Origin of the sequence: Lysinibacillus sp. NPDC093692 (assembly GCF_050280125.1) — a bacterium.
Lineage (GTDB): Bacteria > Bacillota > Bacilli > Bacillales_A > Planococcaceae > Lysinibacillus.
This window is the reverse complement of the sequence record NZ_JBNNUW010000021.1, coordinates 1-95,422: the sequence shown is the minus strand read 5'-3', so window position 1 is coordinate 95,422 and position 95,422 is coordinate 1. Positions and strand designations below refer to the sequence as shown.

General features: G+C 38.2%; 77 protein-coding genes, 1 rRNA gene and 1 riboswitch. Of the genes, 55 read left to right on the top strand and 23 right to left on the bottom strand.

Annotated elements, in window-relative coordinates:
• Nucleotides 1-94, top strand: a 5S ribosomal RNA gene (gene rrf, locus ACQKN4_RS19580); the annotation flags it as partial.
• 159 nt (nt 95-253) lie between these two features.
• Here the strand turns inward: rrf and ACQKN4_RS19575 are convergent.
• On the bottom strand, nt 254-925 hold the full coding sequence (locus tag ACQKN4_RS19575; protein WP_079562734.1) for a LytTR family DNA-binding domain-containing protein: 672 nt from the start codon (nt 923-925) through the stop codon (nt 254-256).
• Nucleotides 926-1,139: 214 nt separating this feature from the next.
• Here ACQKN4_RS19575 and aceA point away from each other — a divergent pair, with 214 nt between their 5' ends.
• From aceA to ACQKN4_RS19540, 7 genes are all read left to right on the top strand, one after another.
• A complete protein-coding gene (aceA, locus tag ACQKN4_RS19570; protein WP_079562735.1) occupies nt 1,140-2,423 on the top strand; it encodes an isocitrate lyase in 1,284 nt (427 codons plus the stop codon).
• A 110-nt stretch (nt 2,424-2,533) separates the two neighbouring features.
• Nucleotides 2,534-4,132 (top strand): malate synthase A, encoded by a 1,599-nt coding sequence (aceB, locus tag ACQKN4_RS19565; protein WP_079562736.1) that lies wholly within the window; start codon nt 2,534-2,536, stop codon nt 4,130-4,132.
• Nucleotides 4,133-4,609: 477 nt separating this feature from the next.
• Nucleotides 4,610-5,005 (top strand): GntR family transcriptional regulator, encoded by a 396-nt coding sequence (locus ACQKN4_RS19560; protein WP_427484578.1) that lies wholly within the window; start codon nt 4,610-4,612, stop codon nt 5,003-5,005.
• A 3-nt stretch (nt 5,006-5,008) separates the two neighbouring features.
• Nucleotides 5,009-6,106 carry a DUF1648 domain-containing protein gene (locus tag ACQKN4_RS19555; protein ID WP_427484577.1) on the top strand — a complete coding sequence of 366 codons (1,098 nt, stop codon included), beginning with the start codon at nt 5,009-5,011 and terminating at the stop codon, nt 6,104-6,106.
• Nucleotides 6,107-6,246: 140 nt separating this feature from the next.
• Nucleotides 6,247-6,918: a response regulator transcription factor gene (locus ACQKN4_RS19550; RefSeq protein WP_079562738.1), complete on the top strand. Its 672-nt coding sequence runs from the start codon at nt 6,247-6,249 to the stop codon at nt 6,916-6,918.
• Nucleotides 6,918-8,288: a sensor histidine kinase gene (locus tag ACQKN4_RS19545; RefSeq protein ID WP_079562809.1), complete on the top strand. Its 1,371-nt coding sequence runs from the start codon at nt 6,918-6,920 to the stop codon at nt 8,286-8,288. Before ACQKN4_RS19550 ends, ACQKN4_RS19545 begins: the two co-directional genes overlap by 1 nt.
• Nucleotides 8,289-8,364: 76 nt before the next feature.
• Nucleotides 8,365-8,769, top strand: coding sequence for a hypothetical protein (locus ACQKN4_RS19540; protein ID WP_079562739.1), 405 nt, complete (start codon nt 8,365-8,367; stop codon nt 8,767-8,769).
• A 475-nt stretch (nt 8,770-9,244) separates the two neighbouring features.
• Here the strand turns inward: ACQKN4_RS19540 and ACQKN4_RS19535 are convergent, their stop codons facing one another.
• A complete protein-coding gene (locus ACQKN4_RS19535; protein ID WP_427484576.1) occupies nt 9,245-11,182 on the bottom strand; it encodes an SEL1-like repeat protein in 1,938 nt (645 codons plus the stop codon).
• A gap of 369 nt (nt 11,183-11,551) precedes the next feature.
• Here ACQKN4_RS19535 and ACQKN4_RS19530 point away from each other — a divergent pair, with 369 nt between their 5' ends.
• From ACQKN4_RS19530 to ACQKN4_RS19515, 4 genes are all read left to right on the top strand, one after another.
• Nucleotides 11,552-12,262, top strand: coding sequence for a glycosyltransferase family 2 protein (locus ACQKN4_RS19530; protein WP_240518328.1), 711 nt, complete (start codon nt 11,552-11,554; stop codon nt 12,260-12,262).
• A gap of 74 nt (nt 12,263-12,336) precedes the next feature.
• The gene (locus tag ACQKN4_RS19525) at nt 12,337-12,597 is read left to right on the top strand and encodes a metal-sensitive transcriptional regulator (protein ID WP_010857552.1); all 261 of its coding nucleotides are present in this window, start codon (nt 12,337-12,339) and stop codon (nt 12,595-12,597) included.
• Nucleotides 12,598-12,844: 247 nt separating this feature from the next.
• Nucleotides 12,845-13,999: a transglutaminase domain-containing protein gene (locus ACQKN4_RS19520; RefSeq protein ID WP_079562741.1), complete on the top strand. Its 1,155-nt coding sequence runs from the start codon at nt 12,845-12,847 to the stop codon at nt 13,997-13,999.
• Nucleotides 14,000-14,108: 109 nt separating this feature from the next.
• A complete protein-coding gene (locus ACQKN4_RS19515) occupies nt 14,109-15,407 on the top strand; it encodes a transglutaminase domain-containing protein (protein ID WP_427484575.1) in 1,299 nt (432 codons plus the stop codon).
• 213 nt (nt 15,408-15,620) lie between these two features.
• On the opposite strand, the gene ACQKN4_RS19510 is transcribed toward ACQKN4_RS19515, so the two are convergent.
• The 5 genes from ACQKN4_RS19510 to ACQKN4_RS19490 form a co-directional block, all read right to left on the bottom strand.
• Nucleotides 15,621-16,568, bottom strand: coding sequence for an N-acetylglucosamine kinase (locus tag ACQKN4_RS19510; RefSeq protein WP_427484574.1), 948 nt, complete (start codon nt 16,566-16,568; stop codon nt 15,621-15,623).
• Nucleotides 16,565-18,079 (bottom strand): argininosuccinate lyase, encoded by a 1,515-nt coding sequence (argH, locus tag ACQKN4_RS19505; RefSeq protein WP_427484573.1) that lies wholly within the window; start codon nt 18,077-18,079, stop codon nt 16,565-16,567. Before argH ends, ACQKN4_RS19510 begins: the two co-directional genes overlap by 4 nt.
• A gap of 27 nt (nt 18,080-18,106) precedes the next feature.
• Nucleotides 18,107-19,828 carry an ABC transporter permease gene (locus ACQKN4_RS19500; protein WP_079562745.1) on the bottom strand — a complete coding sequence of 574 codons (1,722 nt, stop codon included), beginning with the start codon at nt 19,826-19,828 and terminating at the stop codon, nt 18,107-18,109.
• A 12-nt stretch (nt 19,829-19,840) separates the two neighbouring features.
• A complete protein-coding gene (locus tag ACQKN4_RS19495) occupies nt 19,841-20,911 on the bottom strand; it encodes an ABC transporter ATP-binding protein (RefSeq protein WP_079562746.1) in 1,071 nt (356 codons plus the stop codon).
• Between the two features lie 292 nt (nt 20,912-21,203).
• Nucleotides 21,204-22,304: an extracellular solute-binding protein gene (locus ACQKN4_RS19490; protein WP_079562747.1), complete on the bottom strand. Its 1,101-nt coding sequence runs from the start codon at nt 22,302-22,304 to the stop codon at nt 21,204-21,206.
• Nucleotides 22,305-22,996: 692 nt separating this feature from the next.
• On the opposite strand from ACQKN4_RS19490, the gene ACQKN4_RS19485 reads away from it, so the two are divergent.
• The gene (locus ACQKN4_RS19485) at nt 22,997-23,344 is read left to right on the top strand and encodes an isochorismatase family protein (RefSeq protein WP_427484572.1); all 348 of its coding nucleotides are present in this window, start codon (nt 22,997-22,999) and stop codon (nt 23,342-23,344) included.
• A gap of 281 nt (nt 23,345-23,625) precedes the next feature.
• Here ACQKN4_RS19485 and ACQKN4_RS19480 read toward each other — a convergent pair whose 3' ends face one another.
• Nucleotides 23,626-24,543 (bottom strand): EamA family transporter, encoded by a 918-nt coding sequence (locus tag ACQKN4_RS19480; RefSeq protein ID WP_079562749.1) that lies wholly within the window; start codon nt 24,541-24,543, stop codon nt 23,626-23,628.
• Between the two features lie 17 nt (nt 24,544-24,560).
• Complete coding sequence (locus tag ACQKN4_RS19475; RefSeq protein WP_079562750.1) at nt 24,561-25,124, bottom strand: GNAT family N-acetyltransferase; 564 nt, start codon at nt 25,122-25,124, stop codon at nt 24,561-24,563.
• Between the two features lie 237 nt (nt 25,125-25,361).
• On the opposite strand from ACQKN4_RS19475, the gene ACQKN4_RS19470 reads away from it, so the two are divergent.
• The 5 genes from ACQKN4_RS19470 (at nt 25,362) to ACQKN4_RS19450 (ending at nt 28,847) form a co-directional block, all read left to right on the top strand.
• Nucleotides 25,362-26,309: a carbohydrate kinase family protein gene (locus ACQKN4_RS19470; protein WP_427484571.1), complete on the top strand. Its 948-nt coding sequence runs from the start codon at nt 25,362-25,364 to the stop codon at nt 26,307-26,309.
• A 20-nt stretch (nt 26,310-26,329) separates the two neighbouring features.
• Nucleotides 26,330-26,761 (top strand): protein-tyrosine phosphatase family protein, encoded by a 432-nt coding sequence (locus ACQKN4_RS19465; protein ID WP_427484570.1) that lies wholly within the window; start codon nt 26,330-26,332, stop codon nt 26,759-26,761.
• Between the two features lie 213 nt (nt 26,762-26,974).
• A complete protein-coding gene (locus ACQKN4_RS19460; protein ID WP_079562753.1) occupies nt 26,975-27,178 on the top strand; it encodes a PLDc N-terminal domain-containing protein in 204 nt (67 codons plus the stop codon).
• Nucleotides 27,175-28,068 (top strand): ATP-binding cassette domain-containing protein, encoded by an 894-nt coding sequence (locus ACQKN4_RS19455; RefSeq protein WP_427484569.1) that lies wholly within the window; start codon nt 27,175-27,177, stop codon nt 28,066-28,068. The genes ACQKN4_RS19460 and ACQKN4_RS19455 overlap by 4 nt, the downstream gene beginning before the upstream one ends.
• A complete protein-coding gene (locus tag ACQKN4_RS19450; protein WP_079562755.1) occupies nt 28,065-28,847 on the top strand; it encodes an ABC transporter permease in 783 nt (260 codons plus the stop codon). Before ACQKN4_RS19455 ends, ACQKN4_RS19450 begins: the two co-directional genes overlap by 4 nt.
• A gap of 237 nt (nt 28,848-29,084) precedes the next feature.
• On the opposite strand, the gene ACQKN4_RS19445 is transcribed toward ACQKN4_RS19450, so the two are convergent.
• Nucleotides 29,085-29,804, bottom strand: coding sequence for a YetF domain-containing protein (locus tag ACQKN4_RS19445; RefSeq protein ID WP_079562756.1), 720 nt, complete (start codon nt 29,802-29,804; stop codon nt 29,085-29,087).
• A gap of 115 nt (nt 29,805-29,919) precedes the next feature.
• Here ACQKN4_RS19445 and ACQKN4_RS19440 point away from each other — a divergent pair, with 115 nt between their 5' ends.
• Entirely contained in the window at nt 29,920-31,122 is a 1,203-nt protein-coding gene (locus tag ACQKN4_RS19440) for an MFS transporter (RefSeq protein ID WP_079562757.1), read from the top strand.
• 111 nt (nt 31,123-31,233) lie between these two features.
• Here ACQKN4_RS19440 and ACQKN4_RS19435 read toward each other — a convergent pair whose 3' ends face one another.
• Complete coding sequence (locus ACQKN4_RS19435; protein ID WP_079562758.1) at nt 31,234-31,923, bottom strand: histidine kinase; 690 nt, start codon at nt 31,921-31,923, stop codon at nt 31,234-31,236.
• Between the two features lie 839 nt (nt 31,924-32,762).
• Here ACQKN4_RS19435 and ACQKN4_RS19430 point away from each other — a divergent pair.
• The 12 genes from ACQKN4_RS19430 (at nt 32,763) to ACQKN4_RS19375 (ending at nt 42,255) form a co-directional block, all read left to right on the top strand.
• Complete coding sequence (locus tag ACQKN4_RS19430; RefSeq protein ID WP_427484568.1) at nt 32,763-35,177, top strand: Na+/H+ antiporter subunit A; 2,415 nt, start codon at nt 32,763-32,765, stop codon at nt 35,175-35,177.
• Complete coding sequence (locus ACQKN4_RS19425) at nt 35,164-35,586, top strand: Na(+)/H(+) antiporter subunit B (protein ID WP_079562760.1); 423 nt, start codon at nt 35,164-35,166, stop codon at nt 35,584-35,586. The genes ACQKN4_RS19430 and ACQKN4_RS19425 overlap by 14 nt, the downstream gene beginning before the upstream one ends.
• A 3-nt stretch (nt 35,587-35,589) precedes the next feature.
• Nucleotides 35,590-35,928 carry a Na(+)/H(+) antiporter subunit C gene (locus tag ACQKN4_RS19420; RefSeq protein WP_079562761.1) on the top strand — a complete coding sequence of 113 codons (339 nt, stop codon included), beginning with the start codon at nt 35,590-35,592 and terminating at the stop codon, nt 35,926-35,928.
• Complete coding sequence (locus ACQKN4_RS19415; RefSeq protein ID WP_079562762.1) at nt 35,921-37,426, top strand: Na+/H+ antiporter subunit D; 1,506 nt, start codon at nt 35,921-35,923, stop codon at nt 37,424-37,426. Before ACQKN4_RS19420 ends, ACQKN4_RS19415 begins: the two co-directional genes overlap by 8 nt.
• A complete protein-coding gene (locus tag ACQKN4_RS19410; protein WP_079562763.1) occupies nt 37,426-37,908 on the top strand; it encodes a Na+/H+ antiporter subunit E in 483 nt (160 codons plus the stop codon). Before ACQKN4_RS19415 ends, ACQKN4_RS19410 begins: the two co-directional genes overlap by 1 nt.
• Nucleotides 37,908-38,192 (top strand): Na(+)/H(+) antiporter subunit F1, encoded by a 285-nt coding sequence (locus ACQKN4_RS19405; protein WP_079562764.1) that lies wholly within the window; start codon nt 37,908-37,910, stop codon nt 38,190-38,192. The genes ACQKN4_RS19410 and ACQKN4_RS19405 overlap by 1 nt, the downstream gene beginning before the upstream one ends.
• A complete protein-coding gene (locus ACQKN4_RS19400) occupies nt 38,170-38,529 on the top strand; it encodes a Na+/H+ antiporter subunit G (protein WP_079562765.1) in 360 nt (119 codons plus the stop codon). Before ACQKN4_RS19405 ends, ACQKN4_RS19400 begins: the two co-directional genes overlap by 23 nt.
• A gap of 141 nt (nt 38,530-38,670) precedes the next feature.
• Complete coding sequence (locus ACQKN4_RS19395) at nt 38,671-38,895, top strand: hypothetical protein (protein WP_427484567.1); 225 nt, start codon at nt 38,671-38,673, stop codon at nt 38,893-38,895.
• 30 nt (nt 38,896-38,925) lie between these two features.
• Complete coding sequence (locus ACQKN4_RS19390) at nt 38,926-39,723, top strand: transporter substrate-binding domain-containing protein (protein WP_079562767.1); 798 nt, start codon at nt 38,926-38,928, stop codon at nt 39,721-39,723.
• An 84-nt stretch (nt 39,724-39,807) separates the two neighbouring features.
• On the top strand, nt 39,808-40,467 hold the full coding sequence (locus ACQKN4_RS19385) for an amino acid ABC transporter permease (protein WP_079562768.1): 660 nt from the start codon (nt 39,808-39,810) through the stop codon (nt 40,465-40,467).
• The gene (locus tag ACQKN4_RS19380) at nt 40,460-41,182 is read left to right on the top strand and encodes an amino acid ABC transporter ATP-binding protein (RefSeq protein ID WP_079562769.1); all 723 of its coding nucleotides are present in this window, start codon (nt 40,460-40,462) and stop codon (nt 41,180-41,182) included. The genes ACQKN4_RS19385 and ACQKN4_RS19380 overlap by 8 nt, the downstream gene beginning before the upstream one ends.
• Before the next feature lie 257 nt (nt 41,183-41,439).
• On the top strand, nt 41,440-42,255 hold the full coding sequence (locus ACQKN4_RS19375; RefSeq protein ID WP_079562770.1) for a metallophosphoesterase: 816 nt from the start codon (nt 41,440-41,442) through the stop codon (nt 42,253-42,255).
• 426 nt (nt 42,256-42,681) lie between these two features.
• Here the strand turns inward: ACQKN4_RS19375 and ACQKN4_RS19370 are convergent, their stop codons facing one another.
• Nucleotides 42,682-43,866 (bottom strand): alanyl-tRNA editing protein, encoded by a 1,185-nt coding sequence (locus tag ACQKN4_RS19370; RefSeq protein WP_427484566.1) that lies wholly within the window; start codon nt 43,864-43,866, stop codon nt 42,682-42,684.
• A gap of 154 nt (nt 43,867-44,020) precedes the next feature.
• On the opposite strand from ACQKN4_RS19370, the gene ACQKN4_RS19365 reads away from it, so the two are divergent.
• The 7 genes from ACQKN4_RS19365 (at nt 44,021) to ACQKN4_RS19335 (ending at nt 50,884) form a co-directional block, all read left to right on the top strand.
• Nucleotides 44,021-44,308, top strand: a complete 288-nt coding sequence (locus ACQKN4_RS19365; RefSeq protein ID WP_079562772.1) for a DUF6509 family protein — start codon at nt 44,021-44,023, stop codon at nt 44,306-44,308.
• 331 nt (nt 44,309-44,639) lie between these two features.
• A complete protein-coding gene (locus ACQKN4_RS19360; RefSeq protein WP_427484565.1) occupies nt 44,640-45,785 on the top strand; it encodes a VanZ family protein in 1,146 nt (381 codons plus the stop codon).
• Nucleotides 45,786-45,798: 13 nt separating this feature from the next.
• A complete protein-coding gene (locus tag ACQKN4_RS19355; RefSeq protein ID WP_427484564.1) occupies nt 45,799-47,133 on the top strand; it encodes an FAD-dependent oxidoreductase in 1,335 nt (444 codons plus the stop codon).
• Between the two features lie 18 nt (nt 47,134-47,151).
• Nucleotides 47,152-47,625 (top strand): glutathione peroxidase, encoded by a 474-nt coding sequence (locus ACQKN4_RS19350; protein WP_427484563.1) that lies wholly within the window; start codon nt 47,152-47,154, stop codon nt 47,623-47,625.
• 272 nt (nt 47,626-47,897) lie between these two features.
• A complete protein-coding gene (locus ACQKN4_RS19345; RefSeq protein WP_427484562.1) occupies nt 47,898-48,665 on the top strand; it encodes an ABC transporter ATP-binding protein in 768 nt (255 codons plus the stop codon).
• Entirely contained in the window at nt 48,652-50,520 is a 1,869-nt protein-coding gene (locus tag ACQKN4_RS19340; RefSeq protein WP_079562777.1) for an FtsX-like permease family protein, read from the top strand. The genes ACQKN4_RS19345 and ACQKN4_RS19340 overlap by 14 nt, the downstream gene beginning before the upstream one ends.
• A gap of 1 nt (nt 50,521) precedes the next feature.
• A complete protein-coding gene (locus tag ACQKN4_RS19335; protein ID WP_079562778.1) occupies nt 50,522-50,884 on the top strand; it encodes a YxeA family protein in 363 nt (120 codons plus the stop codon).
• Between the two features lie 27 nt (nt 50,885-50,911).
• Here ACQKN4_RS19335 and ACQKN4_RS19330 read toward each other — a convergent pair whose 3' ends face one another.
• Both ACQKN4_RS19330 and ACQKN4_RS19325 read right to left on the bottom strand, forming a co-directional pair.
• Nucleotides 50,912-52,303 (bottom strand): sensor histidine kinase, encoded by a 1,392-nt coding sequence (locus ACQKN4_RS19330; RefSeq protein WP_427484561.1) that lies wholly within the window; start codon nt 52,301-52,303, stop codon nt 50,912-50,914.
• Nucleotides 52,300-53,022 carry a response regulator transcription factor gene (locus ACQKN4_RS19325; RefSeq protein WP_079562780.1) on the bottom strand — a complete coding sequence of 241 codons (723 nt, stop codon included), beginning with the start codon at nt 53,020-53,022 and terminating at the stop codon, nt 52,300-52,302. Before ACQKN4_RS19325 ends, ACQKN4_RS19330 begins: the two co-directional genes overlap by 4 nt.
• Nucleotides 53,023-53,285: 263 nt before the next feature.
• Here ACQKN4_RS19325 and ACQKN4_RS19320 point away from each other — a divergent pair, with 263 nt between their 5' ends.
• From ACQKN4_RS19320 to ACQKN4_RS19305, 4 genes are all read left to right on the top strand, one after another.
• Nucleotides 53,286-53,852 carry a sigma-70 family RNA polymerase sigma factor gene (locus tag ACQKN4_RS19320; protein ID WP_427484560.1) on the top strand — a complete coding sequence of 189 codons (567 nt, stop codon included), beginning with the start codon at nt 53,286-53,288 and terminating at the stop codon, nt 53,850-53,852.
• Nucleotides 53,849-54,883 carry a DUF4179 domain-containing protein gene (locus tag ACQKN4_RS19315; RefSeq protein WP_427484559.1) on the top strand — a complete coding sequence of 345 codons (1,035 nt, stop codon included), beginning with the start codon at nt 53,849-53,851 and terminating at the stop codon, nt 54,881-54,883. Before ACQKN4_RS19320 ends, ACQKN4_RS19315 begins: the two co-directional genes overlap by 4 nt.
• 397 nt (nt 54,884-55,280) lie before the next feature.
• A complete protein-coding gene (locus ACQKN4_RS19310; RefSeq protein ID WP_427484558.1) occupies nt 55,281-56,639 on the top strand; it encodes an acetamidase/formamidase family protein in 1,359 nt (452 codons plus the stop codon).
• Nucleotides 56,640-57,141: 502 nt separating this feature from the next.
• Complete coding sequence (locus tag ACQKN4_RS19305) at nt 57,142-58,617, top strand: hypothetical protein (RefSeq protein WP_427484557.1); 1,476 nt, start codon at nt 57,142-57,144, stop codon at nt 58,615-58,617.
• Nucleotides 58,618-58,721: 104 nt separating this feature from the next.
• On the opposite strand, the gene ACQKN4_RS19300 is transcribed toward ACQKN4_RS19305, so the two are convergent.
• Both ACQKN4_RS19300 and ACQKN4_RS19295 read right to left on the bottom strand, forming a co-directional pair.
• Nucleotides 58,722-59,906, bottom strand: coding sequence for a CaiB/BaiF CoA transferase family protein (locus ACQKN4_RS19300; RefSeq protein ID WP_427484556.1), 1,185 nt, complete (start codon nt 59,904-59,906; stop codon nt 58,722-58,724).
• A gap of 599 nt (nt 59,907-60,505) precedes the next feature.
• Nucleotides 60,506-61,417 carry a CAP-associated domain-containing protein gene (locus ACQKN4_RS19295; RefSeq protein WP_079562786.1) on the bottom strand — a complete coding sequence of 304 codons (912 nt, stop codon included), beginning with the start codon at nt 61,415-61,417 and terminating at the stop codon, nt 60,506-60,508.
• 464 nt (nt 61,418-61,881) lie between these two features.
• Between ACQKN4_RS19295 and ACQKN4_RS19290 the strand changes: the two genes are divergently transcribed.
• Together ACQKN4_RS19290 and ACQKN4_RS19285 are read left to right on the top strand one after the other, a co-directional pair.
• A complete protein-coding gene (locus tag ACQKN4_RS19290) occupies nt 61,882-63,450 on the top strand; it encodes a sensor domain-containing diguanylate cyclase (RefSeq protein WP_079562787.1) in 1,569 nt (522 codons plus the stop codon).
• Between the two features lie 878 nt (nt 63,451-64,328).
• Nucleotides 64,329-68,729, top strand: a complete 4,401-nt coding sequence (locus ACQKN4_RS19285) for an S-layer homology domain-containing protein (RefSeq protein ID WP_427484555.1) — start codon at nt 64,329-64,331, stop codon at nt 68,727-68,729.
• A gap of 116 nt (nt 68,730-68,845) precedes the next feature.
• Here the strand turns inward: ACQKN4_RS19285 and ACQKN4_RS19280 are convergent, their stop codons facing one another.
• The 5 genes from ACQKN4_RS19280 to ACQKN4_RS19260 form a co-directional block, all read right to left on the bottom strand.
• On the bottom strand, nt 68,846-70,240 hold the full coding sequence (locus ACQKN4_RS19280; protein ID WP_079562791.1) for a nucleoside recognition domain-containing protein: 1,395 nt from the start codon (nt 70,238-70,240) through the stop codon (nt 68,846-68,848).
• Nucleotides 70,212-70,937, bottom strand: coding sequence for a FeoB small GTPase domain-containing protein (locus ACQKN4_RS19275; protein WP_079562792.1), 726 nt, complete (start codon nt 70,935-70,937; stop codon nt 70,212-70,214). The genes ACQKN4_RS19280 and ACQKN4_RS19275 overlap by 29 nt, the downstream gene beginning before the upstream one ends.
• Nucleotides 70,934-71,191 carry a FeoA family protein gene (locus ACQKN4_RS19270; protein WP_427484554.1) on the bottom strand — a complete coding sequence of 86 codons (258 nt, stop codon included), beginning with the start codon at nt 71,189-71,191 and terminating at the stop codon, nt 70,934-70,936. The genes ACQKN4_RS19275 and ACQKN4_RS19270 overlap by 4 nt, the downstream gene beginning before the upstream one ends.
• A 380-nt stretch (nt 71,192-71,571) precedes the next feature.
• Complete coding sequence (locus ACQKN4_RS19265) at nt 71,572-72,870, bottom strand: hypothetical protein (protein ID WP_079562793.1); 1,299 nt, start codon at nt 72,868-72,870, stop codon at nt 71,572-71,574.
• Between the two features lie 481 nt (nt 72,871-73,351).
• Nucleotides 73,352-75,262, bottom strand: a complete 1,911-nt coding sequence (locus ACQKN4_RS19260) for an S-layer protein (RefSeq protein ID WP_427484553.1) — start codon at nt 75,260-75,262, stop codon at nt 73,352-73,354.
• Between the two features lie 278 nt (nt 75,263-75,540).
• Between ACQKN4_RS19260 and ACQKN4_RS19255 the strand changes: the two genes are divergently transcribed.
• Entirely contained in the window at nt 75,541-76,470 is a 930-nt protein-coding gene (locus ACQKN4_RS19255; RefSeq protein ID WP_427484552.1) for an AEC family transporter, read from the top strand.
• Nucleotides 76,471-76,786: 316 nt separating this feature from the next.
• Nucleotides 76,787-76,901, top strand: a riboswitch (TPP riboswitch).
• 133 nt (nt 76,902-77,034) lie between these two features.
• Complete coding sequence (gene thiC / locus ACQKN4_RS19250) at nt 77,035-78,813, top strand: phosphomethylpyrimidine synthase ThiC (protein WP_427484551.1); 1,779 nt, start codon at nt 77,035-77,037, stop codon at nt 78,811-78,813.
• A 202-nt stretch (nt 78,814-79,015) separates the two neighbouring features.
• Here thiC and ACQKN4_RS19245 read toward each other — a convergent pair whose 3' ends face one another.
• Nucleotides 79,016-80,521: a catalase gene (locus ACQKN4_RS19245; RefSeq protein ID WP_427484550.1), complete on the bottom strand. Its 1,506-nt coding sequence runs from the start codon at nt 80,519-80,521 to the stop codon at nt 79,016-79,018.
• Between the two features lie 501 nt (nt 80,522-81,022).
• Nucleotides 81,023-82,468 carry a helix-turn-helix domain-containing protein gene (locus tag ACQKN4_RS19240; RefSeq protein WP_079562797.1) on the bottom strand — a complete coding sequence of 482 codons (1,446 nt, stop codon included), beginning with the start codon at nt 82,466-82,468 and terminating at the stop codon, nt 81,023-81,025.
• 231 nt (nt 82,469-82,699) lie between these two features.
• Here ACQKN4_RS19240 and hutH point away from each other — a divergent pair, with 231 nt between their 5' ends.
• From hutH to ACQKN4_RS19195, 9 genes are all read left to right on the top strand, one after another.
• Entirely contained in the window at nt 82,700-84,214 is a 1,515-nt protein-coding gene (gene hutH, locus ACQKN4_RS19235) for a histidine ammonia-lyase (protein ID WP_079562798.1), read from the top strand.
• Between the two features lie 105 nt (nt 84,215-84,319).
• A complete protein-coding gene (locus ACQKN4_RS19230) occupies nt 84,320-85,648 on the top strand; it encodes a YjiH family protein (RefSeq protein WP_079562799.1) in 1,329 nt (442 codons plus the stop codon).
• 15 nt (nt 85,649-85,663) lie between these two features.
• Complete coding sequence (hutU, locus tag ACQKN4_RS19225) at nt 85,664-87,334, top strand: urocanate hydratase (protein WP_427484549.1); 1,671 nt, start codon at nt 85,664-85,666, stop codon at nt 87,332-87,334.
• Nucleotides 87,331-88,617, top strand: coding sequence for an imidazolonepropionase (hutI, locus tag ACQKN4_RS19220; protein WP_427484548.1), 1,287 nt, complete (start codon nt 87,331-87,333; stop codon nt 88,615-88,617). Before hutU ends, hutI begins: the two co-directional genes overlap by 4 nt.
• A 192-nt stretch (nt 88,618-88,809) precedes the next feature.
• Nucleotides 88,810-89,610: an NUDIX domain-containing protein gene (locus ACQKN4_RS19215; RefSeq protein WP_427484547.1), complete on the top strand. Its 801-nt coding sequence runs from the start codon at nt 88,810-88,812 to the stop codon at nt 89,608-89,610.
• Nucleotides 89,611-89,700: 90 nt separating this feature from the next.
• Nucleotides 89,701-90,252: a cysteine hydrolase family protein gene (locus tag ACQKN4_RS19210; protein ID WP_427484546.1), complete on the top strand. Its 552-nt coding sequence runs from the start codon at nt 89,701-89,703 to the stop codon at nt 90,250-90,252.
• Between the two features lie 15 nt (nt 90,253-90,267).
• Entirely contained in the window at nt 90,268-91,740 is a 1,473-nt protein-coding gene (locus tag ACQKN4_RS19205) for a nicotinate phosphoribosyltransferase (RefSeq protein ID WP_427484545.1), read from the top strand.
• 23 nt (nt 91,741-91,763) lie between these two features.
• The gene (gene nadD, locus ACQKN4_RS19200) at nt 91,764-92,378 is read left to right on the top strand and encodes a nicotinate-nucleotide adenylyltransferase (RefSeq protein ID WP_079562805.1); all 615 of its coding nucleotides are present in this window, start codon (nt 91,764-91,766) and stop codon (nt 92,376-92,378) included.
• A gap of 747 nt (nt 92,379-93,125) precedes the next feature.
• Nucleotides 93,126-94,973: an SLC13 family permease gene (locus ACQKN4_RS19195; RefSeq protein ID WP_427484544.1), complete on the top strand. Its 1,848-nt coding sequence runs from the start codon at nt 93,126-93,128 to the stop codon at nt 94,971-94,973.
• Nucleotides 94,974-95,422: the final 449 nt, after the last annotated feature.

The following is a 95,422-nucleotide window of genomic DNA, read 5'->3' as shown; positions in this document are numbered from 1 at the left end:
TCACACCCGTTCCCATACCGAACACGGAAGTTAAGCTCTTTAGCGCCGATGGTAGTTGGGGGCTTCCCCCTGTGAGAGTAGGACGTCGCTAGGCAATCTAAAGCCTGAGAATTATTTCTCAGGCTTTTTTATTTTTTTTAGGCTGTCTTATACAAACAATGTATAGGACAGCCTTTTATCTTTTTTCAGCGAATGTTTTTCTGTGCGAAAGCAAAGCGACAGCACAATAATAGTAATTACGCTAAGACAAAATCTAAAATTCAAGAGCATTTCGAAGATTATTTAAATAAGATTGGCTAACGGGTAGTTCACTTCCATCCTTTAAAGTGACAATAAAATTGGAAGTAAGATCACGAGCCATTTTTTTTATGAAATGAATATTAACAATATAAGATCTATGAATGCGAATAAAAGATGACGGTAGACGCATTTGGAGTTCTTTCAGTGTAATACTTGTTTTAAATTGTTCTCCCTCCACATAAAACCACGTTTTTTTCTGCAGACTTTCAATATGAGAGATTTTTTCAATTGCAATAGGATTCCATTCTTCTTCTTGCTTTCCTGTTAAAAATTGATAGGGCTCTAATTTCTTTTCGGTAAAGGTTGAAGGTAATACTACAATAAGTGCTGCAGGTACATCTAAAATGTTAATAGGATAACCTATCCCATAATACGGTGTTTCGAATAAGGAATTATCTAGAACGGCGTCTGTTCGTTTCCTTGTGCGTAGTACTTGTTCTGCAATGCTACCGGATTGTACTTGCTGGCCTACTTCTAAGTTAATGTTTTGATGTCCAGAATGAAAATAAATATAAGAGTTTTCAGCGGCAATTGCGATGGATGAATTGACTGGAACCCAGTCCTTTAGCATTGAAATAAACTGTTGTGAAATATCTTTTGGCAAAGAATTAAACTCATTATTCATTGTGAATATCCCCCTTGTTTGTAAACAGTTTACCAAATTTCATCGCCAAAAAAAGCGGTTTCATCATTAAAATTTGGTGTTTTATCTAAAAATAATGAAAATTCAGAAGTTCTGTTATATATTAATTTACAACAAATAAACCTGTTATGGAACAGTGGATTAAAAGTTTTTTAACAGAGTATATTGTCTACAAAGGGGAAGGTGGAATTTCAATATGTCAACACGTCAAGAAAAAATTCAAGCATTAGAAAAGCAATGGGCAGAGAACACTCGTTGGGCAGGTATTGAACGTGCATATTCAGCTGAAGAGGTTGTTAAGTTACAGGGCTCTGTTGTACTTGAACAAACTTTAGCAACTAAAGGTGCGGCTCGACTATGGAACTCTTTACAAGAAGAACCGTTCATTAATGCGTTAGGTGCATTAACTGGTAATCAAGCTGTACAACAAGTGAAAGCTGGATTAAAAGCAATCTACTTATCAGGCTGGCAAGTAGCTGCTGATGCTAACCTTTCTGGTCAAATGTACCCTGACCAATCCTTATATCCAGCAAACTCTGTACCAGCAGTAGTAAAGCGTATTAACCAAGCTTTACAACGTGCAGATCAGATCGATCATGCTGAAGGACGTGTTGATCAATTTGATTGGTTCGCTCCAATCGTGGCAGATGCTGAGGCTGGCTTCGGTGGTCCACTAAACGTATTTGAGCTTGTAAAAGGTATGATTGAAGCTGGAGCTGCTGGTGTTCACTTAGAAGACCAATTAGCTTCTGAGAAAAAATGTGGACACTTAGGCGGTAAAGTTTTACTTCCAACACAAAATGCTGTTCGTAACTTAATTGCTGCTCGTCTTGCAACAGACGTAATGGGTGTTGATACAATTTTAATCGCTCGTACAGATGCTGATGCTGCAGATATGGTAACATCTGATATCGATCCACGTGATGCTGAGTTTATTACTGGTGAACGTACTCCAGAAGGCTTCTTCCGTACAAAACCAGGTATCAAACAAGCAATTGCTCGTGGGTTAGCTTACGCGCCGTATGCAGATTTAATTTGGTGTGAAACTTCTAAACCATCTCTTGAGGAAGCTCGTGAATTTGCGGCAGCTATTCATGCAGAATTCCCTGGTAAATTGCTAGCATACAACTGCTCACCTTCATTTAACTGGAAAGCAAATCTATCAGAAGAAGAAATCGCAGAATATCAACGCGAGTTAGGTAAATTGGGATACAAATTCCAATTCGTAACATTAGCTGGTTTCCACGCATTAAACCACTCTATGTTCGAGCTTGCGCATGATTATAAAGATAATGGTATGGCTGCATACTCTAAGCTACAACAAGCTGAGTTTGCATCAGAATCAAAAGGCTACACAGCTACTCGCCACCAACGTGAAGTAGGTACTGGTTACTTTGATGACGTATCTCAAGTTATCTCTGGTGGTACTTCTTCTACAACAGCGATGGCTGGCTCTACTGAAACAGAACAATTCGTATAAGTTTCATAAAGTACGTGTATTCCTAAATTCATAATCATAGATTAGTCTCTCCCGCTCCTCCTAAAGCGGGGGAAGACTACTTAAAATCGCAAAGGTGGGGGAAATAACTGATGGAACAAGCAACAACAGGTAAGCTTAAAATTGTTGGGGAACAAAATGAGCAAACAAAAGAAATTTTAACACCAGAAGCCCTTGAGTTTGTTCTTGCCCTGCACGAAAAATTTGATGCTCGTCGAAAAGAGCTGTTAGAGGCTCGTCAAGAACGCCAAAAGCGTCTTGATGCAGGTGAGAAACTCGACTTCTTACCAGAGACAAAGCATATCCGTGAGGGAAATTGGACAATTGCACCACTTCCAGCAGATTTGCAAGACCGTCGTGTAGAAATTACAGGACCTGTTGACCGTAAAATGGTTATTAATGCTTTAAACTCTGGTGCAAAAATGTTTATGGCTTGCTTTGAGGATGCATCTGCTCCGACATGGGAAAACATGATTGGCGGCCAAATAAATATGCGTGATGCTATTAATAAAGCAATTGAGTTTACACAAGCATCTAATGGTAAAACGTATAAGTTAAACGAAAACACAGCTGTGTTATTAGTGCGTCCACGTGGTCTTCATTTACTTGAAAAGCATGTACTAGTAGATGGCGAACCGATCTCTGGTAGTTTCTTTGATTTCGGTCTGTATTTATTCCATAATGCTAAAAATGCATTGGCACAAGATACAGGACCATATTTCTACTTGCCGAAGCTTGAAAGCCATTTGGAGGCTCGCTTATGGAATGATGTCTTTGTGTTTGCACAAGATTATATCGGAATCCCACAAGGGACAATTAAGGCTACTGTATTAATCGAAACAATTTTAGCTGCATTTGAAATGGATGAAATTTTATATGAACTGCGTGAACATTCAGCTGGTCTGAATTGTGGACGCTGGGATTACATTTTCAGCTACATCAAGCGTCTACGTAATCAACCTGATGTAATTTTACCGGACCGTGGACAAGTAACAATGACTGTACCATTCATGAAGGCATATACGTCTTTATGTATTCAAACATGTCATAAACGTAATGCTCCTGCAATGGGCGGTATGGCAGCACAAATTCCTGTTAAAGGGGATGACGATGCGAATGCTGTAGCGTTTGCAAAGGTTGCCGAAGATAAGCGTCGTGAGGCAACAGATGGCCATGATGGAACTTGGGTAGCACATCCGGGTATGGTTGCAACGGCGATGGAACAGTTTGATGCGATTATGACGACACCAAACCAAATCGATAAAAAACGTGAGGATGTAAATGTTACAGCGGAAGATTTAGTAGCTGTTCCAGAAGGTACAATTACACTTGAAGGGCTTCGAATTAACTGTAGCGTAGGGGTTCAGTACATTGCTTCTTGGCTACGAGGCAACGGAGCTGCACCGATTAACAACTTAATGGAGGATGCTGCAACTGCAGAAATCTCTCGTACACAAGTATGGCAATGGATTCGCCATCCAAAAGGTATCTTGGGTGATGGCCGTGGTATTACATTGGCCTTTGTATTAGAAATCTTGGAGGAAGAGCTTGTGAAAATTAAAGAGGCTGTTGGGGAACAAGTCTATAACAGTGGCCGCTATGAAGAAGCTGCTGAGCTGTTTAAATCTTTAATTGAACAAGACGAATTTGCGGAATTCTTGACGCTTCCAGGTTACGAAAAATTAGCTTAACTTGCTTTCAGCATAGATTGATTTGAGATACGAATCTATTAAACGAACATATCCAAGCTTTCCTAAATTGTTGTGGACTAAACTCGAATGGAGTCCACCTTATTCTACTAATGTAACGAGCGGGGTCTGTTCCCCCGTTCCTTACTGAAAATTGAACACGGTTACAAAAAAGGGGTCATGAATAAAGGGATTTAAAAGGGTAAAGGATGTCTTACGAGCTTAGATGGGGAGCTTGTAAGGCATTTTTTTATCTTCTAAAACATTGCAAGGAGGGAGTATAAAATGGAAATATTGCTGGCTCCCGGGGCGATGCCGGTAGTTGACGAAATTTATGATGCATTAGCAATAGTTGAAAGGGAATGTCTCGAATTAATCATGAGACATCTCTTTTTTGATTGTTCAATTGGTCTCGTTTTTTATGCACAAAGAATGATTATTTGTTATATTAGCTATATAACAATTTTGGAGATGATAGTAATGTTTATTCAAATAGAGCCACAATCTGATGTACCAATCTATGAACAGGTAACACGGCAAATTATTGAAGGTATTGCAAGAGGAGAAATGAAACCAGGAGATACCCTACCATCTGTACGTAGTTTAGCGGCTGATCTGGGCGTAAATATGCATACGGTTAATAAAAGCTATCATGAGCTAGAGCAAAAGGGGATTATTACTATTAGAGCCAAATCAGGTGCTATTATTCGTTCAACAGAGGAGCGAGCGTTAACTCCTGAACAATTTAAACAAATTGAAAAAAACCTAAAGCCTGTTGTGGTAGAAGGAATGGTGCTCGGCGCAACAGCCGAACAAATCGAGCACATGATAAAAAAGGTATTTTCCGATTTGCAAATACCTGCAGAAGGGGTGTAGCATATGCTACTTTTCGTTTTCTTAACCGTCTACCTCTTAACATTATCTCTACAAGTATTTGTTCCATATATAGTACGTGAGACAACCATCTTTGGCGTTACTGTACCTGAACAAAATGTAAAACATCCTGCATTACGTAATATGAAAAAGCATTATGCACAAATCGTTGGAATATCTGGTGTCCTATTTTTAATGATTATGATTGCCAGCTATTATTACCTTGCACCATCTGAGTTTATGCAAGGTATTTTACTGCTTGGGTGCTTATTTGCAATGCTTGCAGTCAGTATGACACTATATTGGATAAACCATCAAAAAGTTTTAAAACTCAAAAGGCAAGAGCAATGGGGCTTGAATATTAAACAAGTTCGTGCAGTTGACTTAACGGCACGTAGTCGTGATGAAATGCTTCCTTGGCCATTTTATGTAGTTCCTTTTGGTGTTACAGCGTTTTTAATTATCTTTACAATCCTCCATTATGATCAAATACCGGATCATATTGCTGTACACTGGGGACCTAGCGGAGAAGCGGATTCTTGGAGAAGTAAAACATATTTTACAGCGGTTTCAATGCCGCTTGTTATGCTGATGATGCAATGTATGATGTGGGGAGTTGTAGATTCCATAAAGCGTTCTGCAATCAAGTTGGCCGTTAATCGTAAGGAAGAATCATTAGAAGATCAGTTGAAAAGCCGAAAGTATATGAGCTGGAACATTATGTTGTTAAGCTATGCCCTTACTATATTATTTACAGTATTACAGTTAAGCAATATCTATCCTTCAATGACTTCAGGAAATAGGCTATTACCGATATTTATTTTATTTTTATGCCTTGTTTTTGGCTCTGTCCTTATTTACGCATGGAAAAAACGCAAGCTGAGAGTGGAATATGGAAATAATGTTGTTTCAGAAGTAATGGATGTTGATGAGGATCGCTATTGGAAAGGTGGATTAATTTATGTGAATCGTCAAGATCCTTCCGTTTTTGTAGAGAAGCGTTTTGGGGTCGGTTGGACGATGAACTTTGCAAATCCACGAGGCTATATCGTAATTGGTTTGCCGTTACTTATATTGCTGTTGATTTCTTTCTTTTCGTTATAATATAAATGCGAAAGAAGTAAAAAATTCGCTACACTCCCGCGAGACAGCGATCATTGCATTTGCAGATCGCCCACACGGAATGGAGCGGATTTTTTGTTAAAGTAGTGTACCGGAAACAAGTTGGATGGGGGTAAGTTTGAATGAAAATTCTCGTTGTAGATGATGATGTACATATTTTACAGCTAGTAAATATTTATCTGACAAAAGAGGGCTATCAGGTGATACAAGCGGAAAGCGGACAACAGGCTCTTCAACTACTTGAGGGAAACTTGCCTGATTTAGCTGTTGTAGATGTTATGATGCCGGGTATGGATGGTTTTACATTAACTAAGACATTGAGCCAGGACTACGATATTCCTGTACTGTTATTAACAGCAAAAGGTGAGCTTGAGGACAAGGAACGAGGTTTTTTGGCAGGCTCAGATGACTATGTTGTAAAGCCTTTTGAACCTAAAGAATTGCTGTTTCGCATAGCAGCGATATTGCGTAGATTAGATAAAAAAAATCAGGTAACCATCCAGGTGAGCAGGCTAGTTATTGATCGTCGTAGCTTTGAGGTGGTCATTGGGGAAGATACACTGGTTCTGCCTTTAAAGGAGTTTGAACTATTGGCTTTACTTGCTTCCCGCCCGAATCAGGTGTTTACACGTAGTTTTATTATGGAGCAAGTGTGGGGCTATGACTACGATGGAGATGAGCAGACTTTAAATACGCATGTGAAGCGGATTCGTGAGCGGCTGCATCGTTATGAAACAGGTGTTGAGATTACAACGGTGCGAGGCGTTGGCTATAAGCTAGAGGTTATTGGATGATGAAAACGTTATATAGTAAATTTGTTGTCACGACAATGCTCGTTATGATCGGCAGCTTGTGTATCGGCTTTTTAGCGACGAATATTTATTATCATCAAGTTGTAAAGGAAAAAAACGATGCGAAAAACGTGAAGATTGCGCAAGATATTGCAAAATACATTGAGTCGTCAAAGCCTAGCGATTTAGAAAATTATTTAACAACTCTTGGGGAAATAGGTTATCAGATTTATGTAACAACCGGTGACGCAGGACATTTTTTCGGCGGTAAGTATCGTGATAAAGCACTACCGCCCAAAACTGTCGAGCGTGTTTTAAACGGGGAAATTTATCATGGTATGCGTGATTTTCCTAAAGAGACTTTTGTGACAGGCTTTTTTGCGAATGAGCTAATAAATACGATAGGTGTGCCATTTACTTATGAAAATAAGCAGTATGCACTGTTCATTAGACCCGATATTCGCTTGTTGTTTTCTGAGGTTCATACGATACTTGGTGGACTTATTTTAGCGATGGCAGTACTTAGTCTGTTGGCAATGCTACTTTTTGCTAAGGCACTAATTCGCCCTATTACACAACTAACAGAGGCAACACATCAGCTTGCACATGAAAAATTCGATACGCTACTAGATATAGAGCGAGCTGATGAGATTGGACAATTAGCAGATAGTTTTAATGTCATGACAGAAAAATTACAGGAAAATGATCGAATACGTAAAGAGTTTATTAGTAATGTGTCCCATGATTTTCAGTCGCCGTTGTTGAATATTCAAGGCTATGTAGATTTACTAAAGAATCCCTTGCTTACCGACAAGGAAAGGCGGGAATATACAACGATTATTGAACTAGAAACGAAGCGTTTGTCGACATTAACTAAGCAATTACTTTTACTAACGTCACTCGATCAATCTACAAGGTTGTTAAAGCGTGAGCCTTATCGTTTAGATGAGCAATTAAAGGAAACAGTAAGAAAATACCGCTGGCAGCTTGAAGATGCCAATGTACAATTATCGTATCAGCTAGAACCAATAATATGTAATGGTGATGCTGGGCTATTACAAAATGTTTGGGATAATTTATTGACGAACGCTATTAAATATAATGTCGAAGGTGGAGAAATTCATATTCACTTGCAAGAATTCTCAACCTCAATTGAAGTACTTATTGAGGACAGTGGCATAGGATTGACTGCTGAACAACTACAAAAGGTATTTGATCGCTTTTATCGAGTAGATGAGTCCAGAACAAAGCAAGGTACTGGGCTTGGACTAGCCATTGTGAAGCAAATTGCCGAGCTACATGGGGGAACGGTTCATATAGAAAGTGTTATGAATTCCGGCACAAAGGTCCGCGTTCACTTACCAAAATTGTAATGAGGAGTTCATGTAAAGTTCATGTTCACGAGATAAACTGCTGACTAAGTTGAAAAAACTTAGGGGGAGTTATTGTATGGAACTAAAATGGAGTATACGCCTTATTCGTCTTGCTGCGATTTTTGCTTTATTGGGAACGTATCTAGGCTCACATATTTCCGCCTCAGGTAGTTATGAATATAGACCGATACATGCACATATTTTGCTCGTAGGTTGGTTAAGTATGTTTGCATGGGGCATTTTCTATCGAGCTTTTAAAGTGAAATCGCAAAAATTAGTAACAGCACATGGTTGGACGGCTATTCTCGGGGTTTTTGGTTTAACACTAGGCATGTGGTTCTACAATATAAATCCATTTCATTTTAGCAGTACATTTACATTAATTTTCTTTATTATAGGTGGGACAACGCTATTAATTAGCTTTGCTTTATTTATCGCTGTAACATTTATGGTGAATCTAAAAGAAGAAATGAAAAACTAGAAAATACCGTGTCACTGTCTTTATGAGGTGGCACGGTATTTTATGCTATTGAAGCCTTTAAATAATGTATGGTTCTTCTGCAAAACGAGGGGTTGATTCCCGTTCCGACTGGGCGCTTTGTTGCTGTCGCTACGTTAGCACTACGCTTTCGCACAGAGCAAAGCTTCCTGGGGGCGTCCGATGAGCCGCTTCGCTGCGCTGCAGGGTCTCGGGCCAACACGATGTTTATCACAGGGCGTGATGCTTTTAGCCTTCGTTCCTCTATATCGCTGATCCCCAAGGAGTCGCCCAGTCGTAACGAAGATCAACCACTTCACATAGCAATGTATCTTCTGCATATCGCTCTAATTTAATGATAAAATGAAACTTCGGTAGCGATGTATCTGTGTGGAAGCGCGGGATGCGGCTCCACGCTCATCTATAGGAATGCGAGTAGCCTAAAAGAAATCACCCCCACGTTATGAGGGTGAGTACTTTATTTCATATTTTCAAGAGACTTTTTAAGCCATTTTGTTGCCTCGGTATAGTCTTGTGCGACACCATGTCCTTTTTTGTAAAGCATACCGAGCTGGAATTGCGCTTTTTGATGCCCTTGATTGGCAGCGAGTCGATACAGCTGGGCTGCTTTCACAAAATCCTTCGGTACCCCTTGTCCATGACTGTGCATTTGAGCTAATTGATATTGTGCTTTGGCATGTCCTGTAGCGGCAGCTTGTTCAAGCCATTTTGCTGCCTCGGTATAATCTTGTGCGACACCTTTTCCCTTATCAAATAAATTACCGAGCTGATATTGAGCACCTGAATGTCCTTGGATGGCTGCTAGTCGATAGCAGCGCCGTGCCTCTTCTAAGTCCTGCTCGACCCCCAATCCATGCTCATATAATAACCCTAATTGATATTCAGCCTGAATATGGGACTGATCAGTAGCGGCTCTCCACCATTTCACTGCTTCATCATAATTCAAGTTAGCTTCATATAATAATCCGAGCTCGTACTGAGCATCAGCATACCCCTTTTCAGCAGCAGCTTTGAAGTAAGGGAGCGCTTTTTCTGGTTGCTGAAGTTGGTATACATAAATACGTCCAAGCTCAAATCCTGCACTTATATGTCCAGTGCTAGTGGCTAACTGTAACCATTTTTCAGCTGAAGATATATCGTTTTCTTTGACATAGAGTACACCGAGACAGTATTGAGCATTTAAGTGTCCTTTATGTGCTGCGAGTTTAAACCATTTTATAGCCTCTATACGATCCTGAGGAATACCTTGACCAGTGTTATATAGCATTGCCAATTGAAATTCTGCATTAGTATGGTCTTGAAGTGCAGCTAAATGGAACCATTGCGCAGCTTCTTCAAAATTTTGTGAGATCCCACGACCTTTAAGGTACATATAGCCAAGATTATACTGAGAACTTGCATCACCAGCTAATGCGGCCATTTCAAAATAGGCTATAGCTTCCTCATAGCATTGCTCGACGCCGGTTCCATTGTGATAAAGGAATCCAAGGTTATTTTGAGCACTTGTATTCCCTTGATTGGCTGCTAGCATGTACCATTTTGCTGCCTCTGCAAAGTTTTGTGGCATACCAAGACCTTGATTGTATAGAACCCCCAGATTGTACTGTGCATCTGCGTTTTCTAAATCTGCAGCAGCTTTATAATAGCGAGTAGCTTCTTCATAGTCTTGTACAACACCATGTCCTAAATGATAGAGCACGCCTAAGCTATAAAGTGCATTTGCATCATTTTGAGCTGCGGCACGTTCATACCACATTTTTGCAACTGCATAATCCTTCTTAACACCACGACCTTGATTATAAAGAGCACCTAAATTATATTGAGCACTTGCATTCCCTTGTTTTGCCGCAAGCTCAAACCAGTTTGCGGCACTTTTATAGGCCTCAGCTGATTGGTTATCTTGAAGAAGCATATTTATATCAAAAACTGAGGTACTATTTTCAAAACTAGGGGCTATGCGAATCATCTTTGCCTTTACGCTACGGTCATAGCGTTTAATAAACCATTCTACAATATCACTTATATAATCAAGAACAATTTTTGCGACCTTTGACTCCACAATTTCACTACTATTACTAGAAGTCATTTTGTTTACAAGATTCATTAGTAAATAAATGCGACGTGGATGAATTTTTGCAACAAAGCTACGATTATTGAGTAATGACCGAATGTTTTTTAGCTTTGGTTCTGAATCCATTTCTAGTTTATAAAGCTCATATAAAATTTCCTCCAGTACAAGGAGTGATTTTTGTAAAGATAGAGCTGGCTTTGACGTGGCGAGAGAGCTAGCATCCTGTAAATTTTTAGCCAATTTAATGAAGGACAAAGCTTTTAATTTCTTACAATGATCTTGGAAAATATCATATTGAATGACGATAGCACTCACCTCTTTCATAAAGTTTTTCTTATGCTCATTACCGAAATCTAGATATTTAATATGTAAAAACGTACACTATCTATATTAGTTGATCTTCGTGACCGACCTCGTGCTGCTGCCGCTACGTTAGCACTACGCTTTCGCGCAAAAAACATCATGTTGGCCCGAGACCCTGCAGCGAAGCGGCAGCTATAAAGCGCCCAGTCGGAACGGAAATCAACCATACGTTACGATGAAGTCCTCTTTTTTCATATATCGGGAAAATACCGTTATTGTTGAATTGTCCTCGTTAAATGATACTATGTGATATAAGGAGACTCGTCGAGGTTTGAAGTAGCGATTAAAAAAGTACATCTGTCAAAGTTTCATGTTATCCGGGGGATAGAGATGATGAAAAATATTGCAGCAATTATACCAGCCTATAATCCACAACAGTCACTTATAACCTATGTCCATCAATTATTAGCCACCACTATTAGCCAAATTATTATTGTCAATGATGGTAGCGATCAAAAATATGCATATGTATTTGAAGAGTTAAAAAAGATTGATTGCTGTCGAGTACTAGAGCATGACCACAATATTGGTAAGGGCGGCGCACTAAAAACAGCTTTTGCCTATGTAAGGTCGCAAAGAAGCATGTTTCAAGGTGTTATTACAGTAGGTGCTCATGGGCAACATACTTTACAAGATGTAAAGCTCGTTTTAACGATGACAAAGGTATTTTCTGAAGGGATTGTATTAGGAGTACGTAACTTCCATTCGGCGGATAGTAATCTTTTATCCTATTGGGGTAATCGTGCAACAAGTTTGTTTTTTGAAATCCTTTATCATAGAAGATTAGTGGATACCCAAACAGGTTTGCGGTTTATTTCTATAAAGGAACTACCGTGGCTGATGAAAGTGAAAGGTGAACGATATGACTACGACACCAATATGCTAGTCGCTGCGCTTAAAAGAAAGTGTCCAATTTTTGAGGTAGAGATAGGTCAGTTACGAATAAAGAAAAATACAGTGATACAGTATGATGAAATAACAAATGCAGGGTCAATTATTGCTACCATGCTTATGAATTATTTAAAACCAAGGGAAAAATAGCTACATGTTACATTTTGTAATAGGATAATAATTACTCAAGGGCGTAGCGAGTATAGAAAGAAGGAGCAATGATGATGGAATATTCAGATCAAGTGAAAAATCGTGTAAAGCGCATGGAAGGCCAGCTACGTGGGATTTTAAAAATGATGGAAGAAGAAAAGGACTGTAAGGCAGTCATTACTCAATTATCGGCAGTACGTTCAGCAGTAGATCGCACAGTTGGTGTCATTGTTAGCACGAATCTTTTAGAATGTGTACAAAATGCTGAAGGTGATGGCGAGAAAATGAATGAAGTTATTCAAGAGGCAGTTAATTTAGTAGTAAAAAGTCGTTAACATAAAGAGAAGCCTGCGCGCTAGAAAAGGGCTTAGAAAACTCACTAAAAACAGGTGAGTTTTTATTTTTGTACAAAAATATAGTTTAATTCGATACTTATTTTTTATTAAAGGGAGTTTGTGCCTATGTGATGAATGGTGGTTATATAGATAAAAGTCACAGTTAGTGAACTTGTCCGATAGATTCGTAGTCACTTTCTCTGTTATTCTAATTACAAGAATATAACAAATGGGAAGGTGATTTATTGTGAAAAAATGGTTGATAGGTGGAGCAGCATTGCTGATGTTAAGTCCAACAGCAGCTTATGCTCAACAGGCAGACGCTCGTTCAGTAAATACTTCCCCGGTGAGTGCTTATCATGTAGTAGCTAGTACTAACGTAACAACTTGGGATCAATTCACAACAGAAATCGTAAAGCAATTAAATAATTTCGCTCCCGAAATTAACATTACATATAGTGGACCAATGACAGATTTCAAAAAGAATTTTATGGAGTCCTTTAAAAAAGCACAGGAGCAAGCAGTCTATGCGGGTGGTCATATGGAAAGTACCAATATTTCTGCAGACTCAACAGGCAATGTAACGTTTAAAGTGAAGTATTTGACAAACCAAACGCAAGAAGCGGCGGTGCAAAAAAAGGTTGATCAATTATTAAAAGCGATTATTAAGCCTTCGATGACAGAATTCGAAAAAGTAAAAGCGATTAATGATTATATCGTGTCAAATGCTTCATATGGTACTAAAACAAAGGCTAGTCCCCATAGTGCTTATGCATTGTTAATGGAAGGACAAGCTGTGTGTCAGGGTTATGCGTTAACGGCTTATAAAATGTTGGATCAAGCTGGATTCGATGCAAAGTATGTTGTTGGTACTGTTAATGGTAACGAGGCACATGCATGGAATTTAGTAAAGGTTGATGGTCAGTGGTATCATTTAGATACAACATGGAATGATCCATTACCAAATCGTTTAGGGGCTTCTTCGTACGATTATTTTTTAGTAACGGATGCACAACTAAAGAAAGATCATAAATGGATAGCATCAAATTATCCAGCTGCAACAAGTGCAAAATATAACTATATGCTAAATGTTCATTTTGCATATCAGGATAAAAATACACTATACTTTAGTAATACAGCTGATAAAGATAAATTGTATAAGCTTGATCTAGCAGGTGGTAAGAAAACAAAGGTCATTGATAAACGTGCCTTGTATATTACTGGAGCAGATGACTTTTTATATTTCAGTGATTACAGTAACAGCGGTTATTTAACAAAATTAAATCTAAAAACATTAAAAACTGAGGTGCTCGTGAAACAAGCAGTTACAGATTTAAGAATTAATGATAATTTTTTAGTTTATAATGTTAAGGGCATCGAACAGAAACTTAAAATTAAATAAGAATATCCTTATCTATTGATAAAATGAAAGCACAAAAGGACCTCCAACTGAGTTCTTTGTGCTTTTTTTGTATATAATGAATACAGGAAACCGGTTGGAGGTGAGGATTTTGTGGAAAAAGTTAGCCATTATCGTAATAATCATTATTTTTATTGACCCAATTTATACGGCTGGTAAGGCAGTTGTACAGCAAGTGATAACTTGGACCAATAATGATGAGATAGAAACGATGCTTCTTTCAACAAAGGAAAAAATCATAGACGTTACTGCTAAACTTTCAGAGAATACCTCCATTGAAACGGCCACACCACCTATAGAAGACAAACAAGAAGAAGGAGTAGCCGTTACAGCTCCTGCAGTCAAAAAACCTGAAGCAAAGTTAGTTGTAACAAATGCAAAGGAAATGGCTGATGCGATGTATGCGTACTACAGTAGTTTTTCGCCTACGTTTGAGATTCAATATAAAGGCAATACACAACGAATTGAACAGTTAGTGGAAGAAGCTTATGAAATTGCTATTAAACGAGATGATTATGTATACGGTCATATTAGTAAACACTCAATTCGTTTTGAATATGGAGGAAGAGCGGCCAAAGTCTTTGGGGAGCAAAGTTATTTAATGACACCAGAGCAGTCCGGATATGTTGAAATGAATGTTCAAGAGGTTGTAGCTTCTATCGATAAACAATCATTAAGTAATGTAGAAAAGGTTAGGGCTGTCAATGATTATATCGTTGCCAATACCGCCTATACGGATCAAACGAATTCAAGTCCACATAGCGCTTACACAGTGCTTGCGGAACATGGTGGTGTTTGTCAGGGATATGCATTGTTGGCTCATTCGATGTTACAAAAGTTAGGTATAGAAACAAAATATATAGTAGGCTATGTCGGACAGGAAGGACATGCATGGAATTTAGTAAAGCTGGATGGTCAATGGTACCACCTCGATACTACATGGAATGATCCGGTGCCTGATCGTAAAGGGGCAGTGCGTTATCAATATTTTTTAGTGGATGATCGAACGATGGCAAAAGATCATACGTGGATTGCTGAAGACTACCCGAAAGCAACGAGTACAAAGTATAACTACTTTCACAATGTAGATTTCGCTGCAAAGGTAGGGCAACAAATATTTTATAGTAATGTTTCTGAAAATAATAAATTATATGTGCTTGATTTAGAAACAGGTAAATCGAAACGAGTTTCTAATTCGCGTGCCCAGTACCTCGTTTATGCTGATGGCTGGCTATATTTTAGTAATTATTCACACGGAGCGTATTTAACGAAGATTCGTCCGGATGGAAGCGGAGAACAAATATTAAATAGGGAAGAAACGAAGGATTTATTTGTGAAGGACAACTATTTATATTTCACGACAAATGAACTGAAAAAAATAGCGCTTTAACTTGATTGATCAATAAAATGATATGAGTGACATGCCAGAAGATACACGTTATGTGAAGTGGTTGATTGGAGTGGAGACTGGACGCCCCCAGGAAAGCGCCCAGCCGGAACGGAAATCGACCCCTCGTTTTGCGGAAGAGTAATACTTTGTTTAAATACACACCTTGATTTCATTGAACATAATAGTTTTCAACAACATGAAGAGCCTATGACATTACAGATTGTCATAGGCCTTTTTTGTCCGCTCTATAAGATAATGGATTGGCGGATGCTGACACAGAGAAACTTCAATTTGCGGATACATCGATTTCATTTCCTGTGAAAAAGTTTTAAAAATTAATGGATTATGCTTAATGGCTCCACCATTACAATAAAGGCTAAAGGCGTCGCCTTGATAGTCAATTTTTTTCAACACAGCACATGCAAGGAACGCTAGCTCATGGGCAGCACACATTGATATTTGGATGGCGCATGGATCCTTTTTGTCCACGGCATCTGCTAAGAATGCCCCCATTTTTGCAAGCTGCGCGTTCGTGTAAGATGGGTGGAAAAGCCATGTAGCTAGCTCTGTGACGTCTCGGATCCGTAAGTGATTATAGACAGCATTTTTTAATAGGGTCGGCTCACCGCGCCCGTCCTCCATGCGGAAAATGGAGCGTATTACTTCTTGCCCTAGCCAATAGCCACTGCCTTCATCTCCAGCACGATGCCCCCAGCCACCTGCACGTACTATTTGTGTACCGGTAAATGCGTAAGCAATGGCTCCTGTTCCAGCGATGAGTAACGCGCCTGCCTGTCCAGCAGTAACTCCAAGTAAAGTGGCTTGCGCATCATTTTCTATAATAAGCGTATCTATTTTTAGCTGTAATGCTGATACGGCGCTATGAACGATTGTTGATACGATTTCATGATCTTTGGGAGAATCAATCCCAGCCATTGCAAAGGTAGCTACAGCAATAGTAGAGTCATCTTGCTTTTGCAAAAAGTCCTGCACATTTGCTAATAACGCTTGCACTATTTCTGTAGCAGTTTCAGCACCGATTGCTTGATAATTCGAGCCACTTGTTGATGTCGTATAGATTATTTCACCAGACTCGGCATGTACGAGCGCACATGCCGTTTTTGTAGCACCACCGTCAATAATAAGTAGCCATCCCATCATTGATTCCATTCCTCTAAAAATACTGTTAATTGTTTTTCTGCTTCAATAATTTTAAATTCCTTCAAACGAATCCACTCATAAAGATTATGAGAATTTGCCTTGCAGTGTTCAAGAGATGCTTTCATCGTTGCGGGTGCTGGACCACCAGGTAATGTACGTACACCAACGAAGGTCTCCGGTTTTAATGTGTTATAAAAATCTTCCTCAGAAATTTTTAATGGTTTACCCGTAATTAATTTGGCTTGTGTATTGGTAAGCCCCCATGTAAGACTTGCTAAAGATTCCTCCCCATGAGAGAGCAATACTTTAATACATTTACTAACAATACTATGTGCCTGCCGGAATGAAATCCCTTCAGAACGCACTAACGTATCGGCAAGCTCTGTGACATTGGCAAAGCTATTGTTTGCTCGATTTCTTAGTTTTTTCTTGTTTACATCCATCGTGACAACTAGCGAACCAAATAGTTCGTAAATACCTATTAAACGGTCGATGGCGCGCCATAAATATGGTTGCATATCATCTTCTGTGTCTACAATATCTCCAAAAGGTGTATTATGTACCATCTGTAATACTGTACTAGCGTCACCAACAACTGCTGATAGCAATGAACGTGTATGCTCTATTGAAACAGGATTGCGTTTTTGTGGCATGATTGAGCTAACTTGTACGTACGGGCTCGCCAACGTAAATGCATTGAATTCCTGTGTAGCCCATAGTAGAAAATCCTGGGATGTACGGCCAAGATTAAGTGCCGCAAGCTGAACGATACTCGCTGCCTCTGCGATATAATCTGCACCAGCAACAGCATCCCACGCATTCTCGATAATATCATCGAAGGCCAATAACTCACGCATGCGCTCTCGATTAATATTGAAGCCTGTTGTCGTTAATGCTGCTGCTCCCATACTACTGCGATTCACCGTTTTGTAGACATGCTGTAAACGTTCAAAATCGCGTTCAAGTTGATCGATGACAGCCTTCAAATAATGAGCAAAAGTTGTTGGCTGTGCCTGCTGCGTATGTGTATAGCCAATCATAATCGTATCAACGTGCTCCTCAGCAGCTGCGATTAAATCATCCCGTAATGTCAGTAATTCTCGCATTAGCAATAACAATTTTTTTCTTAAAGTCATGCGATAGATGGCAATGCCCATATCATTACGACTTCTCCCAATGTGAAGATTTCCTGCAACATCGCCAGCAAGCTCTATCAATTTATTTTCGATGCGGAAAAACAAATCCTCATATAGTGGGCTGTAATCCTCTATACGATAATAGTTCAAATCTAGTTTTTTTAGAGCGATTCCAATTTCTTTAGCTTCTTCTTTTTTTACTAGTCCCTGTTCTTCTAACATTTTTAAGTGTGCAATATTGATTTGTAGAATAATTGTTAAAAAGTTTTTCTTGGCTTCATCGTAAGCCGGCTGTAAGACAATTTTACGATAAATATTAGAAGGGAAGATCATCCCATCTTCTTGCTGTGTTTTGCTGCGAAAATCTTCAAACATATGAATTGCCTCCTATTAGATTAGCAGTTATATGGCCGAACCAGCACTGCCTTTAGATAACTTCTCAGAAATAATAAGCACAATTAAAATTAAACAAATTTGTAAGACGCCATATGCACAAGCAGTTCCAAATTTAAACGAATATAGTTTTTGGAAGATCGCCACTGATAATGGGATGGTCGACGTACTGTAAATAAGAATAGACGCTACGAATTCGCCAAAGCTTTGAACAAGTGCTAGTAACGTACCTGCCAAAATGCCCGTAAATGTAAGGGGAAGTACAATACGTCTAAATGAATACCACCATGTTGCACCTAAACTCCGTGACGCTTCTTCGATAGATTGATCTAATTGAACAAGTGATGCCGATGTCGAGCGGAAAACAAGAGGTAAATGTCTAATAAAATAAGCTAATGGCAAAATCCAGAACGTCCCGACAAGAACTTGATTAAAGGCGAATATATTTTCTGTACTAAAGGCTGCAATCAAATTGACAGCTACAACCGTTCCTGGCAATGCCCAAGGAACCATAATTAAAATATCGAGTAATGTTTTACCTTTAAAGTTTAAGCGAACCATTGCATAGGCTGCTGCAACACCGAAAAGAATGTTGCCGAAAGTTGCAACAATCCCCATTTGAATGGAGTTCCAAATCGGTCGCCACGTCCGTTCATCTGTAAAAAGTGCTTGATAATGATCCAATGTATAGTCTGTTGGGAGAATTTGTGTTTTCCATGCACCATCAACGGAAAATGAAATTAAAATAAGTACTAAAATCGGTAAAATTAAAATTAATGTGCCTATGAAAGACGCAATAGTTGCCATAATTTTCATGCTTCTTGAAGACACTTCAGAACGGTGAACACTAATACCTTTACTGAGGTTTTGATAATTTCGACGGTTTTGATACCAGCGCATCACAATTAAAAAGGTAATGGACACAAAGGATAAAATCATAGATTGCGTCGCTGCCATATCTAAATTCCCATTCGTACGAGATAAATAGATTTGCATGGTCATTGTACGTTCGACACCGAACATTAGAGGTGCAGTGTAGGATGCCATAGATATCATAAAGACGAGTAAGGAGGAGGCAACAATCGAAGGTGTTAACATGGGCAAAATAACCTTTGTCCATACCCGAATACGCCCGGCACCTAAACTAGTAGCGGCTTCTTCTAAAGCTGGATCAAGACCTTTTATAGCTGCTGAGGCGGTTAAGTAGAAGTAAGTGTACATAGTGAATGTATGTACTACGATAACCCCCCATATGCCTTTTAATGAAAAGGGTACTTGCTCTAAACCGAATAGGTGCTGAAATGCACGGGGGAAAATACCACTGTCTCCATACAAAAAAGTAAAGGACAGTACACCTACTAACGGCGGAAGAGCCATAGGTACCAATACTAAAACAGAGAGTATCCGTCTACCTGGGAAATTATAGCGTTCCAGAAGAAATGCCATAGTTACACCGACGATCGCACAACAAATAACACTGATAGCGGATATATATATACTAGTCCACAATGCCTCTATATTTGCTGGGCTAGCTATATTAAAGAAATTTTTATAATTAGAGAGTGCATCATCACCTGAAAAGCTCTCTTTAAACGTTTGATAGAACGGGTATACCACATAGGCAAACAACACTAAAAATAAAGGTGCAACTAAAATATAGACAAACCAGTTCGCGCTAGTTAAACGTGTCCATGCATTTCCTTCAGAAGAACTGTGGTGTGTTTTTTCCATGTTAGTACCCTCCTATTCTCCTAAAAAATACAGTGAATCTTGGGCTATAGTTAGAGTGATTTCTTCACCAATTTTTTTGAATTGACCATTCATATTAATAATCATTACTTTTAGTGAAAAATCTAGACATTCTACAATGTAGTTCACACTAATTCCTGTAAATTCAACAAAAGTGATTTTACCCGTTAATGTGTTTTCACCAGTACCTTCATGAATAGATTCAGGACGAATAGAAATAAACACTTTGTCTCCAATCATATGCGTTAAAGTGGGGGAGCTTTGTTGCTTTCGCCCAGTGAGAATAAGTCCACTCGCTGTTTTTACTTGTATATCGTTACCGTTAATAGCATCGATTGTCGCTTCAATTAAGTTCGTCTCGCCAATAAAATCTGCTACGAAGCGGTTTGAAGGTCGGTTATAAATTTCTTGTGGTGTACCGATTTGTCTGACGTTTCCATTCTCCATGACCATTATCCGATCTGACATAGACATAGCTTCCATTTGATCATGCGTAACATAGATGGTTGTAACACCGAGCTCGGATTGAATACGTTTTATTTCGACGCGGGTTTCTTCACGTAGTTTAGCATCTAAATTTGACAAGGGCTCGTCTAATAATAAAATATCAGGCTCTATGACAAGCGCCCTTGCTAATGCAACTCGTTGCTGCTGCCCACCAGATAATTCATTAATTTTCCGATTACCATATTGCGATAAATGGACAAGCCCTCTAATACGGTCAACTTTTTGCTTAATCTCTGCCTTTGAAAATTTTCGTACTTGTAATCCAAAGGCGATGTTTTCGTCTACCGTCATGTGTGGAAAGAGGGCATAATTTTGAAACACCATACCAATGTTCCGTTTATTAGGTTGAAGCCTTGTCACATCAAAATCATCGAAAAGAATTTTCCCGTCAGTCGGGTAATAAAAGCCTGCAATCATCCTAAGAGTTGTCGTTTTCCCACAACCACTTGGACCGAGGAATGTAAAAAATTCACCAGATTTAATATGAAGATCTAAATCTTTTACGCCGTGAATGTGACCGAATTTCTTAGAGACATTTTCTATTTTCACACTTTTCAACTGAAATGCTCCTTTCTCGTTAGAAAATTAGTTGCATGAAGCCTCGAGCGAAATATACTCGAGGCTTAAAGATATGAACAATATTCATAGATGTCTTATGATATAAAAAGGCTCATCACCATAACGTGGGGTTGATTTCCGTTCCTCTATTGCTGATCCCCATGGAGTCGCCCAGTCGTAACGAAGATCAACTTATATACAAAGCAGACAATTTCACTAATGTCATTCCTAATTATTTTTGTGAAGAGCCTGTCAGCAACATAGGGCAAGTTCATAACTTTTTAGTCATCGGTCACTTTTTTCCTCGGCCTTTAATATTGTTATCCCAATGCTCCATCCATTCAGCTTCTTTCTCAGTCATGAGCTTCCAATCTATATCAAAAGTTTTTAAATCTAATTCTTTATACCACTCAGGCATTGCCTCTTTATCGATATCTGAGCGAGTAGGAATTTGATAGTAATCGTTGGCTAGTTGAGTCACCATACCTTTTTCAAATATGAATTCTGTAAAGAGCTTTGCATTTTCTAAGTTTTTAGCATTGTTTACAACACCAACACCGTCAACTAAAATCGGTGCACCACTTTTCGGATAAATGTAATCGAACGGATAATCAGTCGTATATTTCTTTAATAAAATATCTTGTAAATTCCATAAAGAAACGCTGCCTTCTTGTCGTGTCATCTTTAAATAAAGTGCATTTGGATCTTGTGTATATTCCTTAGTGTTGGCATCTAATTTTAATAGCCAATCGTAGCCCTTATCAGGTGAATCTGCGCCTTGACGTAAGATCATAGAGGAGTAAATAGTACGCATCGTCCCAGAAGCTAATACACCTCGAATTAAAATTTTATCCTTCCACTTTGGATCTAATAAATCATCCCAATCCTGTGGGCCCGTTTCTTTCTTTAATACATCACTGTTAATCATAATAACTTCGGGGAGTAACATTTCACCAAACCAACGACCATCTGCATCTTTATAAGCCGCATCAATAGAGTCGTTAAAGCTAGGCTTCCAAGCCTGAAGTAAATCTTCATCGGCGCCGACAGTTAGTGCAGATTGCGTACCGCCCCACCAAAAATCAGCCTGAGGATTAGCCTTTTCACCACGTAGGCGTTCTAAAATTTGCTGCGCACCCATCGTTAAAAATTCCACTTCAATGTCCGGGTACTTTTCATTAAACTGATCGATTACCTTTTGCACCATTTCTTCATCGCGCCCCGTATAGATCACAAGCTTTCCAGATGGCGTAGCTGCCACATCGGTCTTTTCAGAATCGGACGCTTTGCTATTTGTTGTATCTTTTGTAGAAGTCTTATTATCACTACTACAAGCAGCTAAGATAACAACCATCAGCACAAGTAAAAAGCCGAAGATACGTGTTTTCTGCATAATCTTCCCCCTCCCTAATAATGAAAAACTTACATATAGCAGTATAATCCGGAGACCTTACATTAATGTTAGAATAATTAAAAAATTATAATTGGATTCATCATAGCTGAATAAATACTAGATAGCAATGGTGTTTAACTTCTTTCAGCGGGTGCCCAAACACCCGCTGAAATAGAGGAACTCAGTCTAAGAATGCCACGTCCTGTGGCAACGACTGAGTGACCAACATCACGTTGGCCCAAAGCCTCCAGCGGATGTCGCGGAATCGAAAAGGAGTTCTTTGTGCAGGCACAAAGCCGATTCCGGACGCACTTATACCGAGGTATAAGAGATCTAGAGTCGAAAACTCTTTAAAGTAGCGAGAAGACCCAATTTTGGGGACTTTAAGAATAGATTATTAAAATATGTTCAAAAGTGAACAAAGATTGATTTTAGTAATTTTGAAATGAATGCTACGATTTAAAGCAAGAATATCTCTAAACTTTAAGGAACGAATTATACGACTGGGGGAGAAACTCATGAAAGAAGCTTTACTAATAATTGATTATCAAAGTTATATATTAGATTTTATAGATCAAAAATAAGTACTGGATAATATACAAAAATTGGTGGATTCATTTGAGTGAGAAGAAAAAGAGATTATATTTGTAAAAAACATTGTAGAAAATGATGATGTTAATGAGGATATACAAATGGATATAAAAGAATATCCCGTGTTCGAAAAGAAAAATCCAAATGCATTTAGTAATAAAAACTTTTATAAATATCTTCAACAAAAAGGAGTAGAACTTTTATTAATCACAGGATTTAACATTGAATATTGGTGCCTTTTTACCTCAATTGTTGCAAGCCACTTAGGGTTTCAGACGACCATGATAGAAGATGCTTGCGGTACAACTGGTGATGAAAATTCGTATGAAATGCCAGGAATAGATATTGTAGATTTTGTAGGCACTATACTCAATTGGTCTGATTATGTAGAAGTTCTATATTATGATGAATATATTGAACAGTGTAAAGAAATTGTTATTGATAATTGAAATATCAGGAATGAAAGCTTTAGCGATAGGAAGATAGAAATGGATAAGCCTACTTTTACTTTTGTTTTAGCAACTTCGATAAATCCAGGGCTTTCTAATTTGTTTAGGTAATAATGAATTTTTGAATAAATCATAAACCATTTTTTCGGTTTAGTGTGTGCTAGGAACATATAGAAAAGCGCGAGAAATCAACGATTCTAAAATTGATTTCTCGCGCTTTTTAAATTTTGAGTAGTTTTTTTTAGCCTCAATATGTTTAGTGTTTTTTGATGCAACAATAGTTATTTATGGACGGACTCAATTACTTTATCCTTTTGTCGTCGATGCGAAAGTATTGCCGGTAGCATCATACCTAGAATAACCAAAATAATACCCGCTATTTGTAAAAGAGTTAAAGGTTCATGTAAAACAATAACTGAAACAGTTACAGCCACGGGTAACTCGATAGCACTTAAAATAGAAGCAAGGGCTCCTCCCACTTTCGGAACAGCTATAGAGAATAAATAAATCGGCAAAATAATACCGAAGAGTCCCAATGCTAGTCCGAATTTCCATAAACCACCGGCGAATAATTTACCGTTCCAAAGAACTTCAGGGTTTAAGAAAATACTAATTATGATAAGGGCGACAAAGGAAACAATCAACACGCGTGATGTAGTTGTAATACCTTCTACATGACGAGAGTTAAATTGGATAAAGCAAGCAAAAGTAAAGGCAGCAGCAAAACCTAGCAGCCAGCCTTGAATAGCAATACCGCTTAAATCTACATTCAGTACACCAGCCGCTAAAATAGTTCCAGCAAATAATACAATGATAGAAATCACTTCAGTCCGACTTGGTAAGCGTTTATGAAGTGCGCAATCTATTAATAAGCCTATCCACGTGAATTGGAAGAGCATTACTACTGCAAGAGATGCGGGAAGATACTTTAACGATTCTCCGTATACAATACCTGTAGTACCGGTAAGTATCCCGGCGCACACTAAAATTAGCAGTCCCTTTTTAGAAATCTTCGGTAACTGTCTTTGTGTCACTATAAAAATAGTTGCAACAAGCATAAAGCCAATAATATATTGACTTGATACTGCCTCTCCTGTTGTAAAGCCATGCTGCATAGCTACTTTGACAATTGTCGATAGTATTCCGTAGCTACTAGAAGCAATGACAATCAATAGAGGATAAATTAAGTTCTTTTTCATGTTTTTTATTTCACTTCCTAAAATTGCTTGACCATATGATGAAATGGTTCATCGATTATGGACCACGGCTCTGTAATAACAAAGCCCATACGTTCATAAAGGCGACGAGCGTCCTCTTTTTCCGATTCAACATTTAATGATAATTTTGAATAGCCTCGTTTTTGCGTTTCCTCTAAGGCGAATTGTAATAATAATGTTCCTATTCCTTTACCGCGAGCTTCTGGTGATACACAAATAGTATCAATATAATATTCATCTTCATGAGCTTCTTTATCGATGATGACGGATGGTGCATTTTTTTCTTCAAGCCATTTTACGAGATTCGCATCCATATGAATGGCTTGGACACCATTATAGTAAACAAGAATTCCTAGTACTTGCTCATTCTCAACAGCTACAAAAGTATTTAAATAGGAATGTCGATTATCCTCACGCTTGAATAGTACAGTAAGTTCTTGTTCTACTGCTTCAGCTGTCTGTTCTCCTGTTAAACGGTTGGCAATTTCACCAATCGCATCAATAATTAGTGGTATAACGGCATGGGCATCCTGCGGTTGCGCTTGTCGAATTGTAATACTCATTGTCAAAATCCCTACCTTTCTATACGCAAGTATAACAAAGATAAAGGATGACTCAAGTTTTTGAATAAATGGTGATATTCTGACGGCATCTTTACCGTATTGTTTATCTGCTCGAAAGCGAAGCGACAGCAACAATTAAGCTAAGGCATAATTGATTATTTTTCCGAAAGTTTAAAACTTTATACGATATCTGATTTCGTGTTAATCTATAAAGACTAGAGTTTCGGGAGGACAACAATGACAAAGGAAGATAAGGATTATATTTTAGTTTATGGAGATGCTTTTATTGACTATATCGCTGATGATGTAACAAATACATCTTTTACTAAATATATGGGCGGTGCGACGGTAAATGTTGCTGCGGGAATTAGCCGTATCGGTGCCCCATCTGCATTAATTACGATTACTGGAGACGACGAAGGCTCTCAATTCGTTCGAGATGGCCTTGCGCAAGAAGGAGTAAACCTGGATTATGCGGTATTTGACCCTGCGAAGCGTGTTAGCGGTGTCTATGTTCATTTAACGGAGGCATGCGAACGAATTTTTAAAGATTATGTCGATGAGACGCCAGATTTACAAGTAGAAGCAAGGCAATTAAATGAAGCAGCTTTTAAACATGCATCTGCTTTAACAGTGTGCTCGGGAACTATGTTCCATCCTACAGCCCTTGAGACAACACGTGCTGCTGTAGAGATGGCAAAAGAAAAAGGCGCAATTATTGCAATGGATGCGAATATTCGCCCTCTACGTTGGAGTAGTGAGCAGATTTGCCGTGAAACGATCACGTCATTTTTCGAGAACGTAGATATTTTAAAGGTCACTGATGAGGAATTATTTTTCCTGACAGAAACAACAAGCTTGGAAGAGGGAATTGAGCAATTAAACAGCTATTTAGTGCCTATTATTTTAGTAACAGTAGGGGAAAATGGCACATATGCGGTATTAAATGGTGAGGTTATCCATGTACCGACAGAAAAGGTTGTGCCAGTAGATACTACAGGTGCTGGAGATGCATTTATGGCTGGTGTATTACGCGATGTTCATTATAATGGTTTACCTACAACAGAGGAAGAACTTGCTCGTTGTGCAAGTTTTGGCAATAAGCTAGGTGCTTTGGCAGCTACTAAAGCAGGGGCATTAACAGCTCTTCCATACTTTGATGATATTAAGCATTTACTTAAATAGTCGTTTGGAGTGTGCATACAATGGAGAAAAGTTACGATGTATTAGTGAAGGATCGATTATTCTTTGGCGGTGCGAAAGATGCAGATGTAGCTTTTGAACAAGAAACGGTGGATATTGTGATTGATGTTCGCGTAAATGGCCTATCTAATGAGGAGCAAGATGCGGCTTCATATGTGTACAAGCATATGCCAATTGCTGATGAGGACATAGAAGTAGCACCATCTATTCAAAAAGTTGCGAAAGAAATTGTTACTGCCTATGAGAGTGGGCAGAGAGTGTACTTCCATTGTGGAAATGGGGGAGGTCGCGCAGGAGTGGCAGCCACTGCTGTACTAATGGAGCTTGGCATGACGGATTCTCTAGAGGAAGCGGAAGCAGCTGTAAAGAACGCGCGTCCACAAGTAACCATTCGACCAAAAATGGCAGATGCTTTGCAGAAGTTATATAAATAAATGAGAAGGTGTACCAGATTTTGGTGCACCTTCTTTTTTAGTTAGTCGATAAAATCTGAAAGTATTCCGATAAAATTAAAAAGTTGGATGACATTTTGTTAAAACGTATGTCATGTGCATAGATTGACCATTCTCAACATACATAAAATTGTGCTATGCACATTAGAACAGTTTTTGTTATAGTAATGATATAACAAAGGTGAGGTGATCTCTATGATGGAGGAGTTAGCGGAAGTTCCATGGGCAGTCATAGCACCACTAATTGTTGTCCAATTTATTTTAATGATTATAGCTCTAGTTGATTTACGAAAAATCCATGCAACAAATGGGCCTAAAATTTTATGGGTGTTTCTTATCATTTTTACTAGTTACATTGGTTCGATTGCGTACTTTATAGTGGGGAGAAAACAATCATGACAATATTACTTCAGGTAACAGGACTTACAAAGCAATTTGCAGAAAGAGTAGTTGTGGACGGAGTGGAATTCACATTAGAAAAAAATACATCGACAGCTTTAATTGGACCTAATGGCGCTGGTAAAACAACGACATTATCGATGTTAACAGGTTTATTAAAACCAACCTCTGGAAGTGTGAAAATGCTAGATGGTAATTTAAGAGCTAGTATTGGTTTCTTGCCGCAATATCCACAATTCCATCCTTGGTTAAGTGCGTTAGAGTTTACTGAAATGGCTGCAAAGTTAAATGGTGTGCCTCCAAAAAAAGCAATAGTAGAGGCACAAAAAACACTTGAGTTTGTAGGTCTAGGTAATGATTTAAATAAAAAAATTGCTACATTTTCTGGTGGCATGAAGCAACGGCTTGGAATTTCCCAGGCAATTGTGCATAAGCCTAAATTACTGTTATTGGATGAACCTGTATCTGCATTGGATCCGGTAGGTCGTAGAGAAGTTCTTGATTTGTTAAAGGGCTTACAACTAGAAACAACTATTTTATATTCGACGCATATTTTAAATGATGCCGAAGAGATGACCGATCAATTATTGTTTTTACGTGATGGGAAGTTAGTGGAACAGGGGACATTACGTGAAGTTCGACAACGTTTCGATGAACCAAATTATGTTGTAGAATTTAGCACTGAAAAAGAGGCAAAACTTTTTGCCAGTCAATCTGAACTTGTTGGAGAAGCAAAGGGTCGTAATGTATATATAGAAATTATTAATGAAAAGCCGAGTATGCAAGAGCTCCTTCAATATTTAAGTAGTAATCCTTATAAAATACGAAAAGTGGAGCGGCAAACAGCATCACTTGAAGAGATTTTCATGAAGGTGGCGAGAAAAATATGAGAGGATTTACTGTACTTCTGCAAAAGGAATTCAGAGAAGCTTGGCGAAGTTGGAAGTTTTTATGGATACCTCTTGTATTTGCGTTGCTTGGTATGAGTGATCCGCTAACAAACTATTACATGATGGATATTTTAAATGCTATTGGTAACTTACCAGAAGGCTTTGAAATGTTGATGCCGGAATTAATGCCAGTTGACCTATTACAAGCTTCCATTGGCCAATTTCAAACGATAGGTTTACTCGTAATAATAGCTTCTTTTGTAGGAGCAATTAGTAAAGAAAGAGCAAGTGGGATGGCTACTTTATTGTATGTCCGTCCTATATCGTTCGGCGCTTATTTTATGAGCAAATTTATCGTCATGAGTACTGTAAGCTTAATTAGCATTTTAGCTGGTTTTGCTGCGAGCGTATACTATACGGTCGTGCTTTATGGGACATTTGAGATAGGGACACTTATGGCAAGTTTTTTCACGTATTTTTCTTGGCTACTCTTCGTGATAGCAGTGACATTAATGATGAGTGCGGCTTTTACAACAGTGGTAGCAACAGCATGTGCATTCGCTGTCATATTTATCGGGCAAATAGTGGATGCTATAGTAGGGGCATTTTGGACAATATCACCGTGGAAACTGCCGGTATATGGCGTTCAATTAATGAGGGGCACGATGGAGATGTCGGATTATTGGTGGAGTCTATCTATTACATTAGCGATCACGATAATTTGTATGAGTATCGGAGCTTTGACGATGAAGAAAAACGCATCGATGACGAAAATCTAACTTCTTCTCAGTCTAAAAACGCCACGTCCTGTGGCATTACCGAAATGATCGACATCGAATCGGCCCTAGGGGACTCCATGTCTAACTTTGTTTTTAAATAACTTAATTATATTCATGAGCATCAACTTGGTAGATTTTTATCGGGTTGGTGTTTTTTTTAAGTAACGCCGCCTCGAAAACGAATCGGCATTGTGACACCGTTAGATATTAATAAATAAAACAAGACGAGACAAGCTGTTAAGGGCTTGATCGTCTTGCTTTATCCTTCAAGCTTATATATAAGGAGCCGTTTGCTTGAACTTGGGCAAAAAAGACATCTGTAACGGATTGGACATTTTGTTTTTTTAACTTTTTCATAAGCCACTCTTCCGTCAACTCAAGTTCAACTAAGTTTTCATAAATAATTTGCCCATCTGAAGCCACCTCTGTTGGAATATAAGTTGGTGGTGTTACATCGGCCTTTACATCTTGTTTTGTAGCCGGTTGTTCAGTAGGTTTTGGTAGCACACTAAGTTTACCGGTAGTTTCAAGTAGTGCATATTGCACATCTTGAACAGAGAATACAGCTTGTTCTCGTAGCATCATTGTTAACTCATCCATATGCAAACGATTTTTCCTTAAAGCAGATTCTAAAATAAGTCCATTTTGAATAAGGATTGTTGGCTTATCATCAACAATTACACGAGCTCTTTTAGATTTAATAGTAAGGATAGTCATCAAATATGTTAAAACGCCCCACCAAATTAATGCAATAAGTCCATCTAAAAAGGGTGTTTCTGCCTGTGCTGCTATTTCAGAAGCAATCGACCCAAATGTGATACCTGTTGTATAGTGGAAAAATGTAAGCTGACCAAGCTGTTTTTTTCCAAGAATTCGGGCTACCATTAGTAGTGCGAAAAAAGAAAGTGTTGCTCTAAGTATCATTTCCCAAAAATGAGCGTGAATAAAATCGTCCATACATAAATCAACTCCTTAAAACCGCTATTGAAAATAGCTTGTGCAAAAAGGTCAATAGTATGCGACAATCATTTGTAACCAAATTTTGAGATAATTTTAAAAGTGAGGTGGCAGCATGAAACAAGTCGGAAATTTAAATAACCCAGTGTATCCAATTATGATAGCAATAGGTATTGCCCATCTTATCAATGATACGATGCAAGCTGTTATACCAGCGATGTTCCCAATATTAAAGAGTGATTTAGGGTTAACTTTCACTCAAATAGGTCTTATTTCGTTCGCATTAAATATGTTTGCCTCTGCCTTGCAACCGGTTGTAGGTTTTGTTAGCGATAAAAAGCCGATGCCCTATGCATTACCAATTGGTATGATTAGTTCATTTATTGGCATAGCCATTATAGCGTTCACATCACAATATTCGATAATAATTATTGCAGTATTATTTTTAGGGTTTGGCTCAGCTATTTTCCATCCTGAGGGTTCACGTGTTTCATTTATGGCAGCAGGTTCAAAAAGAGGACTTGCTCAATCGATTTATCAAGTCGGAGGTAACTCTGGGCAAGCACTCGCACCATTAATTAGCGCTTATGTTTTCGCTATCTTTGGACAGCGTGGTGCAGCAATGGTCTTAGTAGTGGCAGCAATAGGTATTCTACTATTAAGTAAAATTGCAAAGTGGTATAAGAAGCAGTTGGAGCAAGAACGTATGGCAAAGAAAAAGCGAGTATTAGTTTCTAACTTGCCTCCATTAACGAAGAAACAAGTAGGCATTGCGTTGACGTTACTATTTACTATTATTTTTGCGAGATCATTTTATACAACTAATATTACAAGTTTTTATGTGTTTTATTTAATGAATCATTATGGCGTTAGCCTTCAACTAGGCCAAGTTTTAATATTCACCTTTATGGCATTTGGCGTTATTGGTACATTTTTTGGGGGTTCATTATCAGATCGAATTGGTAGAAAAAATGTTATTTTACTGTCCGTTGTTGTACCGATGCCATTTTGTTTAGCGTTGCCATATGTACCATTATGGGCAGCTATTATATTTTTAGTAATTATCGGTACACTCATTATGATTAGTTTCTCGGTAACGGTGGTTTACGCACAGGAGCTTGTTCCAACAAAAATTGGTACAATGGCTGGTTTAACAACTGGCTTTGCTTTCGGAATGGGGGCAATAGGTGCGATGGTCATTGGTGTATTGATGGATCATAGGGGAATTGATTTTACGATGATGGTTGTATCTTTGCTACCATTATTATTACTAGTAGCCTTTTTCTTACCTAAGGATAAGCCAGCTTCGGCGGTGTAATCATAAAGATCGCGAGGAGCATCGAGTTTGTTTCCTCCAAAGTGAAAGGTATTCATTATTTTATCGATAAGCAAAAACGCGTTCTCTAATTATTAGAGAAACGCGTTTTTATTATTGACGTAATGGTGATAAAAATTCAGAAGGAAGTTTTCCCTTATCTAGTATATAGCCCTCTGATATGTGAACTTCATGCATTTTATCATTGTAAGTGAATTTAAAAATACCATTATCAAAGTCAGTACCAACCTCTTTGAAGAATATCCCTTCAATGGATACATATTTAGGACATGTAAATGCTACTTTAAAGTCTCCATGTTCTTGAATTAAATAAGCACGTACACCTTTCTCATATGTATCGTTTGCATCATCATCGTCAGTTGGACGTTGGACAGCCACGATGTGAAAATCAACGAAAGGAACCTCTTTTAATAAAACATTTAGGAAAGAACCTTTTGTAATCTCTTCCCAGCGGCTTTGTGCGCTTTGGCCTACGATAATTTGAGAAATTCCGTAATTTTTTGCCACTTCTGCTATAACCTTTTGTATTGGACGCTTTTCATTATCTTGTAATATGAACTCTTCAATTTCAAGCTCATCAGATAACTTTTTCCATTGCTCAATGTAGCTCGACTTCTCTGCGTCAAAGGCATCAAGGGGTTGCGAATCGACTGAAAGGATATAGAGTGGACAATCTAGCATTGTAGCCATTTTATGACCGCGTCGTATTAATCGCTCGCCGTTAAGCCCATAGTAAACACAAACTAATATACTTTCGTCTAAACGCCCTTTTACATGCTTCATAAAAATTAACACCTCTTATCATGTTGTTATTTTATTAATTCTACTGTCGATTTTGAAAAAAATATCCTAAAACAGCTAAAATCGATGCTGATACAGTGCATTATGCTCATTTATATTGTATACTAAAAAACGTATAAAAGTTAATGACAATATATCGGGAAAACCTTGAGAAAACTGGGTTATCTTTATACTTTACAGTTATTTGATTTATGCATTTCGTGCATTTAAACCAATTGCTTCTATATGCCACACTATTATGCAGTTAGTTAAATAGATAGTCAAGTGACTTGGTACGCCATTGTGTGTGTACATATTATCTCGTTTAAAAATCATGCCATTCTCTATAGGATTAAGGCGATATTGGTTATTTTTGCTTCTCAGGATATGAAGCTAAATAGCTAAAAAAGTTCCCCAGGTTTTATGCAGTGCTACCATCAAAAGCTTCTCTCTGCATAAAGTATGTGTTGAATGTTGAATGTTGAATAATCTAGATTTGTCTATATTTATAATGTCTATTATTACAACGCATACCGCTTACTTTCCAATTCAAGTTTATTACGTGAAAAAATCAAATTTCAAGAAAATTTCTGATATGTTAATTAGCTTTATTGATCTAATATCTTCCTGGTGGGAGGCAAAAAGGCTTAACTTTTTTCAGTGTAAACGTTTGCTGAATAAAGTTAGAGTCTCCAGCGATTACTATAGAATTTTTGTGTTCGAAATAAAGTATAAACAGTAGTAACTTCAGTAGATTTGGGAATACTTTATTATCGGTTGTCACAGTTTTTCGCACTATAGTAAACAGTTGCTGAACGAAATTGATAGTAGGAGGTTTTCACTTGGTTACAGTTCTCATTGCGATACTTTTACCATTTGTTTGTGCTGCGCTTATTCCACTACTTTATAGGCGGTTAAGGCGTGTTGCACATCTTGGCTGGTTTGTTTTATCCGTTCCATTCATCCTATTTCTTTTACTCGCGCGCTATATTCCTCAAATTGCCGAGGGTAAAACGTTTATTCATACATATGAGTGGATTCCCTCTTTTAATATAAATTTCACAACTTACCTCGACGGACTCAGTATGATTTTTGGCTTGCTGATTACGGGTGTAGGTAGTTTAGTCATTTTATATTCTATATTTTATTTATCAACGAAAGAATCTCTTCACCATTTTTACTGCTATTTATTACTATTCATGGGTGCAATGCTTGGCGTCGTCTTTTCAGATAATCTAATGGTATTATACACATTTTGGGAGCTAACAAGTGTGTCATCATTCCTGTTAATTGCATTTTGGCATCATCGAAAAGCATCTCGTGCTGGTGCAAGAAAAGCGATGACTATTACAGTTTTTGGTGGCCTTTCAATGCTTGCAGGCTTTTTGATGCTATATGTAGCATCGGGTACATTTAGTATTCGTGAAATCGTAGCCGACGTAGAGGTTATACGAGATCACACACTGTTTATTCCAGCGTTAATCCTTATTCTAATCGGTGCATTTACAAAATCTGCACAGTTTCCTTTCCATATTTGGCTTCCTGATGCGATGGAGGCGCCAACTCCTGTCAGTGCTTACTTACACTCGGCAACAATGGTAAAGGCCGGGATTTATTTAGTTGCACGTTTTTCTCCAGTGTTTGGAGGAGAGGCTGTTTGGTTCTGGCTAGTCAGTGTGATTGGTCTTGTAACGTTGTTCTGGGGCTCATTTAATGCTGTGAGGCAAACAGATTTAAAGGCGTTACTGGCCTTTTCAACGGTTAGTCAACTCGGTTTGATTATGAGTTTATTTGGACTAGGATCAGTAGCACATTATTACGGCTATGCTGCAGATACTGTTCTTTACACGCAGGCAAGCTTTGCGGCGTTGTTTCATCTTATTAATCACTCCACGTTTAAAGGTGCACTTTTCATGATGGTCGGTATTGTCGATCATGAGGTGGGCACACGTGATATTCGTCGTCTTGGAGGGTTAATGGCTTTAATGCCTATAACTTTCACCATTGCAGTTATTGGTGGATTTTCTATGGCCGGCTTACCTCCATTTAACGGTTTCTTAAGTAAAGAAATGTTTTTCGCTGCAGCATTAACTATTCGCAATGTAGAGGCATTTTCAATTTCTGATTTGGGATTATTATTTCCAATAGTGGCATGGGTAGCAAGTATCTTTACATTTGTGTACTGTATGATTTTAATTAGTCGAACGTTTTTCGGAAAACTACAGCTTGATAAGTTGGATAAAAAACCGCATGAGGCTCCGTTAGGTATGCTACTTTCGCCAATCATTTTGTGCGTCTTTGTAGTTGGGATTTTCTTCTTCCCGAATGTGCTAGGGCATTATATTTTAGAGCCTGCTATGGCAAGTATTTATCCAGCATTCCCATCGGCTAGTGAATTAACACCACATATTCATGCTTGGCATGGCATTAATGCTGAATTGTTAATGACTGTTGGTGTCATTATTATAGGGATTATCTTGTTTAAAACGTTAAAAAGCTGGAAGCCTTTGTATCGGATATTCCCACAAAGATATACGTTTAATATGTATTACAATCGTTTGATTGAGTTTGGTGAAAATAGTTCGGCAAAGCTTACGAATCGGTATATGACAGGTAATTTAACACATTATTTTGTCTATATATATGTATTCTTTGTTGCCATTATCGCAGGATATTTTATTTGGTCGGATGCTATTGCATTTAATTTTGCGAAGGATTCCGCAGTTGAGTCCTATGAGCTCATTTTAGTGTTTGTCATGATGTTCGCTGCCGTATGGATAATTTTTGCTAAGGGACGCGTAACAGCAATGTTATTGAATGGCGTACTTGGCTATTCAATCGCATTTTTCTTTGTGATTTTCCGTGCGCCTGATTTAGCATTAACGCAATTAGTCGTTGAATCTGTGACAACTGCTTTATTCCTTCTATGCTTTAAATATTTACCTGATTTAATGCCTGAAGCCTCCCGCAAAAAAATGAAATGGTCTAAGGTCATTATATCCATTTTCGTTGGCGCCACAGTTACATTAGTAGGCTTAGCGGTTGTCCATTTCGATCGCTTTGAGCCAGTAGCTACTTACTTCAATGATTCTTACAAGCTGGCGGGTGGTTCAAATATCGTCAACACCATATTAGGCGATTTCCGTGCGTTTGATACGATGCTAGAAGTTGTCGTTCTTCTGATTGCTGGCTTAGGAGTGTATACATTAACGAAGCTAAAGCCACGAAAGGAGGAAACGGATCATGAAAATCAATGACGTCATTTTACGTACTGTCACAAAGACAGTCGTATTCATAATTTTAACCCTTGGTATTTATTTATTCTTTGCAGGGCATCATGCTCCGGGTGGAGGTTTTATAGGTGGTCTCGTACTAGCCTCCGGCATTGTTCTACTATATTTAGCGTATGACATTGAAACAGTGCATAAAGGGATGCCTTTTGATTTTAAAAAAGTTGCTGCACTTGGCGTATTACTTGCGACGGGCACAGCAATTGGCTCACTATTTTTTGATGCTCCGTTTTTAACGCAGACACATAGCTATATAAATGTACCGATATTCGGGAAGATGGGCTTTTCGACGGTAACCATTTTCGAGGCTGGTGTAGCTTTAACAGTAGTTGGTGTTGTAGTCACAATTATTTTAAGTATAAGTGAGGATGAGTAGCCAATGGAGTCTTTAATACTAGTGTTAGTTGGTGTATTAGTAGCTGTTGCGACGTACTTAATCCTCTCGAAACAGTTATTACGTGTGATTTTAGGAACGGCGGTATTATCGCATGCGGCACATTTACTGATTTTAACGATGGGTGGACTGAAGAAGGGGAATGTACCACTTTTAGAGGAATCAGAAGGTCCTTACACAGATGCTCTGCCGCAAGCTTTGATTTTAACTGCAATCGTGATTAGCTTCGCGGTGACGGCATTTGTGCTTGTTCTCGGTTACCGAGCTTATAAAACGAACGGTTCGGCGAATTTTGATGAATTGAGAGGTACGCCGGATGAGTAATATGATTGTTTTACCATTAATCGTGCCGGTTATTACGGCCATTTTACTTGTGTTTTTACGTGACAATGTATTTTTGCAGCGCATCATTAGTTTATTGACATTAAGCTTTGTTGCCTTTATTAGTGTTATTTTATTGCTAGAGATTCAAAAACAGGGTGTAATGCGTATTGATTTTAGTGGCTGGGCACCGCCATTCGGCATTTTATTTGTTGCTGATTCGTTCGCAATGCTTCTCGTATTAGTAGCGAATATTGTCGCAGCCATTTGTCTGTTATATGCCTTTTTTACAATCGGTAAGAGCTTTGAAAAGATGTATTTTTACCCGTTTGTCCTACTTATGGTGGCGGGTGTGAATGGCTCATTTCTAACAGGGGATGTTTTTAACTTGTTTGTGTGCTTTGAGGTGATGTTACTTGCTTCATATGCACTCATTAGTTTAGGCGGCGAGAAAGTTCAGCTGCGAGAGGCATTAAAATATGTCCTTATTAATATTGTTGCATCTTGGATTTTCCTAGTGGCATTAGCTTTTTTATATGGAACCGTTGGAACGTTGAATATGGCACATATTTCAGTCCGCGTGATGGAGCTAGGAGCTGACCCACTGATCACGACTGTGGCTCTTATTTTCTTAATTGTCTTTAGCTTGAAGGCTGGCCTATTATTATTCTTCTGGCTCCCAGGCTCATACAGTGCACCACCAACAGCTATAGCCGCACTTTTTGCTGCATTATTAACAAAAGTTGGAATTTATGCGCTCGTCCGCACTTTTACATTACTTTTCCCGAATAATACTGAAGTGACTCATATGATACTAGGAATTATGGCGGGACTGACGATTATTGCTGGATGTATGGGAGCACTAGCAGGACGAGATGTAAGAACAATTGCCTCGTATAATGTCCTTATTGGTGTGGGCTTTATAGTAGCTGGTCTAGCGATCGGTACCGAGTCTGCCTTACAGGGCGTAACATACTATTTGATGCACGATATGGTAGCTAAGGCCATGCTGTTTTTAGCAGTTGGCATGATGATGTATGTTACTGGCGAAACGGTTATTGATAAAATGAGTGGGCTTATTCGAAATTACCCTCTTTTTGGCTGGTTATTCTTTATTGTCATGTGTTCCCTTGCTGGGATACCACCATTGAGTGGCTTTTTAGGGAAGGTTTTAATAGGACAAGGAGCTATTGAGGGCGGTAATTTTGTTCTACTAGGGCTAGGATTTTTATCTAGTTTAATTGTTTTGTATTCCCTATTACGAATATTTCTTTCCTCATTCTTTGGGGAAACGATTATTAGCCTAGAGGATGAAAAGCCGTTACCAAAGCGTATGGTTTTACCATTAACATTGTTGGCCGCTTGTACGATTGCTTTAGGAATTGGAGCTGAATGGATGGCTCCGTATGTAACAGACGCGGCAGAGACACTCTATACGCCATCAATCTATATTGATGCAGTGCTAGATGGCACAACATGGCAAGGTGAGGTGAATGAATAATGGCGATGCAATTTATTCTGAATTTATTTATCGCAACACTTTGGCTCTTGTTACAGGATGAAGTGGTACCACAGTTTTCGACATTTCTAATGGGCTTTATCGTCGGAATAGGGATTTTATATGCGATGCACCGCTTTTACGGCACACAATTTTATTTACGACGTGTGTTTTCAATCATTAAATTATTATGGCTCTTTAATTGGGAGCTACTATTATCGAGTTACAGCGTATTAAAACAAATTACGACGCCGAAGCTCACTATAACTCCTGGAATATTTACGTATAAAACAGCGCTAAAAGGAGATTGGGAAATAACAGCTCTTGCATTGTTGCTCACACTGACTCCAGGTTCAGTCGTGATGGAAGTTTCTGAAGAGGGAGATATGTTTTATATTCATGCAATGGATATTGAACAATCGAAAGAAGCAGTCATTCGTTCAATAGGGAAATTTGAACAAGCGATCATGGAGGTGACACGTTAATGATTGATAAAATTTTACTTTTAGCTCTTGCATTATTCAGTGTATCGATTGCGTTGTCACTTTTTCGTGTGATACGAGGCCCTTCGTTACCTGACCGTGCTATTGCACTTGATACAATAGGTGTTAATCTACTTTCAGCAATCGCTATCGTCTCTATTATTTTGAAAACAAAGGCGTATTTAGAGGCGATATTAATATTAGGGATTTTAGCTTTTATCGGCACGATTGCATTTACGAAATATATTGAAAGAGGTGTGATTGTTGAACGTAAATCAAATGATTGAATGGGCGGCAGTTATACTTATATTGATTGGCTCCATTGTAAGTGTTATTAGTGCATTTGGGATGATTCGTTTACCGGACGTATACACGCGTTCACATGCCGCAACGAAAAGTTCGACATTGTCGGTCTTAACATGTCTATTAGGCGCATTTATTTACTTTTGGGTTCATGATGGATATGTTAGTGTACGTTTAATATTAGGAATTGGCTTCGTTTTTGTAACAGCTCCTGTAGCAGGGCATTTAATATGTCGTGCTGCGTATCGATCTCGCGTACCTTTAGCAGAAGGGTCCGGAGAGGATGAGCTAAAGGAAAAGCTATTTGCAGATGAAAAATAAAATAAGTGGCAACCTCCAAAGGTATCTCGGGCTTGGCTCTAGCTTATCCCGTAGGATTAGCGTTAGTTAATAATCTGAGACCCCATTTTCGGGGTCTTTTTTGTTAAAACGTACGCCATGTATAAGTTGTTGGGAGTACAAATGAAGCGGCCGGTGGAGTATGATCGAGGAGCTTATTTTGTCGGTCGTAAATCTAAATGGATTGATTTTTCCGAAAATTATGTATATAATATTTTATCGGGAAATTTTCAGATTAGCTTGATTATTACTTCGAAAGAGTATATCTTATTAGCAGATAGATATTTATTCTCCTCGTTGTATAAATATCCATGCGTTTATTTTCAAGAACAAGAGTATTATAGATAATAAAACATAAATAAAAGGAGATTGTTGAATATGAAAAACAAATTTTTCATGGTTATGCTCGTGCTAGTAATTGCTGTCCTAGCGGCATGTGGCGCAAAAGATGATAAGGCAAGCGATAAAGGTTCAAATGCTAACGAAGGCACAGAACAAAAGCAAGTATTAAAAGTAGGTACTTCATCTGATTATGCACCATTTGAGTATGTTGATGCTGCAAAAGGTGATGATATTATTGGTTTTGATATTGATTTAATTAAATTAGTTGGTGAAAAGATTGGTGCAGAAATAGAAGTTCAAGATATCGACTTCAATAGTTTAGTGCCAGCTCTACAAGCCGGAAAAATTGATATTGTTATCTCTGGTATGTCACCTAATGAAGAACGTGAAAAAGTTGTAGATTTCTCTGATAAATATAATCAAACAGAGCAAGTATTTATCGTGAAAAAGGATAGCGGTATTAAAAAAGAGGCTGATTTAGCCGGTAAAAAAATTGGTGTTCAAAACGCTTCTATTCAAGAAACTTTAGGAAATAAAATTGCTAAAGAAGTAGATGCCACTGTTGAAGGTCGTACTCGAATTCCTGAAATTGTTCAAGACATGATGTCTAAGCGTTTAGATGCTGGGATTGTAGAAAGTGGCGTAGCGAAAGGCTATCTTGATACGAACGATAAACTAGAAGCGTTCCCTGTTAAAGAGCAACCTGAAGACTTTAAAGCGATCGCTGTTCCAAAAGGTAGCGATCTTAAAGATAAAATTAACAAAGCATTAAAAGAATTAGCTGCTGAAGGTAAAATTCAAGAGCTAGAAGAAAAATGGTTAAAAGTTAAATAAGTAAGTTTACTGCGATAGCTCTATCTTGAGCTATCGCTTATATCTTTCATTTCCTGAAAAAAGAACAAGAAAGGAGGGGGCACTGTGAATTTAGATTTTACAGCCATCATTCCCTCTATTCCTTATATATTAAAAGGGATAGGTGTTACACTTCAAATTGCATTCGGTGCATCAATCATCGGTTTTATAGTTGGTATATTACTAGCGTTATGCAAAATTGGTAAAGTGAGTGTTTTACGTTGGTTTGCAGATTTTTATACATCAATTTTCCGTGGTACACCGCTCGTACTACAATTAATGATTATCTATTATGCAGTGCCACAATTATTAGATATTCAAATTGACCCAGTTCCAACGGCTATTATTGCATTCGGGTTAAACTCAGGTGCTTATATTTCAGAAATCATTCGCGCTGGTATTAATGCGGTTGATAAAGGACAGATGGAAGCGGCACAAGCGCTAGGTATTCCATATGCGAAAATGATGAAAGATATTATTATCCCACAAGCCGTAAAAAATATTTTACCATCATTAGTGAATGAGTTTATTACATTAAATAAAGAAACGGCTGTCGTGACGGTTATTAGTGCACTTGATATTATGCGCCGTGCTTACATTGTAGGTGGTTCAACATATCGCTATCTTGAGCCTTTACTATTTGCGGGTGTAATCTACTACATTATGACGCTTGTATTAACGTTCCTTGGTAGACGAATTGAGAAAGGAATGAGAAGAAGTGATTAAAATTGAAGATTTACACAAATCATATGGACAAAACGAAGTACTAAAGGGTATTTCAACAGAAGTTAAAGAAAAAGAAGTAATTGCTATTATTGGTCCATCAGGGTCTGGTAAATCAACATTCCTGCGCTGCTTAAATTTATTAGAAGAGCCAACGAGTGGAAAGATTACAATTGCGGGTGACGTTCTAACGGACAAAGGGACAAACATTATGAAAATCCGTGAAGAGGTCGGTATGGTATTTCAGCATTTTCATCTTTTTCCTCATAAAACGGTACTTGAAAATTTAACATACGCACCGATTAATGTAAAAGGAATAGATAAGACAGCGGCTATCAAAAAGGCTGAAGATTTATTAACGAAAGTAGGCTTATTTGATAAGCGTAATGAATATCCAAGCCGTCTATCGGGAGGACAGAAGCAACGTGTTGCTATTGCTCGAGCACTAGCAATGGATCCAAAAGTAATTTTATTTGACGAGCCTACTTCAGCTCTTGACCCTGAAATGGTAAAAGAGGTATTAGCCGTTATGAAAAATCTTGCTGATACGGGTATGACGATGTTAATCGTAACGCATGAAATGGGCTTTGCACGTGAAGTGGCTGACCGTATACTATTCCTTGATGGCGGAAAGTTAATTGAGGACGCACCACCAGAACAGTTTTTCTCATCACCATCTACACAACGTGCGAAAGATTTTTTAGAAAAAGTATTATAAGTAATAAAACGCATTTAGACTCTTTTAAAGGAGTGTCTAAATGCGTTTTTTATTTTCATTTGTTGAGGTATCCATACATGGGATCCCCTATAGAAAAACTGGCTAGTTAGATCCTCGGTCATCGGTACATTTCGAGCTACTCTTTTTGTGCAATCTAATGATTTTATGTGCATATGCTTACAATTACCTTGTTTTATGCTTATAATAGGAGAGTCAGATTTTTTCTGAAAAAGTAGCCACAAAGTGAGCGATTGCGATTGAAAAAATTATTATATGTAGCTTTTTTTGTTGTTTTTATAGTCATTTTTTTGTACGTAAACAATCATTGGCTGGTTGTAAGCAAGTATGAATTCGAGTCAGAAAAAGCGCCCGCCGGCTTTGATGGACTACGCATTACGCAAATAACAGATTTACAGGATGCTCTCTTTGGTGAACATCAAGAGAAACTCATAGCAAAGGTGAAAGCAACAAATCCTGACCTGATTTTTATTACAGGTGATTTAGTTGATAGTAATCGTTATAATTTGGAGCGAAGCTTGCAGGCTGTTAGGGGATTAGTTAAATTAGCGGATGTTTATTATGTACTAGGAAACCATGAAGTAGCGACGAATAAAGTGAATGTAATTTATGACGAGCTATCATCGTTAGGTGTACATGTATTGTCCAATGAATCGGCCATTATTGAGCGCGACGGGGAGCGCTTGGCAATTGTTGGCATCGAAGATCCGTTATCGGGTAGAACAACGAAAGAAATGCTAGAAATAGCAACAAAAGATGTTCCACCAAATATATTAACGATTTTACTAGCGCATCGACCAGAAGTGTTTAATACGTATGTGGAATATGGAATTGATTTAGTATTTGCAGGACATGCACATGGTGGACAAGTTCGAATTCCTGGTATTGGTGGTCTTTTCGCACGAGGACAGGGAATACTTCCGAAGTATACGGCAGGTGTTTTTGAAGAAGGAACAACAACTATGGCCGTTAGTCGAGGATTAGGTAATAGTACAGTACCTATTCGAATTTTTAATCCACCAGAAATTCTTGTAATGGAATTAAAGAAAAAGTAAGCACTGCGTCTTTGCTACGCAGTGCTTTTTTGTTATACGTTTAACAAGATAAATGAGTATTTCATAATCAAAGTAGAACCCATGCCCATCCCGATATAAAATCAGCCTTGTTTGGTAATTCAAAGAGTAGTTCGGGTGGTACTAGGAACTATTCTGTTTTTATAAATCATTATGGAAAGTTTTTTTATCTGGTGAATCAATTAGATATAATCGAGAGGACTTGTGGGTAATTTGTGTATTGTTTGTGGATAACTTGTGGATAAAATAATTTGTTGGTGGATTGATTACTTTAGCTGAGCAATTGTCTGTGGATAATTATCGATGGGGAGATGTCGGCGATAGAATGTGCAGCAAGTGGTGGAATGCATAAATGAATAAAGGAGCCATCCTAGTAATGGAACAGCTCCTTTGTTGTAATCGAAAAGGTTAGTTTAGTACTTCTTGCATTGCTTCAAATAGTTGCTCGGTAGAGATAATACGCTCGCCACCGCCTTGTACCATCTGATCACTGCCGCCGCCTTTTCCATTAATGAGTGGCAGTGCCTTCCCGGCAATGTCCTTCATACTCTTTTCAACTTTTGCACCACGTGCTGCAACAAACTGAAGCTTGTCTTCATTTTCTGAAACAAGTAATACGATAGCTTCTACCTGCTCAGTGACAACAGTTCGAGCTAATTTTTGAAGCTCTTGCATAGTCCGTTGAGTAAAAGCGGCAGTAATAAGGCGTTCTTTACTAGAAACTAACGCTTTTGCTTCGTAATTTAGCAGCTCTTCTTTTGCCGCCACAAGTGCCTTTTCTGTATTTTTCTGTGTTGTTAAGATTTTTGTAAGTGCTGTAGCTGCTTCAATTTCAGGTACACTTAATTGTCTTGCAACGTCAGCTAGAACTTTCTTTCGCATGGCTAGCTCCGCTAAAACTCGATGGCCACATACAAAGGAGACACGAATATTGCCCTTCATTTTTTCTGTGCCTAGGATTTTTATTGCGCTGACTTGTCCTGTTGATGTTGGATGTGTACCACCACAACCGTTGTAATCAAAGTCTGGAATAATAACAAGTCTAATATCTCCTGTAACGGCTACATCTTTACGTAGGCTGTAGTTCTCTAGTTCTTTTTCTGTAATCCATGTCGTGTCAATTGGGCGGTTCTCTAAAATAATTTCATTGGCACGGGCTTCCGCGGCAACAAGCTGTTCTTCCGTTAGGACATCCACGGCAATATCAATTGTGACTTGCTCACTACCTAAATGGAAGCTAACAGTTTGTGCATCGAAAAGCTCGACAAAGGCCGCAGTTAAAATATGTTGACCTGCATGCTGCTGCATATGATCAAACCGTCGTTGCCAATTCAATTGTCCATGCACTTCTCCAACTAAGCTAGTAGGGTCGCCTTGAATATAATGGCGAATTTCATCATTGATTTTCTCGACCTCGATAACCTCGATATCGTTTAAAGTACCAGTGTCATGAGGTTGTCCGCCTCCCGTTGGATAAAATGCAGTATTTGATAGCACCACGTAGTTACGGCCATCTGCATCTCTTCCTTTATTGATAATTTTTGCATTAAATTCACGTAACATAACATCTTGATAATATAGTAGCTCTTTCAAGAAAAAGCCTCCTTTATGTAAGAGAATCACGTCTCTCAATTAATTTATTTTCATTGTGGCATAATTACTTTCGAGTGTATACGAGTTTTCTATTTGACCCATGCTGAATTTGATTTAATATATAAGAATAGGTTAACTTAAAGGAGATCGTACAATGGAAATTACACAATTCTCAATGGAAGAAATTTTAGATCCAACAAACATTATTGAAGGCAAGCGTTACGAATTTATTTTAGATGTAGATATTGATGAAGAAGATGAGCTTTATCACGAAGCAGGAATTGAAATTCGTGTACTAATCGCTGAAAAAGGTGAAGAGTCATTTATTTTAAATTACTTCATCATAGAAAAAGCAGAAAGTGAGTATTTAGATTTTGCATTAGAGGATGAAGAGCTAGAAGAGATTTTAACATTCTGCAAAGAGGAAATCGCAAAAGCGTAGAGGTCTGCGTAAAAGCATTTCCAACAAAAATAAATATTTTCTTATTCGATAAAATTCCGCTTTGCTTTCTGTGGACAGGCACGAGTTACATTGGTGTACACTTGTTTGTCTCATGGGAGTTTAAGTGGAATTTTAACTTTACATCACTAATTAAGGATTATTTAAGATTAATGAAATAGTAGTGTTGTGTTAAAAGGGTAAACTAAGTTTAAGAAATTCTTAGGCTTAATCACCAAAGCGGCTAATTGGATGCACCGTCCCAGAAAGTGCTCAGCCAGAACGGAAAACAAACCTATGGTGAATAGCCGATTTTTAAACGAAGAGGTGTTCTATGTCAGTTTATACACATTCTATAATGGTAGCTTTATTAATAACAATTTTCTCATCCTTTATGCTATTTGTACCTTGGCTTATTTATACGTATCGGAAATATGGCTATTTATCTGTATCCAAAACGATTATTACGTTCTCATTTATTTTTTACTTTTTATCGGCATTATGCTTAGTTTTATTGCCTTTCCCAGAAACACGTGATACTTGCTCTTTGCAAGCCCCAGATACAGTCCATTATAATTTACATCCTTTTCAATTTGTTACGGATATTTTAAAGGATAGTGGGATTGTTTTGACGAATCCTTCAACATGGATTTATATACCGAAGCAGCCTGCTTTTTTTCAGGCATTTTTTAATTTCTTGCTGCTCATGCCTTTTGGCGTGTACTTGCGTTATTTCCTTAAAAAAAGAAAGTACTGGAAACGTGCATTTCTATTTAGCTTTTTGCTAACATTGTTTTATGAGGTAACCCAATATACAGGAATTTATGGCATCTTTAATTGTGCGTATCGAATTTTTGATGTGGATGATTTAATACTTAACAGTGTTGGTGCACTATTAGGGTTCTTCTTAGCCCCTGTTGTGTGGGCGCTGTTTCCTTCTCATGAAAAGGTGACGGCTAAAGCAGCAGAAATGGTCGAGAAAGATATTGTCAAACCATTATCGATATTGTTGGCACTAGCAATAGATTTATTTATAGCGCAAGTCATTTTGTTCTTCGTTAGTGTCGTAATAGGCTATAGTGGCATTTTTGAGTTTTTAATAAAAATTGCTTTGTATTTGTTGCTCTTTGGTGTTGTTCCGAGTTTTACAAAAGGTGCAACATTAGGGATGAAGTTTATGCGATTTACAATGGTCAGTGAAAACGGCAAAAGTATTGTCAGTCAATCGTTGCGTCGTTGTGTTGCTATTCTCGTGATAGTCTGCACGTCGGAGATTATAACAATTATAGGGAACATAGAATTAGATATGGATTCACCATTTTATGTACTACAAATTGTCATTACATTGTCAGCCTTTATAGCGAACTTTGTTCTAATGATAGTTATTGCTATTCATGTTATTCGTGTCATTGTAAGTGGAGGTAGACGCCGTTTTTATATGGACTATTATGCAGGCTTATTAGCAACGAGAAAAAAATAGGGGGGATTGTTGGATGAAATACGTAATCATCGGAGGAGATGCTGCCGGAATGTCAGCAGCAATGGAAATATATCGAAATGTACCTGGGGCAGAGATTATATCTGTAGAACGTGGATTTATTTATTCATATGGGCAGTGTGGCTTGCCCTATGTTGTAGATGGGCGTATTTCATCGACAAAGCGTCTTATAGCAAGAGATGTAGAAACTTTTCGTGATAAGTACGGTATTGATGCTCGTGTTGGTCATGAGGTTAACGGAATTGATGTAGACAAGAAGCTTGTTTTTGGAACACAGTCATCTGGTGAATCATTTGAAATTCCTTATGATAAGCTCCTTATTGCAACAGGCGCGGATCCTATTATGCCGGTGAAGAAAGGTTCGGATTTAGCGGGTATACACACGGTGAAAACAATACCTCAGCTAGATGAGTTACTAGCCGATTTAACGCCGGATATAGAAAATGTAACAATTATAGGCGCAGGCTATATTGGGCTAGAAATGGCCGAGACGATCCATGCTTGCGGCAAAAAAGTAAGATTGATTCAACGAGGTAGCTATGTTGCAAGAATCCTAGATGAAGAGCTTGCACAACATGTTCATGAAGAAGCGAAAAAGAATGATGTCGAGCTTGTGCTAAATACAAAAGTAGAGGCATTTGAGGGGAATCACCGTGTTGAGCGTGTTATAACAGACAATGGCGCATTTGATACGGATTTAGTCATTATGGCTGCGGGGATTAAACCAAATACTCAATTTTTAGAAGGTACAGGTATAGCACTAGAGAAAAATGGTGCGGTTATTGTCAATCGACATTTAGAGACATCTGTTGAAAATATTTATGCTGCGGGAGATTGTGCAACGCATTTTAATATTGTGAAAGAACGCCTAGATTATATACCTCTTGGAACGACAGCTAATAAGCAAGGTCGTTTAGCAGGACTCAATATGTCGGGCAAGTTTGCGCCGTTTCGCGGGATTGTAGGTACGTCGATCTTAAAGTTTTTCAATTTAACGATTACCACGACAGGTATTAATGAGCGTAATGCTAAAGAGCTAGGTTTTGAATATGAAGCCTTTAAATTGTCTGCGCGCCATATTGCGGGATATTATCCAGGTGCCCAACGGATGTTCATTAAAATTGTTGTTCGTAAACGAGATCAACAGCTTTTAGGCGCACAAATTGTCGGTCCGGCAGGTATTGATAAACGGATCGATGTGTTTGCGACAGCCTTATACAATAAAATGACGTTACCTGATTTACTAGATTTAGATTTAGCCTACGCGCCTCCATTTAATGGTGTTTGGGATCCACTACAGCAGGTGGCCAGAATAAATGCGCGTTTATAACGAAAGGGGTTATTAGAAATGAGCATTTACGACATTCAGGTTGCTTTGGGAGATGGTACTGAATATAGCTTAGATCGTTATCAGGGCAAGGCAATGCTAATTGTTAATACGGCTTCCAAATGTGGTTTTACACCGCAGTTTGAAGAATTAGAAGATCTATATAAAAAATATCAGGATGAAGGTCTTGTTGTTCTTGGCTTCCCATCCAATCAGTTTAAACAAGAAGTGGCGACTGCTGAGGAAGCGGCGTCACAATGCCGTTTAACATATGGCGTGACGTTCCCTATGCATGAAATTGTGAAGGTCAATGGTAAGGGTGCACACTCTATTTTTGAGCATTTGACATCGCATTCAAAAGGCTTTCTCGGCAACAGTATAAAATGGAATTTCACAAAATTCCTTGTGAATCGCAATGGTGAAGTTGTCGGACGCTATGGATCAGCTGATAAGCCAAGTAGCTTTGAGGACGATATTAAAGAAGTTTTATCATAATAAAGTTGAGGATTCACGCACAGTTTTGTGTGTGAATCCTTTTTTATGCTCATTTGAGGGTGGATGTCGATAAAAATTATAAGTTGGGTGATAAAATGCAAAAGTTTATCGATAAAACTAAAAAATTGGGCGATAAACTTCAAAAGTTAGGCGATATTTTGTTAAAACGTATGTCATGTGGATAGGTTGATTTAAGGTTGTTGTAAGCTTGGGACAAATTTGTTGTAAGTTTGAGGGCGTATACTAAAGTCAGAAAGAAGAGGTGAGCGTTTATGACGCCATTATTAAAGGTTCAAAATGTAGAAAAGACTTACGGCAAAGGCGCAAATACATTTACAGCGCTATCGAATATATCATTTGAAGTAGAAAAAGGAGAGTTTGTTGGTGTAATGGGGCCTTCAGGGGCTGGGAAATCGACGTTATTAAATGTGTTAGCTACAATTGATACGCCAACGACTGGTGAAATTATTATTGGTGATACAAACTTAGCGTGCATGAAGGATGCAGAGTTAGCAGATTTTCGTCGCGACAATCTAGGCTTTATCTTCCAAGACTATAACTTACTCGATTCTTTAACAGTTCGTGAAAATATCGTACTGCCTCTTGCGATTGCAAAAGTGCCAACAAAGGCAATTAACGCAAGGGTAGAACGCATAGCTACACTGTTTGGGATAAAAGACTTACTTGATAAATACCCATATCAAATTTCAGGTGGGCAGAAGCAACGTACAGCATCATCACGTGCATTAGTTACAGAACCGAAATTAATTTTTGCGGATGAGCCTACAGGTGCTCTTGATTCAAAATCAGCAACAGATTTGCTTGAAAGCTTAAGTGATTTAAATAATTCTCAAGCGTCCACTATTATGATGGTTACGCATGATGCATTTGCAGCAAGCTTCTGTCAGCGCATTCTATTTATTCAGGACGGACAGCTTTCTAAGGAAATTCATCGTGGTACTCAAACAAGAAAGCAGTTCTTCCAAGAGATTTTACAGGTGCTTGCTGGCATCGGAGGTGGAGTAAATGACGTTATTTAGTTTAGCGCGAAAAAATGTTCAACGTAATTTGTCGAACTACTTTTTATATATCGCCTCGATGGTTTTTAGTATCGTCATCTACTTTACGTTTGTGACATTGAAATATAATGATGATCTTTCAGCATTAAAACAATCATCGCAGCAAATTAAAGGATTGATGAGTGCATCATCCGTTGTGCTATTATTCTTCATCATCATCTTTATGGCGTATTCCAATTCGTTCTTTATGAAGAGACGAAAAAAGGAAGTAGCACTTTACTCTTTACTAGGTGTGCGTAAGCAGAAAATTGGCTTAATGCTCTTTTTCGAGAATTTAGTGATTGGGCTTGTCTCTCTAGTACTAGGAATTGTTCTTGGATTCTTTATGTCACAAGGGCTATTAATGATTTTAGTTCGTTTAATGGGCTATGAGGTTGTAGGAAGTTTAACTTTTTCCTCTGAGGCTCTAGTAAATACAACAGGCATTTTTGCGCTACTATTTTTATTCACATCTTTACAGGGCTATCGTGTCATTTATCAATTTAAACTGATTGACTTGTTCCATGCTGAGAAGCAAGGAGAGAAGATTCCACGTGCATCATTAGTAGCAGCTATTCTTGGGGCAGCGCTAATTGCATTTGGTTATTACACAGCATCTGAAGATATATTTACAAGTGATATCTGGAGATTCTTCACAATACTAGGTACGCCATTAATGGTTATAGGTGTGACCATTGCAGGGACATATCTGTTATTCCATAGTGTTAGCGTATTTGTGTTAACGGCGTTGAAAAATGCAACTTCTTGGTCATGGAAAGGCTTGAACTTAATCGGGGTATCACAATTATTGTACCGTATTCGAGCAAACGCTAAATCGCTTTCGATCATCGCTATTTTAAGTGCGACGACGATTACAGCAGGTGGCGGCGTTTTCGGGATGTATTACAATGCGGAAGCAACTGTACGTCAAATGTTACCTAACACATTTATGTGGAAGGGTGAGACAGTAAAATTTTCGCAAGAAGACGTCTTGTACAACGAAGCGCTTTCTGTAAAAAATTTACGTGTCGATAATGAATATTCGTATTTTGAATATACATTATTAAAGGAATCTGACTATAATCGTTTAGCAAAATTGCAGGGGAAAGATGAAGAACTGCACATTGCAGATGGTTCAACAGTGTTACTTGATACAACTTTCGATGAACGTTTTTCACATGATTTTACGGGTGAAGAGTTTAAATTGGAGAACGGGGAATCATTCCATGTTGATAAAATGTATACGGAGAGTGTGTTAAACTTTTTACCAGCTGGTACAGTACTCGTTGTTAATGATAAAGTGTTCACAGCAACAAATGCAGAAAGTGTTAAAATGCAGGTAGTTGGTATGGATAATGACTTGAAGCAACAGGATATTTCAAAGGAGATTTCCAATCAACTAGCTACTGAACAGCAGGATGGGTTTTCAAGTGTTCCACAAAGTTATGAGGCTAGTTTAGCTACTGTAGGATCACTATTGTTTGTAGGAAGCTTTTTAGGATTAGTATTTTTAGCGGCGACAGGAAGTATTATTTACTTTAAAATTTTAACAGAGGCTGAGGAAGATCAGTCTAAATATGCGATTTTAAATAAAATCGGTGTTAATAAAAAACAGATATTAAAAACAGTTGCAGGACAGGTTGCCGTTATCTTTAGTGCACCACTCGTTGTTGGTATCGCACATAGTGCATTTGCGCTGCTAGCCTTTTCACAGCTATTTGGTATGGATATAACGAAACCAGTAATACTGTGGATGATTGCTTATTCTGCAATTTACGGCATATATTATATCTTTACAGTTCGTTCATTCTATAAAATTGTTAGACAGGGGAATTAAAATGAAAAAAGTATTCTTAGGTATAGGAGCATTGTTTTTATTGTTCGTAGCGGGTCTTGTTGTTCTAATGACCGTAGATTTTAACCGTTTAAATAAAGAAGCATACTATGTTCATATCACTTCTGATGGTGATCTAAAGGAATATAAGCTAGATACTGGAGAAATTATGAAGTCCTATTTGTACGAGCTACCTGCTTATGACGAGAACGGTGAAGAGCAAACATTGGAGTTTTCAGCTCAGAAAAATTTACGTCACGATGCATACTTGAAGCTTTATGTAAAAAAAGAAACGGAAGTATCATCATATGATGAAGTAAAATTCCATGAGCTACCAAAAAAAGTGCAAGAGCTAATGAAAAAATAAGAAGAAGGAGTAGTCCCTAGTTTAGGGCTACTCCTTTTTTTCTATTTGAAATTGAATGCTAACAGTTGTACCTTGTTGTCCTTCGGAGGTAATTGTTACAGTTCCTCCGTGCGCTTCAATAATGTCTCTAGCAATTGCAGTACCTAAGCCAGTACCGTGTGTTTGCTCAGTATTTGTCCCTCGATAATAGCGCTCGAAAATATGTTCAAGATCTTCAGCAGAAATGCCTTTACCGTTATCAGAAATCGTAATGGAATGATCTTCAACAAGAATAGTAACTGATACATCAGAAGGATTATGAAGCAATGCATTGTGTAAAAAATTCATAATCGCTCGTCGCATAAAGTGCTCGTCAATGTGATGCTTGATGACATCGTTAGTTGCATTAAACTCAATATTGGCTTCCTCATATTGAGGGGTATTGAGTGTATCTATAACGATTTCACGAATAAATTGCACCATATTTACTTCGGTTAAGCTGAGCGGAAGCTGCTGATGTCTTAAGCGCATAGTTAAATTTAAATCATCGAGTAAATCTTGCATATGCAATGATTGTTTTTCGATAATGTGAGCGTAGTCTCTTTGTTCATCAGCAGTCAATTTTCCATCATTCAGTAGCTCCGCATAACCACGAATCGAAGCAAGAGGTGTTTTCATATCGTGTGACACATTGCTGATCCATTCCTCACGCATCATTTCTAATCTTTTACGTTCCTGCTCGTGTGCGGCAAGCTCTTTTGATACTTCATTTAAATTCTCGAAAACAGGTTTGTAAACACCACCTGGCATTTTACTAGAAACATGCTCATGATTTTTTAAATGACGAATACGTTCAATCATTGCGTGTAGGGGCTTGGTCAACGTTCGACCGAAAAGCCAGCCAACGAGTGTAGCTACTAATAAATCAGCAATGACAATAAGCAAACCAAACTTGCCAATAAACTGTAAGACGGATGAGCCAGAAAAATGAGTGACATATCTAGTAACGCCACTGCCCTCAATACCGATAAGATAACTAATACTTTCTTTACTTCCTACATATACGGTTGTATCTACGTCGAACTCTTTATATTTATAAACTTGAATTAAATCAATCGGCGCATAGTGTGCAGGAGCCTTCTCTGGAGAAAAATGGGCTTCAATGACCTGTCCATTATTATCAAGTAATTGAATCCAAGCATTTCGCTGATGCAATTGTTGAAGTCCATCCTTGCTTACCGATACCGTTCCATTACTTATATCAATATACTGTTGGAACTCGCGCACGAAGTTTTCCTCTGAATACGAAGTTGTTTTATCGTATTTATTTACCTGTTGGAAAATGAAAAAACCAATTAAAATGGCTGTATTCAGGAAAATAACAATAATAACAATAGACAGCACAGACAGAAGAAATCTAGCTGTTAATTTCCATTTCATACTTGCTCCTCTTTTGGAACGACAAATTTATAGCCAAGCCCTTTTACAGTTGTAATATACACAGGTTTTGATGCATCGTTTTCAACCTTTTCACGCAGCCGTCGAATATGCACCATTACGGTATTGTCTGAGCCGAAAAAGTCCTCTCCCCATACACGCTCAAATAGAGTTTCTTTACTTAAAATTCGATTAGGATTATTCATAAAGCAAGCCATCAAGCCGATCTCTTTCGCTGTTAGCTCCAATAAAACTTCGTCCTTATGTACCTCCGTTTCATCACCATTAAGTAAGAATGGGCCAACTTGAATTGACTTCGCGGAAGGATCTGGTGCTACTTCCTGCGTTTGATAGCCAGCTCTGCGAAGCTGTGCCTTCACACGATAGGCGACCTCTTTAGGACTAAAAGGTTTCGTAATATAGTCGTCTCCTCCGATGGCAAGCCCTAAAATTTTATCAATTTCATCATTTTTCGCTGACATGAAAAGCACTGGCACATGCGATACTTCCCGAATACGACGACATAAATCGTAGCCCTCGCCATCAGGAAGCATCACATCAAGAAGTACAATATCGGGTTGTGTTTGTTGAAAGCTCATCCAGGCTTCTTGAATGGAGCCAGCTGTATGAATTTGTTTATAGCCTTCTTTTTGTAGGCTGACTTTTAGAAGGTTTGCTAAATCTGCCTCATCGTCCACCACTAGAATAGTTGGTTCTTTCATGGTTCACACGTCCTTTCTTCTTTTTTATTAAAAACTGTTATTAGTATTTCAAGAATAGTGTATAGCTAATATGTTTAGCAGTAGAGAAATCACTTTATGTGACTCATTATAAATGAAATTTGTTTGAAAGAGGAGATTGAAGCACGAATGATGATTTTTTAATGAAAATCATCATTTCTCACAAAAATAGTTGAGAGTTTTGGTGAGTGAGCTTCGATATAGTTAGTGAAGAAGCTTTTTCAAATAAACATAAGGGGGGAGAAATGGTGAGATGTACAGCTAAAAACTTTATTAGCCGTCTGCAAAACCAAAAAGAAGATGCGCTTGAGTTTGTAATTGAGCATTATTCTGGCTTCGTGCATGCCATAGCTTATAAGATTCTTTCCAGTATTAATAAAGATTCTATTGATGACTGTGTTAATTATGTATTCCTAGCTATTTGGCAAAATGCAAAGCAATTTAAGGGCGAATCTGAGGATTTTAAAAAATGGATAGGGATGCTGACAAAATATAAAGCCATAGATTTATTCCGTAAACTTGAAAAACAACAACAAAGAGAAAAGGGAGATGAGGAGCTCTTGCAAAAGGCTGATATAAAAGATACACAGCAGGAGCTTTTGAAAAAGGAGCAACGAAACGATTTGTTATTAGCTATTAGTCACTTAGAAAATATTGATCGAGATATTTTCATGATGAGGTATTATTTGCAATTAACGAATTCCGAGATAGCAGAAGCACTGCATTTATCAAAAGCAGCCGTAGAAAATCGGCTTTATAGAGGGAAGAAGAAACTAGCATCAACAATACAGTTGAAGGAGGCATTTATATGACAAAGACTTATAAAGAGTGGCTGGACCTGGATGTGGATAAAATTGAACCAATTGAATTATCTGCACAGCGAAAGAGGAACCTTAAACAAACGATTTTAAAGAAGCAAGCAACAAGAAAGCGTATGCCAAAATGGGTGCGTCATACAGCAGCGGCAGCAATAATTGGCATCAGTATGGTAACTACCGTAAGCATTGCTTTTCCTACACTTGCTTCACAAATTCCGTTTATGAAAAACATTGCTAGCAATTTTGATAATAAAAACACAATGTTTGAGAACTTTGATAGTCACGCAACGGAAATTGGACAGGTTCATTCTAGTAATGGCTTATCTATGATGATTGAAAATGCTGTGTATGACGGTACATCTCTGACAATTTCTTTTGCACTTGAAACAGATAAAGATTTAGGAGATTCTCCGTTTATAGAAGGAGACTTCATGGATATCAAAGGAGCTATAGGTGGTGGAGGAAGTAGCCGACTGGAAAAGATAGGTGATAATAAATATATCGGATTAGCAAATACAACACCTTATTTTGATAAAGAAGCACCAGATGAATTAGAAGTAACATGGAAACCAGAAGCTTTTCTCAACATGAATAACGATATAAAAGTGGAAGGGGATTGGGCATTTAATTTTAAAGTCTCTAAGTTAGCAGGTGAGCTACAGCTAGTCAACGAAACTGTTACAAACTATGATGTCATTGCTCGATTTACCGCCCTTGGAAAAAATGATATGTCCACTGTTATTCATTATGAATATGAAGTTATCCCAGAAGTGTTAAAAAAGTGGCCAGATGTTACAGTTCAATTTGATGAACTACGAGATAATCTAGGGAACACCTATGTAGTAAATGGAAATGGTTCATCAAGTCGAGACGGTGGAATTTCTTATAAATCAAGTGCTACTGTACAGGCGATCAATCCAACTGCTACATCCATTACATTTGTTCCTGTTATTTATTTCTCCTTAGGCTCAGGAAAAGGCACGGAATTAAGAGAGATGGATCCTGTGACAATCTCATTAAATTAACGCACGCTTACAAAGAAATGAAGTTTATTACAAAATAAAGTACAGACTTTTACAATACATTTGTAAGAGTCTGTGCTTTTTATGTGTATATGGTTGAAAACACACAAAATAAACGTCATAATTTTCCATGTACTTTGTAGCCCATATCTACTTCTATTGGACAAAAATCATGCATTTACATACAGGAAAAGCACTAGGAGAGAAGAACAACGCTACTTTGATTATTCAATACATACGATTCATGACATCTTCCTCGAAATGGAAGGAATTATCGAGCTTAATGTCGAAATTAAATTTTACAATCGACAATTTACTACAAAGAGAGATATCAAGCGTTGAAATCAAATTTAACAAAGATCAATATACATAAAATAAAAACTAGGGGCGTGACGAAAAAATGATAAACGAATTGCATGTGCTAGAAAAAGAAGAAATACAAAATGAAGATCTTGTACAGCAGCCGCAAGCCGTCGAAACATTATTCGTAAATGAGTTCATAGATGGTATTTTAGATCCACAACAGAAAATGCTTGGACCTGTCAAAGACGGTGGGACAATCATAGCTAATACGACACCAGGATGCTGGGGGCCGATGCTAACACCAACGATTCGTGGTGGGCATGAAGTAACAAAGCCTGTATTTGTAGAAGGTGCAGAGGTAGGAGATGCCATTGTTATCAAGATTAAATCACTACAGGTAACATCTGTAGCAACAGCGTCTGGGCATGATGAGGCAATTATAGATCGTTTCATTGGGGATCCATTCGTATCAGTAAAATGCCCGGGCTGTGGTAAGCTTCATCCGAATACAGTTGTCAAAGGGATAGGTCGGCAGGCTATTCGCTGTTCGACATGTGATACTGAAACATCACCATTTAACATGACGAATGGCTATACTATGGCGTTAGATCATAAGGGGAATATTGGTGTCACGGTTGGACGAGAAGGGGCTCGCCGTATTGCACTGGATGCGAAAAATTATATGCGTACACCTGAAAACTCTGTGCAAAATCCTGTAGTTGCGTTAGCACCAAGTGATTTGATAGGTGTTATGGCAAGAATGCGACCGTTTTTAGGGCAGCTTGGAACGACGCCTTCAAAGGCAATGCCAGACTCCCACAATGCTGGTGATTTTGGTTCGTTTTTAATCGGTGCACCACATGAATATGCATTTACGCAGACTGAATTAGATACACACCGTACAGATGGACATATGGATATAAGCCGTGTTCGTGAGGGCGCAACCATTATTTGTCCAGTAAAGGTTCCAGGTGGCGGTGTGTATATTGGTGATATGCACGCAATGCAAGGAGATGGAGAAATTGCAGGACATACAACGGATGTTGCTGGTATAGTTCAGCTTCAGGTAAGCGTACTGAAAAAAGTAGCTTTGGACGGCCCTATTTTATTGCCAAATACAGAGGATTTACCTTATACGGCTAAACCTTTTACAAAGGAAGAAAAACGTCGTGCACGTGAGCTTGCAGAGGAATTTGGCGTTAAACAAGTGGAGGAAGCATTCCCAGTATCAATTGTTGGCTCAGGAACATCGTTAAATGAAGCAACAACTAATGCTATAAGCCGTGCTGCAAGGCTGTTTGAGATGAGCGAACCAGAAATTATGAATCGAGCGACGATTACAGGATCGATTGAAATTGGCCGTCATCCAGGCGTCGTAACAGCAACCTTCCAAGTACCTAAAACTGTCCTGAAAAAAGCACGAATTTATAAACCTGTGAAAAAACAATATGATTAAATGCGTACGGTGAAGTCCAAATTGTCGCTTCGCTTTCGATGCAGAAAAAAACACGTCAAAAAATTTGACGTGTTTTCTTGTGACTATTTTGTTAGTTGTTAGTCTATTGTTGTGAAAATTGATTTTTCCCGATTGTATTGGTGAATGATGCATAGCTTTCGTGCGTACTATGGCGCTAGCTTTTATTGAGCTAGGGCTACTAACTTATGAGTGATTGTCCAATGAGTTCATTTAACGTTCTTTTTTTAGCCTTAACTTAATTTTTTAACCCATCCACGAGGGATTTGCCCCTTATAGATGGCTTTTTTTATGCTGCTGCAGCTGAAGTTGTCGATTTTGCACGAATACTTTTGTTGTCTTCTTTTATGTATATTTCTATTTCTTTAGCATATGATTGATAAGATTTGTTATATTGAAGAAAGAGAGTTAAAAGGTTTGGCAAGTATTTTACAGAATAGGGGAAGATCGTTGTTGGTTGAATTTGATGGGGGGCTCCAGTTGCATGCTGTTGGATTGTGATGAGCAGTTATTCATGACATATAAACATAATGGTGAAAAGGGTGCTGAAAAATTACTGTCAAAATGGTTAGAGGCAGAGAGTGATTCACCGGCAGACCCGAAAATTCTAGGTACTGCACTTTCACCGAATTTATTTTTAGTGAATGAGGAAACTGCGATGAATATTGCGTTTTCAACTGCGCGAAAATATTGGGGTCGTGTAACGATAGATATGCAAACTTTTTTTAACAAGTATGGCTTGGATACTAAATTTGTGAATGAACGTCTCAATGCTTTTTTTTATACGCAAAAAGGCAAGGAGACCTTTTTTGAGCAACTTTTTGCACAACACACAATGGACTTAGAGCGATTAATCTGGCTAATTTTCGGAAAGCGAATGCAAATTACAATGCCAGTCAACGAGCTACAAACTATATTTTTATATAAATTTGAAAATGAATATTTAGTGCATATGATTTATAAAGAAGATACTCACTTTTGGCATTGGCTATTTATGAAAAAAGTTTATTCACTGTTTATCCACAAACCATTAGAACAATTCACATTTATCCATGAAATGATGGGTCATGTTGAACAATCTACAAGAAAAACCTGTGGACATGTGAATAACTTTGTGGATAATTATAAAAAAACTCTGGATAAGTGTATAACCTACGTGGATAACTATAATTCTACTTGTTTAGCAAAAAAGCAGTTACATCTTTATCAAATTGTAACGCATTATCGTCTGTCTGAAGGAGATTATTCATGCGTTAAAGCTTTAATTACTTCCTTTGAAGCGGATTGGCGTTATTCGATGTATGCATTGACAGAGAAAGAAAAAGCTCTGATTGCCTATCTTCAGTTTCATATAGCACACCAGGAGAAGAATCCGGAAACTGTTATTCACTACGGTGAGTACTTATTAGAAGATGAACGACTTAATAATTACGCGATAGAGATTTTGTTGGAATATAAGGAGTTATTGCCGAATCGTAAGCCAACACCTCCTGCCATTATTAAAAATTATGAACTAAACTTTTTAGAAAACTTGTATGCAGTATTGTTGGATCATTACGTAAAAATGGAGCGTTATCAAGAGGGGCTTCAGCTTTTAAAGGAACATGTATTAGCATCTAATAAAAAAATACATGCCGCTTTAGTACAGAACAATTATAGTAATGAGCAATTTATTGCGATTGAAGCGTCAGTTCAGCAGGATATCGCTCTCCATGTAAATAATTCATTACAGCATATTGGCTTGTCTGTTGAAGAGTGGCGCCAACATTATCGTCAGCCAGAAACGCCTTACTCTTTGGTGGCACAGAGCGCATCCTTACATATGCTCAATATTTTAAAGGTGTTATTTGTAACGGAGCAGTACGAGCTTTTTGAAAAATTAATGGAAATATATAAAAAATATTTACTTATAGACGATCATTTCGAAAAGTTACGGGTCTTTATAAGTGCTTACGTTTAACTTTTTTCAGCCGGTTCTGAACGCAATTATAATTGATTAAATAAAAAAAGTGTCTAATGTGTTATAAACGCAGCATTAGACACTCTTTTTATTTTATATGGATCTTATTCTAAAACTCCTTTGTCCTGTAAGTCTGCAATTTGCTCGACGCTATAGCCAAGTGAAGATAACACTTCCTCATTATGCTCTCCAAGCTTAGCACCGACATGCTTGTACTGCGGCTTAACACCGTCAAACTTAAACGCTGATGCAATTTGCTTTTGTGTAGTACCGTCGCTTTTAGGAATATCAACAATCATGTCACGAGCTTTGAGCTGAGGATGCTCGCATGCTTCTGGAAACGTTAATACTGGTTCGACACATCCCTCGAAATCCTCGTTAAATACTTCAAGCAATTCTTCGTAAGTCTTCGATAAGAATGCATCATGGACGGCTTCTTTAAAACGAATTTGTGTATAGTATGAATCATTAAACGTATTATCAATGAGCTCGGGAATATCAAGCGCTTCACAAAGTAATTTGCGGAATTGAGGTTCAAGACTTCCTACTGAGAAAAATCGGCCATCTTTTGTTTTGTAAAAGTCATAGTAGCTGCCACCGTTTAAAATTTCTTGCTCGGGCTGAGGTATGCGACCACCGCCAATATAGGCAGACCCATACATAGCATTGAGCGAAAATACAGCATCGGTCATACTTATATCAATATATTGCCCTTCACCTGTTTTTTCACGATGTAAAGCAGCTGCGAGTACTCCAATTGCCGCATGCATCGTGCCCCCAGCGATATCAGCTAGCTGAATACCCATGGAGACAGGTTTTTTATCTTTATGGCGTGAATAATCGAGTAAGCCAGCTAATGATAAATAGTTATTGTCATGTCCTGGTCGATTGCTAAATGGTCCAGTTTGTCCATAGCCTGTAATAGCACAATAAATAACCTTAGGATTTACCTCTTTTAGAGCTTCGTAGCCAATGCCAAGCCGTTGCATGACACCAGGCCGAAATCCTTCGATAATTATGTCGTACTCTTTAACGAGTGACTTCACAATTTCTATAGCTTCAGGCGATTTTAAATTTAGTGTTAATGACTTTTTAGAGCGATTCAAATGTTGATGAATATAGGCCTCATGATCATCGTCGTAAGGAGGCATAATACGTGTTAAATCTACGCGTTTTGAGGATTCAACGTGAATAACCTCTGCGCCTAAATCAGCAAATATCATTGTCGCCATTGGTCCCGGTAGTAATGCAGAAAAATCGAGAATTTTTAACCCCTTTAAAATACCCAAATCTCCCAACCCCTTTTTGTGTATAGGCTACATTGCATCTATTCAAGAATGCATTGCAGCGCTTTTCTCATAATCCCCATTTTGTGAAAAGCATTTATTTGCACTGTGTTAATACAGTGTTAAGTGTAAATTATCAGTATTATAACAGAAGTATTGATGGCTTGACTATGTTAAATTTTATTATAAAATAATTAGTCGGAAAATTATATGTCAGAATAGAGAAAAAAGTAAAATAATTCAGAGTGTAGAGTTTTTCCATAACGTAGGGTTGATTTCCGTCTCGGCTGGGCGCTTTGTAGCTGCCGCTTTGCTTTCGCTACAGAAAACATTCGATGTCGGTCACGAAGGCGTATCACAGGACATGATGCATTTAGCCTTCGTTCCTCTATATCGCTGATCCCCAAGGAGTCGCCCAGCCTCCACTCCAATCAACTTACGTTTTAACAAATGTGATTAGTGACTATCAAAAATGAAGGTTATAAGTAAATTCTAATAATGGATTTATGAGAAAATTTTTGTCGTAACATGAACAAAAAAATCTCTATGCAATAATTTCTGCATAGAGATTTTTTTTTGTATATATCGTTGATCAACCTCAACTATTTAGAATAAAAGTTAACCGTATAATAGGGTGCACCGTTATCTTTAAAGCAAACACCAACAAAAATATGGGTAAACTCTTTCCTTAAAATATTTATACGATGTCCTTTTGAATTCATCAGTGCTTCATGAGCAAATATACTATTATGCTGACCTTGTGCTATATTTTCGCCGTACCAATAGTGATTAACCCCCCCAGCAGTGAGGCGGTCATTGGAATGATTACCTTGATGATCTTCATGACTAAAAAATTGATGTGTGATCATATTACTACTATGTTGTCGAGCAATAGGATTAGACCCTTTATCATAAGTGAGTGGTTGCAAACCTTCTATAACTCGCTCATGGTTAATAAGGTCAACCATTAAATCTTCAAGCCCTGTTCGTAGTTCGTTGGATGGCTTACCATAATAACCACGTTTACCTAATTCGGTTTTAGCATGTATCCAAATAATAGAACGAACAATATTGTTTTTGTGTAAATCATAGAAAAAAGTAACGTAGTGATTATCAATGAAATAGGTCCCGTGTGTAGTATTACCATCACAATCGTTGTAATCGAGCAAATAGCTTGTATTTTCATAGTGAATGGATCTAAGCGGAAGACCGTATTTTCTATTTACATCTATTCGATTAGCACCGATACGAATACCAAATACGCTATGCCCAATACGTGTTTCATATCCTCCGACCTCATTAGAATTATGTCTTCCTACGAGAGAAAATGTGGAGTAGTCTGTTTCTAATCGATGCCATTTCATTTTATAGTCACTTTGAAAGCTGGATAGTGACAAAGCTTTTTGTGTCTTTGTTACATTCAAACGAGCCGACTTATTTCGATTGAAAGAAGTATTTGTCCATAGAGCCATACTATAACCAATCATTATTGGAGCTACTTTACGTAACAACATATTAAAACCCTCTTCTTAAAGTGAATTTATAATAAAAATCTATTGAATTACTAAAAGTTTTATAGATATAAATTACTATACTTTTGTTCAGTTAACGATGCTGAAATTATGGAACTTTTCCTACTATCTGGATTATTAAGGGGTGGTATTTGTTAAAGTGCATATTATTTAAGTTGATCTTCGTTACGACTGGGCGACACCTTGGGGATTAGCGTCACAGATGGGACCCTGCAGCGAGTGAAGCGGCTCATCGGACGCCCACAACAAAACGCCCAGTCGGAACGGAAATCAACCCCACGTTTTGGGGTGTAGCCTACTATATTACTTTTGTTATAAGAGACTCTTGAAAGTACTTTTTTGCCAAATATTTTACTTTTGAGGTAAGAAATTTTCTTAATAAGGAATTTTTTTGTGTTTTAATAGAATAATAGAAGAAATTATAAATTAGGGGTAAAAGATAGAAAATGAAATCAAAACAGATAAAGTTAAAGTATTTAATCATGGGCGTTGCGATAGCTGCTTTTATCTTAACTGGTATTGGTAGCATTTGGAGTGGTTACCGAATGAACGTTGACTCGATTAAAGAGAATACGCTTGAAACGAATCGAGTCTATGCACAAAAATTAGCAACAACCGCTAGTTCTTATCTTGAAGAATCTTTTCAGATTTTAGGATATAGCGCCAGCTCGATAAAAACAAAAATGCATGATAACGATGCATTGATTCAGGAAACTGAACGTTTGAAAATGCAAAATGACATGTTTAACTCTGTGCTGATCACAAATGCAGAAGGTCTTGTACTATCTATATCACCACCATCTGAAGAAGTACTAGGTGAAGTTTTAACATCTGTTGGAGCCAGTGAGGCTTTATCTAAAAAGAAACCTCTTGTCTCAAAGCCTTATAAGGGGATGACGGGGCGTCTCCTTATTTTTATATCGTATCCTATATTTTCAGAGACAAATGAATATTTAGGAATGGTATCTGGGACAATTTATTTAAAAGAACGAAATGTTTTTAATGCTTTACTTGGAGAGCATTATTATCATGATGGGTCATATGTGTATGTAGTTGATTCGGATGGGCGCGTTATTTATCATCAGGACCCAAGCCGCGTTAATGATATCGTTATTGATAATAAAGTTGTTCAATCAGTGATTTCTGGGAAAAACGGGGCTATTCAAGTAGTAAATACTAAAGGAGTAGAAATGCTTGCTGGTTTTAGTACCGTACCTTTAACGGGTTGGGGAGTAGTTGCTCAAAGGCCGATTGATGTAGCATTAGCTCCTTCATTTGATAGAGTACAGGAAGTTGCTATAAAATCCATTCCGCTTATGCTCATTTCAATTTTAATTGTCCTTTGGGCGGCAGCACGTATTGCAAATCCCTTACAGCAATTAGCTACTTTAACAGAGGAGAGCATGGATTCGAAAAATGTAGAAGGCTTGAAATCTGTACGTAGTTGGTATTTTGAAGCGCATTATCTTAAAAGCGCTCTCATTCGGAGTTTAACATTTTTACAGGGACAGGTATCCTTTTTTAAAGATCAATCTACAACAGATCCGCTAACAGGTGTAACCAATCGTCGCACAATGGATGCGATGCTAGCGGAGTGGCTTGACAACAAGTTGCCACATGCCCTCATTCTACTTGATTTAGATCATTTTAAAAGTGTGAATGATACGTATGGTCATGCAGTAGGTGATAAGGTTTTACAATTTTTAGCTCAAAATATGAAAGCTGTTGCTCGTGATGGAGATGTTTGCTGTCGCTACGGTGGTGAGGAATTTGTTATGTTATTGCCAACTACTACAGCTGTGGAAGCGGCACAGGTGGCAGAACAACTACGGGATATGTTGGCGCATACTATAAGTCCTTGTGGTCGTCCAGTTACATTATCTGCAGGTGTTGCCGTGTATCCACAAATGGCAGATACGACAGAAAAGTTAATAGAAGCAGCGGATGGTGCGCTGTATCTTGCAAAACAAGCAGGACGAAATCAAGTCATAGTAGCAGAGCAAAAAAATAAATAAAAATTTTTTTTGGAATAAGCATACATTTCTAATTTTGGGGTACATGATTAATGCAACGATCATTTGGGCAAGCTATTTTTAAGTCATTCCCCATATGACTTATCAAACATGTTCAAAATGATACGTAAACTCGGGACACATCTCTCGATCGACTTGACAAGATGCAAGGTTATCCCCCTTTCCCTTATGACATCACAAGTACATCTAGATGTATGCCTATATATCGTTAAAAGCCAAGCGAGCACCGATGCTCCTTGGCTTTTTTATGTTGGGTGAGGGGGAAAAGGAAATATATAAAAGATAAAGGATTGATTAGTAGTGCAATTTGGATGGCTGTAAGTGTACAGTGTCTAAGATAGTTCTTTTGATTCATCTCAAAGGTTGGAACAAAACGTATGCCATTGTATAAGTTGATCTTCGTTACGACTGGGCGACTCCTTGGGGATCAGCAATAGAGGAACGAAGGCTAAAACCATCACATCCTGTGATAACGCCTTCGTGACCAATATCGGTGCTGTTGCTGCGCTTTCGCACAAACAAAACCAAAACCCTCTGCTGCCGCTTCGTTAGCACTACGCTTTCGCGCAAAAAACATCTGTTGGCCCGAGACCCTGGAGCGCAGCGAAGCGGCTCATCGGACGCCCCAGGAAGCTCTGCTCTGCGCGAAAGCGAAGCGTCAGCGGCAAAGCGCCCAGTCGGAACGGAAATCAACCTCACGTTATGATGGTGAACATTTTATCTTTCTATTTATTGTTAACAATTTTATTCCATTAATTTAGATTTATCTATGAAGGTTCACTATCTACCTGTCGATATAAAGGGTATGATGAAAATGATAGTTTGAACGTATCAAATACATAGATGAAAGGAAGAGTGGGATGGATAAAACAAAAATCCAAAAAGTGAACAAAGCACTTATAGCAACGGTTTTTGCTACTAGTGGGATTGCTGTTGTAGTGCCACCACCACAAAAGGCGGCTGCGGCTTCTTCACCATTTACAGATGTTGACCCATATTCAAGTCATTATGACGACATTTTAAAATTATATAATCAAGGTGCGATTAATGGGTATGCAGACAATACTTTTCGACCAAATCAAAGTGTAACACGTGGTCAGGCGGCAAAGATGCTGGCGACTGTTTTAAAATTAGATTTGAGAAATGTACAAGATCCATATTTAAAAGACGTTCCGAAAAGTAGTGAATATTACAAGTATATAGCTGCTCTACAAAATGCAGGAATCATGTCGGGCTATTCAAATGGAACATTTATGCCTAATGAAGTGATGACGCGCGGGCAATTAGCGAAAATTTTAGTGCTTGGCTTTAAATTAGAGGTAGCCTCTAATTACAACAATAGTTTCAAAGATGTAACTAGCGAAACAAGCAACGCTATCTATATCCAAAGTTTAGTAGATTCAAAGATTACGGAAGGGACAACGTCTGTCACTTTCTCACCACATAATGCGGTTACACGTGGACAATTCGCATCTTTTATTGTGCGTTCACAAGAGAAAAAAGGGAATGCCACAACTTTCAAAATTACAAATGTTGAAGACGATACTGTCTACATAAATGGCGATCCATACTCAGTATCACAAAGTCTCTCGCATATTTTTAACGAAGATAATGCACCTGTATTAAAAGACGCGCTAATTGAAGGGGACTTTTCAGGCAAAACTATTCGCTCGGTATCAAAGCTAACATTGAATGCAAGTGGGACAAGCTCAAGGTCACTAGAGTTCGATGGCGATCGTAAGTCCTTCGGTGCGACAATCGTTGTTAATGGAAACTATATTGAATTCTCAAATATTACATTAACTGGTACAATGCTTGTCAACGAAACGGTACGTCCACCTTTACAGTTAGACTTTTCCTACTATAAGCCATTATCTCTTGGCCGTATAGCAAGCACCAATACTGCATTTATCAACTGGTCTAATCCAGATAATCCAAATGATGAAGGCTCATCTAATAACGGTTCGACAACAGATATTCAAGATTGGGCAGATCAGAATTCCAACAAAAATCCTGATAAAAACAAGCCGTTTGAGAACTGGTCTAAAGATAAAGTGACGATGAAAAATGTTGAAAAACATATTGAATTTTATAACAGCACTGTATCGCGCCTAGTTGTCGCTCAAAGCGGTACAAAAATCGAAACAAATATGAAGCTACCACGTGTAGACATCATCGGGACTGTTCGTGAATTTGAGATTCAAGGAAATATCGGTACACTAAACCTTGATACAGAAACGAAGCTGACAATTTACGGAGATAGCAACATCGACTGGATTAACTACAATAGCTATACAGATTTAGAGCTGTATATAGATGGTCGTATAGGTGTTCTGTATGTTGATAATGTATACGGTTGGGTTGATATTGGAGATTACACGTATATTGACAAAGTGATTATACCGAAGGGCGAGGGACCGAATAATATTTTCGACGACTTCTTAGAGGATAAAGATAATATCGGCAATATTGTAGATGAAGACGGTAAACCAGTTGATAAAGACGATATTGATAAACAAGATCCAGCTGATAAAACAAAACCGTTAATCGACATTACGAATGTAACAGTTTTAAGTGGTAGTGAGACACAGGTAGATTTCACTTCAGATAAAGTTGGAACTTACTACTATATTGTTCGTGAAAAAGGCGCCGATGCACCAACGAAAAAAGAAATGGTAAATCGCATTTCTACTGACAATGCAGCACATGGAACAAGCGCAGCAGTGAATGGCAAAAACACTATTAAAATCACTAATTTAGGTGAGAAAAAAGAATATGTTGTTTATGTGATGGTCGTTGATGGAGCGAAAAATGCTTCGGATATTAAATCACAAGAATTCAAAATGAAGGATACTATAGCACCTATAGTGACATTTAAAACTATAAAACCACTTCCTGGAGGAAAAAGAGCAGAAATAACATTTAATTCAACAAAGTCTGGGGAATATTTCTATTTAGTACGTAAAAAATCGACTAATACTCCTGCACCGACAGCAGAGGAAATTGCAAAATCAACAAATAAGGGTAAGATTACTGGCAATACTGCCGCCGAGTTAACAAAGACGATAATGTTAGAAAATCTAGAGGCAAAAACAGATTATGAATTCTTCATGGTAGTGAAAGATGACTCAGGTAATCTATCAAAGGTAGCTTCAACAGGGTTCACAACACTTGAGTTAGATGAAATAAATCCATTTGTAGAGAAGACAAAACTTGAACCTGCTGATGGGAAAGAAAATCAATTCTACATTTATTTAAATGAAGCATTAGACCCTGAAAGCGCACGAAATTTAAATAACTACGATTTATCAGGAACAGTTATCGTCAATACGACAGGACAGAAAAAAATTAAACCTTCTGCTGTAGAGTATAAGGAAGGCGATAAAAAAGTATTATTAACCATTCCTTCGGAAACTGGTTTTGTTTTTGGAGATACATTACGTGTAACAGTATTACCTGGTGTTAAGGATTTAGCAGGTAATGAATTTGAAAATGTCAATACTGTTGAAACTGGTAAGAATGCTAGAAACTTTGCGGAATATGTGCATGAAAAATATGTTCAACCAAAGATTCTAGAATTAAATGTTATTGGGAAACCAGACCAAGATGAAAAGTATAAACGAGCTGAGGTAGAATTTAAACCAAATAAAGCAGGAACGTACTATTACATGGTGTTACCTGATACAGTCGAAGACAATGGAGAAACAAAAACATTTGAGCAATATTTAAAAGATAAAGGTATTACGGAGAGAGATTTCTATAATGAATTTGCGACTGAATCATCATTAAAATCAGGCTACTTCCAAATAGGCGGAAAAGATATTTATATTGAAATAGGCTCTGGTCCTGCCGACTTAGAAGCTGATACAAAGAAATTCCCGATTGTTATGGATAAAGATAAACTAAATCCATTCATGAGCTATTCAGTTCATATGATATTAAAAGATCGTGGCGGCGAGCTTTCCAAAATAGCTTCTAAAGAAATATTTGGGGACTCAAAAGCACCGTTAGTTACCGAATTTGAAGTGAAGTCTGGTACTATTAAAGGTTATGATGATACGAAAGCCACTGTAAGTTTTAATACAGATGAGACAACAAAGCTTCATTATTGGTTCGTACCAAAGAAAAATGCTGATGGAACAGATAATCCGGATGCAAAGCTAACTATTAACACGGCAGCAGAAAGAAAAACATTAGAAGAAAAACTTAAATCAAGTCCTTCAGTCACAAAAAGTGGAAAAGGTGCGTCTGGAACTTTAGATATGCCAGGAGTTACTTTAACACCACATACCGAATATGTTGTTTATTTAGGTGCACAGGATACGTATGGTAACTTTACTGTTTATAAAGCCAAAGATGGAATTCATGATGAATCAAATGATGGTTGGATGAAACAAAACTTCTATTCCGATGGCACACCACCACGTATTGAGATGACAGTTGATAAAGAAAAGAAACGTAATATTGTATACCGTAATCCAGATAGTACATTTACGATTACTTTCAGTGAAGCCATCATGCGTGATGAAAATGGTAAATCTTCAATTAAAGATCTAAGTTTATTAACAATTACTGACGAGTCCGATCAAGATATAACTTCGCAATATCAGTTCGTTAAGTATACACAAGGTACAAAAACAACTGATGAAAGCCAATTAATTATTAAGCCAACTGGCTCAGGTACGGCGGATAAAACATTTACCATTAAAATGAAAGATGAAGCACGTGATTACGTTATTTCAGACCTTGAAGGTAATAAGTTTGATATTGCTGACTTTGGTAAGTATGTTTACCCAGGAAAAGATGCATATAACACGATGAGTTACGCTAGCTTAACAGGCAATGTTGATGGTGTACCAGCAGAATATAATTCAACAACAATGGATGTTTCTGTAAACATTCTGACACTGCTTGAATTAAACCAAGAATACTTCTATGCGGTTACTGCTGCGAATAAAACAACATTAGATCCACAATTAATAATAGATAGTGTTAAAAATAATAAACCAGCTGATAATGGCATATTATCATTTGGTAAAGGATCTGTTAAAAAAGCAGCAGACGGCAGTGTAATTTTACCACTTGTAGCAAATCCATCTACTGATCCTGGAATTAAGAACGTGTTTAAAACGGGTCAAAGAGTATTCTTATTCACAAAAGATCAATATGGAAATATTGTTTGGGCTTATCAAAAAGAGGCAAATGGTACAGGTCATACCCCACAACAATATGTGGAAATTCAATATTCACCTAAACCATAAAAAAGAAGCAAAGCTAGAGAATTCTTATGTTGAATTCTCTAGTTTTTTTTACATCAAATATCACGCAAATTTAAGAGTATAAAAAAAGAGGGGCTTTTAATCAGCCCCTCCCATCATTAAACCCAACCAAACGCTCGAGCAACTGTCGCCGTTAGCCATGTCACGCCAATAGCAATAACCGTTGGAATTAAAAATGACATAAATGTCCACTTCGGACTTTTAGTTTCTTTATAAATATTGACTAAAGTTGTTCCGCAAGGGAAGTGTAGCAGTGAGAACAACATCATGTTTAAAGCTGTGAGCCACGTCCAGCCTTGGTCGATAAACACTTGTTTTAGCTTCGATAAATCCTCAATTTCTAGCATAGCTCCTTGCGATAAATACGCCATAATTAAGATAGGGATCACAATTTCATTCGCTGGTAGTCCAAGAATAAATGCAGCCATAATAAAGCCATCCATACCAAGAGCCTGACCAAATGGATCTAAAAAGTTAATGAAATGCATTAGAATACTCGTATCACCAACGTAAATATTAGCAAGTACCCAAGTCAAAATAGAGGCAGGAGCTGCAACGACAACCGCTCTTTTTAATACATACCATGCTTTATCAAGACTTGCTCTTAAAATTGTGTTCCAGAACTTTGGTCTTCGAAATGGTGGAAGTTCCAAAGTGTAATGGGTAGGTACACCCTTTAAAGCGGTTTTAGAAAGAACCCAGGACACAGATAATGTCACAACGACGCCCAACATAACAAATCCTATTAAAATAGCCGCTGTTACAAATGTACCTGCTGCACCTGAAAAACCAGTTACCATAAATAATGATGCTAATAAAATAAGTGTTGGCCATCTCCCGTTGCAAGGGACAAAATTGTTCGTTAAAATGGCTAACATTCGCTCACGAGGAGATTCTATAATTCTCGTTGACATGATAGCAGCGGCATTACAGCCAAAGCCCATTGCCATTGTTAATGACTGCTTCCCGTGTCCACCCGCTCGTTTGAATAAACGGTCCATATTAAATGCTACTCGCGGTAAATAACCGTAGTTTTCTAATAGAGCGAACATAGGGAAGAATATAGCCATTGGCGGTAGCATAACACTAATAACCCATCCTGTACCTCTAAATAGCCCAAGCACTAAAACACCATGTAACCATTCGGGTGCATGCATCGCCTCAAAAAGAAAGGTTAGCTTACCCTCTAAATAGCCGAATAAGTTTGCTAACATGTCAGATGGTACGTTTGCGCCAGCAATAGTAATGTAAAAGACAGTCCCTAGCAAGATAAGCATAATAGGGAATCCCCAAATACGGGATGTGAAAATTTCATCTAATTTATCAGATCTGTACATTGCAGGTTGCTGCGATACTACTTTTTTACATAAAGATTTGCTTTTAGTATAAATATCACTAACGATTTCATCTCGAATATCCTCATTCGAAACCTCGTTCACTTCAGCTAGAATAGCCTTAAGTGAATTATGATTTAACACTGACTGGGACTCCATTCGTTCTCACCTCGTGCTGTTTATTATTCTTATGATTTTGCAGTTTTAAGATCAATTCTTCATCACCATCAAGTAAGCGAAGGGCAATCCATCTCGATGGATATTTTTCATCAAAATAACCTTCTAATTTCGATTCTATCTTTGTAATGGCTTCCTCTATTTCTTTCGAATATTTCATGCGATACGGCGTTGTAACAATTTGCCCATGCACCAGTTGACTTAATGTATCCAACAATCGATTAATACCTTTTTTATTTCTTGCCGATATTTTGACGACCGGGACTCCTAGTTCACGAGCTAATCTCCTTTCATCAATTCGGATCCCTTTTTTCTCCGCTTCATCGATTAAATTGATACAAATGATAACGTTATTCGTCATTTCTAAAACTTGGAGTGCAAGATTTAAGTTTCTTTCTAATGATGTTGCATCGAGCACAACAATTGTTGCATCCGGTTGGTCAAAAACGATATGGTCTCTTGCGACTTCCTCATCTGCTGAATTAGAAAATAAAGAATAGGTCCCGGGTAAATCCACGAGAACATATTGCTCTCCTTTGTGTTCAAAAGAACCTTCCGCATGAACAACCGTTTTCCCTGGCCAGTTTCCGGTATGTTGCTTCAATCCCGTTAATGTATTAAATAATGTGCTTTTTCCGGTATTTGGGTTACCTGCTAAAGCTATTCTATTTACTCTCACTTTGTATTCCCCCTAACAATTTCGCCCAAAATCATTGAGCTTTCATCATTCCGTAAAGCAATCGTCGTATTGCTTACACGGTAAGCGACAGGGTCTCCTAAAGGGCTTTTACGAAGAATAGAGATTTCTGCGCCTTTTACAAAGCCTAAATCTAATAATCTCCTTCTTAAAGGACCCTTAATGTTTATTTCTTTTATTAAAAAGCAATCTCCAAATGAGCATTCTGAAAGTGGTTTCAATGATGTTTTTTCCATATGCATTTTTTGTTCCTTTCCATAATAATATTTCCCGAACTTCACATTGTTTCTCTAAGGAAACTTTATTAATGATTATCCCTGTTTTATGACAATTGTCAATAGTTTTCTGAAATCTTTTTGAAAGAACGTGATAAAAGAGCGTCCTAATGAAGGGAATAACTGCGCATTTTTTTTGACTAAGAAATGTTGAAAAAGGGGGAGTTGTTTAGCATACAATGCGGGCAAAGTTTTGATGTAATGATATGAGAAGATTCTCGTTATGATGTGTTCGTTATAAGTGCTTATAGATAAGAGGCGAAAGCAGAGCAAAAAAACATGTTAAACCCTCTGCTACTAATAAAGTATCGGCAGAGGGTCATGATTTTTTTATTTGGAAATTACTCTTGGATTAGGAATGAGGCAGAGGAAGTTGTTTGAATGAAATGACGATTTCCTTCTACTGTATAATCAGCTGGTACTGGTTTGCCAAAGGTATTGGTACGAACGATGGAGGCATTCGGTGATAAATTATTGATAATAATTTCCATGTTCGCCTCAAATTCAACTGGTTTTTCATTTAATGTTGCCTGGAATGTGATACGATTCGATTTTTTTGTAATGCTAATTTCCATAACACCAGTATCCTCATTAAGAAGGGTTCCTAGTGGTGGAATAATAACAGTCATATTCGATTTTGTCGTTAAAACGAAGCGATCTGCACTATTTTCCGTGTCTGCAACGTTGATTTTTGCTGTATAGGTATTTTTGTTTTTCGTCATAGCAGTAGTTTTACCTGGTACGGCTGCTATATCCGATGAAATTGGCTTTTTCGACCCGTTCCCTTTAGGTAAATCATATTTTCCATTTACATAGTCTACTAAAGTCCAGGCGTTTGGTACAAGCTGCTGTTGCACAGGTGTTAAAGCCTCGAAGGCTGTTTTCGCTGCTTGTACATCTTGAGCGGTAGACGTTTTAGGCGATAAAGCTGCAATAGCGTTTTCTACTTCCTTAGCTGCCGCCTTATCCTTCGCAACAAGCTGTTCAGCATCTAATAACATCTTTTCGATACCAGCAGGTAAATAGACGTATGAATATCTTCGAAGTGCATTAAGCTCAGCTCTAGCATCAGCTACATCCTGATGGAAGGTAATGCGAGAAGAGTTTAATAATTGGATTTTATTGACCACTTTATCGATAGATGTATTGGGCGTGATATAGGATGTCAGTATTTTTTGTGATTCCGGGCTCACAAAGGACTTTTGGGCTGCATTTAACGTATTGTACCAATCTTTCGTTTCCATAACATTTTGGTAGTAATAAACGGAAGTTGACTCCACTGAAGCTAATTTCTCTTCAATTTGATCAGCAAGCTTACGGTACGCAACTTTTGTCTGACGATGATTTGACAGCGTAGAATAATTCGTAACATATTGTTTTTCCGTTTCAGTTAACGCATCGTAGGCTTTATTGGCTGCTTCCAAATTTGTTTGGAACGAAGCTGTTGTATCGTTAATGTTTGAAATAAGTCGAACAACATTCGAAACGTTAGCGTTGTAGTAATAAGTATAATCGTATATGTAAGCAGTTTTTGAATGTCCAGTAATATTAGCAGCTGATGCTGACGTAGTAGGTGCAGTATAGATTAGTGAAGGGACCGCAACTAGGGCTAGTAAGGCTAATTTTCTTTTGTTTTTCATAATATGGGAAACCTCCTATTTGGTTTTGGATAATTGTGATGGGTAAGATGTGGGTCTTTTACCCTATTTAAAATCTTTGATCGTCTTGTGAAATGGTTTATTATTTACCTGTCGAAAAGAGTCGTGTCTAGACAGGGATTTCCTAATATATGTTGGTAAACCAATTTTATCATATCTCAGGATTTTTTCATGTATATTTTAAGTGAATAGGTAGATTGATTATGTAATTTTTAAATACTTTGTGTCTTATGTACTTATGAAGCTATGAACGGGGAGCGGATCGCTTTTTTGGAAGGGATAGAAATCAAAGCGACGGAAAGAAGTGTCGAAGTGACGGAACGAACCCTCAAAGCGACGGAACGAACTCTCAAAGCGACGGATAGACTCATTGTTACCGAAGCCGACGCCACGATTCCCGAGGCATAATTGATTTTTTTTTAGTTTGAAAAGGACTTGGCTTTGTGCCAAGTCCTTTCAATTTTTATTGTGTACCTGAACGTTGAGCATCTTTATAGATGTCGATAGCCTTGTCTAATTTGTTAATAGCATCTGTCACATCGTACGCAGAAGCATAGGCGTTACTGGCAACGGATTGTGCGTGTTGAACTACTTTTTCTAGACTACGTTTTTCTCTTTCCGTTGTCCATAGTTCATAGTAGGGGATATCAGAGCCATCTCCATTTTCTGAAACTTTTACATACTGAACAGAATTAATGAGTGATGTTAACCAAGATTTATCAACGTAATGCCAATGATTATAATTCACACCAGATTTATAATTACTCCTATAGGTTGAAATGGCATTATATAAATAACTGTATGCATACGAAATATCCGACTGAGACGAGGAGCTATTGTTTGCAATACCTTGTGCGTATGAAACAGCAGAAACTAGGGCATCTTTTTCACTTTGAGTCGTCCAAACTACATTGTAGGATAATTCAGATCCATTCACAGAAACGGTTACATACTGAACAGAGTTAATAAGTGAAAAAAGGGAAGATCGATCGGCATTATATTGATAAGTGCCATATTTTTGTGCATTCTTATACATTGTAATAGCGTAGTTTAAATTGCTAATTGCATTTGTAATATCAGATTGTGTTGCATAGTAATTATTTACAACATATTGAGCAGATGAAACGGCAGAGGTTAGAGCATCCTTCTCACTTTGAGTCGTCCAAGGTTCATAAGAAGCTACATCATTACCGTTGTTCGAAGAAACCTTTACATACTGAACAGAATTGATCATCGATTGTAGTGAAGACTTATCACCATAAACATATTTTGTTCCATTTTTTTGCACAGTTCGATAAACGTTTAATGCATTTTTGTACTGTGTAATCGCATTGTTTACTTGTTCCTGTGAAGCGTAAGAATTATTAACTACTGCTCTTGCGCTGCTCACGGCTGATTCGAATGTTGTACGTTCAGCCTGCGTTGTCCATTTTTCAGTTACTGAAATGTCATATCCATAAACAGATACTGCAACGTATGGAGGTGAAGCTACTAAATTACTAAGCTCCGTTTTATTTAAAACAGGTAATGTCACAGAGGCTTTTTTATCATCCACCTGTACTTTGTTAATGAGATGCCCTGAATTTAATGCCACCTTTGCCCCCTGTTTGACAACCACTTGCTCAATTGTACCTTTTCCGTAAAGGGTGAAATCTTTCTCAACATCGATAGTTAGTTTATCAACATTGGCCGTTACTTCAAATGCAGTAACTTTACCAACTATGTCGACTTTCGAAATAGTTTTGTCAGAAGTCACACTCACTTTAGTGCGTTTTAGGTTAATGTTTGGAGATTTAATATCTTTTAGAGAAACATTTAACCAATTATTATTTTTAGTCAATAAAGGTCTAAAAATAATTGTATCCCCAATAGCAACGTCATCAATTGTAATGGCCTTCTTCACACGATTAGTTACAATAAGCTCATCTTCAATAGTGACATTTTGAACTTTTACATAATCCGCATTTACAGTTAGGCTTCCAGCAATTTGCGCGTCGCCGCCATCAAGATCTAACGCTTTATTTTTTGTTCCACCTTTAGTTAGTGTTAGTGAAGTAATACTTGTAATTTCACCGTTCTTTACGACAATAGTTGCTTCAGCATTCGCCAATGCAGCATTATTGGATGTGTTTAAGAGGGGCTTCAATGACTTACTGATTTTAAATTGGCCATTGGATGTACGTACTTTATCATTAGCGATGCTGGTAATAGTAACATTTTGTCCCTTTGTTTTGGCTGCAGCTACTTGCCCGTCGATTTGAACTGAGTGGTTTAAAGATACATCATTAGAAGTGGCATTCGCAGTTGATACAGGCACAATTAAGGTTGCTGTAATAGCGGTAGCCATAAAAGTAGAAAATACTTTATTCTTCATCTTTGTCGCTCCAATCATTGTATTTAATGGATAATATATCATACATTTCTTAAGTTTAGTGCGCGAATGGGTTATTTTACTATATTAATTTAATGAAATAATAGGCCTTTTTTCTTCTATTATTTTAATAACTCGTAGTTTGAAAGGGTAAATCATCCTTCCAAGAGCTCTTTGCTATTGTTTGAACATGATGAAAAAGACAGGATGAGTGAACGCTGAAGTACATTGACCGAGTTTACAAACAGCACTACTATAGGAGAGGAAAGGGGGACAACACTATGGTGTATCTCGGTATGATTTTCTTTCAAATTGTCGCTCCGATTTTAGTGCTTCTAGTACTTGGCGCAGTTTTACAAAGGAAATTTCGATTTAATTTAAAGGCGCTATCTCAACTTATTACATATTGCTTTATGCCAGCAGCTGTTTTTGTGAATTTATATGAAACGAGTATAGAATTGTCTGTGCTTGGGGAAGTTGCGCTTTTTATTCTACTCTTTATCGGAAGCCAAATGGTCCTTAGTCACTTTCTAGCAAAGGGGCTCGGTTTAGTAAAAACAGAGGCTGCGGTGTTTAAAAATAGCGTTGTCCTCATTAATTCAGGCAACTATGGTATTCCAGTTGCCCAAATGATTTTTGTGACTCAGCCGATTGGGGTAGCGATTCAAGTTATTCTCGTTATATTTCAAAATATGACGACGTATACTTACGGCTTGTACAATTTAATTTCTTCAACAAAATCAGGCATGTCAATTTTGAAAGATTTCCTCAAAATGCCTATTATTCATGCACTTATTATCGGCGTTACTATGAACTATTTTAATATCCCTATTCCACAGTTCGTAAAAATTCCGATAGACCATGTGGCAGATGGCTTTATCGCTGTGGCATTAATAACTTTAGGGGCACAGCTATCCCAACTTGAAATAAAATCTATGTTTAATAAGATGGTATACATTAGTTGTTTTACACGATTAATCATAGGGCCTGCCGTTGCATTGCTTATCATTTTTGCGCTTGGTCTTGACGGTGTCGTGGCACAATCACTTTTTATAGCTAGTTCGTTCCCGACATCGCGAAATAGTTCCAGTCTGGCATTAGAATATGACGTAGAATCGGCAACTGCTGCACAAACAGTTTTATTTTCAACGATTGTGAGCTGTATTACAGTGACAATTGTAATTTATGTAGCGGAGTTGTTGTTTACCTAACAGTTGGGTGTCATATAGTATAAAAGATAAGGTGGAAAGCTTTTCAGGAGTTAGGGGCTCTTTTTCTGAATTAAAAGCTAGTGATTTATATTTGTTAAAACAAGATATAAGTTGATTGGAGTGGAGGCTGGGCGACTCCTTGGGGATTAGCGTCACAGATGAGACCCTGCAGCGAAGCGAAGCGGCTCATCGGACGCCCCCAGGAAAGCGCCCAGCCGGAGCGAAAATCAACTGCACGTTATGGTGATAATCCAAAAATAATCAAATGAAGCTTCCATCTATTAGCAATATCTGCTACACTAGCATCAAACTTAATAGTATTAACTAGGGGAGTCTGATGAGTCAGGCTGAGAGGGAAACGCATAGAGGTTTCTTGACCCTTTGGACCTGATCTGGCTCATACCAGCGTGGGAAAGTTAACCATTATTGCACACTATGTTATTTGCAATAACTATACCTTTACATTCTTAGCCGGATCCAAAAATTTTTTGGATTCGGCTTTCGTTTTGTTGGGGTGAGCTAGATTCGGTCCTTGTATAAATGTAAAAGGGAGCGAAGTAGTTTATGACAACAGTTAGCGAAAAGAATATTACGATTATGTCAAATTTTGAAGGAAGTAAAAAAGTTTACGTAGAAGGTTCTCGACCAGATATTTTAGTGCCAATGCGTGAGATTGCTTTAAGTCCGACGACAGGAAGCTTTGGTGAGGAAGAAAATGCACCAGTGCGTGTTTATGATACGAGTGGCCCGTACACTGATCCTGCACATAAGGTGGACATTACGAAAGGATTGCCAGCTTTACGTAGTGCATGGATCAAAGAACGAGGTGACGTTGAAGAATACGAAGGTCGTACAATCAAGCCAGAAGATAATGGATTTCGCAAAGCTGATGATCCACGGATGAATGAAAATGTTTTTCCGGATTTATCTAGAAAGCCTTTACGTGCGAAGAAAGGTAAAAATGTAACGCAGCTTCACTATGCACGAAAGGGAATTATTACTCCAGAAATGGAATTTGTAGCGATTCGCGAAAATATGGATCCTGAGTTCGTGCGCTCAGAGATCGCGGCGGGGCGTGCAATTATGCCATCTAATATTAATCACCCTGAGGCAGAGCCGATGATTATTGGACGCAACTTCCATGTGAAAATTAACGCCAATATTGGAAATTCAGCGGTGACATCCTCTATTGCAGAAGAAGTAGAAAAAATGACGTGGGCTACACGCTGGGGTGCTGATAACATCATGGATTTATCCACGGGTAAACATATTCATACGACGCGTGAATGGATTATCCGTAATGCCGCAGTGCCAGTAGGGACGGTGCCGATTTATCAAGCGCTCGAAAAAGTAAATGGTGTGGCAGAGGATTTAACGTGGGAAGTGTATCGTGATACGTTAATCGAACAGGCAGAGCAAGGTGTAGATTACTTCACGATTCATGCAGGCGTATTGCTACGCTATGTGCCATTAACGGCTAATCGTGTAACTGGCATAGTGTCTCGAGGAGGCTCGATTATGGCACAATGGTGTTTATATCACCACCAAGAGAGCTTCTTATATACTCATTTTGAAGAAATCTGTGAAATTATGAAAACCTATGATGTTGCTTTCTCTTTAGGTGATGGTTTACGTCCTGGTTCTATAGCAGATGCAAATGATGAGGCTCAATTTGCGGAGCTGGAAACGCTAGGGGAATTAACACAAATTGCCTGGGAGCATGATGTACAGGTGATGGTAGAAGGACCGGGGCATGTGCCGATGCATCTTATTAAAGAAAACATGGACAAGCAGTTAGAGGTGTGTAAGGAAGCTCCTTTCTATACGTTAGGGCCGCTAACGACAGATATTGCTCCAGGCTATGACCATATTACATCAGCCATTGGAGCCGCGATGATTGGTTGGTATGGTACGGCAATGCTATGTTATGTAACGCCTAAAGAACATCTTGGCTTACCAAATCGTGATGATGTTCGTGTAGGGGTTATTACGTACAAAATTGCTGCACATGCGGCTGATTTAGCTAAAGGGCACCCGGGGGCACAGCAACGTGATGATGCACTATCAAAGGCGCGCTTTGAATTCCGCTGGCGCGATCAATTCAACCTTTCGCTAGATCCAGAGCGTGCAGTCGAATATCATGATGAAACATTGCCAGCAGAAGGAGCAAAAACGGCGCATTTCTGTTCAATGTGTGGACCTAAGTTTTGTAGTATGAAAATCTCACAGGATATTCGTACTTATGCAAAAGAAAAAGACTTAAATACAACTGAAGCAATCCATAAAGGTATGCAGGAGAAGGCGAAAGAATTTAAAAAGGCAGGCAGTCAAATCTATCAATAATTATTAGAGCGGGCTTGTGTCTATCAATATAGGCACAAGCCTTATTTTTGTTCATCGTCAAAAGTAATGGATGACCTACGCATCAACCACTCATTATGTGATGATCCCACATTTAAGATAAAAAAACTCCATGTGAGGTTGCCCTTCACATGGAGTAAAAAGTTGGATTTGGATATCAATAATAGTTGGAATATGTGGAGAATTAAACGTTAGTTGGTTGTTTTACGTATGGATTTGAAAGATCCATACCTTCTAATGAAAGACCCATAGCTTTTGCTACACCTTCACCATATGCTGGGTCAGCTAAATAACAGTGAAGAATATGACGACGTTTGATGAATTCTTCAACTGATGCCATATCATTAGCCGTATTTTCGAATAGACGTTGTTGCTCTTCGGCAGTCATTAGGTTGAATAATTTACCTGGCTGCTCAAAGTAGTTGTTATCATCTTCACGGAAGTCATGGATACCAGCATTACCGTCAATACGTAATTCAGGCTCTTTATAGTCTAAATTATGTTCCCATTCACCATAGCTATTTGGTTCATAGCCTAAAGTTGAACCAAGGTTGCCATCGAAGCGCATAGCACCATCGCGGTGGAATGAACGGAATGGACATTTTGGTGCGTTTACAGGAAGCATGTAATGGTTTACACCTAAACGGTAGCGTTGTGCATCTGCATAAGCAAAGATACGAGCCTGTAACATTTTATCTGGAGAGAAGCTAATACCAGGGACAATGTTAGATGGTGCAAATGCAGCTTGCTCAACTTCAGCAAAGTAGTTGTCCGAGTTTTTGTTTAACTCAAATTCACCTACAGGAATTAATGGGAAGTCTTTTTTATACCATACCTTTGTTAAGTCAAATGGGTTATATGGTAATTCGCGAGCTTGTTCCTCTGTCATTACTTGAATAGACATTTTCCATTTAGGGAAATCGCCATTTTCAATTGCCCCATATAGGTCGCGTTGTGAAGATTCGCGGTCGTTACTAATTACTTCAGCAGCCTCAGCGCCAGTTAAGTTTTTAATGCCTTGCTCTGTACTGAAGTGGAATTTAACCCATACGCGCTCATTTTCTGCATTAATAAAACTATAAGTGTGAGAACCGAAACCATGCATATTGCGGTAACCTGACGGAATACCACGATCAGACATAACGATTGTTACTTGGTGAAGTGCCTCTGGTAATGAAGTCCAGAAATCCCAGTTTGAATTCGCGTTCTTCATATTTGTACGTGGATCACGTTTTACCACGTGGTTTAAGTCTGTAAAGTGTAAAGGATCACGGAAGAAGAATACAGGTGTGTTGTTACCAACTAAATCCCAGTTACCTTCTTCAGTATAGAACTTAAGTGCAAAGCCACGAATATCGCGCTCAGCATCCGCTGCACCACGTTCACCCGCAACTGTTGAGAAGCGTGCAAACATTTCTGTTTTCTTCCCAACTTCTGAGAAGATTTTTGCTTTTGTATATTTAGTAATATCATGCGTTACAGTGAAAGTACCGAATGCACCTGAACCTTTAGCGTGCATACGACGTTCAGGAATAACTTCACGGTTGAAGTTTGCTAATTTTTCAACTAGCCATACATCCTGAAGTAATAGAGGGCCACGAGGACCTGCTGACATTGAATCGTGGTTGCTTACTACTGGAGCGCCACCTGCTGTTGTAAAACGACGGCTACGATCATTTTGGTTTGTCATATTAGTTTACCTCCTGAAGAAAAAATTGTGAGTCAAACTCTTCATCAATAACTATAACAAATATAAACTAGAATTGCTAGTAAATTATAATTATTATCGTTAAAGAATGTTTATATTAAAATACAAACTATAAATATATGCTAGATTAAAAGCGTTTATGAATAGCTTTTTCCACAAAACTAGCTTTTTGAAACATTTTCGAGAATTATTAAAGTTGAGTTGTGAAGAAGGGATAGGTCGAAATTAAAAGGCTTTAAAGTAAATTCTTTTTTATTGAAAACGGAAAATGATAATTGAAAAAATGTGTTTTAGGGTTATGGTAAGTATTAGTTGATGACAGTGAAGGCTGGGAGACTTCCTAAGATTAGCTATAGAGGAACGAAGGCTAAAAACCGTCACCTTCTATGAGAGCGCCTTCGTGACCAGCATCCACTGCACTTTCGCGTTGAAAGCATATTTGCCTCTCGTGCACGGTTGGAAATTAAATTCGGGTATGCCTTTTCACGTTTTCCGATAACGATTAGGCGTAATGCCGATGTGCTGTTTAAAAATTTTAATGAAGTAATTCGAATCTTCAAAACCGTTTAAATAGGCAATTTCACTAATAGCAAAATCAGTTTCTACTAACATTTTTGTGGCATTATGAATTCGTACCTGCTGCAAGTAGCGTTTAAGTGGCAAGCCTTGCTTCTTTGAAAAGATCGTACTTAAATAATTGGGACTAATCCCTAATTTATGAGCAACGTAAGGTAAAGATAACCCGCTTTCCTGAAACTGTTGGTCGATAATTTCTATGGCCAGTTCTACATAGTCAGCTCGTTTCTCCATTCTTGCCTCGCGGGCCAATTCAATCAGTTTTTGTGTAAATGATATGATGCCATTTTGAATGGTATAAAATATAGGATGCTCAATAATTAAATGAAAAAGCTGACGATAATTTTGCTCAATTGCAGCTTTCTCGTGTAATTTATACTTCAGCATAAAGCGTCGAATTTGTGCTAAAACACTTGTTAGATGAATACGTAAGTCATCCTGCTCGTAATAAATTCCTTCATTAAATAGTCGATATAAAAATGCTTTAACAGCTTCAATATTCCCGTCCTCTAAACTACTTATTAGTAATTGTTGCTCTTCGGGTGTTAGTAAAGGATCGAAGGGCTGTGTCTTCAACTGCTTACTCGTATAAAAAATATGCCCATAGCCTTCGTAGAAACTTTGACGAAGTGCACGCTTCGTTAACGTATACATATTCTTCATTGTTGTAGGTTCCCCATCGTAAATACCGATATTTAAAGAGCTATTACTTGTCAATCGCCATTCCTTGATTAGTGTACGAACATCTTTCTCTATATCATTTGTTTGGAATAAGCAAACGATTCTCTCTGATAAAGGATAAATCCTCATACTAGAATAAATAGGAGTTTGCTGAAGCCAGTTGTATAGTTTGTTAAACATGTCGGAATGCTCAGGCTCAATCATGGTGAAATGTATATTTGTCTCTAGCGTACTAGTTTTACTATCTAAAAATAGTTGATCGTAAAAAGATTCATCTGTAGCTTCTTGATACACTGCCTCTGCCTTTGGTGTCCGAAGGGAAATAGCGGTGAGCTTTTGCTTTAATACTTCTAAATCAATTGGTTTAACGAAGAGATGTGCGACCTGTAAATCGATTGCTTTTAATGCATTTTTAAACAATGGCTCTGTCGTCATCGCTAAAATAGTTCCTGAATGTTTTTGTAAAACGCGATAAAGTGCTGTTAAACGATTATTCGAGAATAGGTCAATATTTAGTAGTATCACCTCAGGCTCGAATTGCTGGATACTTTGAAGTGCCTCATTAATAGTTGTACTTATTTCGATGGTTACATCGCCAGGGAAATATGTATGTAAAAACCAACGAATACCTGAAAGGTCAGCGGAGTCTCTATCAATTAATAACAATTTCATACATACGAACCCACCTTAAAAATATCTAGTTTCGTAAAAAAATACGATTATATTATTAAAATATCAAAAAATCTGAAATAATTCATGTATTCTCTTTTAAAATTCCCTATTTTCTGAAAAAAGTAGTTAGTACAATGTAGATAGAGTAATTGTTATTTATCTTTTGTAGCGATAACTAAATTGATTACGAGCATTTTTACATAGTTATAAAGGGAACAGGGGGATGGCATTATGAAATCTATTATCGAGCTTGATGGCAAGACGTTAACAAGACAGCAAATAGGGGGAATCGTTAACGGTCTTGCTACGGTTGCGCTATCTACAGACAGTGTGGAGCGCGTTCGTTTAAGTAGGGAGCGCATTGAAAAACGTTTAGCTGAGGGGCAAACCATTTATGGTGTGAATACAGGCTTTGGGAAGCTAAGTAATATAAAGATTGAAGAGGAAGATATCGAGCTTTTACAGTTGAATTTATTACGCTCGGATGCGACAGGTGTTGGTGTACCGTTCCCAACAGATGTTGTACGCGCCATGATGGTTTTACGTGCCAATGCTTTAGCACGTGGTTTTTCAGGAATTCGTCTAGAAACAGTGCAGCTGCTATTAGATCTTATAAATAAGGGAGTCCATCCGATTGTACCGTCTCAAGGTTCAGTTGGTGCAAGTGGAGATTTAGCGCCGTTATCACATTTGGCTTTAGTGCTAGTAGGTGAAGGCAAGGCGGAGTTTAATGGCGAGGTTATGAGTGGGAGTGAGGCGTTAGAGCAAGCTGGGCTAACACCGGTGCGACTACAAGCTAAGGAAGGATTAGCGCTTGTAAATGGTACACAAGCAATGACAGGAATCGGCGTGTTAACTGTGAACGAGGCAGAGCGTATGGGGCTAGCGGCAGATATGGCAGCGAGTTTAACACTTGAGGCACTGAAGGGGATTACTTCAGCGTTTGACCCAGCGCTTTTGGCGGTAAGACCACACCCGGAATTAGAGCTTGTTGGTGGACGAATCCGCAAATGGCTTGAAGGAAGTAAACGTGTGACAAAGCAAGGTGAAATCCGCATGCAGGATGCCTATTCATTACGTTGTATTCCTCAAGTACATGGTGCTTCATGGCAGTCATTTTTCTATGCGGAGGACCGTGTGCAAATTGAAATGAATGCAACGACAGATAATCCGATTGTTTTGGAAAATGGAGAAGTATTGTCTGGGGGACATTTCCACGGTCAACCAATAGCATTGGCGATGGACTTTTTAAAAATCGGTGTAAGTGAGTGGGCGAATATTTCGGAGAGACGTACAGAACGAATGGTTAATCCGCATCTTAATGAAGGTTTGCCACCATTTTTAGCGACGAATCCTGGTATTGAATGTGGATTAATGATTGCTCAATATACAGCGGCCTCTATCGTATCTGAAAACAAAGTATTGGCACATCCTTCAAGCGTGGATTCTATACCGACATCAGGTAACCAAGAGGATCATGTGAGCATGGGTACAACTTCAGCCCGCCAAGTGCGTCAAATCGTACACAATGCCGCTCGTGTCATTGCAATAGAAATGATTTGTGCATCGCAGGCGATCCATTTAGATAAAGCAGAAGAGCAGTTATCTCCAACAACACGAAAGTTTTTAGAAAAAGTGCGTGAGTTTTGCCCTCCGCTATTAGCGGATCAACCTATCGGTGATGAAATTGAAGCGCTCTCGCAGTATTTGTTAACGAGTGATGATCTATTAAATGAGTACAAGTAAGTTTTAAAGTAATAACTTCCTAGAGAAAATCCAAAAAATCCTTTAACTAGTTTTGACGACTTAGAGATTACTTTCAGAAAAAGCACTTACATCGGAGGGAGTAGTATGGAATTTCATCAACAAGAGCTGGAGCGAGATTCGCAATTTCGAATCTCCTCCGCTATTAAGATGTTTATCTGCAGTATAGTCGGAATATTTAGTTTTTTCGTATCGTTTGAATGGCGAGGTAAGGATTCCATTTTAATTGATCACATCGTAAGTTTTATTCGCACCGAAGCGCCACTACTTGTAACTGCATATGTGCTCATAATGCTTGTAGGTGGAGCGATTCATCCATTCCTAACAAAGAAATGGAATAAGTCGACTGTCAATATTGTGATGTCAATCCTTAAAGTGGGCGGTTTGATTGCAGGGATTTTGTTAATTTTCAATATAGCGCCAGCGTGGTTAGCGGATGAAAGTATTGGCCCGTATTTACTGGAGAAGCTTGTTAAGCCGGTAGGCATACTAATTCCGATTGGGTCTTTGTTTTTGGCACTTCTAGTTAGCTACGGATTGCTTGAATACATCGGTGTTTTAGCACAGCCGTTTATGAAACCTATTTTTAAAACATCAGGACGTTCAGCGGTGGATGCAGTAGCCTCATTTGTCGGCAGTTATTCGGTTGGATTACTGTTAACAAACCGTCTTTATATGGAAGGTCGCTACACAGCGAAGGAGGCCGTGATTATTGGAACAGGCTTCTCGACTGTATCTGTCACGTTTATGGTTGTCATTGCGAGTACGTTGGATATGATGCAGCATTGGAATGCGTTTTTCTGGGTGTCACTCGTTGTAACATTCTTGGTCACTGCGTTAACGGTCCGCATTTATCCAATTCGTTCCATGAAGGACGAATATTACGAGGGTGCGACGCCGATGCCAGAAAAGATTGTTAAAAAGGGGCGTTTTAAAGAAGCGTGGCGTCAAGCGATGGAGGCTGTTGATCAAAATCCGCCTATGTCTAAAATTTTATGGGCGAATTTAAAGGATGGCTTCATCATGACGATGGGGGTTATGCCATCGATTTTATCGGTTGGTCTTTTAGGGCTTGTGCTTGCAACATATACACCTATTTTTGATTGGCTTTCGTATATTTTTGTACCATTCACATATGTACTACAAATTCCAGAACCATTTTTAACGGCAAAAGCGCTGTCATTATCGTTAGCAGAGGTATTTTTACCGGCACTTGTTGTGACGCAGGCAGCACTTGTGACGAAATTTATTGTGGCAGTTGTATCAATTTCAGCAATTTTGTTCTTTTCAGCTGTCATACCACTTATTTTATCAACTGAAATTCCGGTGACGTTGCGCCAAATTGTAACCATTTGGTTTGTGCGTGTCGTATTAACTTTAATCATCGTAACACCAATAGCATTTTTACTATTTTAAAGGAGCGTGTTTTTTATGGTAGTCAAAACAAATATTCGTGCACCACGTGGGAATGAATTATCTTGTAAAGGTTGGACACAAGAAGCTGCAATGCGTATGTTAATGAATAATCTAGATCCTGAAGTAGCAGAAAATCCAGATGAGCTTATCGTCTATGGTGGAATCGGTAAAGCGGCGCGTAATTGGGAGAGTTATGAGCAAATTATCGCGTCATTAAAAGAATTAGAGAATGATGAAACACTTCTTATTCAATCAGGAAAGCCGGTAGCTGTATTCCGTACACATGAACATGCGCCACGTGTATTAATTGCAAATTCTAATTTAGTACCGTCGTGGGCAAATTGGGAGCATTTCTATGAGTTAGAGGACCGTGATTTAATGATGTACGGTCAAATGACGGCTGGTAGCTGGATTTATATTGGCGCACAAGGCATTTTACAAGGAACATATTTATCATTTGTAGAGGCAGGTAAAAAAGTATTTGGCACAGCGGATTTACGCGGCAAATTCATCCTTACGGGTGGTATGGGTGGCATGAGTGGTGCACAGCCTTTAGCTGGAAAAATGGCTGGCGCTGTCATTTTAGTAGTCGAAGTAGATCGTGCTCGAATTGAACGTAAAATTAAAGAGGGCTACTGTGATTATCTCGTGGAGACGGTAGATGAAGCGATTGAATTAGTCAATAAACTACGAGATAAAAAAGAACCAGCGTCTATTGGTCTTGTTGGCAACTGTGCAGATGTTAATCGTGAGCTATTGAACCGAGGAATTATTCCTGATTTTGTAACAGACCAAACATCTGCCCATGACCCGATCAATGGTTATGTTCCAAATGGCATGACGCTTGAGGAAGCACTTGAACTACGTAAAAGTGATGTGAAAACATATGAACAAAGAGCTAAAGAGACGATGGCTGAGCATGTTCGTACAATGCTTGAATTCCAACAAGCAGGTGCAGAAGTATTTGATTACGGTAATAATATTCGTGCGTATGCCAAAGAAATGGGTGTAACAAATGCCTTTGATTTCCCTGGTTTTGTTCCAGCGTATATTCGTCCTTTATTCTGTGAGGGGAAAGGGCCATTCCGTTGGGCCGCACTTTCAGGTAATCCAGAGGACATCTATAAAACAGATGCACTAGCAAAAGAAATGTTTGCTGAAGATGAAGGGCTTGTGAATTGGATTGATATGGCGCAAAAGATGGTGAAATGGCAAGGGTTACCGGCGCGTATATGCTGGTTAGGCTATGGTGATCGTCACCGTTTTGCATTGAAGGTTAATGAAATGGTGGCTAATGGTGAGCTGTCAGCACCGATTGTCTTTGGTCGAGATCATCTAGATTCTGGCTCTGTTGCATCACCAAATCGTGAAACAGAGGGCATGCTCGATGGTACTGATGCAGTATCAGATTGGCCGATTTTAAATGCACTTGTTAATACAGCAAGTGGTGCAAGTTGGGTAAGTGTACATCACGGTGGTGGTGTAGGAATGGGTTATTCGCAACATGCTGGTCAAGTGTTAGTAGCGGATGGTTCTGAGCTAGCTGCTGAGAAGATTGCACGAGTGTTAATTTCGGATCCAGGAATGGGTGTTGTGCGTCACGCAGATGCTGGCTATGAAATTGCTATTAATACAGCGAAAAACAAAGGTGTGCATATACCAATGTTAAAGGATGATGCTAAGTGACTATTTTAATCAAGAATGCCAACGAAGTGATCACGTTAAAAAGTGCCTTACAAGGTCCGCGTACAAAGGAACAAATGCGTGACATTGCAGTAGTGGAAAATGGTAGTGTGTTAATGGAGGGAAATAGCATTATTGCAGTTGGACCAATTGCTCAGCTGGAAGCGGATTTCCCTGATCTTGTAAAGGTTGCTGAAGTAATTGACGCCTCAGGTAAGATTGTTATGCCGGGTCTTGTCGATTGTCATACACATTTAGTTCACGGAGGTACACGTGAGCAGGAATTTAATTTGCGACTTAATGGTGCAACATACATGGAAATTATGAATGCAGGTGGCGGGATTCATGCTACAACAAACCGGACACGAGAAACTAGCTTTGGTGATTTATATGAAAAAACGATGAATCATTTAGATGTGTTTTTAAAGCATGGTGTCACAACGGTTGAGGCGAAATCAGGCTATGGCTTGGATTGGGAAACTGAAAAGAAACAGCTAGAAGTAACAAAGGAATTGCAAGCTACACATGACATTGATGTCGTTAGTACCTTTATGGGGGCGCATGCGGTACCGCGTGACTATAAAGGACGTGAGGATGAATTTGTGGATCTAGTCATTCATGATATGTTACCGAAAGTAGCTGAACTAAACCTTGCGGAATTCAATGATGTATTTTGTGAAAAAGGTGTATTTACGCCAGAGCAATCACGACGCATTTTAGAGGCTGGGAAAGCGTTGGGATTAACACCGAAAATTCATGCAGATGAAATTGAGCCTTATGAGGGAGCGGAGCTTGCTGCAGAAGTAGGAGCTATTTCTGCGGAGCACTTATTAGTTGCTTCTGATGAAGGGATACAAAAAATGGCTGAAGCTGGCACGATTGCTGTGTTGCTACCTGGAACAGCATTCTTCTTACGTGCACCATTCGCGAGAGGACGCCTGATGATTGATGAAGGGGTACCTGTAGCTATTTCAACTGACTTTAACCCTGGCTCATCTCCAACGTTGAGTCTGCCATTTATTATGAATTTAGCTTGTATGCATATGGGGATGACACTGGAGGAAGTGTTAACGGCGACTACCGTTAATGCAGCATACGCAATTAATCGTGGACATCAAATCGGCTCCCTTGAAGCGGGCAAACAAGCTGACGTCATTATATTGGATGTTGCTAATTACAAGCAATTGCAATATTTCTATGGCATGAATCATACGAATACTGTCATTAAAAATGGGCGAGTTGTCGTACGGGATGGAATTATTTTGAAAAATCAACTAGTAAATTAAATAATAAAAAAGGCATAAATAAGGCAGAAATGCTTTGTTTATGCCTTTTTAATGGAAAGCTGTTCTTCTTATTCTTTTTTATAAAAAGAGTTGAAATTGTTAACTGGAAAAGTTATTATGTTATTAAATAGTAATTATTGATTTACAAATTACTATCCCTGCAAAACATTGAATCAAAGGAGTTATTTTAAAATGACAAAATATCGTTCACAAAAAGAAGTTCTAGCGAATTATGATTCTTCTAAATATATAACACCTGATGGATATACATCAGATATCGCAATTTTTACAATAACATCCGAAAAAGTAGAGGAAAAAGCACCTCCGATGATGACGCTTAAAATCATGTTGATTAAACGGGCCGACAAAGACCATGAAGGAAACCCGAATATCGAAGGTGGAAAATGGGCGCTTCCAGGTGGATTTGTAGATGCGACAAAAAGGGAAACCGCCTATATGGCTGCTAAAAGAGAATTGAAGGAAGAAACGAATGTAGATAGTCTACACATTAAGCACTTTGGTGTCTACGATGATATAGATCGTGATCCGCGAGGTTGGATGATTTCAAATGCCTTTTATGCAATCGTTCCGGAAGTATACATTGACCAACGTCAAGCCAATGACGATGCGGTAGAAGTAGAACTTTTCGATATAAATGAAGTGTTCAAACTCGATTTAGCCTTTGATCATCGGAAAATTATTTCGGACGCTTTAGAATTTATTAAGAAAGATATGATACAAACAACGGTTGCTAAAAATTTTTTACCGGGAGAATTTACGTTATCTGAACTACAGAGGGTTTTATTGACAGTGGGAGATGATCCGCGTATTTCAAACGATTCGGTGTTCTTTACAAAAGCGCCTAAGCTGCCTTTTATTGAAAAAGTTTTAGATGAAGATGGGAAACCGAAGAAAACGAAAAGAAATTCATTTAGACCTTCGCAATTATATTCTTTTAATGACTTCGAAATCGTAGAGTCAATTTATCATTAGGGAAGCATCTGTCTTTCCTAATTAATTTTCATTGTACTAATTTGTAATTTGTTAATTACTAATTAAATGAGAGGTTGGAGTGATGGAAATATGTCAAAGCGTGCATTGATTAATATTGAATATACAGTGGATTTTGTAGCTCAAGATGGAGCCCTAACTTGCGGAAAACCGGGGCAACTATTGGAAGGGGTAAATACACAATTAACAAAGGAATTTATGTCAAATGGTGATTTTGTAGTTTTCGCTATTGATGTTCATGAAAAAGAAGATAGCTATCACCCAGAAACAAAGCTTTTCCCTCCTCACAATGTTCGAGGTACGAGGGGGAGAGAACTATATGGCTCTTTAAAAGAATTATATGAAGGAAATAAAGAGTTGGATCATGTCTACTATTTGGATAAAACCAGATATTCTGCTTTTGCAGGTACGGATTTAGAGATTAAATTGCGTGAAAGAGGCATTGCTGAACTGCATTTAATCGGTGTATGTACGGATATTTGCGTTCTTCATACAGCGGTAGATGCCTATAATAAAGGATTTAGCATTGTTATTCATAAAGATGCAGTAGCGTCCTTTAATCAAGCAGGGCATGAGTGGGCGTTAGGGCATTTCGAGCATTCTCTCGGAGCTACTATTATGTAAACGGAGGAACAGGGTATGAAATATGCGGACGATAGCTTCATGTTGCACACGGACTTATACCAAATAAATATGGTGGAAACGTACTGGAATGATGATATTCAAAATCGAACAGCGGTTTTTGAACTATACTTTCGACAACTTCCGTTCGGGAATGGCTATGCGATATTTGCAGGTTTAAAAAGGATAATGGAGTTTATCAAAAACTTTGGTTTTTCTAATAGTGATATTCAATATTTACGCGAGGAAGGAAAATACTCAGAGGAATTTCTTAAATACCTTCAAAATCTAAAATTTACAGGTACTATTTCTGCAATGAGGGAAGGTGAATTAGTATTTGCAAATGAACCTATTTTACGAATTGAAGCCCCATTGGCAGAAGCTCAGTTAATGGAGACACCTTTATTGAACATCGTTAATTACCAAACTCTTATTGCAACGAAGGCTTCGCGCATTAAACAAGTGATTGGAAAGGATGTCGCGATGGAGTTTGGTACTCGTCGAGCGCATGAATTTGATGCAGCGATTTGGGGAACTCGTGCAGCTTATATTGGTGGATTTTCTGCAACTAGCAATGTCAGAGCTGGAAAATTATTCGGCATCCCTGTCTCAGGTACTCATGCACATGCCATGATACAGGCATATCGTGATGAATACACTGCATTTACAAAGTATGCAAATACGCATAGAGATTGCGTTTTCTTAGTAGATACGTATGATACGCTACGTTCGGGTGTCCCTAATGCAATTCGGGTCGCAAAGGAGTTTGGAGATAAAATCAATTTTGTAGGAATCCGGCTGGACAGTGGAGACTTAGCATACCTGTCAAAAAAAGCAAGGGAAATGCTAGATGAAGCTGGCTTCACTGAAGCGAAAATTATAGCATCTAATGATCTGGACGAATACACGATTATCAATTTGAAGTCTCAAGAGGCTAAAATTGATACATGGGGAATCGGAACTAAGCTCATTACAGCCTACGATCAAGCAGCTCTTGGGGGCGTATACAAATTAGTATCTATTGAAGATGAAAGCGGGGAAATGGTCGATACTATCAAAATTTCTGGAAATCCAGAAAAAGTAACGACTCCAGGCCGCAAACGTATTTATCGAATTATTAATACAGCCAATGGTCATGCTGAAGGAGATTATATTGCATTGGACTACGAAAACCCGCAAGAGGAAAAATGCTTGAAAATGTTTCACCCTGTTCATACTTATATCAGTAAATTTGTGACGGATTTTACAGCGAAAGAATTACATCAAGACATTGTAGTAAATGGATCTATTCTTTACGAAGAACCAACACTTCAAGAAATTCAAGTATATGTAGAGGAAAATTTACATCTACTATGGAGTGAGTACAAACGAACAATGAATCCAGAAGAGTATCCAGTCGATTTAAGTCAAGCGTGCTGGGATAATAAAATGACAAGAATTAAAGAAATTAAAGAAAAAGTCACGAAAATGATGAATGGGAGAAACTACTAGAGAAGAGGAATGGGGGTTAGGGAATGGCGAAAATAGGGATTTACGGATCATCCTTTGATCCAATTACAAATGTTCACCTTTGGACAGCCAGCACAGTCGCGCATCGTTGCAAATTAGATAAAGTGATCTTTTTACCTTGCTCAAACAAACGAAAAGACAAGGAGATAAAAACGAAGAATACGCATCGCTGGAATATGCTGCAGTTGGCTATTGCTAAGGATGAGCGTTTTATTGCAGATTCATATGAAATGGAGCAAGAGGGCTGGAATATTTACACGTATGATACGATGAAATATTTTAGAGAACAACACCCGAATGATGAAATTCATTTTATTATGGGGGCTGATTTATTAGTCGATATTGGTGCAGGATTGTGGAAAAGAGGAGATGCGTTAGTAGCTGAGAATAAATTTATTGTAATGGCAAGGCATGGAATAGATATGTTATCAACAATTAGTCGTTCTCCTATTTTGAGGAATCATGATGATGGAAGATTCCATTTAATTGATAAAGGGTTAGCGATGGAAATTAGCTCTACCTATATTCGAGAAGAATTTGCAATGGGCGGTGAACCAAGATACCTTCTCCCTGACGCTTGTTATGACTATATTAAAGAGCATAATCTTTATCAAAAATAATCAAGCTGGGGCCGATGCATGAGAGTGTGGGATAATACCGCGCTTCACTATTTGCTGAAAAGCTGTATGGATAATTTAATCGATAGACCCCGCCATGTAGGATATTGCAAGGAGCATCAGAACGGTCCTGTTTTCCTCCAAGGAGAGGTTTACTTTGGAAGAAAAATAATCAAAATATACTTCATTATAATTAAGGCAGGGTTTTAGAGGTTTTACACCGCTATACTCTTTTGATGCAGCTTTCCTACAAATTCTAATGATCAGGAGCTGTTGATTCTTCGCGGAGAGTGGCAACTCCGGTGGGATGAGCTTACGCTGAAAGCGCCAACTTGGTGTGGAAATCAACATTAGTTTAATGATACGCATTATTTTATGTTTATTTTGGTTGATAAGTTGTTGATTGTAGTGGAGGTTGGGCGACTCCTTGGGGATTAGCAATAGAGGAACGGAGGCTAAAAGCATCACATCCTGTGATAACGCCTCCGTGACCAACTTCGTGTTGGCCCGAGACCCTGCAGCGAAGCGAAGCGGCCCATCGGACGCCCTCAGGAAAGCGCCCAGCCGGAACGGAAATCAACCTCTCGTTATGTGACGAGACTTTTATTTCGAAAAGATGGTGAACTTTCTCATTTACAGTCTAGGGTAAGATATAATAAATCTAAGTGATATAGAAACAGGCATTGTGCTTTACAAAATTATAACCTTTTGTAAACACAATGATTTAATGTTAGAAGGGAATTCGTAGATGTGCAGCTTACATTAACATTTCTTATTTTAGGAGCGACAATTTTTGCATTTGTGACTAATAAAGTACGAGCGGACCTCGTTGCGATTGTGTCACTTCTAGCATTTGTCATTTCGGATATTTTAACACCCGCAGAAGCATTAGCTGGTTTTTCAAACTCTGTAGTTTTAATGATTGCAGGGCTGTTTGTCGTGGGTGCAGGAATTTTACGAACAGGACTTGCAGGAATGGCAGGGCAATTACTGCTAAAGTGGTCAGGTAATAGTGAGTTGAAATTATTTGTATTATTGCTCATTATTGTAGGTTCTGTCGGTGCATTTATGAGTAATACAGGTACTGTAGCTTTGATGATGCCGATAGTTGTTAGTATTGCGATTAGTATGAAAGTAAGTCCGTCAAAATTTTTACTACCACTTTCTTATGTTGCAAGTCTTTCTGGGCTTATGACACTTATTGCTTCACCGACAAATCTTATCGTTAGTCAGTTATTGGTCGATCGTGATTACAATAAGCTAGGATTTTTCGAAGTAACACCCATCGGTATTGTAGGGATGATTGTTGGTATTACTTATTTAGTACTTGTGCGCAACTTTCTTTTACCAAATGAAAAAAGTCGTACAGCAACAAAAGCTGATTATAGACTATCTCCGAAGAAAATTATTAAGCAATATGATTTAAACAATCGTTTGTTTAAAGTATTTGTGCCAGAGGATTCGTCGATTATTGACGCAACATTAGCGGAATTAAAGCTTCCGGCCAAATATACGCTTTGTATGATGAAAATTCACCGACGATCTCAAGAAGGTATAAATTTTTTACCGGTGACATATCAGGAAATGGCAGGTCCGACAAGTGTGATTCATGCCAAAGATGAATTGTATGTCCAAGGTGAGGAAGAGAATATTCGTCGTTTTGCTTCTGATTATAGTCTGGAGATGCAGGAACTGGCTGAAGGGGAGGCAGATGAATTAGTATCGAAGCATCTTGGTATTGCTGAGGTATTATTAACACCAAATTCTAGTTTTATTAATAAGACCGTAAGCACCCTAGGCTTCCGAGAAAAATATAATCTTAATATAATTGGCATAAATCGTAGAGGTGGCTATAAGCTGCAAGATATGGTGACTCATAAATTAAAATTTGGAGATGCCATTTTAGTACAAGGTGCATGGGATGAAATTTTATTACTTGCAAGGGAAACGCAGGATGTCGTTGTTGTTGGTCAGCCAAAGGAGCATGCTAGTGTAGCTGCAGCGACGGGGAAAGCTGGTATTGCAGGTGTCATTATGCTTTTAATGATTGTGCTAATGGCTTTTGAAATTTTCCCTGCTGTTATTTCCGTTATGGTTGGCGCCGTATTGATGATATTAACAGGTTGTTTGCGTAATATGGAAGATGCATATAGCAGTATGAATTTTGAAAGTATTGTACTTGTAGCTGCAATGCTTCCGATGGCGACTGCATTGGAAAAAACGGGCGGTATGGCCATCTTATCTGATGGTATTATCAATGCGCTTGGAAACTATGGACCTTACGGAGTACTGATCGGAGTTTACATTTTAACTGCAGTCTTTGGTCAGTTCATTAGTAATACAGCTACTGCTGTATTATTCGCACCGATTGCTATGAATGCCGCGATTGCGATGGAAGCAAGTCCAAAGACATTTATGATTGCTGTTGCTGTAGCAGCAAGTATGGCGTTTGTTACTCCGATTGCTTCCCCAACAAATGCGCTCGTTATGACAGCTGGCAGTTATAAGTTTATGGACTTTGTGAGGATTGGAATACCACTACAGATTATTATGTTTATCGTTATGATGCTGGCAATTCCATTTTTCTTTCCATTTTAAAAACTCGGTTTCTATACCGAGTTTTTTATTTATTTTTTATGAAATCTATTAATTTTCTATTGAAGGTTATGATAAAATTCTATTTTAGATACTAATAAAAAGCTAAATCAACTTGAGATGTAAAGTCTAATGATAATTTTTTTCGTAAGTATTTAAATAGGAAGTTTTTCAACGAAATGAAAAAGTATAAAATTTTATTAGAAAAAGTGTTGACCTTTTTGAATCAAGAGTGTAGTATTATACGAGTCGCTAAGATAACTTCTGAAAACAATTAAATTAAACAAAATTAATTGTTGACAGCGAGTTTACAGCGTGTTATTATATAAGAGTTGCTGCTGAAAAAACAGTAACGAAATGAACCTTGAAAACTGAACAAGCAAAACGTAATCAATAAAGTTTTCAGTAGCTAACCTTGAGTTGGTGAACGAAACAAAATTTTGGACATCAAA

Excerpts from the sequence above, each read along its gene's own strand:
- ACQKN4_RS19360 (WP_427484565.1), top strand. The coding sequence starts at position 44,640 with ATGTCAGTTTATACACATTCTATAATGGTAGCTTTATTAATAACAATT.
- ACQKN4_RS19325 (WP_079562780.1), bottom strand. The coding sequence starts at position 53,022 with ATGAAAGAACCAACTATTCTAGTGGTGGACGATGAGGCAGATTTAGCA.
- ACQKN4_RS19545 (WP_079562809.1), top strand. The coding sequence starts at position 6,918 with ATGAAAACGTTATATAGTAAATTTGTTGTCACGACAATGCTCGTTATG.
- ACQKN4_RS19365 (WP_079562772.1), top strand. The coding sequence starts at position 44,021 with ATGGAAATTACACAATTCTCAATGGAAGAAATTTTAGATCCAACAAAC.
- aceA (WP_079562735.1), top strand. The coding sequence starts at position 1,140 with ATGTCAACACGTCAAGAAAAAATTCAAGCATTAGAAAAGCAATGGGCA.
- ACQKN4_RS19530 (WP_240518328.1), top strand. The coding sequence starts at position 11,552 with ATGATGAAAAATATTGCAGCAATTATACCAGCCTATAATCCACAACAG.
- ACQKN4_RS19475 (WP_079562750.1), bottom strand. The coding sequence starts at position 25,124 with ATGAGTATTACAATTCGACAAGCGCAACCGCAGGATGCCCATGCCGTT.
- ACQKN4_RS19535 (WP_427484576.1), bottom strand. The coding sequence starts at position 11,182 with ATGAAAGAGGTGAGTGCTATCGTCATTCAATATGATATTTTCCAAGAT.
- ACQKN4_RS19490 (WP_079562747.1), bottom strand. The coding sequence starts at position 22,304 with ATGCAGAAAACACGTATCTTCGGCTTTTTACTTGTGCTGATGGTTGTT.
- ACQKN4_RS19345 (WP_427484562.1), top strand. The coding sequence starts at position 47,898 with ATGACGCCATTATTAAAGGTTCAAAATGTAGAAAAGACTTACGGCAAA.
- ACQKN4_RS19280 (WP_079562791.1), bottom strand. The coding sequence starts at position 70,240 with ATGGAGTCCCAGTCAGTGTTAAATCATAATTCACTTAAGGCTATTCTA.
- ACQKN4_RS19555 (WP_427484577.1), top strand. The coding sequence starts at position 5,009 with ATGCTACTTTTCGTTTTCTTAACCGTCTACCTCTTAACATTATCTCTA.
- ACQKN4_RS19445 (WP_079562756.1), bottom strand. The coding sequence starts at position 29,804 with ATGGACGATTTTATTCACGCTCATTTTTGGGAAATGATACTTAGAGCA.
- ACQKN4_RS19450 (WP_079562755.1), top strand. The coding sequence starts at position 28,065 with ATGAGAGGATTTACTGTACTTCTGCAAAAGGAATTCAGAGAAGCTTGG.
- ACQKN4_RS19465 (WP_427484570.1), top strand. The coding sequence starts at position 26,330 with ATGGAGAAAAGTTACGATGTATTAGTGAAGGATCGATTATTCTTTGGC.
- ACQKN4_RS19435 (WP_079562758.1), bottom strand. The coding sequence starts at position 31,923 with ATGAAGCATGTAAAAGGGCGTTTAGACGAAAGTATATTAGTTTGTGTT.
- argH (WP_427484573.1), bottom strand. The coding sequence starts at position 18,079 with ATGTTTGAAGATTTTCGCAGCAAAACACAGCAAGAAGATGGGATGATC.
- ACQKN4_RS19335 (WP_079562778.1), top strand. The coding sequence starts at position 50,522 with ATGAAAAAAGTATTCTTAGGTATAGGAGCATTGTTTTTATTGTTCGTA.
- hutH (WP_079562798.1), top strand. The coding sequence starts at position 82,700 with ATGAAATCTATTATCGAGCTTGATGGCAAGACGTTAACAAGACAGCAA.
- ACQKN4_RS19210 (WP_427484546.1), top strand. The coding sequence starts at position 89,701 with ATGTCAAAGCGTGCATTGATTAATATTGAATATACAGTGGATTTTGTA.
- ACQKN4_RS19340 (WP_079562777.1), top strand. The coding sequence starts at position 48,652 with ATGACGTTATTTAGTTTAGCGCGAAAAAATGTTCAACGTAATTTGTCG.
- ACQKN4_RS19425 (WP_079562760.1), top strand. The coding sequence starts at position 35,164 with ATGAAAATCAATGACGTCATTTTACGTACTGTCACAAAGACAGTCGTA.
- ACQKN4_RS19240 (WP_079562797.1), bottom strand. The coding sequence starts at position 82,468 with ATGAAATTGTTATTAATTGATAGAGACTCCGCTGACCTTTCAGGTATT.
- ACQKN4_RS19245 (WP_427484550.1), bottom strand. The coding sequence starts at position 80,521 with ATGACAAACCAAAATGATCGTAGCCGTCGTTTTACAACAGCAGGTGGC.
- ACQKN4_RS19415 (WP_079562762.1), top strand. The coding sequence starts at position 35,921 with ATGAGTAATATGATTGTTTTACCATTAATCGTGCCGGTTATTACGGCC.
- ACQKN4_RS19540 (WP_079562739.1), top strand. The coding sequence starts at position 8,365 with ATGGAACTAAAATGGAGTATACGCCTTATTCGTCTTGCTGCGATTTTT.
- ACQKN4_RS19320 (WP_427484560.1), top strand. The coding sequence starts at position 53,286 with ATGGTGAGATGTACAGCTAAAAACTTTATTAGCCGTCTGCAAAACCAA.
- ACQKN4_RS19310 (WP_427484558.1), top strand. The coding sequence starts at position 55,281 with ATGATAAACGAATTGCATGTGCTAGAAAAAGAAGAAATACAAAATGAA.
- ACQKN4_RS19575 (WP_079562734.1), bottom strand. The coding sequence starts at position 925 with ATGAATAATGAGTTTAATTCTTTGCCAAAAGATATTTCACAACAGTTT.
- ACQKN4_RS19215 (WP_427484547.1), top strand. The coding sequence starts at position 88,810 with ATGACAAAATATCGTTCACAAAAAGAAGTTCTAGCGAATTATGATTCT.
- ACQKN4_RS19395 (WP_427484567.1), top strand. The coding sequence starts at position 38,671 with ATGAAGCGGCCGGTGGAGTATGATCGAGGAGCTTATTTTGTCGGTCGT.
- ACQKN4_RS19510 (WP_427484574.1), bottom strand. The coding sequence starts at position 16,568 with ATGATGGGATGGCTACTTATTATTGACGGTGGTGCTACAAAAACGGCA.
- ACQKN4_RS19355 (WP_427484564.1), top strand. The coding sequence starts at position 45,799 with ATGAAATACGTAATCATCGGAGGAGATGCTGCCGGAATGTCAGCAGCA.
- ACQKN4_RS19550 (WP_079562738.1), top strand. The coding sequence starts at position 6,247 with ATGAAAATTCTCGTTGTAGATGATGATGTACATATTTTACAGCTAGTA.
- ACQKN4_RS19330 (WP_427484561.1), bottom strand. The coding sequence starts at position 52,303 with ATGAAATGGAAATTAACAGCTAGATTTCTTCTGTCTGTGCTGTCTATT.
- ACQKN4_RS19230 (WP_079562799.1), top strand. The coding sequence starts at position 84,320 with ATGGAATTTCATCAACAAGAGCTGGAGCGAGATTCGCAATTTCGAATC.
- ACQKN4_RS19480 (WP_079562749.1), bottom strand. The coding sequence starts at position 24,543 with ATGAAAAAGAACTTAATTTATCCTCTATTGATTGTCATTGCTTCTAGT.
- ACQKN4_RS19560 (WP_427484578.1), top strand. The coding sequence starts at position 4,610 with ATGTTTATTCAAATAGAGCCACAATCTGATGTACCAATCTATGAACAG.
- ACQKN4_RS19290 (WP_079562787.1), top strand. The coding sequence starts at position 61,882 with ATGAAATCAAAACAGATAAAGTTAAAGTATTTAATCATGGGCGTTGCG.
- ACQKN4_RS19525 (WP_010857552.1), top strand. The coding sequence starts at position 12,337 with ATGGAATATTCAGATCAAGTGAAAAATCGTGTAAAGCGCATGGAAGGC.
- ACQKN4_RS19265 (WP_079562793.1), bottom strand. The coding sequence starts at position 72,870 with ATGAAAAACAAAAGAAAATTAGCCTTACTAGCCCTAGTTGCGGTCCCT.
- aceB (WP_079562736.1), top strand. The coding sequence starts at position 2,534 with ATGGAACAAGCAACAACAGGTAAGCTTAAAATTGTTGGGGAACAAAAT.
- ACQKN4_RS19455 (WP_427484569.1), top strand. The coding sequence starts at position 27,175 with ATGACAATATTACTTCAGGTAACAGGACTTACAAAGCAATTTGCAGAA.
- ACQKN4_RS19500 (WP_079562745.1), bottom strand. The coding sequence starts at position 19,828 with ATGGAAAAAACACACCACAGTTCTTCTGAAGGAAATGCATGGACACGT.
- hutU (WP_427484549.1), top strand. The coding sequence starts at position 85,664 with ATGGTAGTCAAAACAAATATTCGTGCACCACGTGGGAATGAATTATCT.
- ACQKN4_RS19460 (WP_079562753.1), top strand. The coding sequence starts at position 26,975 with ATGATGGAGGAGTTAGCGGAAGTTCCATGGGCAGTCATAGCACCACTA.
- ACQKN4_RS19205 (WP_427484545.1), top strand. The coding sequence starts at position 90,268 with ATGAAATATGCGGACGATAGCTTCATGTTGCACACGGACTTATACCAA.
- ACQKN4_RS19295 (WP_079562786.1), bottom strand. The coding sequence starts at position 61,417 with ATGTTGTTACGTAAAGTAGCTCCAATAATGATTGGTTATAGTATGGCT.
- thiC (WP_427484551.1), top strand. The coding sequence starts at position 77,035 with ATGACAACAGTTAGCGAAAAGAATATTACGATTATGTCAAATTTTGAA.
- ACQKN4_RS19470 (WP_427484571.1), top strand. The coding sequence starts at position 25,362 with ATGACAAAGGAAGATAAGGATTATATTTTAGTTTATGGAGATGCTTTT.
- ACQKN4_RS19410 (WP_079562763.1), top strand. The coding sequence starts at position 37,426 with ATGGCGATGCAATTTATTCTGAATTTATTTATCGCAACACTTTGGCTC.
- ACQKN4_RS19485 (WP_427484572.1), top strand. The coding sequence starts at position 22,997 with ATGGATATAAAAGAATATCCCGTGTTCGAAAAGAAAAATCCAAATGCA.
- ACQKN4_RS19315 (WP_427484559.1), top strand. The coding sequence starts at position 53,849 with ATGACAAAGACTTATAAAGAGTGGCTGGACCTGGATGTGGATAAAATT.
- ACQKN4_RS19270 (WP_427484554.1), bottom strand. The coding sequence starts at position 71,191 with ATGGAAAAAACATCATTGAAACCACTTTCAGAATGCTCATTTGGAGAT.
- ACQKN4_RS19440 (WP_079562757.1), top strand. The coding sequence starts at position 29,920 with ATGAAACAAGTCGGAAATTTAAATAACCCAGTGTATCCAATTATGATA.
- ACQKN4_RS19420 (WP_079562761.1), top strand. The coding sequence starts at position 35,590 with ATGGAGTCTTTAATACTAGTGTTAGTTGGTGTATTAGTAGCTGTTGCG.
- nadD (WP_079562805.1), top strand. The coding sequence starts at position 91,764 with ATGGCGAAAATAGGGATTTACGGATCATCCTTTGATCCAATTACAAAT.
- ACQKN4_RS19350 (WP_427484563.1), top strand. The coding sequence starts at position 47,152 with ATGAGCATTTACGACATTCAGGTTGCTTTGGGAGATGGTACTGAATAT.
- ACQKN4_RS19405 (WP_079562764.1), top strand. The coding sequence starts at position 37,908 with ATGATTGATAAAATTTTACTTTTAGCTCTTGCATTATTCAGTGTATCG.
- ACQKN4_RS19255 (WP_427484552.1), top strand. The coding sequence starts at position 75,541 with ATGGTGTATCTCGGTATGATTTTCTTTCAAATTGTCGCTCCGATTTTA.
- ACQKN4_RS19390 (WP_079562767.1), top strand. The coding sequence starts at position 38,926 with ATGAAAAACAAATTTTTCATGGTTATGCTCGTGCTAGTAATTGCTGTC.
- ACQKN4_RS19260 (WP_427484553.1), bottom strand. The coding sequence starts at position 75,262 with ATGAAGAATAAAGTATTTTCTACTTTTATGGCTACCGCTATTACAGCA.
- ACQKN4_RS19285 (WP_427484555.1), top strand. The coding sequence starts at position 64,329 with ATGGATAAAACAAAAATCCAAAAAGTGAACAAAGCACTTATAGCAACG.
- ACQKN4_RS19305 (WP_427484557.1), top strand. The coding sequence starts at position 57,142 with ATGCTGTTGGATTGTGATGAGCAGTTATTCATGACATATAAACATAAT.